At 70.5% G+C, this 112886-nt stretch carries 103 protein-coding genes and 1 riboswitch (1 of these 104 running past the window's edge); of the genes, 31 read left to right on the top strand and 72 right to left on the bottom strand.

The annotated features are described in order from the left end of the window. The 10 genes from ABTX24_RS10950 to ABTX24_RS10905 form a co-directional block, all read right to left on the bottom strand. A protein-coding gene (locus tag ABTX24_RS10950; protein WP_160023742.1) for a pseudouridine synthase crosses the window boundary here: on the bottom strand, positions 1–632 show its 5' portion. Its footprint begins 136 nt before the window's first position; 632 of the gene's 768 nt are visible here — the first part of the coding sequence; it begins with the start codon at positions 630–632; its stop codon lies off the left edge, out of view. After that, a complete protein-coding gene (gene scpB / locus ABTX24_RS10945) occupies positions 629–1309 on the bottom strand; it encodes an SMC-Scp complex subunit ScpB (protein ID WP_350839481.1) in 681 nt (226 codons plus the stop codon). Before scpB ends, ABTX24_RS10950 begins: the two co-directional genes overlap by 4 nt. Beyond that, positions 1302–2207 carry a segregation and condensation protein A gene (locus ABTX24_RS10940; protein ID WP_350839479.1) on the bottom strand — a complete coding sequence of 302 codons (906 nt, stop codon included), beginning with the start codon at positions 2205–2207 and terminating at the stop codon, positions 1302–1304. Before ABTX24_RS10940 ends, scpB begins: the two co-directional genes overlap by 8 nt. Before the next feature lie 11 nt (positions 2208–2218). Next, positions 2219–2587 carry a hypothetical protein gene (locus tag ABTX24_RS10935; protein ID WP_160023748.1) on the bottom strand — a complete coding sequence of 123 codons (369 nt, stop codon included), beginning with the start codon at positions 2585–2587 and terminating at the stop codon, positions 2219–2221. Beyond that, positions 2569–3519 carry a ParA family protein gene (locus tag ABTX24_RS10930; RefSeq protein WP_457166034.1) on the bottom strand — a complete coding sequence of 317 codons (951 nt, stop codon included), beginning with the start codon at positions 3517–3519 and terminating at the stop codon, positions 2569–2571. Before ABTX24_RS10930 ends, ABTX24_RS10935 begins: the two co-directional genes overlap by 19 nt. A gap of 303 nt (positions 3520–3822) precedes the next feature. Further along, positions 3823–3969: a hypothetical protein gene (locus tag ABTX24_RS10925; RefSeq protein ID WP_350839477.1), complete on the bottom strand. Its 147-nt coding sequence runs from the start codon at positions 3967–3969 to the stop codon at positions 3823–3825. A 30-nt stretch (positions 3970–3999) separates the two neighbouring features. Further along, complete coding sequence (locus ABTX24_RS10920; RefSeq protein ID WP_350839475.1) at positions 4000–6606, bottom strand: DEAD/DEAH box helicase; 2607 nt, start codon at positions 6604–6606, stop codon at positions 4000–4002. Further along, positions 6603–7499: a site-specific tyrosine recombinase XerD gene (gene xerD, locus ABTX24_RS10915; RefSeq protein ID WP_378840886.1), complete on the bottom strand. Its 897-nt coding sequence runs from the start codon at positions 7497–7499 to the stop codon at positions 6603–6605. The genes ABTX24_RS10920 and xerD overlap by 4 nt, the downstream gene beginning before the upstream one ends. Positions 7500–7692: 193 nt before the next feature. Further along, positions 7693–8808, bottom strand: a complete 1116-nt coding sequence (gene ald, locus ABTX24_RS10910; RefSeq protein WP_160023758.1) for an alanine dehydrogenase — start codon at positions 8806–8808, stop codon at positions 7693–7695. 148 nt (positions 8809–8956) lie between these two features. Further along, the gene (locus ABTX24_RS10905) at positions 8957–9598 is read right to left on the bottom strand and encodes an NUDIX domain-containing protein (RefSeq protein WP_350839471.1); all 642 of its coding nucleotides are present in this window, start codon (positions 9596–9598) and stop codon (positions 8957–8959) included. Between the two features lie 22 nt (positions 9599–9620). Between ABTX24_RS10905 and pepN the strand changes: the two genes are divergently transcribed. Further along, positions 9621–12059 carry an aminopeptidase N gene (gene pepN, locus ABTX24_RS10900; protein WP_350839469.1) on the top strand — a complete coding sequence of 813 codons (2439 nt, stop codon included), beginning with the start codon at positions 9621–9623 and terminating at the stop codon, positions 12057–12059. Positions 12060–12147: 88 nt separating this feature from the next. Continuing rightward, the gene (locus tag ABTX24_RS10895; protein ID WP_350713890.1) at positions 12148–12621 is read left to right on the top strand and encodes an SRPBCC family protein; all 474 of its coding nucleotides are present in this window, start codon (positions 12148–12150) and stop codon (positions 12619–12621) included. Positions 12622–12715: 94 nt separating this feature from the next. Here ABTX24_RS10895 and pyrG read toward each other — a convergent pair whose 3' ends face one another. From pyrG to ABTX24_RS10860, 7 genes are all read right to left on the bottom strand, one after another. Next, complete coding sequence (pyrG, locus tag ABTX24_RS10890) at positions 12716–14428, bottom strand: CTP synthase (RefSeq protein ID WP_160023764.1); 1713 nt, start codon at positions 14426–14428, stop codon at positions 12716–12718. Between the two features lie 14 nt (positions 14429–14442). Further along, a complete protein-coding gene (steA, locus tag ABTX24_RS10885; protein ID WP_350839467.1) occupies positions 14443–16374 on the bottom strand; it encodes a putative cytokinetic ring protein SteA in 1932 nt (643 codons plus the stop codon). A 170-nt stretch (positions 16375–16544) separates the two neighbouring features. After that, entirely contained in the window at positions 16545–18308 is a 1764-nt protein-coding gene (gene recN, locus ABTX24_RS10880) for a DNA repair protein RecN (protein ID WP_160023768.1), read from the bottom strand. Then, positions 18301–19296: an NAD kinase gene (locus tag ABTX24_RS10875; protein WP_457164480.1), complete on the bottom strand. Its 996-nt coding sequence runs from the start codon at positions 19294–19296 to the stop codon at positions 18301–18303. The genes recN and ABTX24_RS10875 overlap by 8 nt, the downstream gene beginning before the upstream one ends. 79 nt (positions 19297–19375) lie before the next feature. After that, positions 19376–20239 carry a TlyA family RNA methyltransferase gene (locus tag ABTX24_RS10870; protein ID WP_160023772.1) on the bottom strand — a complete coding sequence of 288 codons (864 nt, stop codon included), beginning with the start codon at positions 20237–20239 and terminating at the stop codon, positions 19376–19378. Positions 20240–20250: 11 nt separating this feature from the next. After that, complete coding sequence (locus ABTX24_RS10865) at positions 20251–20523, bottom strand: molybdopterin-binding protein (protein ID WP_350839465.1); 273 nt, start codon at positions 20521–20523, stop codon at positions 20251–20253. Then, positions 20520–21569: an HAD-IIA family hydrolase gene (locus ABTX24_RS10860; RefSeq protein WP_350839463.1), complete on the bottom strand. Its 1050-nt coding sequence runs from the start codon at positions 21567–21569 to the stop codon at positions 20520–20522. Before ABTX24_RS10860 ends, ABTX24_RS10865 begins: the two co-directional genes overlap by 4 nt. Before the next feature lie 64 nt (positions 21570–21633). Here ABTX24_RS10860 and ABTX24_RS10855 point away from each other — a divergent pair, with 64 nt between their 5' ends. Next, complete coding sequence (locus ABTX24_RS10855; RefSeq protein ID WP_160023778.1) at positions 21634–22794, top strand: DUF1015 family protein; 1161 nt, start codon at positions 21634–21636, stop codon at positions 22792–22794. Here ABTX24_RS10855 and ABTX24_RS10850 read toward each other — a convergent pair. The 9 genes from ABTX24_RS10850 to argC form a co-directional block, all read right to left on the bottom strand. After that, on the bottom strand, positions 22791–23210 hold the full coding sequence (locus tag ABTX24_RS10850; protein WP_160023780.1) for a single-stranded DNA-binding protein: 420 nt from the start codon (positions 23208–23210) through the stop codon (positions 22791–22793). The genes ABTX24_RS10855 and ABTX24_RS10850 overlap by 4 nt on opposite strands. Before the next feature lie 118 nt (positions 23211–23328). Continuing rightward, positions 23329–23868, bottom strand: a complete 540-nt coding sequence (locus tag ABTX24_RS10845; RefSeq protein ID WP_502890874.1) for a DNA-3-methyladenine glycosylase — start codon at positions 23866–23868, stop codon at positions 23329–23331. 32 nt (positions 23869–23900) lie between these two features. Further along, positions 23901–25325 (bottom strand): argininosuccinate lyase, encoded by a 1425-nt coding sequence (gene argH / locus ABTX24_RS10840; protein WP_350839459.1) that lies wholly within the window; start codon positions 25323–25325, stop codon positions 23901–23903. Then, entirely contained in the window at positions 25325–26782 is a 1458-nt protein-coding gene (gene argG, locus ABTX24_RS10835; protein WP_350839457.1) for an argininosuccinate synthase, read from the bottom strand. Before argG ends, argH begins: the two co-directional genes overlap by 1 nt. A gap of 25 nt (positions 26783–26807) precedes the next feature. Further along, on the bottom strand, positions 26808–27335 hold the full coding sequence (locus ABTX24_RS10830; protein WP_160023788.1) for an arginine repressor: 528 nt from the start codon (positions 27333–27335) through the stop codon (positions 26808–26810). Continuing rightward, entirely contained in the window at positions 27332–28255 is a 924-nt protein-coding gene (argF, locus tag ABTX24_RS10825) for an ornithine carbamoyltransferase (protein ID WP_350839455.1), read from the bottom strand. The genes ABTX24_RS10830 and argF overlap by 4 nt, the downstream gene beginning before the upstream one ends. Next, the gene (locus ABTX24_RS10820) at positions 28252–29433 is read right to left on the bottom strand and encodes an acetylornithine transaminase (RefSeq protein WP_350839453.1); all 1182 of its coding nucleotides are present in this window, start codon (positions 29431–29433) and stop codon (positions 28252–28254) included. Before ABTX24_RS10820 ends, argF begins: the two co-directional genes overlap by 4 nt. After that, positions 29430–30371, bottom strand: a complete 942-nt coding sequence (gene argB / locus ABTX24_RS10815) for an acetylglutamate kinase (protein WP_400462467.1) — start codon at positions 30369–30371, stop codon at positions 29430–29432. Before argB ends, ABTX24_RS10820 begins: the two co-directional genes overlap by 4 nt. Further along, a complete protein-coding gene (gene argC / locus ABTX24_RS10810) occupies positions 30368–31405 on the bottom strand; it encodes an N-acetyl-gamma-glutamyl-phosphate reductase (protein WP_502890864.1) in 1038 nt (345 codons plus the stop codon). Before argC ends, argB begins: the two co-directional genes overlap by 4 nt. A gap of 74 nt (positions 31406–31479) precedes the next feature. Between argC and ABTX24_RS10805 the strand changes: the two genes are divergently transcribed. The 4 genes from ABTX24_RS10805 (at position 31480) to ABTX24_RS10790 (ending at position 34789) form a co-directional block, all read left to right on the top strand. Beyond that, positions 31480–32313 (top strand): maleylpyruvate isomerase family mycothiol-dependent enzyme, encoded by an 834-nt coding sequence (locus ABTX24_RS10805; RefSeq protein ID WP_350839449.1) that lies wholly within the window; start codon positions 31480–31482, stop codon positions 32311–32313. 10 nt (positions 32314–32323) lie between these two features. Beyond that, positions 32324–32878, top strand: coding sequence for an LOG family protein (locus tag ABTX24_RS10800; protein WP_160023816.1), 555 nt, complete (start codon positions 32324–32326; stop codon positions 32876–32878). Between the two features lie 80 nt (positions 32879–32958). Further along, positions 32959–33969 (top strand): ATP-binding cassette domain-containing protein, encoded by a 1011-nt coding sequence (locus tag ABTX24_RS10795; protein WP_350839447.1) that lies wholly within the window; start codon positions 32959–32961, stop codon positions 33967–33969. A gap of 1 nt (position 33970) precedes the next feature. Further along, positions 33971–34789, top strand: coding sequence for an ABC transporter permease (locus ABTX24_RS10790; protein ID WP_350839445.1), 819 nt, complete (start codon positions 33971–33973; stop codon positions 34787–34789). A gap of 13 nt (positions 34790–34802) precedes the next feature. Here ABTX24_RS10790 and ABTX24_RS10785 read toward each other — a convergent pair whose 3' ends face one another. Further along, positions 34803–37790 carry an ATP-binding protein gene (locus ABTX24_RS10785; RefSeq protein ID WP_350839443.1) on the bottom strand — a complete coding sequence of 996 codons (2988 nt, stop codon included), beginning with the start codon at positions 37788–37790 and terminating at the stop codon, positions 34803–34805. A 92-nt stretch (positions 37791–37882) separates the two neighbouring features. Here ABTX24_RS10785 and ABTX24_RS10780 point away from each other — a divergent pair, with 92 nt between their 5' ends. Both ABTX24_RS10780 and ABTX24_RS10775 read left to right on the top strand, forming a co-directional pair. Further along, on the top strand, positions 37883–38905 hold the full coding sequence (locus ABTX24_RS10780) for a threonine aldolase family protein (protein ID WP_350839441.1): 1023 nt from the start codon (positions 37883–37885) through the stop codon (positions 38903–38905). 51 nt (positions 38906–38956) lie between these two features. Next, a complete protein-coding gene (locus ABTX24_RS10775) occupies positions 38957–41161 on the top strand; it encodes an acyltransferase family protein (RefSeq protein ID WP_350839440.1) in 2205 nt (734 codons plus the stop codon). Positions 41162–41218: 57 nt separating this feature from the next. Here ABTX24_RS10775 and pheT read toward each other — a convergent pair whose 3' ends face one another. Beyond that, positions 41219–43714, bottom strand: coding sequence for a phenylalanine--tRNA ligase subunit beta (pheT, locus tag ABTX24_RS10770; RefSeq protein WP_350839438.1), 2496 nt, complete (start codon positions 43712–43714; stop codon positions 41219–41221). After that, entirely contained in the window at positions 43711–44832 is a 1122-nt protein-coding gene (pheS, locus tag ABTX24_RS10765; protein WP_160023830.1) for a phenylalanine--tRNA ligase subunit alpha, read from the bottom strand. The genes pheT and pheS overlap by 4 nt, the downstream gene beginning before the upstream one ends. A gap of 162 nt (positions 44833–44994) precedes the next feature. On the opposite strand from pheS, the gene ABTX24_RS10760 reads away from it, so the two are divergent. The 3 genes from ABTX24_RS10760 to ABTX24_RS10750 are packed head-to-tail and all read left to right on the top strand — an operon-like array spanning position 44995 to position 48929. Next, the gene (locus tag ABTX24_RS10760) at positions 44995–45792 is read left to right on the top strand and encodes an ABC transporter ATP-binding protein (RefSeq protein ID WP_160023832.1); all 798 of its coding nucleotides are present in this window, start codon (positions 44995–44997) and stop codon (positions 45790–45792) included. A gap of 27 nt (positions 45793–45819) precedes the next feature. After that, the gene (locus tag ABTX24_RS10755) at positions 45820–46833 is read left to right on the top strand and encodes an iron-siderophore ABC transporter substrate-binding protein (protein WP_160023833.1); all 1014 of its coding nucleotides are present in this window, start codon (positions 45820–45822) and stop codon (positions 46831–46833) included. Further along, on the top strand, positions 46830–48929 hold the full coding sequence (locus ABTX24_RS10750) for an iron ABC transporter permease (protein ID WP_350839436.1): 2100 nt from the start codon (positions 46830–46832) through the stop codon (positions 48927–48929). The genes ABTX24_RS10755 and ABTX24_RS10750 overlap by 4 nt, the downstream gene beginning before the upstream one ends. A gap of 107 nt (positions 48930–49036) precedes the next feature. Here the strand turns inward: ABTX24_RS10750 and ABTX24_RS10745 are convergent, their stop codons facing one another. From ABTX24_RS10745 to ABTX24_RS10695, 11 genes are all read right to left on the bottom strand, one after another. Then, positions 49037–50254 carry a globin domain-containing protein gene (locus ABTX24_RS10745; protein ID WP_160028891.1) on the bottom strand — a complete coding sequence of 406 codons (1218 nt, stop codon included), beginning with the start codon at positions 50252–50254 and terminating at the stop codon, positions 49037–49039. Between the two features lie 44 nt (positions 50255–50298). Next, on the bottom strand, positions 50299–50742 hold the full coding sequence (locus ABTX24_RS10740) for an RrF2 family transcriptional regulator (RefSeq protein ID WP_350839434.1): 444 nt from the start codon (positions 50740–50742) through the stop codon (positions 50299–50301). Between the two features lie 80 nt (positions 50743–50822). Next, positions 50823–51866, bottom strand: coding sequence for a sensor histidine kinase (locus tag ABTX24_RS10735; protein WP_350839432.1), 1044 nt, complete (start codon positions 51864–51866; stop codon positions 50823–50825). A 35-nt stretch (positions 51867–51901) separates the two neighbouring features. Beyond that, complete coding sequence (locus ABTX24_RS10730; RefSeq protein WP_350839430.1) at positions 51902–53104, bottom strand: oxygenase MpaB family protein; 1203 nt, start codon at positions 53102–53104, stop codon at positions 51902–51904. A gap of 69 nt (positions 53105–53173) precedes the next feature. Continuing rightward, positions 53174–54361 carry an MFS transporter gene (locus tag ABTX24_RS10725; protein ID WP_350839428.1) on the bottom strand — a complete coding sequence of 396 codons (1188 nt, stop codon included), beginning with the start codon at positions 54359–54361 and terminating at the stop codon, positions 53174–53176. A 4-nt stretch (positions 54362–54365) separates the two neighbouring features. Further along, a complete protein-coding gene (locus ABTX24_RS10720) occupies positions 54366–55409 on the bottom strand; it encodes a MerR family transcriptional regulator (RefSeq protein WP_350839426.1) in 1044 nt (347 codons plus the stop codon). Positions 55410–55442: 33 nt separating this feature from the next. Then, positions 55443–56237, bottom strand: coding sequence for a TrmH family RNA methyltransferase (locus ABTX24_RS10715; protein ID WP_350839424.1), 795 nt, complete (start codon positions 56235–56237; stop codon positions 55443–55445). A gap of 84 nt (positions 56238–56321) precedes the next feature. Beyond that, complete coding sequence (gene rplT / locus ABTX24_RS10710) at positions 56322–56705, bottom strand: 50S ribosomal protein L20 (RefSeq protein WP_160023841.1); 384 nt, start codon at positions 56703–56705, stop codon at positions 56322–56324. Between the two features lie 42 nt (positions 56706–56747). Further along, positions 56748–56960: a large ribosomal subunit protein bL35 gene (locus ABTX24_RS10705; RefSeq protein WP_008359371.1), complete on the bottom strand. Its 213-nt coding sequence runs from the start codon at positions 56958–56960 to the stop codon at positions 56748–56750. Positions 56961–57030: 70 nt separating this feature from the next. Then, positions 57031–57774 carry a translation initiation factor IF-3 gene (gene infC / locus ABTX24_RS10700; RefSeq protein ID WP_350713858.1) on the bottom strand — a complete coding sequence of 248 codons (744 nt, stop codon included), beginning with the start codon at positions 57772–57774 and terminating at the stop codon, positions 57031–57033. A gap of 300 nt (positions 57775–58074) precedes the next feature. Beyond that, on the bottom strand, positions 58075–58569 hold the full coding sequence (locus ABTX24_RS10695) for an SseB family protein (RefSeq protein WP_160023843.1): 495 nt from the start codon (positions 58567–58569) through the stop codon (positions 58075–58077). A 90-nt stretch (positions 58570–58659) separates the two neighbouring features. On the opposite strand from ABTX24_RS10695, the gene ABTX24_RS10690 reads away from it, so the two are divergent. Then, entirely contained in the window at positions 58660–59124 is a 465-nt protein-coding gene (locus tag ABTX24_RS10690) for a hypothetical protein (RefSeq protein ID WP_350839422.1), read from the top strand. Between the two features lies 1 nt (position 59125). Then, the gene (locus tag ABTX24_RS10685; RefSeq protein ID WP_350839420.1) at positions 59126–59695 is read left to right on the top strand and encodes a nucleoside/nucleotide kinase family protein; all 570 of its coding nucleotides are present in this window, start codon (positions 59126–59128) and stop codon (positions 59693–59695) included. Positions 59696–59707: 12 nt separating this feature from the next. On the opposite strand, the gene ABTX24_RS10680 is transcribed toward ABTX24_RS10685, so the two are convergent. The 5 genes from ABTX24_RS10680 to ABTX24_RS10660 form a co-directional block, all read right to left on the bottom strand. Then, the gene (locus tag ABTX24_RS10680) at positions 59708–60655 is read right to left on the bottom strand and encodes a TauD/TfdA dioxygenase family protein (protein ID WP_350839418.1); all 948 of its coding nucleotides are present in this window, start codon (positions 60653–60655) and stop codon (positions 59708–59710) included. A gap of 30 nt (positions 60656–60685) precedes the next feature. Further along, positions 60686–61594, bottom strand: a complete 909-nt coding sequence (locus tag ABTX24_RS10675; protein WP_350839416.1) for an ABC transporter permease — start codon at positions 61592–61594, stop codon at positions 60686–60688. Continuing rightward, entirely contained in the window at positions 61587–62855 is a 1269-nt protein-coding gene (locus ABTX24_RS10670) for a quaternary amine ABC transporter ATP-binding protein (RefSeq protein ID WP_350839414.1), read from the bottom strand. The genes ABTX24_RS10675 and ABTX24_RS10670 overlap by 8 nt, the downstream gene beginning before the upstream one ends. Next, on the bottom strand, positions 62855–63811 hold the full coding sequence (locus ABTX24_RS10665; protein ID WP_350839412.1) for an ABC transporter substrate-binding protein: 957 nt from the start codon (positions 63809–63811) through the stop codon (positions 62855–62857). Before ABTX24_RS10665 ends, ABTX24_RS10670 begins: the two co-directional genes overlap by 1 nt. Before the next feature lie 129 nt (positions 63812–63940). After that, a complete protein-coding gene (locus tag ABTX24_RS10660; protein ID WP_350839410.1) occupies positions 63941–64816 on the bottom strand; it encodes a LysR family transcriptional regulator in 876 nt (291 codons plus the stop codon). 61 nt (positions 64817–64877) lie between these two features. Between ABTX24_RS10660 and ABTX24_RS10655 the strand changes: the two genes are divergently transcribed. Continuing rightward, entirely contained in the window at positions 64878–65780 is a 903-nt protein-coding gene (locus ABTX24_RS10655) for an aldose 1-epimerase family protein (protein ID WP_350839408.1), read from the top strand. 10 nt (positions 65781–65790) lie between these two features. On the opposite strand, the gene ABTX24_RS10650 is transcribed toward ABTX24_RS10655, so the two are convergent. The 4 genes from ABTX24_RS10650 to ABTX24_RS10635 all read right to left on the bottom strand — a co-directional run bounded on the left by ABTX24_RS10650 (position 65791) and on the right by ABTX24_RS10635 (position 68732). Continuing rightward, the gene (locus tag ABTX24_RS10650) at positions 65791–67005 is read right to left on the bottom strand and encodes an SGNH/GDSL hydrolase family protein (RefSeq protein ID WP_350839406.1); all 1215 of its coding nucleotides are present in this window, start codon (positions 67003–67005) and stop codon (positions 65791–65793) included. 91 nt (positions 67006–67096) lie between these two features. Next, positions 67097–67564 (bottom strand): PH domain-containing protein, encoded by a 468-nt coding sequence (locus ABTX24_RS10645; protein ID WP_160023853.1) that lies wholly within the window; start codon positions 67562–67564, stop codon positions 67097–67099. After that, positions 67548–68411, bottom strand: a complete 864-nt coding sequence (gene hisG, locus ABTX24_RS10640) for an ATP phosphoribosyltransferase (RefSeq protein WP_160023854.1) — start codon at positions 68409–68411, stop codon at positions 67548–67550. The genes ABTX24_RS10645 and hisG overlap by 17 nt, the downstream gene beginning before the upstream one ends. A 9-nt stretch (positions 68412–68420) precedes the next feature. Next, positions 68421–68732, bottom strand: coding sequence for a phosphoribosyl-ATP diphosphatase (locus ABTX24_RS10635; RefSeq protein WP_201451030.1), 312 nt, complete (start codon positions 68730–68732; stop codon positions 68421–68423). A gap of 59 nt (positions 68733–68791) precedes the next feature. Here ABTX24_RS10635 and ABTX24_RS10630 point away from each other — a divergent pair, with 59 nt between their 5' ends. Beyond that, positions 68792–69046 (top strand): helix-turn-helix domain-containing protein, encoded by a 255-nt coding sequence (locus ABTX24_RS10630; protein ID WP_160023855.1) that lies wholly within the window; start codon positions 68792–68794, stop codon positions 69044–69046. Then, positions 69043–69663 carry a hypothetical protein gene (locus tag ABTX24_RS10625; protein ID WP_160023856.1) on the top strand — a complete coding sequence of 207 codons (621 nt, stop codon included), beginning with the start codon at positions 69043–69045 and terminating at the stop codon, positions 69661–69663. The genes ABTX24_RS10630 and ABTX24_RS10625 overlap by 4 nt, the downstream gene beginning before the upstream one ends. 30 nt (positions 69664–69693) lie before the next feature. On the opposite strand, the gene ABTX24_RS10620 is transcribed toward ABTX24_RS10625, so the two are convergent. From ABTX24_RS10620 to ABTX24_RS10605, 4 genes are all read right to left on the bottom strand, one after another. After that, on the bottom strand, positions 69694–70236 hold the full coding sequence (locus ABTX24_RS10620) for a gamma carbonic anhydrase family protein (protein WP_160023857.1): 543 nt from the start codon (positions 70234–70236) through the stop codon (positions 69694–69696). Between the two features lie 11 nt (positions 70237–70247). Next, complete coding sequence (locus tag ABTX24_RS10615) at positions 70248–71315, bottom strand: cation diffusion facilitator family transporter (protein ID WP_160023858.1); 1068 nt, start codon at positions 71313–71315, stop codon at positions 70248–70250. Beyond that, complete coding sequence (locus ABTX24_RS10610) at positions 71312–71671, bottom strand: ArsR/SmtB family transcription factor (protein ID WP_160023859.1); 360 nt, start codon at positions 71669–71671, stop codon at positions 71312–71314. Before ABTX24_RS10610 ends, ABTX24_RS10615 begins: the two co-directional genes overlap by 4 nt. A 486-nt stretch (positions 71672–72157) precedes the next feature. After that, on the bottom strand, positions 72158–73399 hold the full coding sequence (locus tag ABTX24_RS10605) for an HNH endonuclease signature motif containing protein (protein ID WP_350839402.1): 1242 nt from the start codon (positions 73397–73399) through the stop codon (positions 72158–72160). Between the two features lie 434 nt (positions 73400–73833). On the opposite strand from ABTX24_RS10605, the gene ABTX24_RS10600 reads away from it, so the two are divergent. Both ABTX24_RS10600 and ABTX24_RS10595 read left to right on the top strand, forming a co-directional pair. Further along, complete coding sequence (locus tag ABTX24_RS10600) at positions 73834–74442, top strand: class I SAM-dependent methyltransferase (RefSeq protein ID WP_160023861.1); 609 nt, start codon at positions 73834–73836, stop codon at positions 74440–74442. A gap of 50 nt (positions 74443–74492) precedes the next feature. Continuing rightward, positions 74493–74726 (top strand): hypothetical protein, encoded by a 234-nt coding sequence (locus ABTX24_RS10595; RefSeq protein WP_160023862.1) that lies wholly within the window; start codon positions 74493–74495, stop codon positions 74724–74726. 89 nt (positions 74727–74815) lie between these two features. On the opposite strand, the gene ribH is transcribed toward ABTX24_RS10595, so the two are convergent. From ribH to ABTX24_RS10555, 8 genes are all read right to left on the bottom strand, one after another. Further along, positions 74816–75298 carry a 6,7-dimethyl-8-ribityllumazine synthase gene (ribH, locus tag ABTX24_RS10590; RefSeq protein ID WP_160023863.1) on the bottom strand — a complete coding sequence of 161 codons (483 nt, stop codon included), beginning with the start codon at positions 75296–75298 and terminating at the stop codon, positions 74816–74818. Beyond that, a complete protein-coding gene (locus ABTX24_RS10585; RefSeq protein WP_502890949.1) occupies positions 75295–76560 on the bottom strand; it encodes a bifunctional 3,4-dihydroxy-2-butanone-4-phosphate synthase/GTP cyclohydrolase II in 1266 nt (421 codons plus the stop codon). The genes ribH and ABTX24_RS10585 overlap by 4 nt, the downstream gene beginning before the upstream one ends. Before the next feature lie 2 nt (positions 76561–76562). Continuing rightward, on the bottom strand, positions 76563–77159 hold the full coding sequence (locus ABTX24_RS10580; protein WP_160023864.1) for a riboflavin synthase: 597 nt from the start codon (positions 77157–77159) through the stop codon (positions 76563–76565). Then, complete coding sequence (gene ribD, locus ABTX24_RS10575; RefSeq protein WP_160028897.1) at positions 77159–78217, bottom strand: bifunctional diaminohydroxyphosphoribosylaminopyrimidine deaminase/5-amino-6-(5-phosphoribosylamino)uracil reductase RibD; 1059 nt, start codon at positions 78215–78217, stop codon at positions 77159–77161. Before ribD ends, ABTX24_RS10580 begins: the two co-directional genes overlap by 1 nt. Before the next feature lie 101 nt (positions 78218–78318). Continuing rightward, positions 78319–78465, bottom strand: a riboswitch (FMN riboswitch). Between the two features lie 50 nt (positions 78466–78515). Beyond that, entirely contained in the window at positions 78516–79184 is a 669-nt protein-coding gene (rpe, locus tag ABTX24_RS10570; protein ID WP_201451031.1) for a ribulose-phosphate 3-epimerase, read from the bottom strand. Between the two features lie 28 nt (positions 79185–79212). Further along, positions 79213–79833 (bottom strand): HAD family hydrolase, encoded by a 621-nt coding sequence (locus tag ABTX24_RS10565; protein WP_350839394.1) that lies wholly within the window; start codon positions 79831–79833, stop codon positions 79213–79215. A gap of 125 nt (positions 79834–79958) precedes the next feature. Beyond that, on the bottom strand, positions 79959–82088 hold the full coding sequence (locus ABTX24_RS10560; RefSeq protein WP_160023866.1) for an alpha/beta hydrolase: 2130 nt from the start codon (positions 82086–82088) through the stop codon (positions 79959–79961). 73 nt (positions 82089–82161) lie between these two features. Then, positions 82162–83262: a class I SAM-dependent methyltransferase gene (locus ABTX24_RS10555; RefSeq protein WP_350839392.1), complete on the bottom strand. Its 1101-nt coding sequence runs from the start codon at positions 83260–83262 to the stop codon at positions 82162–82164. 133 nt (positions 83263–83395) lie between these two features. On the opposite strand from ABTX24_RS10555, the gene ABTX24_RS10550 reads away from it, so the two are divergent. After that, positions 83396–86110 carry an ATP-binding protein gene (locus tag ABTX24_RS10550; protein WP_160023867.1) on the top strand — a complete coding sequence of 905 codons (2715 nt, stop codon included), beginning with the start codon at positions 83396–83398 and terminating at the stop codon, positions 86108–86110. A gap of 36 nt (positions 86111–86146) precedes the next feature. Here the strand turns inward: ABTX24_RS10550 and ABTX24_RS10545 are convergent, their stop codons facing one another. Genes ABTX24_RS10545 through ABTX24_RS10535 form a run of 3 tightly spaced genes read right to left on the bottom strand, consistent with a single transcriptional unit; the run spans position 86147 to position 87753 of the window. Continuing rightward, the gene (locus ABTX24_RS10545; protein ID WP_160023868.1) at positions 86147–87169 is read right to left on the bottom strand and encodes an alpha/beta fold hydrolase; all 1023 of its coding nucleotides are present in this window, start codon (positions 87167–87169) and stop codon (positions 86147–86149) included. A gap of 34 nt (positions 87170–87203) precedes the next feature. Next, positions 87204–87353, bottom strand: coding sequence for a hypothetical protein (locus ABTX24_RS10540; protein WP_160023869.1), 150 nt, complete (start codon positions 87351–87353; stop codon positions 87204–87206). Continuing rightward, positions 87319–87753, bottom strand: coding sequence for an Ohr family peroxiredoxin (locus tag ABTX24_RS10535; RefSeq protein ID WP_141793671.1), 435 nt, complete (start codon positions 87751–87753; stop codon positions 87319–87321). The genes ABTX24_RS10540 and ABTX24_RS10535 overlap by 35 nt, the downstream gene beginning before the upstream one ends. Before the next feature lie 176 nt (positions 87754–87929). On the opposite strand from ABTX24_RS10535, the gene ABTX24_RS10530 reads away from it, so the two are divergent. Then, positions 87930–90635 (top strand): helix-turn-helix transcriptional regulator, encoded by a 2706-nt coding sequence (locus tag ABTX24_RS10530; RefSeq protein WP_350839389.1) that lies wholly within the window; start codon positions 87930–87932, stop codon positions 90633–90635. A 115-nt stretch (positions 90636–90750) separates the two neighbouring features. Then, positions 90751–92310 (top strand): tannase/feruloyl esterase family alpha/beta hydrolase, encoded by a 1560-nt coding sequence (locus ABTX24_RS10525; protein ID WP_350839387.1) that lies wholly within the window; start codon positions 90751–90753, stop codon positions 92308–92310. A gap of 53 nt (positions 92311–92363) precedes the next feature. Here the strand turns inward: ABTX24_RS10525 and ABTX24_RS10520 are convergent, their stop codons facing one another. Further along, a complete protein-coding gene (locus ABTX24_RS10520; protein WP_350839386.1) occupies positions 92364–93476 on the bottom strand; it encodes a sterol desaturase family protein in 1113 nt (370 codons plus the stop codon). A gap of 134 nt (positions 93477–93610) precedes the next feature. Between ABTX24_RS10520 and ABTX24_RS10515 the strand changes: the two genes are divergently transcribed. After that, the gene (locus tag ABTX24_RS10515) at positions 93611–94450 is read left to right on the top strand and encodes a CPBP family intramembrane glutamic endopeptidase (RefSeq protein WP_350839384.1); all 840 of its coding nucleotides are present in this window, start codon (positions 93611–93613) and stop codon (positions 94448–94450) included. 15 nt (positions 94451–94465) lie between these two features. Here the strand turns inward: ABTX24_RS10515 and ABTX24_RS10510 are convergent, their stop codons facing one another. The 3 genes from ABTX24_RS10510 to ABTX24_RS10500 form a co-directional block, all read right to left on the bottom strand. Next, positions 94466–95995, bottom strand: a complete 1530-nt coding sequence (locus ABTX24_RS10510; RefSeq protein ID WP_350839382.1) for an acyl-CoA synthetase — start codon at positions 95993–95995, stop codon at positions 94466–94468. Positions 95996–95998: 3 nt separating this feature from the next. Next, a complete protein-coding gene (locus tag ABTX24_RS10505) occupies positions 95999–97549 on the bottom strand; it encodes a long-chain-fatty-acid--CoA ligase (protein ID WP_160023875.1) in 1551 nt (516 codons plus the stop codon). Positions 97550–97647: 98 nt separating this feature from the next. Then, the gene (locus ABTX24_RS10500) at positions 97648–98280 is read right to left on the bottom strand and encodes a TetR/AcrR family transcriptional regulator (RefSeq protein WP_160023876.1); all 633 of its coding nucleotides are present in this window, start codon (positions 98278–98280) and stop codon (positions 97648–97650) included. A 160-nt stretch (positions 98281–98440) separates the two neighbouring features. On the opposite strand from ABTX24_RS10500, the gene ABTX24_RS10495 reads away from it, so the two are divergent. From ABTX24_RS10495 to ABTX24_RS10480, 4 genes are read left to right on the top strand one after another with little or no spacing between them, the layout of a single operon-like run. After that, on the top strand, positions 98441–99649 hold the full coding sequence (locus ABTX24_RS10495; RefSeq protein WP_160023877.1) for an oxygenase MpaB family protein: 1209 nt from the start codon (positions 98441–98443) through the stop codon (positions 99647–99649). A 27-nt stretch (positions 99650–99676) separates the two neighbouring features. Next, complete coding sequence (locus ABTX24_RS10490) at positions 99677–100912, top strand: oxygenase MpaB family protein (RefSeq protein ID WP_160023878.1); 1236 nt, start codon at positions 99677–99679, stop codon at positions 100910–100912. 1 nt (position 100913) lies between these two features. Continuing rightward, positions 100914–103202, top strand: a complete 2289-nt coding sequence (locus ABTX24_RS10485; RefSeq protein ID WP_160023879.1) for a molybdopterin cofactor-binding domain-containing protein — start codon at positions 100914–100916, stop codon at positions 103200–103202. A 28-nt stretch (positions 103203–103230) separates the two neighbouring features. Next, positions 103231–103716, top strand: coding sequence for a (2Fe-2S)-binding protein (locus ABTX24_RS10480; RefSeq protein ID WP_160023880.1), 486 nt, complete (start codon positions 103231–103233; stop codon positions 103714–103716). Between the two features lie 29 nt (positions 103717–103745). Here ABTX24_RS10480 and fdhD read toward each other — a convergent pair whose 3' ends face one another. Both fdhD and ABTX24_RS10470 read right to left on the bottom strand, forming a co-directional pair. Continuing rightward, positions 103746–104582, bottom strand: coding sequence for a formate dehydrogenase accessory sulfurtransferase FdhD (gene fdhD, locus ABTX24_RS10475; RefSeq protein WP_160023881.1), 837 nt, complete (start codon positions 104580–104582; stop codon positions 103746–103748). Continuing rightward, entirely contained in the window at positions 104570–105085 is a 516-nt protein-coding gene (locus tag ABTX24_RS10470) for a DUF294 nucleotidyltransferase-like/CBS domain-containing protein (RefSeq protein WP_350839379.1), read from the bottom strand. The genes fdhD and ABTX24_RS10470 overlap by 13 nt, the downstream gene beginning before the upstream one ends. Before the next feature lie 99 nt (positions 105086–105184). Between ABTX24_RS10470 and ABTX24_RS10465 the strand changes: the two genes are divergently transcribed. Then, positions 105185–105835: a DUF1345 domain-containing protein gene (locus ABTX24_RS10465; RefSeq protein WP_201451033.1), complete on the top strand. Its 651-nt coding sequence runs from the start codon at positions 105185–105187 to the stop codon at positions 105833–105835. Between the two features lie 90 nt (positions 105836–105925). After that, the gene (locus tag ABTX24_RS10460; RefSeq protein WP_160023883.1) at positions 105926–106840 is read left to right on the top strand and encodes a hypothetical protein; all 915 of its coding nucleotides are present in this window, start codon (positions 105926–105928) and stop codon (positions 106838–106840) included. Between the two features lie 10 nt (positions 106841–106850). Here the strand turns inward: ABTX24_RS10460 and ABTX24_RS10455 are convergent, their stop codons facing one another. Next, positions 106851–107252 carry a TIGR03668 family PPOX class F420-dependent oxidoreductase gene (locus tag ABTX24_RS10455; protein WP_160023884.1) on the bottom strand — a complete coding sequence of 134 codons (402 nt, stop codon included), beginning with the start codon at positions 107250–107252 and terminating at the stop codon, positions 106851–106853. 79 nt (positions 107253–107331) lie between these two features. Here ABTX24_RS10455 and ABTX24_RS10450 point away from each other — a divergent pair, with 79 nt between their 5' ends. Further along, the gene (locus ABTX24_RS10450) at positions 107332–108063 is read left to right on the top strand and encodes a hypothetical protein (RefSeq protein WP_350839376.1); all 732 of its coding nucleotides are present in this window, start codon (positions 107332–107334) and stop codon (positions 108061–108063) included. Here the strand turns inward: ABTX24_RS10450 and metH are convergent. Beyond that, a complete protein-coding gene (gene metH, locus ABTX24_RS10445; RefSeq protein ID WP_350839375.1) occupies positions 108045–111749 on the bottom strand; it encodes a methionine synthase in 3705 nt (1234 codons plus the stop codon). The two genes, ABTX24_RS10450 and metH, sit on opposite strands and share 19 nt — an antisense overlap. A gap of 189 nt (positions 111750–111938) precedes the next feature. On the opposite strand from metH, the gene ABTX24_RS10440 reads away from it, so the two are divergent. Beyond that, complete coding sequence (locus tag ABTX24_RS10440) at positions 111939–112787, top strand: PAC2 family protein (protein ID WP_160023887.1); 849 nt, start codon at positions 111939–111941, stop codon at positions 112785–112787. Positions 112788–112886: the final 99 nt, after the last annotated feature.

The following is a 112886-nucleotide window of genomic DNA, read 5'->3' as shown; positions in this document are numbered from 1 at the left end:
TCGAGGAGGCGGCGCACGATGCGGTTGCGGCCCTCGTGGATGACCAGCTCGATGATCGACTTGTCCTTGCGGGTCTCCATGATCCGGGCCTTGGTGACGGTCACCGGTCCGTCCTCGAGGGTGACACCGGCGAGGAGCCGCTTGCGTACGTTGGGGAAGATCTCGCCACTGACCTCGGCGACGTAGGTCTTGTCGACCTCGTAGCTGGGGTGGGCCAGCCGGTGGGCGAAGTCACCGTCGTTGGTGAGGATGATCAGGCCCTCGGTGTCGGTGTCGAGACGGCCGACGTGGAACAGACGCTCGGGGCGGTCGGCGACCAGGTCCGAGAGGTTGCGTCGGCCTTCGGGGTCGCTCATCGTCGAGACCACGCCACGCGGCTTGTTGAGGGCCAGGTAGACCTTGCCGGAGATCGGCGGGAGCCGCTTGCCGTCGACGCGTACGACGTCCTTGCCGGGGTCGACCTTGGTGCCGAGGCGGGTGACCACCTCGCCGTTGACCTCGACGGAGCCGTTGAGCATCAGGATCTCGCTGCCGCGCCGCGACGCGATGCCGGCCAGGGCCAGCAGCTTCTGGAGCCGGATCAGGCCCTCGTCGTCCAGCGGCAGATCGTCTCGCTCAGGCAGGTCGCTCACGTCTTCGATTCTGCCGTATCCGCCGAGTCATCCCCATTTGCCGCGCTCTCTTCCGGTTGTGCCGCCAGCGCCTCCTGGCTGACCTGCTCGGTCAGCTCCTCCTCCATGTCGGCGAGGTCGGGCAGGTACGGAGCCAGCTCGGGGAGCTCGCCGAGGTCGGTGATGCCGATCCGCTCGAGGAAGTAGCCCGTGGTGCGGTAGAGGTTGGCGCCGGTCTCGTGGTCCTGGCCGGCCTCCTCGACGAGGCCGCGGGTGAGCAGCGTTCGCATCACGCCGTCGACGTTGACACCGCGGATCGCGGAGACCCGGGCGCGCGAGACGGGCTGCTTGTAGGCGACCACGGCCAGCGTCTCCAGGGCAGCCTGGGTGAGCCGAGCCTGCTGACCCTCGAGCACGAAGCCCTCGACGACGGCGGCGTACTCCTCGCGGGTGTAGAACCGCCAGCCGCCCGCGACGTTGCGCAGATCGAAGCCGCGGCCCTGCTCGGTGTATTCGCCCGCCAGGGCCTCCAGGGCCTCGATCACCGCTGCCGTCGGGTGACCGACCGCCGAGGCCAGAGATGCCGCCGCCAGCGGCTCGTCGGCGACCATCAGCACCGCCTCGAGCGCAGGCCGCAGGTCGGCGAACTCGATCGCCAGGGTCTCCTCGGTGGTCTCCCCCGTGGCAGCCTCAGTCATCGTCCTTCTCCCCGTCATCGGCGCCGCCCTCCGCGGGCGGCTGCCCCTCGAACTCGTCCTGGATCAGCTCATCGACATCGAGCGCCTCGTCGCCGGTCCAGCGTATGGTCAGCTCGCCCAGCGCGGTGACCTGGTCGAAGGCGACCGCGCCCTCGCGGAAGAGCTCCAGCAGCGAGAGGAACCGGGCCACCGTGGTCAGCGTGTCCGGCGAGTCGGCGCAGAGGCCACGGAAGGTGACCTGCCCGCCGGCGCGCAGCCGCTCGATGACCAGGGCCGCCTGCTCCTTGACCGACACCTTCGAGCCGTGGATGTGGGACAGCCCGATCTCGGGCGGCCCCGGCTTGGGTGCCATCGCGGCCGCGGCGAGCTGGGCGAACTGCTCCAGCCCGATCCCGATGAGCACCTCGGGCAGGAGCCCCGCATAGCGCGGCTCGAGCTGGACCGAGCGCGGGTGGCGCTTGGACTCCTTCGCGAGACGCTCGCCGAAGACGGCCGCGACCTGCTTGAACGCCTTGTACTGCAGCAGGCGCGCGAAGAGCAGGTCGCGCGCCTCGAGCAGCGCGAGGTCTTCCTCGTCCTCGACGTCACCCTGCGGCAGCAGCCGAGCCGCCTTCAGGTCGAGCAGCGTGCTCGCGACCAGCAGGAAGTTGGAGGTCTGCTCCAGATCCCAGACACCCTTGCCCCCGCCCTCGGGCGACCTCTCGGCGGCGCCCTTCTTGACGTAGGCGATGAACTCGTCGGTCACCGTGGCCAGGGAGACCTCGGTGATGTCGAGCTTGTGCTTGGCGATCAGGCTGAGCAGCAGGTCGAAGGGACCCTCGAAGTTGCCGAGGTGCACCTCGAAGCCCCCGGCACCGCTCGACTCCTGCTCCTCGGCCCCCTCCGGGGCATCGGCCATCTGCGTGACCGTCACTCGGCGAGCCGGTGCACGAGGGCGCTGTCGTCCCCGTACTCCTCCAGGTCGGCCAGCACGATCGCGAGCGCCTCGCGCACCAGCCGGCCGCGGTCGACCGCGATGCTGTGCTTGGCCCGCAGGTTGAGCCGGGCGTGCTCGAGGTCGAGCAGCTCCTCGGAGGTGATGTAGACCGTCATCTTCTCGTCATGGCGTACCCGGCCGCTGGACCGCTTCTTCGCAGCCGGTGTCTCCTCGGCCGGCTCGGGCACGGCATGCACCGGACGGGCCTTCGCCTCGGCGGCGGGCCCCGCGGCGGCAGCGCCGTCGGACGTACGCCGGAACAGGTCGTCGGCAGCCGGAACCCTCACTCGCCGCGTTGCCATCGGGCCAGCACCTCCTTGGCGAGCATCCGGTAGGAGTCGGCGCCGGTGGAGCTGGATGCGTACTCGGTGATCGGCTCGCCGACCACGGTGGAGTCGGCGAACTTCACAGTGCGGCGGATGACGCTGTGGAAGACGCGGTCGCCCCAGCCGTTGACCAGGGTCTCCATGACCTCGCGGCTGTGCATGGTGCGGCTGTCGTACATCGTGCCCAGTATTCCGTCGATCTTCAGACGCGGGTTGAGCCGCTCCTGAACCTTGTCGATGGTGTCCTTGAGCAGGGCGACGCCGCGCAGCGCGAAGTACTCGCACTCCAGCGGCACGACCACGGAGTCGGAGGCGGTCAGCGCGTTGACGGTCAGCAGGCCCAGGCTCGGCTGACAGTCGATGAGGATCACGTCGTAGTTGGCGACGGCCGGCGCCAGCGCGCGGGCCAGGGTCTGCTCGCGAGCGACCTCCTGGACCAGCTGCACCTCGGCGGCGGAGAGGTCGATGTTGGCCGGCAGCAGGTCGACGCCGTCGATGCCGGAGGGGACGACGACGTCCTCGAGCGTGATATCACGCTCCATCAGCAGGTTGTAGACGGTCAGCTCGATCTCGTTGGGCTGGAGACCCAGACCGACCGAGAGCGACCCCTGCGGGTCGAAGTCGACCATCAGGACCTTGCGGCCGTGCTCGGCCAGCGCAGCACCCAGGTTGATGGTGGTCGTGGTCTTGCCGACGCCACCCTTCTGGTTGACCATCGCGACCGTGCGCGCGGGGCCGCCGGTGGCGGGACCGGGCTCGGGGAGGTTGGGCCAGGGACGACCGGTCGGGCCCATCTTGTTCTTGCCCGGGGAGTCGAAGGACCCCGCGTCGGGCTCAGGGGCGTTGGCGCGCAGCCGGGCCGAGGGCGGATAGGCCGGCGGCGGGGCCGCCGGCGTCTGCGGAGGCATCTGCGGCGCGGTCGCGCCACCTGCTCCGAAATAGCTGTCTTCCATTCCTCCACCCCCGGTTCAGTTGCCGCGGCCCTGGGACGATCACGGCTAGCGGGTCTATATGTCGACACGGCGACTCTAAGACCCGGATCTGCGCGACTGTAGGAGCCGCGCCGGGCGTGTCACAAGGCAAATCCGGGTGATTCTGCTACGCGGCCCGAATCTGTTGATGACCTGTGCACTTGGCGCACCGCCAGCCCCACAGGGAGGGCCTTCGATGTGGAGAAACCTGTGGATGGATCTCCGCTCGGTCGGTCGAGCTCAGTGCGACCGACGGCGCTTCTGGAACTGGTCGTAGGCCTTGCCCGCAGCGTCCTTGATCTTCTTCTGATTCTCGGGCTTACGAGCCTCGTTGGCGATCTTGGCGATGGCCGCGACGACGACGGGGTTCTTCAGTAGCTTGCGCACGCCCCAACGCTAGCGGAACCGAGCAACCCGTCACAGCCGACGCATCGCCACGGTCGCCAGAACCAGCTCGCCGGCCTCGTCGCTCGCGTCCAGATCGGCCACCGCCTCGATCACCCAGTCGTGGTCACCGGCCGGGTCGTCGAGGGTCTGGGTGACCCGCCAGACCCGGGTCGAGTCGTACGCCTCGTCCTCCTCGTCCACTCCCGCCGGGGCGCCGCGCTCGACGGTCCAGGTGAGCAGCTTGGGCGAGCGCGCGTCAGCGGAGATGCCCACGTCGTCGTGCTCGGCGAAGTAGGCCTCGAGGGCGTCGTCCCAGCGGGACCGGGTCATCACCACGTCGCGCGCGGGCTCGAGCCGGTCGGCTGCGGAGCGCTCGAGCGACATCAGCGTGTCGAGGTCGTCCCGCGAGACCGCGTCGACCCGGGCCCACATCGCGTTGCGGACCATGATCTCGAACGCACGGGTCTGCTGGGACAGCGACCGCGGTGGTGGTGGCGCCTCGTGGTGGGCCACGGCCGACGGGATGTGCTCGGGGTCGGAGAGCGCCTCCCACTCGTCGAGCAGCGAGGAGTCGGTCTGCCGGATGGTCTCCCCCAGCCACTCGACCAGGTCCTCGATCTCGGGACTCTTGTGGGTCTCGGGGAGGGTGTGCCGGAAGGTGCGGTAGGCGTCGGTCAGGTAGCGCAGCACCAGGCCCTCGGAGCGGGCGAGCTGGTAGCGGCGTACGACGTCGGTGAAGGTCATCCCCTGCTCGTACATCTCGCGCAGGATCGACTTGGGGTCGAGAGCGTCCTCCGGCAGCCACGGGTGGGTGCCGCGGTAGACCTCGAAGAGCGCCTCGAGCCGCTCGGCCATCGGCTTGGGCCAGGTGATCTCCTCGATGAGAGCCATCCGCTCGTCGTACTCGACGCCGTCGGCCTTCATGTTCTCGATCGCCTTGCCGCGGGCCTCGTGCTGCTGGGCGAAGAGGATCTGGCGCGGCGGCTCGAGAACGGACTCGATCACCGAGACGATCTCGAGGGTGTGCTCGGGCGACTCCGGATCGAGCGTGTCCAGTGCTGCGAGGGCGAAGTGGGCCAGCGGCTGGTTGAGGGCGAAGTCGGCGGGAAGGGCCTCGGTGAGGACGTAGCGACGCCCGTACGCATCGGGCTCGGCGAGCCTGGTCAGGACCCCGCTGTGGACCAGAGAGCGGGTCAGGCGCAGGGCCCGGCGGGCGAGCTTGAGCTGGGTCCGCCGCTCCTCGTGGTTGTCCATGGTGATCCGGCGCATCACCTCGAAGGCGTCCTCGTCGCGGGCGACGACGTTGAGGATCATCGAGTTGTCGACCTTCATCCGGCTCTGCAGCGGCTCGGGGGCGCCGTCGACGAGCTTGGTGAAGGTCGCCTCGGTCCACACGACCGTGCCCTCGGGCGGCTTCTTGAGCTGAGCCTTGGAGTTCTTCTTGCCGGCCTTGCGGCGCTCCTCGGACTTCGCCTTGGCCTTCTCGTTCTCGATGATGTGCTCAGGCGCCTGGACGACGACGTAGCCCTGGGTGTCGAAGCCCGCCCGGCCGGCCCTTCCGGCGATCTGGAGGAACTCCCTGGTGCGCAGGATGCGCTGGCGGCGGCCGTCGAACTTGGCCAGGCCGGTGAAGAGCACCGTGCGGATCGGGACGTTGATGCCGACGCCGAGGGTGTCGGTGCCGGCGATGACCTTGAGCAGCCCGGCCTGGGCGAGCTGCTCGACGAGCCTTCGGTATCTGGGGAGCATGCCGGCGTGGTGGACGCCGATGCCCTTGCGCAGCAGCTTGGAGAGGGTCTTGCCGAAGCCGGCGGCGAAGCGGACCGGCTCGAGCCGCTTGGCGATCTGGTCCTTCTCCTCGGTGGAGAGCTTCAGCCAACCGGCATTGAGCAGGGAGGTGCCGTGGGTGACGGCGTCCTTCTGGGTGAAATGGACGACGTAGACGGGAGCCTGGCCGGTGGTGACGAGCTCCTCGAGGGTCTCCTGGAGCGGCGTGAGGCGCCAGTCGAAGGTGAGCGGAACGGGTCGTTCCGCTTGGTCGACGAGGACGGTCTCGCGGCCGTTTCGCCTGGTCATGTCCTTGGCCAGGGCGCTGGTGTCGCCGAGCGTCGCGGAGAGCAGCAGGAACTGGGCCTGCGGCAGCTCGAGCAGCGGCACCTGCCACGCCCAGCCGCGGTCGGGCTCGCCGTAGTAGTGGAACTCGTCCATGATCACGAGCCCGACGTCGGCGTGCTTTCCTTCTCGCAGCGCCAGGTTGGCGAGCACCTCGGCGGTGCAGCAGATGATCGGGGCGTCGGCGTTGACGCTGGCGTCGCCGGTCAGCATGCCGACGTTCTCGGCGCCGAACGTCTCCACCAGATCGAAGAACTTCTCGCTGACCAGCGCCTTGATCGGCGCGGTGTAGAAGGAGACCTTGTCCTCGGCGAGCGCCGCCGCGTGCGCGCCCGCCGCGACCAGCGACTTCCCCGAGCCCGTCGGCGTCGCCAGGATCACGTTGTCGCCGGCCAGGAGGGACATGATCGCCTCGTCCTGGTGGGGGTAGAGGCTGCGGCCACTCCCCTCGGCCCATGCCACGACCGCCTCGTAGACGTCGTCAGGGCTCGCTCCGACCTTGGGGATCCAGCTGGTGTCGGTCACAGGGCCCTCGGGTGTGCGGTCGCGAAGACCTCTCGGAGATTGTCCACGGTGACAAGAGTGTAGATCTGCGTCGTGGTCACCGACGCATGGCCCAGCAGCTCCTGCACGACACGTACGTCGGCGCCGCCGTCCAGCAGGTGGGTGGCGAAGGAGTGGCGCAGGGTGTGGGGCGAGACGTCCTTGTGGATCCCGGCGCGCTCGGCGGCCCGGGTCAGCACGGTCCAGGCCGACTGGCGGGAGAGGCGGCCGCCGCGGGCGTTGAGGAAGAGCGCACCCCCCGAGCGGGCGGCCGCGAGGTCGGGGCGGGCCCGGGTCAGGTAGGCCTCGACGGCCTCGATGGCGTAGGAGCCGACCGGGACGATCCGCTCCTTGCCGCCCTTGCCTCGCAGGAGTACGACGTGGTCGACCCGGTCGAGATCGTCGACGTCGAGGCCGACCGCCTCGGAGATGCGGGCGCCGGTGCCGTAGAGCACTTCCAGGAGGGCCCGGTCACGCAGCGCGAGCGGCGTCCCGGGCGCGCCCGCCGCCTCCAGGATCGCCTCCACGTCGGCCAGTGGCAGCGCCTTCGGCAGCCGCTTCTCCGCGCGCGGAGGCTTCACGTGGCCGGCCGGGTTGGCCTCGACCAGCCCGTCGGCCACCGCGAACTTGTGGAACCCGCGCACCGCGACGACCGTCCGCGCCGCCGAGGTCGCGCTCAGCGCCGGGTGCTCCTCGCTGCCTTCGCGCAGGTGGGCCAGGAACCCCGACACCGTCGCCTCCGAGACCCCGGCGAGGTCGTCGACGCGCTGTTGGGCGAGGAACTCGGCGTACCTCCGCAGGTCGCGCCGGTAGGAGGACAGCGTGTTGGCCGCGAGGCCCCGCTCGACCGTCAGATGGTCGAGATACGTACGCATCGCGTGCTCCACCGCTGAAGCGGAGCCCGAGGCATTCGATGCGGCAGTCACGGGTCCATCCAACCAGGGGTGGCGGATCCGATCGGGGAGGAATACCCGGTTAACCGGGTATTCCGGCACTTCTCAGGCATTGCATTGCCTGAGAAGTGCCGGAACTGCCTGTACGGCGTGACTGCTGTGACTCCTGAGGCGATCAGCCGAGCACGTCTGCGAGCGCGACGGAGTCGATCCCGACCGCCTCGCCGACGGGCCCGTAGGTGAGCTGGCCGGCGTGGGTGTTGAGGCCCTTGGCGAGCGCAGCGTCCTCACGCAACGCCTGCTGCCAGCCCTTGTTGGCCAGGGCGACGGCGTACGGCATGGTCGCGTTGGTCAGGGCGTAGGTGGAGGTGTTGGGCACCGCGCCGGGCATGTTGGCCACGCAGTAGAAGGTCGAGTTGTGGACCTGGTAGGTCGGGTCCGCGTGGGTGGTGGCGTGGGAGTCCTCGAAGCAGCCGCCCTGGTCGATCGCGATGTCGACCAGCACCGAGCCCGGCTTCATCCGCGAGACCAGGTCGTTGCTGACCAGCTTCGGCGCGGCCGCCCCCGGGATCAGCACGGCGCCGATGACCAGGTCGGCCGCGAGCACCTGCTCCTCGAGCGCGAGCTTGTTCGACGCGAGCCCGTGGACCTGGTTGGAGTAGCGCCAGAACGACATCCGCAGCTTCTCCAGGTCGGTGTCGAGCAGCGTGACGTCCGCGCCCATGCCGAGGGCGATGTTGGCGGCGTTCTGCCCGGAGACGCCGGCACCGATGATGACGACCTTGGCGTTGGCGACACCGCCGACACCACCCATCAGGGTGCCGCGGCCGCCCTGGGCCTTGAGCAGGTTGTAGGCGCCGACCTGGGGCGCCAGGCAGCCGGCGACCTCCGACATCGGGTAGAGCAGCGGCAGCGCCCGGTTGGGCAGCTCGACGGTCTCGTACGCGATCGCGGTGACCTTCTTGGCCAGCAGCTCCTGCGTCAGCGGCTTGTCGGCGGCCAGGTGGAGGTAGGTGAACAGGGTCAGGCCCTCGCGCAGGCGGTGATACTCCTCCGCGACCGGCTCCTTGACCTTGAGCACCATGTCGGCGTTGCCCCAGGTCTCGTCGGCATCGCCGAGGATCTTGGCGCCGACCGCGGCGTAGTCGCTGTCGGGGATCGAGGAGCCGACGCCGGCACCTGCCTCGACGAAGACCTCGTGGCCGTTGGCCACCAGCTCGTGAACGCCCGAGGGGGTGATCGCCACCCGGTACTCGTGGTTCTTGACTTCCTTGGGTACGCCGATTCTCATTGCCCTGCCCTTCATGTGATGGCCCGTGAATGTGGTGGTCCGTGGGTCTACGGGTCAGCCGGATGTGCGCCGCCTGACGCGGCATGTCTAACCCGGTGTGGCGCACGTCACCAAAATCACGTCGCTCGGTCCTGACCAGACCCCCTGATCAGACTCTGCCACGAGACTTGAGAGCCGCATACGCAAGCACGGCCTGGACGACCGGCGAGTCGGTCGCCCGACCGTCCAGCACGGCCTCCAGAAGCTCCTCGAAGGGCACCCAGTGGACGCTCATCTCGGCCTCCTCGTGCTCGAGCTCGAAGCCGTCGCGGTCGCTGGCGGTGAGGCCGCGGGCGAGGAAGAAGTGGTGGACCTCCTCGGTGAGCCCCGGTGAGGCGTACGTCGAGAGCAGCGGCGTCCACTCCGCCGCCTCGTGGGCCACCTCCTCACGCAGCTCGCGCACCGCGACCTCGAGCGGGTCCTCGCCGGGGTAGTCGATCAGGCCGGCCGGCAGCTCCACGAAGCGCCGCTTCGCGGGATGGCGGTACTGGGTGATCACCAGGGCCCGCTCCTCCTCGTCCAGCGCCAGCACGACCGCGGCACCCGGGTGCTCGACCACCAGGCGACGGAACGGCTCCTCGTCCTCGTGACCGGGGCGGTTGATCCGGTCGGCGCGCAGCGCGACCACCCAGCCGTCACGGTGGAGGTCCTCGCTCGAGGCGACCGGCCAGCGCTCCGGGGCGTCCCACTCGGTGAGCGGTCCCTGGTCCAGCGGCACGGGCGAGTCGGAAATTCGTGCGTCCGATGTCATGGCCCGAGGCTACCCTCGGCTCATGTCTGCCACCTCCCCCGCCGCCCCTGCCTCACTCACCCAGGAGGAGGCGGCCGCGCGGGCCGCCACGGTCACCGTCGAGCGCTACGACATCTCGCTCGACATGACCGGCCTGCTGGAGGGCGAGACGCTCTCCAGCGTCTCCACGATCACCTTCTCCGCCACCCCGGGCTCGAGCACGTTCGTCGACTGCGTGGCCGAGGTCAGCGCGGCCACGCTCAACGGCACGGAGCTCGACCTCGCCACGATCAGCGCCGGCCGGATCCCGCTGGAGGACCTCGCCGAGACCAACACCCTGGTCGTGACCGCCTCCCAGTCCGACACCGCCTCCTCCGAGGGCGTGCTGCGCACCGTCGACCCCTCCGACGGCAACGTCTACGTGTGGACCTCCTTCGAGCCCGACGACGCTCGCCGGCTGTGGGCCTGCTTCGACCAGCCCGACCTCAAGGCCGTGCACGGGTTCACCGTGAGCGCCCCCGAGCAGTGGACGGTGCTGTCCAACTCCGCGCCCGCGAGCGTCTCGGACCCGGCGGCCGGCGCGCGGACCTGGGTCTTCGAGGACACTCCCCCGCTCTCGACGTACGTCGTGGTGGTCAACGCCGGACCGTTCGTCGAGGTTCGCGAGGACCGCGGCGGCTACGACCTGGGCCTGTACGCCCGTCAGTCGCTGCGCAGCCAGCTCGAGCGCGACCGTGAGGAGATCCTGCACGTGACCGAGCACGGGCTGGCCTGGTTCGGCACCAAGTTCGGGATGCCGTTCCCGCAGCGCCGCTACGACCAGATCTTCGTGCCCGACATGGGCGGCGCGATGGAGAACTGGGGTGCGGTCACCCACAGCGACGTGTTCCTCTTCCGCACCGCACCGACCCACGCCGACCGGACCGAGCGCACCAACGTGGTCCTCCACGAGATGGCGCACATGTGGTTCGGCGACCTGGTCACGATGCGCTGGTGGGACGACCTGTGGCTCAACGAGGCCTTCGCCTCGTGGGCGGCCGTGTGGGCCTCGGCCGCGCTTCCCGACCACGCCGACGTGTGGGCGTCGATCGCGCTGACCGAGAAGAAGGCGGGCTACGACATCGACGCGACGCCCGCCACCCACCCGATCCGGGGCGTGGTGCCCAGCGTCGACGTCGCGATGGCCAACTTCGACGCGATCACCTACATGAAGGGCCAGGCCGTGCTCCAGCAGCTGCACGCCTACATCGGCGAGGAGGCCTACCTCGCCGGGCTGCAGTCCTACTTCGCCGAGCACGCCTACGGCAACACCGTCCTCGACGACCTGATGGGCGCCTTCGGAGCGGCCGCGGGCAAGGACCTCTCCGCCTGGACCACCGCGTGGCTCGACCACGCCGGCACCGACGTGATCACCCTCGCCGACGGCAAGGTCTCGGTCACCAGCCCCGACGGCACCGTACGTCCCCACCGGCTCGACATCGCCTCCTACGACGACTCCGGCGCCCTGCTCGCCACCACTGCGGTCACCGTGGCGGGCGAGCCCGTCGCGGTCTCGCTCCCCGATGCCGCCGCGCACCTGGTCAACGCGACCGACGTGACCTTCGCGGCGGTGCGCTCGGACGAGGCCAGCGAAGCCTGGCTCGGCCAGAACGCCGGCCGGCTACCCGATGCGGTGGCGCGGGCGGTCGCGGTCAACAGCGCCTGGACCGCCCTGTTCCGCGGCGAGATCGCCGGCCCCGAGGTCGTCTCGCGCGTCCTCTCGGTCCTCGAGACCGAGCGCAACCCGCAGGTCACCGGCGAGTTCCTGAGCATGGCCGTCACCGCTGCCGAGCTGTGGACGGCGCCCGAGCGGGTCGCCGAGCAGCGCGCGCTGGTCGCCGCAGCGGCCGCGGTGCTCGCCGAGGACCCGGCCAACCGCGACACCGCCCTGCGCGTGCTCGCCTCGCACGCCTCCACGCCCGAGCAGCTCGCGCTGGCCGAGCGAGGGGCCGCCGAGGACGTACAGGTTGCCTGGCGGCTGCTCGGCCGGCGCGCCGAGACGGGTGACTACGACGCCGAGGCCGTCGCAGCCCTGGAGGCGCGCGACCCGGATCCCGAGTCGTGGGTCAGTGCCCTCGGCGTACGCACGGCGCAGCCGCTCGCGGAGGCCAAGGAGGAGGCCTGGCAGGTGAGCATGATCGAGCGCCGGCTGCCGCGCACCGACGGTGGGTACGCCCTGAGCTCGGCGTTCTGGCGCCCCGGCCAGGAGGAGATCCTGGCGCCGTATGCGCAGCGATATCTCGACGCCGTCGCCGACATCAGGGGTGGCGGGCTGCTCGCCTACGGGCTCCAGCTCCGCTTCTACCCGGTCCAGGCCGGTGAGGACGTCGCCGCGGACGCACGCGCCGCCTGTGAGGGCGACACGCTGGTTCCGTTCGTCCGGCAGACGGTGATCCGCATGGCCGACGTACACTCGCGGCAGGTCGCGGCTCGCGCGTTGTGACCGCGGCAGAATCCGGGCCGCCAGAACGTATGGCCCGCGAGGACGCCGGGTACCTCTCGTGTCGTACGCAATCGAGAGGAGACACGACATGAGCACCATCGAGAAGAGCGTCCAGGTCGCGGTCCCGGTCAGCACCGCGTACGACCAGTGGACCCAGTTCGAGTCGTTCCCCCAGTTCATGGAGGGCGTCGAGTCGGTCCGCCAGCTCGACGACAAGCATCTGCACTGGAAGGCCGAGATCGGCGGCGTGACCCGCGAGTGGGACGCCGAGATCGTCGACCAGGTTCCCGATGAGCGCATCACCTGGCGTGCCGTCGAGGGTGCCACGAACAAGGGCACCGTCTCGTTCACCCCGGACGCGATGGCGAAGTCGACCCAGGTGACGCTTCACCTGGAGTACGAGCCCGAGGGCGCGGTCGAGAAGACCGGTGACCTGCTCAAGATCGTCGACATGCGGGCCAAGGGCGACCTCGAGCGGTTCAAGGACTTCATCGAGAACCGCGGCACCGAGACCGGTGCGTGGCGCGGCGAGGTGAAGCCGTCCGGCGAGGTACGTCGCTGACACACAGACGCAGAGCCCCTGGGCCCGGCACATGCTGGCCCCAGGGGCTCTGTCAGCTACTGCTCAGGCGTCAGCGCTGAGTCAGTGCTGATGATCAGGCGTCGGCCGTCTCCGGCAGCTCGACCTCGCTGACCTCGCGGCGCAGGTTGGTCTCGTCGATCGGGAACCGCTGCTCCTTCTGCCGGTCGAGGGCCGCCTTCACCAGCCCGGCGAAGAGCGGGTGCGGGCGGGTCGGCCGCGAGCGGAGCTCGGGGTGAGCCTGGGTGGAGACGTAGTAGGGATGTACGTCACGGGGCAGCTCGACGAACTCGACGAGCTGGTTGTCGGGCGAGAGGCCGGAGAAGACCAGGCCGGCGTCCTCCAGCTGGTCGCGGTAGGCGTTGTTGACCTCGTAGCGGTGGCGGTGGCGCTCCTCGATGGAGGTCTCGCCGTAGACCTCGGCCGCGATCGAGCCCTTCTTGAGCTCGGCGGGGTAGAGCCCCAGGCGCATGGTGCCACCGAGGTCGCCCGCGCCCTCGACGTACGCCTTCTGCTCCTCCATCGTGGCGATGACGGGCTCGGGGGTCTCGGCGTCGAACTCGGTGGAGTCGGCCTTCTCCAGGCCGAGCACGTTGCGGGCGTACTCGATGACCATGCACTGCAGGCCGAGGCACAGGCCGAGCGTGGGGATCTGGTGCGTGCGGGTGTAGGTCAGCGCGCCGAGCTTGCCCTCCAGGCCGCGGATGCCGAAGCCGCCGGGGACGCAGACCGCGTCGACATCGTGGAGGTTCTTGGCGGCACCCTCGGGGGTCTCGCACTCGTCGGAGGGGATCCAGCGGATGTTGACCTTGGCCTCGTTGGCGAAACCGCCGGCGCGGAGCGCCTCGCCGACGCTCAGGTAGGCGTCGGGCAGGTCGATGTACTTGCCGACAAGGCCGATGGTCAGCTCTTCCTTGGGGTGGTGCACCCGGCGGAGCAGGTCCTCCCACAGCGCCCAGTCGACGTCGCGGAAGGGCAGATCGAGCTTGCGTACGACATAGGCGTCCAGGCCCTCGCGGTGGAGCACCTTCGGGATGTCGTAGATGCTCGGGGCGTCGGCGGCGGTCACCACGGCGTCCTCGTCGACGTCGCACATGAGCGCGATCTTGCGCTTGATGCCCTCGGGCAGCTCGCGGTCGGCGCGGCACACGATGGCGTCGGGCTGGATGCCGATCTGGCGCAGCGCCATCACCGAGTGCTGGGTCGGCTTCGTCTTGAGCTCCTTGGACGGGCCGATGTAGGGCACCAGGGAGACGTGCACGAAGAAGACGTTGTCGCGGCCGAGGCGCTGGCGCACCTGTCGGGCCGCCTCGAGAAACGGCAGCGACTCGATGTCGCCGACCGTGCCGCCGATCTCGGTGATCACCACGTCGATCTCGGGGCCGTGCATGGCCAGGACCCGCTCGGAGATCTCGTCGGTGATGTGCGGGATCACCTGGACGGTCTCGCCGAGGTAGTCGCCGCGTCGCTCCTTGGCGATCACGTTGGAGTAGACCTGCCCGGTGGTCACGTTGGCGTGGCCGACCAGGTCGGTGTCGAGAAACCGCTCGTAGTGGCCGATGTCGAGATCGGTCTCGGCGCCGTCGTTGGTCACGAAGACCTCACCGTGCTGGAACGGGTTCATCGTGCCGGGGTCCACGTTGAGGTACGGGTCCAGCTTCTGCATGGTCACGCTCAGGCCACGCGAACGGAGAAGACGGCCGAGGGACGATGCCGTCAGGCCCTTTCCCAATGAGGAGGCGACGCCCCCGGTGACAAAAATGTGCTTGGTCAAGCTCGCCGACTTCATGGGCCTCAATCCTATCAACGCTTCAGCAGGCCGCCGAAACCTGACGCACCGAAATCGCCACCTTGTTGACTCCGCTGTCGAGACAGCGCGAGCGGAGCGGCGACCTGACCGGTGGTCGTCTCGATGCCGTCGACCGACGCGAACCAGCCCGGCCAGCCGTTGGCGCGGAGCGTCTCGAGGTCCTCGGAGCCCGTGGGTGCCGTCACGACCAGCCCTTTCGTGGTCGCACCGAGGCCCTCGACCAGACCCTCGACCGCGGTCGTGTCCTCGCTGTCCTCACCGAGGACGACCAGGACGAGACCGGCCGGTCCGGTCGGTCGTCCCTGGGCCTTGACCAGGTCGCCGGTGAGCAACGCCACAGCGGCGGTCTTGGCGGGCTGGTCGAACGCGGTGGGCGGCTTCGTGCCGGCGTAGGTCTCCCCGATCACCTGGCCCATCCGCTGATAGGTCGCCTGTCCCGCGTCACCGCGACCCAGCTGCTTGACCAGCTGCGTGGCCAGGCTGTCGACGTACTGCTTGCGGTCAGGGTCCAGCAGGTTCGGCCGTACGTCGAGCACTCCCGTCGTCTCGCCGCCGGCCGTCTCGATGTTGCCGGTGAGCGCGGCGACCGTCTTCTGGTCGGCGCCGGGGAGGGTGACGACCGCGACCTTCTGGCCGGTGAGCGTGCCGGGCAGGAGCGCGTCGCCGGCCTCGGCGACGAACTGGGCCTCGGCGCTCTGCTGCGGCTCCTTCGCGCTCTTCGTCTCGCTCTCGCCGGAGGCGGGGCTCGCCGCGGCTCCGTCGTCGGCTCTGTTCACGATCCCCGTGCCGATCGCGGTGAGGTCGTGGTCGGCGGCCCAGATGCCGGCCGGTACGCCGATCGCCAGCGCCGTCACCGCGGCCAGGAGCGGAAGGACGAGGCGACGGCCGCGGGGCTCCTTTCGGCGTACCGCCGGGACCGCGGAGGCGTCGATCAGCGTCGGCCCGAGCGCGAGCCGGGTCAGGTAGGTGCCGGCCAGGCCCGGGCGCTGGTCCTCGAGGAAGTCGGTCAGCGTGGTGCTCAGCCCCGCCCCGACCACCAGTGAGGGGTGCTGGGCATAGGCGACCAGGAGGGCGGCGTCCTCGGGGGCGAGGGCGGACTCGAACCGCTTCGGCTGCACGCCGATCCGGTCCAGGAGCTCGGTGGCGTTCTCGCTCGCGGAGGCGCCGGGCGCGAGGACGACCTCGGCGGCGCTGGTGAGCACCTTCGGCTCCGGGTAGCTGTCGGTGTCCGGGCCCAGGACGACCACGGCGTGGCGTACCTGCTTCTTGGTCAGCCTCTTCGCCGCGGGACCCACCGCGATGATGGCCGGGCGCTGCTCGCGCAAGAAGCCGGCGAGGTCACCGAGGAGCCGGTCCAGGTCGGGATGGTCGGCGACCACCACGACGGGCCGGCCGGCCAGCGGCGTGTCGAGAGGAGGTACGCCGTTGCCGTGCAGCAGCACCTCCTCCTCGCGCTTGAGCAGCTCGCTGCTGTTGTGGGTGAAGAGGTCCAGGTGGGAGCTCAGGCCCCGTTTTGCGTCCTCGAGGTCCTTGTCGAGGGACTCCTGGTCGAGCGCACGGCCCGAGGTCAGCAGCTGCTCGCCGTCGAAGATCTCGCCGTCGAGGATCCGCGCCTTCCGCCCGTCGACCAGCTTCTCGATCCCCGCCTCGCCGATCTTGTCGATCAGCTCGATCCCGGCGTCGGCCAGCGTCTGCGGACCCCGGTTCGGGTAGCGGCCCGAGACCATCGGCTGGGCGTTGACCACGGCGATGACGCCCTTGGCCACGATCGCCAGCGCGGTGCTCCGGTCCAGGTCGACATGGTCGATCACCGCGATGTCGCCCTCTTTGAGCCGCGGGATCAGCGCCCTGGTCGGCCGCCCCGCGCGGAGCGTGCCGCGGATGCCTGGCAGTACGGAGGGAATCTGGCGAGTAGGCAGTCTCATGTCCCGCCAATCCTCCCCCGTCGCCTGTGCGCGTCCCCGGATCTCCGATCCGGCGAGTCGGTCGTTGTGGCGGCCGAATGCGTACGTTTGGCGGCCGAGTCGGTCGTTGTGGCATGTGTCGTTCGCCACAACGACCGACTCGGGTCGCCAGAACTGAGGTTTCGGCGGGATCAGACCTTCGCCGCGCGGGCCACCTCGAGGAGCTCGCGGGCGTGCGCGATGGCGGTGTCGGAGGCCGTCAGCCCCGCCAGCATGCGGGAGAGCTCGCGTTCGCGGGACTCGTCGTCGAGGACGGTGAGGCCGGAGCTGGTGACCACGCCGTCGCTGGTCTTCTCGACGGCGACATGGTGGTCGGCGAACGCGGCGACCTGGGGCAGGTGGGTGACGACCAGGACCTGGGCGGTGCGGGCGAGGTGGGCCAGACGACGGCCGATCTCGACCGCGGCGGTGCCGCCGACGCCGGCGTCGACCTCGTCGAAGACGAAGGTCGGGACCGGGCTGGTGGCCGCGAGGACGACCTCGATCGCCAGCATCACCCGGGAGAGCTCACCGCCGGAGGCGCCCTTGTGGAGCGGGCGCGGCTCCGAGCCGGTGTTGGCGGCCAGCAGCAGCTCGACCTCGTCGAGGCCGTTGGAGCCGTAGCGCAGCCAGCGGTGGTTCTTGCCCGAACCGACCTTCAGCGGTGCGTGCGGCTCGTCCTCCGATGCGGGCGCGTCGGTCTCCTTCTGGCGTACGTCGACCACCAGTCGCGCGTGCGGCATCGCCAGTCCGGTGAGCTCATCGCTGACCGCCTCGGCCAGAGCGCCGGCCGCCTCGGTGCGGGCGGCCGACAGCGCCAGGCCGGCGTCTGCGAGGGCGGCTCGCAGCCGGGTGCGCTCTCGGCGGAGCTCCTCGATCCGGTCGTCGTCGGAGTCGAGCTCGAGCAGGCGCTTGGCGCCGGTCTCGGCCCAGGCGAGCACCTCGTCGATGGTCTCGCCGTACTTCCTCGTCAGCGCGGTCAGCGCCGCGCGGCGCTCGGAGACCACGGAGAGCCGGGCCGGATCGGTCTCGATCGCGGTCGCGTAAGAGGCGACGTCGGCGGCCAGGTCGGAGAGCAGGTAGGAGACCTCCGCGAGACGGTCGGCCAGGGAGGCGGCGTCGGGGTCGTGATCGCGGACGCCGTCGAGAGCCTGGCGCGCGGCGGAGATGGCGCCCAGCGCGTCGGGGGCGTCGACCTCCGAGGAGAGCGCCTCGCGGGCCTGCTCGGCGGCGGTGCGCAGCGTGTCGGCGTAGCCGAGCTTCTCCTCCTCCTGAGCGAGGGTGACATCTTCGCCGGACTCCGGTGAGACCTCCTCGACCTCACCGAGGCCGAAGCGGAGCAGGTCGGCCTCCTGCGCCCGCTCGCGGGCGTGGGTGGTGACCTCGTCGAGCTCTTGCTCGACGGCTCGGAGCTCGGCGTGGATCTCGCTGTAGGCCGCGATGAGCTTGGCAACCGCGTCGCCGCCGAAGCGGTCCAGCGAGTCGCGCTGCGCGCGTGGCTGCAGCAGCCGGTGCTGGTCGGACTGGCCGTGGACCGCGACCAGCGGTGAGGTCACCGAGCCGAGGGTCGCCACCGGGACGGTCGCTCCCCCGACGTACGCCCTCGCTCGGCCTTCGGCCGCGACGGTGCGCGCCACCAGGACGCGGCCCTCCTCGACCTCTCCCCCGGCCTCCTCTGTCGCCTCGACGACGCCGGGCAGCGACCGGGCATCGATGACGCCCTCGACGCGGGCCGCCTTCTTGCCCTTGCGGACCGAGCCGGCGTCGCCGCGGCCGCCGAGCAGCAACCCGAGCGCGGTCACGATCATGGTCTTGCCCGCGCCGGTTTCACCGGTCACCACGGTCAGCCCTGGTCCGAGCTCCAGGGTCGAGGACTCGATGATCCCGAGTCCGGAGATCCTGATCTCCTCAAGCATTCTCGCCTCCGTTCATCCTGAACGGACGCCGTTCCGCGGCGCCTCGCCATCCCTCCACAGACAGTCCGAACTTCCGCACCAGACGATCCGTGAACGGGGCCTGGTGCAGGCGAACGAGTCTGACAGGCTCCACCCCCCGGGTGACCTCGATCCGGGCACCCGGGCCCAGGTCGTAGGAACGCCGGCCGTCGCACCAGAGCACGCCGGCGCCGTCGGCCCGTGAGATGACCTCGACGGCCAGCACCGAGGTCGGCGCGACCACCATGGCCCGCGCGAAGAGCGCGTGGGCGCTGATCGGGGTCAGCAGCAGCGCCTCGACGCCGGGCCACACGACCGGGCCGCCGGCGGAGAAGTTGTAGGCCGTCGAGCCGGTCGGGGTCGCGCAGACGACGCCGTCGCAGCCCCACCTCGACAGCGGCCGGCCGTCGATCTCGACGACGACCTCGAGCATCCGCTCGCGCGCGGCCTTCTCGACGCTGGCCTCGTTGACCGCGAACGTACGGAAGACCTTCTGACCGTCCTCGAAGACGCTGACCTCGAGCGCGAGGCGGTCCTCGGAGGTGTAGCGACGCTGAACGATCGCCTCGATCGTCGACTCGACGTCGTCGTACTCCGCCTCGGCCAGGAACCCGACATGGCCGAGGTTGACCCCGAGGACCGGGGTGCGGTGGGGCTGGACGATCTCGGCCGCGCGCAGGATGGTGCCGTCTCCGCCGATGACGAGCGCCAGCTCGCAGTCGCGACTCGCGTCGTCCTCGTCGGTGGCGAGCTCGAGCTTCGGTTCGTACGCCGCCGGGTCGATGCCCAGGTCGGCGGCCTCGCTGGCCAGCACGCGGACCACGATGCCGTGGACCGCGAGCGACTTGGCACAGGCGAGACCGACCTCGCGGGCCTCCTCCCGCCCGGTGTGGATGAGCATGAGGACGCGCCGAACCTCGGCTGCGTCCACGGGAGCTGGGTCCACGCCAGGGGCGTCGGCATCGGTCACGCGAGCACCCCCGTAGCGCAAGCGCGATAATACGGACGCGCTCGCGTGTTGATCGGTCGGTTCACTCGCTGGCGCTCGCTCACGGATCAACCTTCTCAGACGGCACCGACACATCCCCGGTGGCGGGGCTCTCCAGGCCGCGCTGCTCGCGCACGGCCTCCTCGATCTCAGCCTCGGTGACGGTGGCCTCCCCTCGGCGTAGCCACAGGAAGAACTCGACGTTGCCCGAGGGGCCCGGGAGCGGGCTGGTGGTGACCGCGCGTGCGCCCCAGCCGCGTCTCGCGGCGGCCGCGGCGACGGCGTTGACGGCCTCGGCCCGCAGGACGGGGTCGCGGACCACGCCACCCTTGCCGACCCGGTCCTTGCCGACCTCGAACTGGGGCTTGACCATCAGCGCCAGGTCACCGTCGGGACTGGTCACCCGGATCAGCGCGTCCAGAACGAGCTCGAGGGAGATGAACGAGAGATCACCGACGACGACGTCGACGGGTTCGCCGACCACGTCGAGGGAGAGGTCGCGGATGTTGGTGCGGTCGTGGACGACGACCCGCTCGTCCTGCTGCAGCCGCCAGGCGAGCTGGCCGTAGCCGACGTCGACGGCGACGACCTGCCGGGCCTCGTTGCGCAGGAGTACGTCGGTGAACCCGCCGGTCGACGCGCCGGCGTCCAGACAGCGGCGGCCCTTGACCGAGAGTCCGAGCGGTTCGAACGCCGCGAGCGCGCCGGCCAGCTTGTGGCCGCCGCGGGAGACGAAGTCGGGACGGTCGGGGTCTTCGGTGACCACGATCGCGACGTCGGTGGTGACGCCTGTGGCCGGCTTGGTGGCTCGGTTGCCCGAGACCGTGACGCGGCCGGCGGCGATCAGCTCGCTGGCGTGCTCGCGGGACCGGGCCAGCTTGCGCCGGACCAGCTCGGCGTCGAGACGCAGGCGGCGAGGAGGCATGCGCTCGCCTCTCAGGGCTGGTCGGTCGGCTGGGACTCGCCGGAGGCCGCGGCGATCCGGGCCATCGCGTCGTGGGCCCCGGTGTCGGGGTCCAGGGCGCGACGCAGCTCGGTGTGAGCGGCCTCGAAGACGCCGACGTGCTCGGCCAACGGAAGCTCGTCGAGCCGGTCGAGCGTCTCGAGCACCGCGTCGACGCGGGCGACACCGGTGTGCGGCGCCATGCCCGCGCCACCCAGCCCGGCCGAGGCCTCAGCCGGAGTCTCGTCGAAATGCTGCTCGCTCATGGGGCTGAGACTACCGTCCCGCCGTCGGCATCCGGGCCAGGCGGCACGGCCTGTGCACCGATCGTGGCCACCGATCCGGTGGCGTCCAGGTGTGCCCAGGCACTGGCCGCGGCCACTCGCCACCAGTCGTCGGGGCTCCCTTCGCCGGTGACCTGCAGCTCTCCGTCGCGTACCTCTGCCGTCCAGCCGCCGAGCCGCGCGGTCGTGCCGTCGATCTCCGGCGCCGCGTGGGTCTCCAGCAGCCCGCCCAGGTCGGCGGAGATGTAGGAGGGCCGTCGCCGCGGCTCGGCCGCGACGAGGTCTTCGAGCCCGGTGACGCCGGTGAGCACCAGCAGCGTGTCGATGCCGGCGTTGCGACCGCCCTCGATGTCGGTGTCGAGCCGGTCGCCGACCATCAGCGGGTGATCGGCCTCGGTGCGCCGGATGGTCTCCTCCAGCAGGGGTCGCGACGGCTTCCCCGCCACGACCGGCTCGACGCCCGAGAATCGGCGCAGCGTGTCGACCAGGACGCCGTGGCCCGGCGCGATCCCGTAGGCCGCCGGGAAGGTCATGTCGGTGTTGCTGGCGACCCAGAAGAGCCCGTCCTTGATCCGCACGGCCGCGCGGAGGATGTCCTTCCACAGCAGCTCGGGGTTGTAGCCGGTGACGATCGCCTCGGCGTCCTCGTCGACGGCCACCGGCACCAGGCCGGCGGCCTCGAGCGGCTCACGCAGGCCCGCGGCGCCCAGGTTGACGACCTTCGCCCCCGGGGCGAGCCGCTCGGCCAGGACACGCGCAGCAGCCTGGGCGGAGGTGACCACGTCCTCGGCGGTCGCCTCGATCCCCAGGTTGCGGATGTTCTCGGCGACCTTGGCCGGAGGCCGGGCGGCGTTGTTGGTGATGAACGCCAGCCTGAGCCCGGCTTCGCGCGCCGCGGCGAGCGACTCGGGGGCGCGCCGGACCGCTGTGCCCCCGATGTAGACCACGCCGTCGAGGTCGAGCATCGCCACGTCATGGGCGGCGGCGAGCGGCTGGGCTGAGCCCTTCAACTGATGGCCGGTCAGCACACGAAGTTCCTTCTCTGAGTCGGGGGTTCGGCGAATGGCACCAGTGTGACCCTACGATGTGCGGATGGACGATACGGGTGTGGTCAGGGCGCCGTACCTCGGGCGTCCGCTGCGCCTGGAGCCGTTTCGAGCGCTCTCGCTGGCCCCTTCACGGATCGGGGACCCGACCTCCGCACGGCTCTACTCCCGCCCTTATCGAGGGGTCGCCTCCCGGATCAGCTCATGGCTGGCGCGCGGCGATCTGCGCCAGCACCAGGACCTCGCGCTCTACCTCCACGAGTACACCGCCGCCGGGATCACCGTGCGTGGCGTCGTCGGGATCCTCGACGTCTCGCACCGCACCGACGACCCCGCTGACGCCGCAGTGATCCCCCACGAGGGCGTACGCACCGCCCAGGCCGAGCAGCTCGCCTCGCGGATGCGGCAGATGCGGGTGCACCCGGCGCCGATCCTGCTCACCTACCACGCGCCCGACGGCATCGCGGCGCTCCTCGACCGGGTGCAGAGCGGCACGCCCGAGGAGCAGTACGACGACCACGGCGGCCAGCACCATCGCGTCTGGGCGATCACCGACGAGGCGCTGATCGGGCAGTTGCGCAAGGCATGGGCGAGCCAGCAGGCACTGATCGCCGACGGACACCACCGCTACGCGGCGTACGCCGAGCTCCAAGGGCTCGCCGAGCCCGGCGACGGCGCCGCGACCGACTTCGGCCTGGCGATGCTGATCGACCAGGACGACACGCCGTTGCAGCTCGGCGCGATCCATCGGGTGCTGGCCGGGGTGAACCTGCGCGACCTACGGGCCGCGGCCGAGTCCGTCGGCGCCGAGTGGACCGCCGGCAGCCGCGACGCCGCCCTGAGCCGGCTCGGACCTGGTGTCATCGTGCTCAGCGACGGCCGCGGCTGGGCGACCCTCGACGTCGACACCGCCAACACCCCGATCACCGGTGATGTCGGCTATCTGCACGACCGCGTCCTCCCCGAGCTGCGCCGGCAGCCGTCGCGGGTGCTGCACGCCCACCAGGTCGACGCCGCGCTGAAGCGGGCCCGCCCGGGTCGCGACGTCGCCGTGCTGCTGGCGGCACCGACCTTCGACACCATCCTCTCCTCCGCCTCGATCGGGCAGCTGCTCCCCGAGAAGGCGACCTCCTTCCAGCCCAAGCCGCACCCCGGCGTGCTCATCCGCCTCCTGGACTCGGCACGGCTGGAGAAGTCGCGCCACTAGCTCGCCTGCCTGGCCGCGGCGGCTGCCCGGCTCACCCGTCTGGCCGACGAGACCTCCACCTCGGTCATCGACTGCAGCCGGCCGCCGGTCTTGAAGAACCGGCGACGCAGGGAGCCGTTGACCTCGATGACGTCTCCGACCTGCCAGGTCATCGCCGCTCGCCGGACCCGGGCGACCCAGGTGTGACACTCGAGCGCGTCGATCTGCACCCGGCTCCCCCGGCGTTTGTCGCGCGGCCTGTTGACGACCACCCGGAACGCGGTCAGCTGATCTCCGCTCGGCAGCTCCTTCTCCTCAGCGGCCAGCGACAGCCTGCCGATCAACCGCACCTCGTTGACCGTCGCCAGCCCGCCGGCCGGCCCCATCCGCTCGCCATCGTCCGGTGATGGCTCCTTCTCTACCCTTGCGACCGTCATCTCGATCACCTCCGACCACCATCCTGATCAGGGTCACCGACAGTTCCGCCCGGGCCGATGCGGCCTGTGGAGAACCGCGGTCCGAACCGGGCCTGTGGACGGTCATCGGCCCGTCCGGTCAGTATCGGAGGGCTTTCGCCGGCCGGTAGGGCGACACCGTCGGGTCGCCTGCGACCCAGAACCGCCAGGGACGGTCCGGAGCGAGACGCAGCCCGACGCGCGGCCCGGCCGCGACCTCGATCCCCGCCCACGTGTCGGCCGGCGCCAGGTCCAGCTCGAAGTCGGTGGTCCCGTCCATCGTCAGGTCGATCCCGAGCGCCGAGCAGAGTCGCGCGGGTCCCCGGGCGAGATCGACGTCGCGTACCGCTCCACGTCGTTCCCGGGCGATCTCGATCCCCTCGATGATCTCGCCGGCACGCAGCAGGATCGCGCCGGGCTCGCCCTCCGGGTGGCAGACCAGGTTGGCGCAGTGGTGCATCCCGTAGGTGAAGTAGACATAGAGCCGCCCTGGCGGCCCGAACATCACCCGGTTGCGGTTCGTCTCGCCTCGGAAGGCGTGCGAGCCGGGATCGTCGGCCGCGTACGCCTCGACCTCGGTGAGTCGCACCTTCACGCCGTCGAAGGACAGCGTCGCCCCGAGGAGCCGCGGAGCGGTCACCTCGGGGCGCTGGTTCAACAGGCTCGCGAGCACTACGACGTACGGAACCCGGCTGCCTTGGCCCGGAGCTCGGCGAGCTGCTCGGCGACCCGGTCGGGAGCGGTGCCACCGCGGCCGTCGCGGGATGCGACCGACCCCTCGATGGTCAGCACCAGGCGTACGTCTGGAGTCAGCGCCGGCGAGATCGTCGCGAACTCCTCGTCGGTGAGCGCGTCCAGCTCCACGCCGCGCTTCTCCGCCGCCTGGACACAGGCGCCGGCGAGCTCGTGCGCGATCCGGAACGGCGTGCCCTGCCGGACCAGCCACTCGGCGATGTCGGTGGCCAGCGAGAAGCCCTGAGGGGCGAGCTCTGCCATCCGGTCGGTGTTGTAGACCAGCGTCGCGACCTGGCCGGTGAAGGCCGGGAGCAGGACCTCGAGGGTGTCCAGGGAGTCGAAGACCGGCTCCTTGTCCTCCTGCAGGTCGCGGTTGTACGCCAGCGGCAGCGCCTTCAGCGTCGTCAGCAGCCCGGTCAGGTTGCCGACCAGTCGTCCGGCCTTGCCGCGGGCGAGCTCGGAGATGTCGGGGTTCTTCTTCTGCGGCATGATGCTCGACCCCGTCGACCACGAGTCGTGCAGCGTGACGAAGTCGAACTCCTTGGTCGCCCACAGGATGATCTCCTCGGCGATCCGACTGACGTCGACCCCGATCTGAGCGCACACGTAGGCGAACTCGGCGACGAAGTCGCGCGAAGCCGTCCCGTCGATCGAGTTGGCGCTCGAACCAGTGAAACCGAGCTCGGAGGCGACCAGCTCGGGGTCGAGGCCGAGCGACTGCCCCGCGAGCGCCCCGGACCCGTACGGCGAGTCGCACACGACCCGGCTCTGCCAGTCGTTGAGCCGGTCGACGTCGCGCAGCAGCGACCAGGCGTGGGCCATCAGGTGGTGGGAGAGCAGCACCGGCTGGGCGTGCTGGAGGTGCGTACGTCCCGGCATGATCGCGCCCATGTTCTCGTCGGCCTGCGCCGCGAGCGCGTCGATGAGATCGAGCACGAGCCCCCGCAGCACCCGCTCGTGGTCGAGCAGATAGCTCCGGAAGAGGGTCGCGATCTGGTCGTTGCGCGAGCGCCCGGCCCGCAGCTTGCCCCCGACGTCGGGACCGATCTCCTCGATGAGCAGCCGCTCCAGCGCACCGTGTACGTCCTCGTCCGAGGCAGCCGGAAGCAGCCGTCCGGCGGTGAACCGGTCGGCGAGGACGTCCAGACCCCGGTGGATCTCGTTCTCCTCGTCGCCGGTGAGCAGCCCGGCCGCGCCCAGCGCCTTCGCGTGGGCGTGGGACCCGGCGATGTCATAGAGCGCCAGCCGCCAGTCGAAATGCGTCGAGCGCGAGAGCGCCTCGAGCTCCGGCGACGGACCACCGGCGAACCGGCCGCCCCAGAGCTTGCCCTCGTTGGTGGTGTTGGCAGGTGTGTTCGACATCAGTCGTTGCCCGCCTCCAGTGCGGCCTCGTCCAGGACGCTCTCGTCCAGGACCTGCTCCTCGACCGGCAGCACGGCGATGGGCTTGCCGTCGGTCGCCGCGATGCGGTCGAAGCCGCCGGCGGGCAGCTCGCCGAAGAGGGTGCCGTTCTCGACGAGCACGGTGCCCTGGTCGAGGGGGTGGCCGGCGTAGATCTCCAGCTTGGAGCGCGAGTCGGCGATGTCGAGGTTGCGCATGGTGAGCTGGCCGATGCGGTCGACGGGGCCGAAGGCGGCGTTCTCGACGCGCTCCATGGAGAGCTTCTCGGGGTGGTAGGAGAAGTGCGAGCCCTCGGTGTTCAACACGGTGTAGTCCTCACCCCGGCGCAGCCGCAGGGTGACCGTGCCCGAGACCAGCGAGGCGATCCAGCGCTGGATCGACTCGCGCAGCATCAGCGCCTGCGGGTCGAGCCAGCGGCCCTCGTAGAGCAGCCGGCCGAGCTTGCGGCCCTCGTTGTAGTAGTTGGACATGGTGTCCTCGTTGTGCACCGCGTTGAGCAGCCGCTCGTACGCCGCCCACAGCAGCGCCATGCCCGGCGCCTCGTAGATGCCGCGGGACTTGGCCTCGATGATCCGGTTCTCGATCTGGTCCGACATGCCCAGGCCGTGGCGACCGCCGATCGCGTTGGCCTCGTAGACGAGCGCGACGGGGTCGGAGTAGGACGTTCCGTTGATCGCCACCGGGCGGCCCTCGACGAAGGTCACCGAGACGTCCTCGGTCTCGATGGAGACGGACGGGTCCCAGAACTTCACGCCCATGATCGGCTCGACCGTCTCCAGGGAGACGTCGAGGTGCTCCAGGGTCTTGGCCTCGTGGGTGGCGCCCCAGATGTTGGCGTCGGTGGAGTACGCCTTCTCGGTGGAGTCGCGGTAGGGCAGGTTGTGCGCGACCAGCCACTCCGACATCTCGTGGCGTCCACCGAGCTCGTGGACGAAGTCGGCGTCGAGCCACGGCTTGTAGATGCGCAGCTCGGGGTTGGCCATCAGGCCGTAGCGGTAGAACCGCTCGATGTCGTTGCCCTTGAAGGTCGACCCGTCGCCCCAGATGTTGACGTTGTCGGCCTGCATGGCCCGCACCAGCATGGTGCCGGTCACCGCACGCCCCAGAGGCGTGGTGTTGAAGTAGGCACGGCCACCGGAGCGGATGTGGAAGGCACCGCAGGCGAGTGCGGCCAGGCCCTCCTCGACGAGCTGCGGCTTGATGTCGATGGCGCGGGCGATCTCGGCGCCGTAGGCCATCGCGCGGTCCGGGACGCCGGAGATGTCGGGCTCGTCGTACTGCCCGATGTCGGCGGTGTAGGTGCACGGAACCGCGCCCTTGTCGCGCATCCAGGCGACCGCCACGGAGGTGTCGAGACCTCCGGAGAAGGCGATGCCGACGCGCTCACCCTTGGGAAGGGAGGTCAGGACCTTGCTCACGAGATGTTGCTCCTTGCTCTGAAACTTACGGAATGTCTGTGGTCTTGCCGGCGAGGCTGAGGAAGCGGTTGACGAGCGCTGCGCCGCCCTTGGGCTCGCGGCCGATGACGAGCACGGTGTCGTCGCCGGCGATGGTGCCGAGGATGTCGGGATATTCGGCCCGGTCGATCGCGGAGGCGAAGTACTGGGCACCCCCTGCAGGAGTACGCAGCACCACGAGGTTGCCGCTGCCGTCGGCGCTCACCAGGAGCTCTCGGGCGAGTCGGCCGAGCTTGCTGCGTCCGCTGGCCGACTCCCCCGGGGCGACCGCCGTGCGGTCGCCACCCTCACCGGGGACCGCGTAGACCAGCGCGCCCGAAGGCGCCCGCACCTTCACCGCGTCGAGCTCGTCCAGATCACGCGAGAGCGTCGCCTGGGTGACGTTGACCCCGTGGGCGAACAACGCCTCGGAGAGCTCGGTCTGGGACCGGATCTCCTTGCTCCAGATGATGTCCACGATCAGGGACTGGCGCGCCCCCTTGGTCGCCGGCCGCTGCGTCTCGTTGGTGGTCATCGTCGCTCCCACAGGAAGGCCAGGATCGCCTTCTGGGCGTGGCGCCGGTTCTCCGCCTCGTCCCACACCAGGCTGCGCGGACCGTCGAGCACCTCGGCCTCGATCTCCTTGCCGCGGTAGGCGGGCAGGCAGTGCAGCACAACAGCTTCGGGGTCGGCGTGGCCGAGGAGGTCGGTGGTGAGCGCGTAGGGCGAGAACACCGCGACCCGCGCGGCCGCCTCGCTCTCCTTGCCCATCGAGACCCAGGTGTCCGTGATGAGTACGTCGGCCCCGGCTGCCGCCGCGACCGGGTCCGAGGTCACGGTGACCGAGCCGCCGGTCTCCTCGGCGATCTCCTTGGCCCGGACCAGCACCTCCGCGTCGGGCGCGTAGCCCTCGGGCGCCCCGAACCGGACGTGCATCCCGGCGGTGGCGCCCGCCAGCGCCCAGGAGTTGCCCATGTTGCAGGCCGCGTCGCCGAGGAAGGCCGCGGTCAGGCCGGCCAGCGATCCCTTGTGCTCACGCAGCGTCTGCAGGTCGGCGAGCAGCTGGCAGGGGTGGAACTCGTCGGTGAGCGCGTTGACGACCGGGACCCCGGAGTGGGCGGCCATCTGCTCGAGGTCGGTCTGCGCGAACGTACGCCACACGATCTCGCCCGCCTGCCGGCCGAGGACCCGGGCGACGTCGGCGACGGACTCCCGCTCGCCGATCCCGGCCAGGCGGCCGTCGACGAGCATCGAGTGGCCGCCGAGCTCGGCGATCCCGGAGGAGAACGACGCCTGGGTGCGCAGCGTCGGCTTGTCGTAGATCGTGGCCACGGTCACCGGGCCGGCGAGCGGCTTGGCGGCGTAGGGGTCCTGCTTCATCGCTGCCGCGAGCGCCAGCACCTCGGCCTGCTCGGCCGGGGTGAGGTCGTCGTCGCGGAGGAAGTGTCTGGTCATCTCGCCCCCGTTTCCTGGGCCGCGTCGAGGATGGACGGCCAGGCGGCCAGGAGGCTCTCGGCGTCGTCCTCGGTGAGCACGAGCGGCGGCACGATCCGGATCCGCTCGGGCGTCGCGTTGTTGAGGATGAACCCCGCCTCGAGGGCGGCCACGGCGACAGCGCCCGAGTCGATTCCGGCGAGGACCACTCCGATGAAGAGGCCCTCCCCGTCGACCCTGGCGACCCGCGGGTCGGCGGCGAGGCCGTCGCGCAGCTTCTGGCCGAGCACGGTGACGTGCTCGAGGAGCCCGTCCGCCTCGATGGTGTCGATCACCGCGAGACCTGCGGCGCAGGCGACCGGGTTGCCACCGAAGGTGGTGCCGTGGTTGCCGGGCTCGAAGAGCGTCGCGGCCCGGCCCAGACCGATGCACGCACCGATCGGGAAGCCGCCACCGAGCCCCTTGGCGAGGGTGACGATGTCGGCGGTGACCCCGGAGGCCTCGTGGGCGAACCAGCGGCCGGTGCGGCCCAGGCCGGACTGCACCTCGTCGAGCCAGAGCAGCGCGCCGTGCTCGTCGGCCACGGCCCGCGCAGCCGCGAGATAGTCGGCGGGCGGCACGATCACGCCGGCCTCGCCCTGGATCGGCTCGAGGATGATCGCCGCGGTCTCGTCGGTCACGGCCGCTGCCAGCGCGGCAGCGTCGCCGTAGGGGACGAAGGTGACCTCGCCCGGCAGCGGCTCGAACGGCTTCCGGTAGGCCTCCTTGGCCGTCAGCGCCAGGGCGCCCATCGAGCGGCCGTGGAAGGCGCCCTGGGCAGCGACGATGTGCGTCCGCCCGGTGCGCCGGGTCAGCTTGAAGCCGGCCTCGTTGGCCTCGGTGCCGGAGTTGGTGAAGAAGACCCGGCCGGTCTCGCCGCCGGGGACCCGGGCGAGCAGCGCCTCGGCCAGCTCCACCTGGGGGTGGGAGGTGAAGAAGTTGGAGACGTGGCCGAGGGACTCCATCTGGGAGGTCACCGCGGAGACCAGCGCCGGGTGGGCGTGTCCGAGGGCGTTGACCGCGATGCCGGCCAGCAGGTCGACGTACTCCTTGCCGTCCTCGTCCCACACGTGGGCACCCTCGCCTCGGGTGAGGACCAGCTTGGGAGCGCCGAAGGTGTTCATCAGCGCGCCGGCGTAGCGCTCAGAGTACGTGGTCATTTGTCGAGCTCCCTTGCCTTGCGGGTCTTGGTGGTGACGCCGGGGAGCACCTGGGTGCCGACCCCCTCGGCGGTGAACAGCTCCAGCAGTACGGCGTGCTCGGCGCGGCCGTCGACGACGGTGGCGCGCTTGACGCCGCCCTTGACCGCCTCCAGGCAGGCGCTCATCTTCGGGATCATCCCGCTGGCCAGCTCGGGCAGGATGCCCTCCAGCGCCTCGGGACTGATCTCCCCGATGACCTCCTCGGGGTCGGGCCAGTCGAGGTAGAGACCCTCGACGTCGGTCAGCACCAGCAGCTTCTCCGCCTCGAGCGCGACCGCCAGGGCCGAGGCCGCGCGGTCGGCGTTGACGTTGTACACGGCGCCGTCGACGTCGGGCGCCACGCTGGAGACGACCGGGATCCGGCCGGCCTCGATGATGTCGAGGACCGATTCGGGACGTACGTCGACGACCTCGCCGACCTGGCCGAGGTCGATCTCCTCACCGTCGATGATGGTGCTCGCCGGCTCGGCGGTGAAGAGTCCGGCGTCCTCGCCGGAGAGCCCGACGGCCAGCGGACCGTGCTCGTTGATCAGCCCGACGAGCTCGCGCTGCACCTGGCCGACCAGGACCATCCGGACCACGTCCATCGCCTCGGGGGTGGTCACCCGCAGCCCGCCGCGGAACTCCGACTCGATGCCGAGCCGGTCGAGCATGCTCGAGATCTGCGGGCCGCCGCCGTGCACGACGACCGGCTTGAAGCCGGCGAACCGCATGAAGGCTATGTCCTCGGCGAAGGCACGCTTGAGCTTGTCGTCGGTCATGGCGTTGCCGCCGTACTTCACCACGACGATCTTGCCGTGATACTCCTTCAGCCACGGCAGGGCGCCGGCCAGCGTGCGGGCCTTGGCTGGGTCGGGCCGACCCGGCTCGTGGGCGACGGTCTCGAGATCGATCACGGGGCCACTCCCACCGTGGTCAGACCCATGGTCTCGTCGAGCCCGAGCGCGAGGTTCATGCACTGGATCGCTCCCCCGGCGGTGCCCTTGGCGAGGTTGTCCTCGGCGCCGACCACGACCAGCCGCCCGGCGGCCTCGTCGACGGTCAACTGGAGGACGACCGCGTTGGAGCCGAGCACGGCCTGGGTCTGAGGCCACTGGCCCTCGGGCAGAAGGTGGACGAAGGGCTCGTCCGCGTACGCCTTCTCGAAGACCGCACGCGCATCGGCCGCCGTCACGCCGTCATTGAGCTTCGCCGAGCAGGTCGCCAGGATGCCGCGCGGCATCGGCACCAGCACCGGGGTGAAGGAGACCGACACCTCGCCGTCGATGAGTCCGGAGAGGTTCTGGACGATCTCGGGGGTGTGCCGGTGGACGCCGCCGACGCCGTAGGCGCTGACGTTGCCCATGACCTCGGCACCGATCAGGTGCGGCTTGGACGACTTCCCCGCGCCGCTGGCGCCGGTGGCGGCGACCACGACGACCTCGGGCTCGACGATGCCGGCCTCGATCGCAGGGGCGAGGGCCAGGGTGGAGACGGTCGGGAAGCAGCCCGGCACCGCGACCCGGCTGGCCGAGGCGAGCGCCGCCCGCTGTCCGGGGAGCTCAGGGAGCCCGTAGGGCCAGGTGCCGGCGTGGTCGGTGCCGTAGAACTTCGTCCACGTCTCGGCGTCGGCGAGCCGGAAGTCGGCGCCGCAGTCGATCACGACCACGTCATCGGGAAGGCCTGCCGCGATCGGGCCGGACTCGCCGTGCGGCAGCGCCAGGAAGACGACGTCGTGACCGGCCAGGGTCTCGGCGGTGGTGGGCTCCAGAACTCGGTCGGCGAGCGGGATCAGGTGGGGCTGGAGGCTCCCCAGGGTCTTGCCCGCGCTGGAGGCGGCGGTCAGGGCGCCGATCTCCACCTCGGGGTGGGCCAGCAGCAGCCTGAGCAGCTCACCTCCGGCATATCCACTGGCACCGGCGACGGCGACGCGCTTCTTCGTCATGTGCATGAACATACGTCAGTCTGCATGTATGTCGCAAAACCCGTTCGGAGATTGAGACGCAGGCCCTTAGTGTTCGCTCCATGACAACCCGCCTCACCCCCACCGCCTACCTCGACCACATCCGGTCGGAGTCGGCGCGCTTCCGTGCCGTACTCGCAGACACGGACCCCACCGCCCCGGTGCCGACCGCACCGGCCTGGACCGCCGCGGACCTGCTGTGGCACGTCGCCGCCGAGGTCCAGCACTTCTGGACGTACGTCCTGGAGACTCGGCCGGCCGAGCCCACCAGCGAGACCTACTCCGAGCCGGAGCGCCCGGCGGATGCGACCTACCAGGACCTGCTCGCCCACTTCGACGACCTCAACGCCAGGTTCATCAAGACCCTGGAGCAGACCGGGCCCGAGGAGCCCACCTGGTCCTGGTCGCCGGACCAGACCGCCGCCTTCACCTACCGCAGGCAGGCCCACGAGATCCTCATCCACCGCCTCGACGCCGAGCTCACCGCCGGCGACGTGACGCCGCTCGACCCGGCCCTGGCAGCCGACGGGGTCGACGAGATCCTCGACGTCTTCTACGGCGGCAAGCCCGACTGGGCGAGGTTCGCCGGCGGCGGTCAGTACGTACGCGTCGACGCCGTCGACACCGACACCCAGACCTGGGTCGAGCTCGGCCTCGTCTCCGGCACCCGCCCCAACGGCGACAGCCTGGAGGACGAGCCCGACCTCAGCGTCGTCTCCCCGGAGGCCATCCCCGGCGACACCGAGCCCGACGTGGTCATCGAGGGCGCCGCGGCCGACCTGGACGCCTGGCTCTGGCGCCGGCGGGACGACGAGGGCATCCAGGTCACCGGTGACAAGGACGTCTACGAGCGCTTCCGCGCGTTGACGAACCAGGCGATCACCGACGACGACTAACCTCACGCCCATGATCAAGCATCTGGCGGTCTTTCTCGGCTCCCGCGACGGCAACGACCCGACGCTCATGGAGAAGGCCTACGAGGTCGGCAAGGGCCTCGCCGAGCGCGAGATCGAGCTGGTCTACGGAGCGGGCGGCGGAGGCCTGATGGGCCAGATCTCCCAGGGCGCGATCGACGGCGACGGCAGGGTCTTCGGCGTGATCCCACGGTTCATGGTCGAACGTGAGTGGGGTCGCGTCGAAGGCGCGCCGGGGATGCAGACGGTCGTGGTCGACACGATGCACGAGCGCAAGGCGCTCATGGCCGAGCGCGCCGACGCGTTCCTCGCGCTCCCCGGCGGGATCGGCACCCTCGAGGAGCTCTTCGAGGTCTGGACCTGGCAGACCCTCTCGCTGCACGGGAAGCCGGTCGGCCTGCTCAACGTCAACGGCTTCTGGGACCCGCTCGTGGAGATGATGGAGCGCATCGCCGCGGCGGGCTTCCTGCACGGCTCCCCCGCGGAGTCGCTGGTGGTGGGCGAGGACCTGGACGACGTCCTCGCCCGCCTGGATGCCGCCCGCTGAAACCGGCCACTGAAACCGGGCCGGCTGCCGTGAAACCACGGTGAAGGCGCCCTGAAACCGGCGCCCCACACCCTGGGAGCATGACAACCACCACCGAACTGGCCGTCTCGGCCTCAGGTCTGGTCAAGACCTTCGGAGACTTCACCGCGGTCGACGGGATCGACCTCGAGATCCGCCGCGGAGAGGTCTTCGGCGTGCTCGGCCCCAACGGCGCCGGCAAGACCACCACCTTGAAGATGCTCGCGACCCTGCTCCCGATCGATGCCGGAAAGGCGGAGATCTTCGGGGTCGACGTCAAGGCGAACCCCCACCAGGTTCGTCAGCTCGTCGGCGTGACGGGGCAGTACGCCTCCGTCGACGAGAACCTCACCGCTACCGAGAACCTGGTCCTCTTCGGGCGCCTGCTGGGCATGTCCGGCAAGTCCGCCCGCGCCGCCTCGGAGGAGCTGCTGGAGTCCTTCGGGCTCCAGGAGGCCGCCAAGCGGCAGATCTCGAAGTTCTCCGGCGGCATGCGCCGTCGCCTCGACCTCGCCGCCTCGCTCCTGTCCCGCCCGCCGCTGATCTTCCTCGACGAGCCGACCACCGGCCTGGACCCCCGCACCCGGGGCCAGATGTGGGACACCATCCGTACGCTGGTCGCCGGCGGCTCCACCGTCCTGCTCACCACGCAGTACCTCGACGAGGCCGACCAGCTCGCCGACCGGATCGCGGTCATCGACCGCGGCGTCAAGGTCGCCGAAGGCACCTCGGAGCAGCTCAAGACCTCCGTCGGCAACTCCACGCTGCACCTGCGCCTGAGCGACAAGACGCAGGTCGCCACGGCCGCCGCCGTGGTCGAGAAGGTCACCGGCGATCATCCGGTGCTCACTCCCGAGGCGGGCGGGGTCAACGTACCGCTGGCCGATGCCGACCGAGCCGCCGACGTGCTCATCGGCCTTCGCCACGCCGGCATCTCGATCACCACCGCCAACGTGCAGCAGCCGACGCTGGACGAGGTCTTTCTCGCCCTGACCGGTCACGGCACCGACAGCCCCCAAGACCGGGCCCAGACCGACAACCACTCCGACATCCACACCGAGGAGGTGGCCTGAGATGGCTGCACTGATCTCCACGTACGCCGTCGCCGACCGCCCGCTCAAGACGCACCCCGGTGTGGGCGAGACGATCGCCCAGACGTTCACCATGGCCCGGCGCGCGCTGATCAAGATGATGCGCAACCCCGAGCAGTTCTTCGACGTGACGATCCAGCCGCTGCTGTTCACCGCGATGTTCGCCTACATCTTCGGCGGCGCGATCTCCGGTGACGTGAAGTCGTACCTGCCGACCATCATCACCGGCATCCTCGCCCAAACGGCGCTGACCGCCTCGATGGCGCGCGGCACCCAGCTGCGGGAGGACATGGACAAGGGCGTCTTCGACCGGTTCAAGGCGCTCCCGATCGCCCGGATCGCGCCGCTGGCCGGTCCTGCGGTCGCAGACCTGCTCCGCTACGGGATCGCGGCGACGCTGACCATCGTGGTCGGCCTGCTGATGGGCTACCGGCCCGGTGGCGGGGTCGGCGGCGTGCTCGCCGGCTGGGCGCTGACCATCTTCGCCGGCTGGTCGCTGAGCTGGATCTTCACCTGGCTCGGCACGATCATGAAGACCGCGGGCGGGGTGCAGGGCCTAGGCATGATGATCATGTTCCCGCTGACCTTCCTCTCCCCCGCGTTCGTACCGAAGGAGACGATGCCCGACTGGCTGCAGACCTTTGTCGACCTCAACCCGGTCACGCTGGTCATCAATGCCACCCGCGACCTGATGAACGCCGGCGACGTCACCCTGAGCGTCGTGTGGGCGCTCGTCGGCTGCGCCGCGGTCGTCGCGATCTTCGCCCCGCTCTCGGTGTGGAGCTACAGCAAGAAGCTCTGACCGCTCCCAGGTCTCACTCCAGGCGCGCGATGACGCCGCGGGCCTCGTCCAGCAGGGCGAGCCCGCGGCGTTCGCCGTACTCCTCGCAGACCCGATCCAGTACGCCCGGCGCGAGCCGGTTCGCGTCAGCGACCGCACGCTCCCAGCGCATGTCCAGGAACGAGCGGGAGTAGCCGAACCGGTCGGCCAACACGACCAGCCGCACCGACTCCTCGCGCGGCAGCGCGTCCCGCAGCAGGCCCCAGAGCCCGAGCGCGAGCAGCACCATGCCGGTGACGGGATAGTCCTGGGCTCGGCGCTCCTCGGAGACCAGGCGCGGCGCCTTGACCATCAGAGCCTCGAAGAGGTCGGAGCCCTCCGCGCCCTCACCGTGGCGGGCGCAGGCGACCACCGTGACCGCCTCGGCCGCCACGCGCCACGGCACCAGGTCGGCGTCGTCGGTGAACCCCGGGAACGGCATCTCGCCCATCGTCGCCACCACCTCCCGGAACAGCGCCAGCCCCTCGCCGATCCGCCCCTGGGCGAGGAGGAGCTGGGCGCGGGCGCCGTGGACGGCGCCGCGTGAGCCGAAGCCGCCGTGCGGCTGCTCGTCGGCGAGCTGGGCGAGGATCTCGGCGGCCTCCTCGAGACGGCCCTGCTCCACGGCGTACGTCACCAGGATGGCGCGGGTCTGGACGAGGTCGTCGTCGGCACCGAGACGGCGCAGGACCGGGACGGCCTCGCGGGCGTGCTCGGCCGCCTCGCCGAGACGGCCGAGCTGGGCATAGAGGCCACTGAGCTGGGCGTGCAGCATCGCCTGGGGCCAGAGGCCGCCGTCGGTGCCGGTCAGGCGCAGCGCCTCCCTCCCCGCGGCGACCGCACCCTCGGGGTCGCCGAGGTTCTCCCTCTCGTGGCTGAGGAAGGTGTAGGCACGAGCGCGTACGTCCTGGTCGGGGTCGTCGACCAGATCGGCCAGCTCGTCCTCCAGCGGCCGGCCGGCCCGGGTGCCGGTCGCGGATCCGGCGACGGTGCTCGCCATCGCCCGCATGACCTTCAGCATCACCCTGAGCTGTGGGTCCGCGGCGTCGGCGCCGATCCGGTCGAGGATCCTCATCAGCCGCTCGAGCCCGGAGCCGCCGGTGACGGCGGCACCGAAGAGCAGCAGGGCCAGGACGAGCCGGGTCTTCTCCAGCAGCTCGGGAGGCGGCTCCCACTCGACGAGGAGATCGGCGACCGGTCCGGCCAGCATGATCACCCGCTGGTGCTCGCCCGCGATGGTCCAGAAGACACCCATCGCGCAGAAGAGACGGATCACCGACTCGGCCTCGTCGTCGGCCAGGACCTGGCGCAGGATGTCGGCGAGGTTGCTCTCCTCGGCGCGCAGCTCGTCCATGGCGTCGAACTGCTCCGGGGAGTAGATCCGGCCGGCGCTCGCGTCGGCGTAGTCCCGTGCCCACGCGCGCTGGGCCGCTCGGGCCGCGGTCTCCTCGCCGGCGTCGATCAGCTGCATCCGGCCGAACTCGCGGACGGTCTCGAGCATCCGGTAGCGGGACCCCAGAGGTGCGTCGACGACGGTCAGCAGCGACTGGTCGACGAGCTCCTCGATCGCGGCGAACGTGTCGGCGCCGAGCATCGCCTCCGCGGCCGCGAGGGTGAACCCGTCGTGGAAGACCGAGAGCCAGCGCATCGCCCTCCGGTCACGGTCGGACAGAAGATTCCAGGACCAGTCGATGACCGCGACCAGGGTCTGGTGACGGTCGGGAGCGCTGCGGTCGCCACCGCGCAGCAGCTCGAACCGGTTCTCCAGCCGCCGCGCGATGTCGTCGACCGATATCGCGCGCACCTTGACCGCGGCCAGCTCGATCGCCAGCGGCAGGCCGTCGAGCCGGGTGACGATCTCGTCGACCCGGACCTCGTCGAGGTGGACCCCGGGCCGCGCGGCGACCGCACGGCGCCGGAACAGCTCGCTGCCGTCGTACGTCCCCAGCCGGCCGAGCGGGTAGACCCGCTCCGCGCCGATGGCGAGCGGGCTCCGCGAGGTGGTGAGGACGGTCAGGTCGCGCACCGTCGCGACCAGGAAGGCGACCAGGTCGGCGACGGCGGCCACGATGTGCTCGCAGTTGTCGAGGACGAGCAGGGTCGGCACGCCGTCGAGCTGCTGCGCGATCCGCGAGCGTACGTCGGCCCGCTGATCCGGAGTGAGCCGGTCACGGTGGGCGACCGAGTCGCGTACGCCGAGAGCCGAGCCGACCTCGCTGACCACGTCCTCGGGAGCGGTCACACCGACCAGCTCGACGAAATGGACGACCGGCTGCTCGGCGCCGTGGGCGATCACCTGGGCCAGGCTGGTCTTCCCCAGTCCGCCGGGCCCGAGGATCGTGACGACCCGCGAGCCCTTCAGCAGGGCGGAGACCTCGGCGGCGTCCTGCTCGCGGCCGATCAGCACGTCGGCGTCGTGACGCAGCCCCGAGCGCACCGGGCGGTCGCGCGCGAGCAGCTCGGCATGGACGGCCCGCAGCCGTGGGCTCGGGTCGACGCCGAGTCCGTCGGCCAGCCCGGTCCGGTACGTCTCGAAGCGCTCCAGCGCCGCTGGCACACCATGCACCGCGGCGACCGCCCGCAGCACCGCCTCGATGACCTCCTCGTCGGGGTCGAGCCCGACGAGCCGTTCGAGGAGCGGGAGCGCCTCGGCGTACCTCTTCTCGGCGGCCAGCCTCAGCGCCTCCGGTCGCAGCGACCAGGCGTCGACCTCACCGGCCTGGAGGTTGAGGCGGTAGCCCCGCGGCGTACGTTCGATGGCGCTGGACGCGGTCGCCGTCCGGGCCCGCGAGACCACCACCTGGAGCGCCTTCGAGGGATGCGCCGGGACGTCGTCACGCCCCCAGACCTCCTCGACCAGAGCAGCCTCGGAGGCACCTCGCGGACCGGCCTCGACCAGCGCGCGCAGCAGCGCCCGGGTCCGCTCGCCCGCCACCGGCACGCCCGCCCAGGTGACCTCGTCCAGCACACTCAGCGTCGTCACAGCCGCCATTCTGTCATAGCGATATATCGCGTACGTACGGGATTATCGGACCTTCCGCGGACGAGTGGAACCGTCATGACGAGAATAGAACCGTGACCGTCGAACTGCGCTCTGACAACGCCGCCTCCGTCTCCCCCGCGATCCTGGAGGCGATGGCCGCCGTCAACTCCGGCTCCGCGCTCGCCTACGGAGGTGACGAGGTCACCGCCGCGCTCGAAGCCCGCGTGCGCGAGGTCTTCGAGCACCCGACGGCGCGCGTCTTCCCGGTGCTGAGCGGCACCGCCGCCAACGCCCTCTCCCTGTCCGCCATGACCCCGCCGTGGGGCGCGGTGGTCTGCCACGAGACCGCGCACATCCTGAGCTCCGAGGGCGGCGCGACCTCCTTCCTCAGCGGCGGCGCGGTGATGACCGGCATCGCCGGCGAGGACTACAAGATGGCGCCGGAGGCGCTGCAGTCCCACCTGGACGGCGTACGTTGGGGCGACCCGCACCACTCCCAGCCGGCCGTCCTCGAGCTCACCTCACCGTCCGACTACGGCTCGGTCTACTCCGCGGAGGAGACCGCCGAGCTCACCGCGATCGCCAAGACCCGCGACCTTCGGGTGCACCTGGACGGCGCCCGCTTCGCGAACGCCGTCGTGGCCACGGGCGCGGCCCCGGCCGACCTCACCTGGCGGGCCGGGGTCGACGTGCTCTCGCTGGGCGCGACGAAGAACGGTGCCCTCTCGGCCGAGGCGATCGTCTGCTTCACCGACGCCACCGCCGACGAGCTGGTCTACCGCACCAAGCGCAGCGGCCACGTCACCTCGAAGATGCGCTACCAGTCGGCCCAGCTGCTGGCCTACCTCACCGACGACCTCTGGCTCCGCAACGCCCGCAACGCCAACGAGCGGATGGCGGAGCTCGCCGCCGGCCTTCGGACCGCAGGCGTACGCATCACCAACCCCGTCGACGTCAACCTCGCCTGGATGGATCTCCCGGAGGAGACGGCCGATCGCCTGGAGGCAGCCGGGGTGCTCTTCCACCGGCTCGGCGGCCAGGTCCGGTTCGTGACGTCGTGGCAGACGACGAGCGAGGACATCCGCAACGTCCTGGAGGTCCTGGGCAGCGCCTGATACCCGCGGGGGCCATCCGTGCTCGAGGAGAATTGCTAGCCTCTTCTGTCTATGTCTTCTGACATCTCGGTCCCCTCCCCTGCCCCCGCCGCCCCCACGGCTCCCGCCAAAGCCCCCGCAAAGCAGCTGCGCGGCGACGTCCAGGGGCTGCGCGCCGTCGCCATCCTCACGGTCCTCGCTGCCCACGCGGGGGTCTCCTGGTTCGCCGGCGGGTTCGTCGGCGTCGACGTCTTCTTCGTCATCTCGGGCTTCCTGATCACCCAGCAGCTCGTCGGTGAGCTCGGCCGCACCGGCCGAATATCGCTGAGACGCTTCTACGCGCGTCGGGCCCGGCGCATCCTCCCGGCCGCCACCTTCACGCTCGCGGCCACCGTGGTCGCCGCGGTGGTGCTCCTGGGACCGGCGCAGGTCGCCCCGCTCGCCGTCGACGCGGTCTGGGCCTCGGCGTTCGCCGCCAACATCCGGATGGCGGTCGCCGGGACCGACTACTTCCAGGCCGAGCTGCCGCCCTCGCCGGTCCAGCACTTCTGGTCGCTGGCAGTCGAGGAGCAGTTCTACCTCGTCTGGCCGCTCGTCGCGCTGATCTGCATCGTCCTGGCGAGCAGGATCGGCGCCTCCCGGGGCGGCGGCGAGCGTGACGGTCAGCAGGCCTCGGTACGGGCTCGCCGCTTCCTGCTCGCCGCGATCGCGCTGATCACCGTCGCGAGCTTCGTCTGGTCGCTCGTCCACACGCCGGGCGAGGCGACCGCGGCCTACTTCTCCTCGCTCACCCGAGCCTGGGAGCTCGGGATCGGCGCCGCCCTGGCGATCCTGGTCACCAGCGGCCGGGTGATACGACACCTAGCCGGTACGCCCCTGGTCCGGGAGGTCCTGGTCCTCGGCGGCCTCGCCGCGATCCTCTGGGCTTGCCTGGCCTACGACGAGTCCACCCCGTTCCCCGGCTACCACGCCGCGCTCCCGGTGCTCGGCTCCGCGGCGGTCATCCTGGCCGGCGCCACGCCCGCGGGTGACACCACCCTCGGCGCCCGGTTGCTGTCGCTCGCGCCGATGCGGGCGATCGGCGACTGGTCCTTCTCGCTCTACCTGTGGCACTGGCCGCTTCTGGTGATGCCGGAGATCGTCCTGCAGCGCGACCTCACCTGGCCCGAGCGTGGAGCCGCCGTCGCGGCCGCGTTCGTGCTGGCGTACGCCTCCTTCAGGCTCGTCGAGGCGCCGTTCCGTGAACGGGCGCTTTGGCGCCCGACCCGGCGCGCGCTCACCTTCTACCCGGTCAGCATCGTGCTCGTCGCGGCCATCGCGTTCGGCGGCACCGCCTACGCCGACTACGAGGCCACCCGTGGCTCCTTCCAGCCGGCGATCACGCTGGCCAGCGCACCCGCCGCCCCGCCGTCGCTGGACGAGCAGGAGGCGCTGGTGCGGGCCTCGGTGCTCGCGGCGCGTGACGACACCCCGATCCCGACCGAGCTGCGCCCGGCGCTCACCGAGCTCGACTCGCTCAAGCCGGGGCGCACCCGGTGCGACTACACCGACGACTCCGAGCGCGACCTGTGCGTCGACGGCGACCCCGGCGGCGACCGGACGATGGTGGTCTTCGGGAACTCCCACGCCCTGCACTGGGTCCCGACGCTGAACCAGATCGCGAAGGAGCACGGCTACCGGGTCTACTTCCTGGTCAAGAACCGCTGCGTCTCCGCCTCCATCACCACCGACCGAGGTGGCGAGAAGGATCCCTACACCGAGTGCGACGACTTCAACCGCTGGGCCTTCAAGCAGTACAGGCGTCTCGACGCCGACCTGACCGTGGTCTCCACCGCCCCGCCGATCCAGGGCGTCTACGACGAGAACGGCGACTGGGTCGGCGAGAGCCGCAAGATCGACGACCTGATGCACCCTGCCTACACCGACTTCCTGCGCCGGGTGGACAGGCACACGAAGCGTACGGTGCTGATCCGGGACATCCAGGGCTTCGACACCAACGCCGGCACGTGCCTGTCCCGGCCCGGCGCCACGCTGGGCGACTGCCTGATGGGCGTGGTCGAGTCGCGGGAGCGGTCGATCGACGTCCAGGTCCGGGCCGCCGAGGAGGTCGGTGTCGATGTGGCCGACATGAGCTCCTACTTCTGCTGGGACGGCTCCTGCCCCGCTGTCGTCGGTGACACCATCACCCACTACGACGGCACCCACATGTCACGCCAGTACGCACCGCAGCTCGCCGAGCCGCTGGCCCGCCGCATGGGTCTCCGCGACCGCGGATAGCGACGAGGAGGGCCGCTCGCGACGATGCGCGAGCGGCCCTCCTCGTTCAGTCGATCCTCAGCGCTGGACGGCGCCGGTGAGCTCGGCCGCCTTCGCGACCGCCGCATCCCGGGCCGCCGCGGTCTCCTCGGCCTTCAGCGTGCGGTCGGGAGCGCGGAAGCGCAGCGCGAAGGCGAGCGACTTCTTGCCCTCGCCGACCTGGTCGCCCTCGTAGACGTCGAAGAGCCGCACGGTCTCCAGGAGCGGGCCGGCTCCCTCGCGCAGCGCCGCCTCGACGGCGGCCACGGTGACGTCGGTGGACACCGTCAGCGCGACGTCCTCCTTCGCGACCGGCATGGTCGAGAAGACCGGGCCGGCAGCGGTGGCGGGCACCTTCGAGATCAGGAAGTCCAGGTCGATCTCGACCGCTGCTGAACGGGCCGGCAGCCCGAACGCCTTGCACACGTTGGGGTGCAGCTCGCCGGCGTGGCCGAACTCGACACCGTCGACGGAGACGACCGCGCAGCGACCCGGGTGCCACGGCGCCCGCGAGGCCGAGGCGACCTCGACAGGGACTCCGAGCTCGGTGCCCAGGCGGCGTACGACGTCGATGGCGTCAGCCCACGACGCGGTCTCGGCGGCACCCCACCAGCCGCCCCGCGCACGCTCCCCGGCGAGCACGACGGCGAGATGCAGCGGCTGGCGCGGGATCGCGGCGAGCAGCTTCTCGAGCTCCTCCTCGGTCGGACGCCGGTCGACGCCGTAGATCGGCGCGGCCTGGTCGACCGGGAAGGCGACGGTCGCGGTCTCGAAGAGGGAGACCCCGTCCTGACCTCGGGAGACGTTGCGGGCGGCGACCTTGAGCAGGCCCGGGAGCAGCGTCGTGGTGTAGCCCGGCTCCTCGCTGCTGAGCGGGTTGGCCAGCTTGACCGTGTGCCGCAGCACGTCGTCGGCGGGCATCCCGAGGCGATCGAAGTCGGCCTCGCCCACGAACGGGAAGTCGACGACCTCGACCAGCCCGGCGCCGGCGAGGGCACGCCCGATCCGGCGGCGCAGCTGCTGCGCGCGAGTCAGGCCGCCACCGGTCGCCCGGCGCGGCAGCACCGAGGGGACCTTGTCGTAGCCGACGATGCGGGCGACCTCCTCGACGAGGTCGTAGGGGTCGTTCAGGTCGGTACGGTAGGTCGGAACGGTCGCGGTGAGTGTGTCGTTCTCGACCTTGACCTGGGCCCCGATCAGCTCCAGACACTTGACCACGGTCTCGTCGCTGAGGTCGATGCCGATGATCCTCGCAGGCAGCGAGGTCGGGATCGTGATCGTGGTCAGCGGCTTACGGGTCTCCGGCGAGGCGCCCGGACCGACCTCGGTCACACCAGGCTCGACGACGCCGCCGCCGTGCTCCACCAGAAGCTCCACGACGCGATCGGCGGCGATCGGCGGCAGCAGCGGGTCGACGCCTCGCTCGTTGCGCTTGCCGGCCTCGCTGGTGAGCTTGTGCCGGCGGCCGGTGCGGAACATCGAGCGCGGGTCCCAGTGGGCAACCTCGACAAGCACGTCCGTGGTGGCCTCGGAGATCTCCGTGGAGGCGCCACCCATCACGCCGCCCAGCCCGATCGGGCCGGTGTCGTCGCAGACGACGAGGTCCTCGGGGTCGAGCTCGCGCACGGTGTCGTCCAGGGTGGTGAGCTTCTCGCCCTCATGCGCCCGGCGGACCACGATCGGGCCAGTCACCTTGGCCTTGTCGTAGGCATGGATCGGGTGACCCAGCTCGAACATCACATAGTTGGTGATGTCAACGCCCAGCGAGATCGAGCGCACTCCGACCTGCTCGAGGCGCTTCTTGATGAACTCGGGTGTCGGAGCGGTCGGGTCGAACCCGGTCACCGTGCGAGCGACGAAGTAGTCGCAGCCGGTCTCGTCCTCGATTCTCACCGGGTAACCGTCGCCGTTGGCGAGCGGAACGTCTCGCTGCGCCGGGTCGTGGAACGGTACGTCGAAGCCGAGCGCCGCGTCCCGCGCGATGCCGCGCATCGACAGGGCGTAGGCACGGTCCGGGTTGATCTCGAACTCGATGACCTCCTCGCCGAGCCCGAGCACCTCGCGGGCGTCGGTGCCAGGCGCGGGAGCGTCGGCGGGCAGCACGATGATGCCGTCGGCCTCCTCCCCCAGCCCGAGCTCGCGCGCGGAACAGATCATTCCGGCCGAGATGTGGCCGTAGGTCTTCCGGGCCGAGATCTGGAAGTTCCCGGGCAGCACGCCACCGGGCAGGATCACGACGACCTTGTCGCCCGGCTTGAAGTTGTGCGCTCCGCAGACGATCCCCTGCGGCTCACCGGTGCCGTTGGCGTCGCCCACGTCGACGGTGCACCAGTTGATCGTCTTGCCGTTCTTCTGCGGCTCGGGCACCTGGGTCAGCACCTGGCCGACCACGAGCGGCCCCTCGATGCCCGCGCCGGAGGTCTCGATCGCCTCCAGCTTGAGGCCGAGCGCGGTCAGCCGGTCGGTGATCTCCTCGATGCCGAGACCCTCCGGCAGGTCGACGTACTCCTTGATCCAGGAGAGGGGGGCCTTCACAGTTCACTCCCGAATGCAGTAGTAAGCCGGACGTCACCCTCGAAGAGGGTGCGCAGGTCGGACAGTCCGGTGCGGAACATCAGGGTGCGGTCGATGCCCATGCCGAACGCGAAGCCGCTGTACTTCTCCGGGTCGACACCGCACGCGACCAGCACGCGCGGGTTCACGATCCCGCAGCCGCCCCACTCGATCCAGCCCTCGCCCTTGCAGGTGCGGCAGGTGACGAGCTGGCCGTCTCCGGCGTCCACGACCTGTGCGCCACGGCAGACGAAGCAGGTCAGGTCCACCTCCGCCGAGGGCTCGGTGAAGGGGAAGTACGACGGCCGGAACCGGGTCACGATGCCCTCGCCGAACATCTGGGTGGCGAAGTGGTCCAGGGTGCCCTTCAGGTTCGCCATCGAGATGCCCTCGTCGATGGCGAGGCCCTCGACCTGGTGGAACATCGGCGAGTGGGTCGCGTCGTACTCGTCGGTGCGGAAGACGCGTCCCGGGCAGACCACGTAGATCGGCGCCTCGCGGGTCAGCATGGTGCGCGCCTGGACCGGGCTGGTGTGGGTCCGGAGAACGACATGGTTCTCGGCCGGCTCGGTCCAGAACGTGTCCTGCATGGTGCGGGCCGGGTGGTCCGGGCCCAGGTTGAGGGCGTCGAAGTTGAGCCACTCGGCCTCGATGAGCGGACCCTCGGCGACCTCCCAGCCCATCGCCACGAAGATGTCGGCGATGTACTCGGCGCCGGTGGTGAGCGGGTGCCGCCCACCAGCCGGGAGCCGGTCGGTCGGGAGCGTCACGTCGACGGTCTCCTCGACCAGCATCCGCGCCTCGTGCTCGGCCTCGAGCACCTTCTGCCGCGCCGCGAGCGCCTGGTTGACCGCGCCGCGCGCCTTGCCGACGCGCTGGCCGGCATCCTTGCGCGCCGCCGGCGGCAGCGCGCCGATCTCGCGGTTGGCCAGGGCCAGCGGCGAACGGTCGCCGGCGTGATCGAGCCGTGCCTGCTTGAGCTCCTCGAGACTGGTCGCGGCGTCGATGGCCTTCAGCGCGGCGTCGCGCGCGGCCTCGACCTCCTCAGCCTTCAAGGGGGTGACCTCTACCGGGTCATAGTCGGTGTTGGGACCGGACATCACTGGCTTTCGTCGCATCGAGTGTGTGAGCGACAGTCTAGGAATCCGGCGGCCCGTGACGCGAACCGGTAACCGGTGAAGGGTGTCGCCGGACCAGATTTAGCCGACCGAATGGTGGGCCCCTCTGGACAGCCTCGGAATTAGTTAGGCTAGCCTCACCTCATGCCTCCTGCCCTTTCCGGTCATGACCTCGTCCTCGGCTATGCCCGCGCGACCGTGGTCCATGGCGTCTCGATCGGCCTCGAGTCGGGGCGCGTCACCGCCTTGATCGGGCCGAACGGCTCCGGAAAGTCGACCGTGCTGCGCTCCCTGGCCCGGCTGCATCGGGTGACCTCCGGGTCGGTCCAGCTCGAGGGGGCCGACAGCGCGCCGCTGAACGCCCGTGCGTTCGCGCGCAAGGTCACGTTGCTCTCCCAGTCCCGCCCGCACCCCTCCGGCCTGACCGTGCGCGACGTCGTCGGATTCGGGCGCCATCCCCACCGCCGGCGGTTCGCCGCCCTGACGGAGGAGGACCTGGCGAGCATCGACCGAGCGATGGAGCTCACCGGGACCGCCGCGATGGCGGACCGGGCCGTCGACCAGCTCTCCGGTGGCGAGCTACAGCGCGTCTGGCTGGCCAGCTGCCTGGCCCAGGACACCGGCGTGCTGCTCCTCGACGAGCCCACCAACCATCTCGACCTGCGCTACCAGGTCGAGATCCTTGACCTGGTCCGCGATCTCGCGGACCACCACGGGACGGCCATCGGCGTCGTCCTGCACGACCTGAACCAGACCGCCGCAGTGGCGGACCAGGTCGTACTGCTGCACCACGGCGATGTGCACGCCGCCGGCGAACCCGCTGACGTGCTCACCGCCGAACACCTCTCTGAGGTGTACGGGCTCCCGATCGAGGTGACCTCCGATCTGGAGTCCGGGCGCGTCCGGGTCGAGCCACGCGGCAGGCATCACGCCCGGCTCTGACGCCGGCGGACACGAAGAGGAAAGACGATGTTTCGACGTACGACCACTGCTGCCCTGACAGCGGCCGGCGCCCTGATGCTGGCCGCCTGCGGACAGACGACGACCGCAGCCGAGTCCGGCGAGCCCGAGAAGAAGGCCTCCGCCGGCTGCGAGGGTGTCGCGACCTCCAGCGGTCCGGTCAGCCTCACCGACTCCTTCGGCAACAAGATCGAGCTCGACAAGCCCGCCGAGCGGGTCGCGGTCCTGGAGTGGCAGCAGACCGAGGATCTCCTCAGCCTGTGCGTGGACCCGGTCGCGGTCGCCGACGGCAAGGGTTTCCGCACCTGGGACACCGCGGAGGAGCTTCCCGAGAGCGCCACCGAGGTCGGCACCCGGGGCGAGCCGAACCTGGAGACCCTGTTCGGCACCAACCCCGACCTGATCGTCGTCGAGGCCTACACCGCCGAGGACGAGATCCTCAAGCAGCTCGCCAAGTACGACGTCCCCGTCCTCGCCACCAAGGGCGCGGACGCCAAGGACCCCGTCGCCAACATGGTGACCACCTTCGAGATGATCGCCGAAGCGACCGGCCGCGAGGAGCAGGCGGAGAAGGTCGTCGGCGAGTTCGAGGACAAGCTCGCCGCCTCGAAGAAGGCGGTCGCGGAGGCGGACGCCGCGGGCACCGAGTTCGTCTACTTCGACGGCTGGATCGACGGCGCCAACGTGGCGATCCGCCCGTTCGGCCAGGGCTCGCTGATCGGTGAGCTCGGCGAGGAGATCGGGCTGAAGAACGCCTGGACCGGCGAGGTCGACCCGGCGTACGGCCTCGGGCAGACCGACATCGAGGGCATGACCACCCTCGGCGACGCCACCTTCTTCCACACCGGAACCGTCGACCCCGCGGGCGACATCAACGCCGAGCTGGCCAAGAACAAGGTCTGGAAGTCGATCCCGGCCGTCAGCGAGGGCCGCACCCACGCCTTCCCCGAGGGCATCTGGACCTTCGGCGGACCCCGCTCGGCCGAGCAGGTCCTGGACGCGTACGTCGACCTGCTCAAGTGACCGATGCCCTCAAGGCCCCGCGAGCGGGCGCCGGAGGCGCCTCTGTCGTCCTCCTGTGCCTGCTCGCCGGGCTGCTGCTGACCGCGTCCTGGCACCTCACCCAGGGCACCTCGGGCGTCGGGCCCGCCGACTTCCTCGACGCGCTGCTCGGGCGTGAGCAGTCCCATGGCGCGACCGCGTCGACGATGGAGATCATCACCGGGTCGCGGATCCCCCGCCTCGCGGCGGGGATCGCGGTCGGGTTCGCCCTCGGCGTCGCCGGGGCCCTCCTGCAGTCGCTCGCGCGCAACGCGATGGCTGCCCCCGACACCCTGGCGGTGACCGGCGGCGCCTACTTCGCGGTGACCCTGGTCGCCGCGTTCGGCCTGTCGGTCCCGCTGTGGGCCTCTGGCATCACGGCCTTCCTCGGCGGCCTCGTCGCCGCCGGGATCGTCCTCGCCCTGGCCGGCGGCGCGGGCACCTCGACGACCCGGCTGATCCTGGCCGGCTCGGCGGTGGCGCTCGCGCTCCAGGCCGCTACGTCGACGCTGCTCATCCTCTACTCCGAGGAGACCACGAGCCTGTTCGCCTGGGGCAGCGGATCGCTGAGCCAGCTCGGGCTGCAGGCGTTCTGGCAGGTGGCACCGGTGGTCGTGGTGGCGACCGTCTGCGGCCTGCTGCTCGCCCGCCGGCTCGACCTGCTCTCGGCAGGCGACGACGCCGCCTCGGTCCTCGGCGTACCAGTCCGCTCGACGCGGGCGATCGGGACCGTGCTCGCGGTGCTGCTCACCTCGGCGTCGGTGACGCTGGCGGGGCCGATCGGCTTCGTCGGGCTCTGCGCCCCGGTCCTGGTCCGCCTGCTCGGCCGGCTCGTGCCGGCGCTGAACCGGCACGCCGTCCTGATCCCGGCCGCCGGTCTGGTGGGCGCCCTCGTCGTGGTCGTGGCGGACGTTCTCGTACGGGCGGTGCTCGGTGCGGACGAGGCCATGTCGGTGCCCACCGGCGTGACGACGACGATCGCCGGTGCGGTCGTGATGGTGCTCCTCGCCCGTGGCGGACGCGACTCCGGTCCCACCCGCCGGCCACCCGGCGCCACCGTCACCATCCGCAGCCGGCTCCGGTTCCTGGTGGTGCTCGTCCTGCTGCTCGCACTGACCGTCGGTGCCACCGTCGTCGGCCTGCTCGCCGGGCATCAGTGGCTCTACACCGGCGACATCGTCGCCTGGCTTCAGGGCGAGGGCATCCCGCTGGTCCAGTTCGCTCTCGACGAGCGTGCCCCCCGGGTCGCCGCGGCCGTACTCGCCGGTGGGGCGCTCGCTCTGGCCGGCACGTTCGTCCAGGCCACCTGCCGCAACCCGCTGGCCGAGCCCGGGATCCTGGGCATCACCGGCGGCGCCGGCGTGGGCGCGGTCATCGTGGTGACCGGCCTCTCCTCGGGCTGGAGCGGTGGCAGCTCGGCCGCGGCCTCGACGACCACCATGCTCATCGCCGCGACCGTCGGAGCGCTCGTCGCCTTCGGAGTCGTCTACGGCCTGGCCTGGCGAGGCGGCATCGACACCGACCGGCTGGTGCTCATCGGCATCGGCGTCTGGTACGGGTCGGTCTCGCTCAGCACCTTCCTGCTGGTGCGCTCCAACCCGTGGGACACGCCGCGGATCTACACCTGGCTCTCCGGCTCGACCTACGGTCGCAGCTGGGAGCAGGTCGTCCCGGTCGCGGTGGCGCTGGCCGTCGCGATTCCGATCGCCTTCGTCGTACGTCGCGAGCTCGACCTGCTCACGCTGGACGACGACACGCCCCGGCTGGTCGGCGTCTCCTCGGAACGGGTGCGCCTGCTGATCCTGCTGACCGCCGCGGTGCTCACCGCGATGGCGGTCTCCGCCGTCGGTGTCGTCGGCTTCGTCGGCCTGGTCGCGCCGCACATCGCGCGCGCTCTCGTCGGCGGGCGCAGCGCGCGGGTCGTCCCGGTCGCCCTCCTGGTCGGGGCGCTGCTCCTCGTGGTCGCCGATGCCATCGGCCGCACCGCGATCAGCCCTGCCCAGATCCCCGCGGGCCTGGTCGTCGCGCTCATCGGTGCGCCGTACTTCATCTTCCTGCTCGCCCGCTCCCGCCCCTGACCCGGCGCAACTGCCACATCACCAAGCGCCGGGTCAGAGCGGAGCCTACGCAGACGAGCCGGGCGAGCAGCACCGCAACAGCCAGGCTGTCGCGGTGAGAAGATCCATCATGCCGAGGCGAGCCCCGCGTCCGGGCCGAAGACCTCGTAGTGGATCCGGTCGTCGGCGACACCACGCTGGCGCAGCGCGGCCTGCACGCCGGCCATGAACGGCACCGGGCCGCACAGGTAGATCTCGGCCTCGCCCGGCAGCTCGACACCGTCGAGGTCGATCCGGCCAGCACGGAGCACCTCATCAGCCTCCCGGGCGCCGAGATCCTCGTACCAGCGAAGCTGCGTGGCCCCGCGCAGCGACTCGACGAGCTCGGTGGCCTCGACCCGGTGCGCGTGGTTGGCCAGGGAGCGGTCGGCGTGCAGCACCAACACATTCCGGTCGGACTCGGTGTGGACCAGGTGGTGCAGGAAGCCGATCATCGGGGTGATCCCGATGCCCGCCGAGATCAGCACCAGCGGCGCCTCGTGCTCGGGCAGGGTGAGCTCGCCGAACGGCGCGGAGACCTCGATCTCATCGCCTTCGAAGAGGTTGCCGTGCAGGAAGGTGGAGACCTCGCCCGCAGGTGCGATCGCGTCGCCTTCGCGGTGCCCCCGGATCGCCTTGACGGAGATTCCCCATGCACTGGCCCGCGCCGCTCGGGTGAGGCTGTACTGCCGGATCTGGCGCGCACCGTCCTGCAGGCGCACGGCGACTGAGACGTACTGGCCGGGACGGGCCGGCGGCAGCGCCGAGCCGTCCGGGGCGGCCAGGACGAAGGAGACCGTGTCGGGCGACTCCTGCACCCGGCTCGTCACGACCAGCCGGCGGAACACCGTCTCGGGCGTCACGCCGGCGGCGGCGTAGAGGTCGTTCTCGATCGCGATCAGGCTCTCGGCCATGTGCCAGTAGACCTCGTCCCAGGCGGCGGCGATCTCCGGGGTGACGGCGCTGCCGAGGACCTCGACGATGGCGGCGAAGAGGTGCTCGTGGACGATCGGGTACTGCTCCTCGCGGATCCCGAGCGAGGCGTGCTTGTGCGCGATCCGGGCGAGCACCGCCCGCGGGTCGGGGCCGTCCTCGGCCACCAGCAGGGTGGCGTACGCCGCTATGGCTCCGGCGAGCGCACGCTGCTGGTCGCCCTGGGCCTGGTTGCCACGGTTGAACAGGTCGCGCTCCAGCTCCGGGTGGGCGGCGAACATGCGGCGGTAGAAGATCGGGGTGATCTCGCCGATCGCCGCCCCGATGACGGGCAGGGTGGCGCGGACGACCTCGGTAGAGGCAGGGGACAACATCACGAGGGACTCCTTCGTCGTCGTGTTGATGTGGGTGGATGGGATCAGTCGCTCGGACCCGAGCCGATCGAAAGCAGTAGGGCGCGCGTCGGCGCCGCGGCGACATGGCCGATAGTGAGGGGGTCGAGGGTCGCGTAGAACGCCTCCTGCGCCTGCCGCAGAGCGCCCCGCAGTCGGCAGCCCGTGCGCAGCGGACAGGGCTCGGCTCCGTCGCACTCGACCACCTCGCCGGGGCCCTCGAGCTCGCGGACGATCCAGCCGACGGAGGTATCCCGGGCAGTCGCGGCCAGGGACAGCCCGCCCGTCCTCCCCCGCCTGGTCTCGACCACGCCGAGGCGGCCGAGCGCGGTGACGACCTTCGCGGCATGGGTGGGACGTACATGGAGCTGCTCGGCCAGAGCGACCGTGGTGGAGCTCTCCCCCTCCTCGAGGACGGAGAGCCGCATCACGATCCGCAGGGCCAGATCGGTGAACCGGGTCAGCTGCACATCAGCAGACTACTAATTCGGAATCTGTAATGCCTATTTAAGGGGTCGTGATCTACGCCACAGCGCCAGACTCGGGTCGCTCAGGCCGACGAGTCCGTCCTGGGCCAGCCGACCTCGATGCGGGCGCCGCCGCCATCGGCGTCGGCGATCGTGACCGAGCCGCCGTGGGCGCGGGTGAGGCCGCCGACGATGTAGAGCCCGAGACCCGAGCCACCGCGGGCACCGTGCTTCCAGAACTTGGTGAACACGCGCTGCCGCAGCTCGACGGGGATGCCCTCGCCGCCGTCCTCGACGACCAGCAGGACCTGGTCGGGGTCGTCGGGCCGCACACCCAGGCTCACCGTGACGACGCCGTCTCCGTGGCGTACGGCGTTCTCGACGAGGTTGGTGACGACCTGGGTGAACTTGTCCGGATCGGCGTGGATCTCGAGCTCGTCCTCGCCGGCGGAGATGTCGAGCTCGATCGGCCGGGAGGTGGCCGAGCGCACCGACTCGACCACCCGGGTGACCAGCACCGTCGCGTCGCTGGCGCGCGGGTAGAGCTGCAGCCGCCCGGTGTCGATCCGGGCCACGTCGAGGAGCTCGGCGATCAGCCGGGAGAGCCGGTCGGAGTCGGAGGCGACCGTCTTGAGCATCAGCTTCTTCTGATCGTCGTTGAGCCGGTCCCACCGGTTCAGGAGCGCCTGGACGAACCCCTTGACCCCGGTCAGCGGCGAGCGCAGCTCGTGGGCGACGGTGGCGACCAGGTCGGACCGCTCCCGGTCCAGGCGCTTGCGGCCCCGGCCCGAGCGCAGCGAGATCGAGACCTGGTCGACCTCCGCGTCCAGGGACGGGCGCCGGATCGTCGAGACGACCAGGACCTCGGTGCCGTCGGGCAGCAGCCAGGCCTGCTCCGGGGTACCGGTGACGGTCCGCAGGGTGTCGTAGGGCCGGTTGGCCTCGGCCCAGGTCTGCCCTTCGGTGTTGCTCAGCCTGAGTACGTCACCCAGCGGCTTCCCCAGGCTCGAGACCGGGTCCACGCCGAGCATCCGCGCGGCCAGGGCGGAGACCAGGACGACCGCGCCATCCGCGTCGGCGACGACGACACCGTCGGGCAGGGCATCGGCGAGTTCTCGGGCGTCCACGCCGCCACCCTAGACCGACCGGCGGCCCAGGGCCGCTACTCCGGCCGATTGCTCAGCGGCAGCGTGATCGGCGCCGGGTCACCGGGCGAGAAGTAGATCTTGATGAAGGTGTGCACCGCCTCGGGGAGCAGGTTGGAGACGAGCGGGATGTTGGGGACCGTGCTCTGGTACGAGGTCACCAGCAGCGGCACCGCCGCCGCCCAGACGGGCGCGAGCACCGGGTCCTCGTCGAAGGCGATCATGTCGGCGTACGCATCCCCGATCACGTAGCGCCCCAGCGACTCCAGCTCGTGGCGCAACAGCGGGTTGCCCTCGCCGATCACGGCGTCGAGCAGCGCCTGGGCGAGCTCGGCACCCTCCCGGGTGCCGCCCGTCGCGGGCCCCATCACCTGGTCGTACTGCGCGTACGCCGCGGCCCAGTCCTTCGGCAGATACTGCTCCTGCACGCCGAGGAGATGGAGGTCGACGTTCCAGGCGTGCAGGAAGGCGTCGGCGAGCTCCTTGCTCGGCGCGATGTCCCACTCGGTGAACTTCTTCATCACCCAGGTGCCGAGGCTGTGGAAGGTGACCAGGATGTCGGCCTGACTGATCGGGATCTCCTGGCCGGCGCCGACGCCTCGCCAGTGCGATGACTGCGGCAGCAGATGGCGCACGGCGGCATGGACCATCCGGGTCTTGACCGAGTCGACCATCAGCCGGCCGGAGGCGGTCCAGCCCTGGGCATCCATCACGTCGTAGCCGAGCACGGTCGTCTTGGCGATCCGGTCGCGCATGTTCGCGCCGCCGTAGGAGTAGTAGACCGACCACGCCTCACGCTTGATGGCGCAGCTGATCAGGCCGCTGCCGAGGGTGTAGAGGAGCGCGAGGAAGAAGCCGTACCTCTCCTCGTTGAACGTGCCGGCCAGCTGCAGCTTCCCCTGGTCGGCCCAGGTCGGGAGGCGGCGCGCCTCCTCGATGAAGTCGGCCAGATAGGCCGGCAGCCCGTCGGGAACGGGCTGGTCGTTGGTGGTCCAGCCCTTCAGGATCTCGTTGACCTCGGCGACCCTGTCGATGCCCTCGCCGTAGAGACGCTCGATGACCGGGTCGGCACGGACGTCCCAGACGTACTCAGGATCCAGCCCGTCCCCGGTGCCCGCGATCGAGGCGCTCGGCGACCACGTCCACAGCGGGAAGGTCGCGCCCGCGGCCGCCACCGCGCCGCCCGAGGCCAACAGTCGTCGTCTGCTCACGTTCGTCATGCCGTGCTCCTTCGGATCGCCCCGCGAGAACCTCCGCATCCCGAGTGAAACAGATTTACCTTTCGTGTATCAGACCCTCTGGGGTATCGGGCGAGACAGCCGGGCGACCCGGGCAGCGGCCGGCACCGTGGCCAGGAGCAGCGCGGCGATGATCGCAAGAGCCAGGCGTACGTCGATCCCGGCTGCCACACCCAGCAGCGGTGTCGCGAGCAGGGCCGGGCCGGTCTGGGCCAGCTGGGTCAGGCTCGAGAACCTGGCGAGCATCTCCGGCGGGGTGCGGGCGACGTAGGCCGGGAGGAGGTAGGAGGTCAGCATGGTGGTGCCGACGCCGACGAGGCCGACCGCGAGGATCCCCGCCCAGATCTCCGTACGCACCGCCAGCAGGACGACTCCGCCGGCCGCCAGCACCGGGCCGGCGACCGCGACGGGTGCGCGCGGCGCGCCGTAGCGGGCGACGGCGAGGGTCATCACCAGTCCCCCGGCCACCCAGGCGCCGGAGACGAGCCCCGTCTCGGCGGCCGTCCAGCCACGTTCGCGGCCGGCGAGCGGCAGCGCGAGCATGACCAGCGGGAGCACCGTCGAGGCGAGCCCGGTGATGGCGACCAAGACAGGGACGACCCCAGGTGTGCGCACCGCCGTCCTCGCACCGTCGGCCAGGCTGCGCCAGACCGAACCCTGGCCGGCCTCGGGAGCCGGCTCGTGCGGTGGCCGGACCAGGAGGAGCGCGACGAGGACGATGGCGTAGGTGGCCGCGTCCAGGCCGGCCGTCAGCGGCAGGCCCCCGTGGCCGATCAGGAAGCCGCCGGCCGCGGGTCCCGCGGCGCGGGCGATCTGGTGGGCCGAGCCGACCAGCGCCATCCGCCGGTCCAGGTCCTCTGCCCCGAACAGCCGCGGGAAGACTCCCTCAGCGGGTCGCCGCAGGGCCTGGATGGTGCCCGAGAGGGCACCGACCGCGACCAGCATCCACAGTCCCGCACCGTCGATCGCGCCGACCGCGAACGCGGCCATGACCAGCACCATCGCGGCGTCGCAGGCGGCCATCGTCCGCCGGATCCCGATCCGGTCGGCCAGCACTCCCCCGGCGAGCACCAGTACCGCGAGCGGGATCCCTTCGATGGTCAGCACCAGGCTGGCCGCGTCGGCGCCGAAGCCCGCCGCCGCCCAGCCGAGCGCGAAGAAGGTCACCGAGTCGCCGAAGACCGATGCGGTCGACGCTGCCAGCCAGGGGCGGAACCCCCGGCCCTGGGCCACTCCCACGGACTCAGCCCGCGGAGTCGTGTCGCACGGGCATGACCAGCGCGGTGAACCCGGGCTGGTAGGGCGAGGTCACCACCACCGGCCGGTCCGGCGCGGTCACGGCCAGCTGGATCTCGTCGCCCAGGCACGCTGCCAGGGCGCGGCCGAACAGGGCCGTGCCGAGCCGGAGCCGGCTGGGCGGGCCGGTGACCACGCCGCGTACGTCGCTCTGCTCGGCGGTGTGCGGCGAGCGGAGCCGCGTCGGGTCGCCGAGGAAGAGGTCGACCTCGGCGTACGCGGCCGCGTCGAGACCCGCGAGCAGGTCAGCCTTGGCGAGCACCGCGCGGGTGACGGGCGGCTCCAGGCCGGCCAGCACGAGCCGGTGCGCCGGGTAGGTGGTGTCGCGACCCAGCTCCTGCCCGGCGAGAGTCAGGGTGCCGTCGGCGATGCGCAGCTCGGCGCCGGCGATCGCGTCCAGCCGGTCGGCCAGTGCGGCCGCGTCCGGCAGGGACAGGACCGCCCTGCCGCCGTCGCCCTCGGCGGCCGCAGGAAGCTCCCGCACCGCCATCCAGTAGCGGTTGGTCGCCACCACGTCCACGCCATCGCCACCGACGTCGATCAGGACAGAGGCGAGCTCGGAGGCCGGATCGGACTCCGCCGCGTGCCGCACCTGCCGGATCGCCGCGGCCAGCACGGGACCGGGCAGCTCGACGAGCGCCGGCCTCGCGGCAGGCCCCGCGTCGACGGCGGCCAGCACGCCGCGTACGGCCTCCTCGGCCCGCGCCGTGCGCGCGCTCTGGTCCTCGAGGAACTCCGCCAGCGCGGCCCTGGCCTCGCCGGCCGGCGAGTCGAGCACCACCCGCATCGTCTCGATCGGCACCCCGGCCTCCCGCATGCCCACGATCAGCCGGGCCCGGTCGGCGAGCTCGGGCGTGTAGTAGCGATAGCCCGTCCCGGAGTCGACCTCCGCCGGCACCAGCAACCCGCACTCGTCGTAATGCCGCAGCGCGCTCGCGGTCAGGCCCACCGCCCGCGCGAACGCCCCGATCGTCAACAGTGGCTCGTCCATGCCGCAACCATCGTCCTTCACGCGAGTTGAAGGTCAAGCCGAGTGGTGGGCCTTCGCGCTGGCGTAGAGGCAGAGGGCGGCGGCGGTGGAGAGGTTGAGCGACTCGGCCCTGCCGAAGATCGGGATGCTCACGATCTCGTCGGCCTCGGCGGCGAGCTCGGGCGGGAGGCCCCAGGCCTCGTTGCCCATCAGCCAGGCGGTGGGCCGGGCGAGGAGCGCGTCAGCGCTGAAGAGGTCGGCGGTGCCGTGCATGTCGGCAGCCAGGACGGTCAGACCGGCGGCCTTGGCTGCCTTGACCGCGACCAGCGGGTCCCGCTCGATCGCGATCGGGAGGTGGAAGGCGGAGCCGACCGAGGCCCGGATGGTCTTGGGGTTGTAGAGGTCGACCGAGTCGCCGGCCAGGATGACCCCGGACGCACCGGCCGCGTCCGCGCAGCGGATGACGGTGCCGGCGTTGCCGGGATCACGTACGTCTGCACAGATCACCACGAGCGGACCCGCGATGTCGCCGAGCGCCACGTCGAGGAACCGGCACAGTGCCACCACCCCGGCGGGAGTCACCGAGTCGGAGAGGCCGGCCATCGCTCGGTCCTCGACCAGCGTGACCGCTTGGTCGGCCAGCAGCGAGGCGTACGTCTCCGCTCCGGCCTCGGTCGCGAAGATCTCCTGCACGCAACCAGGAACCCCGAGCGCGCCCTCGACGGCCTTCGGCCCGTCGGCCAGGAAGACCCGCCGCTCCGAGCGCACCGCACGTCGTGCGAGCTTGCGGATCTCCTTGAGGCGGGCGTTCCCCGCGGACAGCTTCACGTTCTCCCCCGACTCATTCACTGACGAAGACTCCCACGTCGCAACAGAGAACGACGCCCCCAGCCCGGCACAGCGGCCGGTGGGGGCGTCGTTTCAAACGCAAGCTCAGGCGTTCGCCGGGGCGTTGACGTCCTCCGGCAGAGCGGCCTTGGCCTGGGCGACGATCGCATTGAACGCGGCCACGTCGTTGACGGCGAGCTCGGCGAGGATCTTGCGGTCGACCTCGATGCCGGCCAGGTTGAGACCCTGGATGAAGCGGTTGTAGGTCATGCCCTCGGCACGCGCCGCGGCGTTGATCCGCTGGATCCACAGCTTGCGGAAGTTGCCCTTGTTCTTGCGGCGGTCGTTGTAGGAGTAGACCAGCGAGTGGGTGACCTGCTCCTTCGCCTTGCGGTAGAGGCGCGAGCGCTGGCCCCGGTAACCGGAGGCCCGCTCGAGGGTGGTGCGACGCTTCTTCGCAGCGTTCACTGCGCGCTTGACGCGTGCCATTTCAGTGCTCCTTGAATGCTAGGGAAAGTTTCGGGTGATCGCTCAGCGACCGAGCAGCTTCTTCGCGCGCTTGACGTCGGCGGGGGCGAGCTCCACCAGACCGGCGTTGCGACGGTGCTTCTTGCGCGAGCCGGTCGTCGGCGCGGAGGCGAACGCAGCGCCGGACTTACGGCCGGCCTGCAAGCGCTGGATCTTCCCGGAACCGGTCACCTTGAAGCGCTTCTTGGAACCGGAGTGGGTCTTGTTCTTCGGCATAGTTCTTCCTTCTCTCGTCGTCCGGCCGGTCACGGGGCGCCGCGGCGGCGGAAGTCAGTGGATCGACCGGTCAGAGGTCGATGTCGGGGTCGAGGTTCTCCGAGCGCCGCTTCGGCTTCGGGGTGGAGGCCGGACGGGCAGCATTCGCGGCCGTACGCTCCGCCTTCTCGGCGGCCTCGTCGGCAGCGCGCTCGGCTGCCTTCTCCTCCTTGGCCTCCTTGGCCTCGACCTTGGCGTCGGCCTTCTTCTTGTGGGGGCCGAGCACCATGATCATGTTGCGGCCGTCCTGCTTCGGCGAGGACTCGACGAAGCCCAGCTCCTGGACGTCGTCGGCCAGCTGCTGCAGCAGGCGGAAGCCGAGCTCGGGACGGTGCTGCTCACGACCGCGGAACATGATCGTGATCTTCACCTTGTCCCCAGCGTTGAGGAACCGCACGACGTGACCCTTCTTGGTCTCGTAGTCGTGCTTGTCGATCTTCGGACGAAGCTTCATCTCCTTGATGATCACGTTCGTCTGGTTTCGACGGGCTTCACGGGCCTTCTGGGCGTTCTCGTACTTGAACTTCCCGTAGTCCATGAGCTTGCAGACCGGCGGCTTGCCCTGCGGGGCGATCTCGACCAGGTCGAGGTCGGCCTCCTGGGCCAGGCGCAGCGCGTCAGGGGTCGGCACGATGCCGACCGTCTCTCCGTTGGGACCAACGAGGCGGACCTCGGGAACCCGGATCCGGTCGTTGATACGAAGCTCAGTGCTGATGTGTCCTCCAGTTGTTGTGGCTGCGGAGGCTCTGGATCTCGGCTTCCGGGCCGCGTGCACGGGCGGTCCGGAAATCAAAAAAAGCTCCCGCTGGATTGTTACAAGCGGAAGCCAGTCATGACGCTCACCCACCATCGGGCTCGCACCACCGAATCCATGGGCCTCTAAGATTCTGGGGCCACTGTCTTCGGGACCGGACCCGACGACCTTTGTTGCTGGGCGGTCGATGCGGGTGGGAGAACGCTGTCGTGATCTCCGCTTGTTGGATCAAACCGACGGCGTACGTCGGCTGATCGGTCAACACGGAACACTACTGCAACATTCCCTGCGGCACCCAATCCTCAGGGCCATGCCCGATCCTCAGGGTCGCACCCAGGCCGTACGCGGCCCGACGGTCGCCAGCTGCCAGCCCTCGGCCACCTTCTGCAGGTCATCGCCCTCGATCGCGAACGGGACCGGGCCGGCGAGATCGAGCACGAGCGCGTCGGCGCCGTCATGGACGGCTGCCTGAGCCGCGTCTCGCAGCGAGACCGGAACCGGGCGGGCGTCGGCCTGCCAGGCCTGCAGCGGCGCGGTGCCGGTGAACCCGAGCAGCGCCTGCCGCCCGTCGGCGCCGGTGAGCAGCACGGTGGCCATGTCGGAGGTCTTGTCGTGGGCCAGACCGGCTTCGTCGACCTCGACCTCCCCGAGCACCGCCACGACCGGGACGAGCACCCGGGCAGCGGCAAGGGTCGTGAGCACATCGGCGTGCGTGGCCTGGCCCGCGGCGTACGACCTCATCACGGTCGCGACCTCAGGGCTGGTCTCGCCGGTGTCGCCGGGAAATGCCGTGCCGAGGAGTCGTTTGTCGTTCATCGCCTCCCCATTCAACAACAGAGCGACATCAGGGCCGATATCGGGGACAGTCCGGGTGTCAGACGACCACGACGGTGGAAGACTGCAGGTATGGACCAAGGCGCCTACCTCGCACTAGCCGCCGCGCTCACCGTTCTGGGCGCGATCTGGACCTGGGTCGCGTTCCGACGGCGCGGCCTCGGAGCCGGCGTGAGGGCTGCCGGGTGGACGCTGCTCGCTCCGGCGGCCTACCTGACCGGACTGCTGCGCGCCGGCGGCCGGATCGTCGACGCGGTCGCCGACTGGGCCGCGCGCCTGGTCTTCAGCCCGACCGTCTGGATCGGATTCGGCATCGCCGCGCTCGCGATCGTGCTGATCTTCGTCGCCCGCCTCCTGCCCACCAAGGAGAAGCCGAGCCGCGCAGCCCGGAAGGGCGCTGCCGGTGCTGCGCCCGCCGGCTCGGCAGGCCCGGCCTCGGTCGCGGCGCCGAAGACGGCCAAGGGTCCGGTGGTCGACGACGATGACGACGACATGGCCGACGTCAACGACATCTTGAAGAAGTACGGCATCTCCTGAGTTGACCGACTCCACTGATGGCCTCCGGCTCTATTTCGACGAGCCGGCAACCGATCTCCTCACGATCGCGATGAGCCGTCCGGCCACCCTCGGCCCCGGACGGCTGATCTGCGTCGACGGCCCCGCCGGCTCCGGGAAGACGACGCTCGCCACCGCCCTGGCCGAGATGACCCAGGCCCCGGTGGTCCACATGGACGACCTGTACGCCGGCTGGGACGGCCTCGCCGACGGCATCGCCCAGCTCGAGACGATCCTCCTCCCCCTCGTCGAGGGAGCCCCCGGCTCCTACCGCCGCTACGACTGGCACGCACGCGAGTTCGCCGAGACCGTGCTGGTCCCGCCGAGCCCGCTCCTCGTCATCGAGGGCGTCGGCAGCGGCGCCGCGGCGTACGACGGCTTCCGCACGGCCCTCGCCTGGGTCGACGCGCCCGAGGACGATCGCAAGCGACGCGGCATCGACCGCGACGGCGACACCTTCGCACCCCACTGGGACGCCTGGGCAGCGGCCGAGACCGAGCACTTCGCCCACGACCTGACCGCCGCCCGAGCGGACATCATCGTGACCACGTGAACCCGGAACGGGTCAGGAGATCAGCTCGTCCAAGCGGCTGTAGGCCCGCGCGTCGCCCTGGAGGACCTCCGAGCGCCGCCCGTCGACCGAGACCGGTACGTCACCCGCGACCGTGACCCGGCGCATCTCGCGCGGGTGGTGGTCGAAGTCGGCGACCGCGTAGTGCTGGGTGGCGCGGTTGTCCCACATCGCCACGTCGCCGGGCTGCCAGGCCCAGCGGATGGTGTTCTCGAGCTTGGTGACCCGGTCCTGGAGAAGGTTGAACAGGTGGATCGACTCGGTGGAGGTGAGCCCGTCGAACTCCTTGACGAAGCTGCCCAGGACCAGCGTCCGCTCCCCCGTCTCGGGGTGGACGCGGACGACCGGGTGCCGGGTCTCGAAGTGGACCGAGGCGAAGTCGTCGCGGGAGTAGTTGGCGTCGGGCTGCTCGTGCTCCTCGTCGCGCTGGGCGTAGTCGTAGGAGTTGGTGTGCACCGCCCACAGCGCATCGGCCAGCGCCTTCAGCGGCGCCGGGAGCCGGTCGTAGGCGGCCGCGGTGTTCGCCCAGATCGTGGTGCCACCGTAGGGCGGCAGGGTGACCGCGCGGAGCACCGAGATCGCCGGGACCCGGTCGACGAAGGTGACGTCGGTGTGCCACGCGTTGGCCGCCATCCCGGCGTTGGCGGTGACCCGCAGCACCCGCCCGGAGCCGGTGTTGACCGTCGGGTGCGCGGTCGTCAGCTCGCCGAACCGCGCCGCGAACGCGCTCTGCGCCTCGTCGGTGAGCCCGTCCTGGCCCCGGAAGAAGAGCACCTTGTGGCGCAGCAGGGCGTCGCGTACGTCCTGGATCTGGGTGTCGTCGGCCTCGGCCAGGCTCAGGCCCTCGATGACGGCGCCGATCCGGGCACCGGCGCGGCGGATCCGCACGCCCGAGGGCGTCTCGACGACGTCCGCGGGACGATGCAGCTCGGTGATGGTCACAGTCGTTCTCCTCCGATCAGGGATTTCGGGTCAGGCGGGGGTGAGCTCGGGCTCCGGGGTCGTGGCGTGGGCACCGCGACCTCGGCCGAGCTTCGGCCACCAGGACGGCACCAGGCCGCGCTGGCCGCCGAGAGCGGCCGAGACGCGGTCGAGGTAGATCGCGATGACGACGACGGCCAGACCGCCTTCGATCGAGGCGCCGATCTGCAGCCCCTGGACCGCGTTGACGACGACGCCACCGAGGCCGGAGCCGCCGACCAGCCCGGCCACGACGACCATCGAGAGGGCGAGCATGATGACCTGGTTGACGCCGGTCATGATCGAGTCCTTGGCCAGCGGGAGCTGGACCTCGCGCAGGATCTCCCAGCGGCCGGCGCCGAAGGCGGTGGCCGCCTCGACGGTCTCGGGGTCGACCTGGTTGATCCCGAGCTGGGTGAGCCGGACCGCCGGCGGCAGCGCGAAGACGATGGTGGCGACCAGGCCGGGTGCGTCGCCGACGCCGAAGAAGAGGATCGTCGGCAGCAGGTAGACGAAGACCGGGAGCGTCTGCATCAGGTCGAGGACCGGCCGCAGCGCTGCCCGCAGCGGTGGCGAGAAGGCCGACCAGATCCCCAGCGGGATGCCGATCACCAGCGCGACGAGCGTCGCCACGAGCACCGAGGTGGTGGTCTGCATCGTCTCGTACCACAGGTCCATCGACTCGATCAGGAGCAACCCGGCGGTCAGCACCAGGGTCAGCACGACCTGGCGGGTCACCAGGAGCGCGATCACGGCGAGCACGATGATCATCGCGACCGGCGGCAGGCCGCCGAGCACGTTGTAGACCATCCGGAGCAGGAAGTTGAGCGCCTCCTTGATGCCGTCGAAGAACGGCCCGAGGTTGTCGGTGAGGAAGGTGATGACGTCCTCACCGATGTCGCCGATGTGAAGGTCAGGCATGGGCCACCTCCGCAGCCTCGTCGGAGTCGTTCACGGAGTCGTTTTCGGTGTCGTTCACGGTGGAGAGCGCCGAGAGGATCGCGCCCCGCGGCACCACGCCGCGCAGCCTGCCGTCCTCGTCGAGGACGGTGACGGGCACGACCTGGCGGCCCGCCAGATGCATGAAGTCGCCGATCACGTCGCCCTCCTTGACCTGGTGGTAGTCCTCCCCCAGCGCACCGTGGACGCTCTTGGCGCCACGCCGGGTCAGGCTCACCAGCCGGTCGTCGGTCACGACGCCCAGCAGCCTGTCGTCCGCGCCGGTGACGAACGCACCGGTGACCTCGTTCTCCCCCAGCCTGCGCAGCGCGTCGCGGGGCGTGATGTCCTCGGGGAGCACAAGACGGGCCGGCCGGATCAGGTCACCGGCGCTGAGCACGCGCGCCCGGTCGACGTCGGAGACGAACTCGCTGACGTAGTCGTCGGCAGGGTGCGCCACGATCTCGGGCCCGGGAGCGAGCTGGACGACCCGGCCCTCGCGCATCACCATCACCCGGTCCCCGATCCGCATCGCCTCGTTGAGGTCGTGGGTGACGAAGACCGTGGTGCGCTGGTCCTGGGCCTGGAGCTCGACCAGCAGATCCTGCATGTCGCGCCGGATCAGCGGGTCCAGCGCCGAGAACGGCTCGTCCATCAGCAGGATCGGCGGGTCCACGGCCAGCGCGCGGGCCAGACCCACCCGCTGCCGCATGCCGCCGGAGAGCTCGTGCGGGAGCTTGTCGCCGCGCCCGCCCAGGCCGACCCGGTCCAGGGCGGCGTCGGCCCTCTCGAGCCGCTCCTGCTTCGTGATGCCGCGTACCTTCAGGCCGTACGCCGCGTTCTCCCGCACCGTCCGGTGCGGGAAGAGCGAGAAGTGCTGGAAGACCATCCCGATGCCGTTGTTGCGGAGCTCGCGCAGCCGCTGGTCGGAGACCTGGGTGATGTCCTCGCCGTCGATCAGGAGCTCGCCGGCGCTGGGCTCGTTGAGCCGGTTGATCATCCTCAGCACGGTCGACTTGCCCGAGCCGGACAGGCCCATGACGACGAACATCTCGCCCTTGGCGATCTCGAAGTCGATCTCGTGGGCGCCGAGGTAGCCGCCCGCGGCGGCGGCCGCGGCACGCGGGTCCTGGGCGGCGAGCGCCTTCTCGGCCTGCCTCCTGCCGAGGCCGTAGACCTTGCTCAGGCCACGCCCGACGATCGCGGGCTCGGCCGTCTCGTCGGCTTGCAACGTCTCGCTCATCAGATCTCCGCCTTCTCGCCGTCTGCGTCCTCGACCCCGTCGAGGAACTCGGCGACTCTGTCGGGGTTGTCGTCGATCCACGCCTCGGCGATGTCGGCGAGCTCCTTCCCGGACTTGTCGTGGTCGTAGTAGAACTGCCCGGCCTCGTCGGTGGTGAAGGTCAGGTTGGAGAGGAACTCGGCGATCTCCGGGTTGTCGTCCTCGAACCCCTTGCGGGTGACCGTGCGGATCTCACCGGCGCCACCCCACACCTTGTCGGGGTCCTCGAGGAAGGCGGCGTCGAACTGCACCGTCATCCAGTGCGGGCTCCAGCCGAGGAAGACGATGGGCTGGCCGGCCTTCTGCGACTTCTCGACCTGGGCGAGCATCGCCGGGGTGCCGCTGGCGACGAGCTTCCAGTCCCCCAGGCCGTACGCATCCTCGTCGATCGCCTTCTGGATCGTCTCGTTGCCCGGGGACCCGGCCTCGATGCCGTAGATCTTCTTCCCGAACCTCGCGGCGTTGGCGTCGAGATCGGCGAGCGACTCGATCCCGAGCTCGTCGGCGACGTCGCCGGGGATCGCCGGGGCGTACTCGGTGCCCTTCACGATCGTGGAGAGCACCTCGACGTCGCCCTCGTCGATGGGGTCGCCGAAGCTGGGCTCCTGGGAGGGCCACCAGTTGCCGAGGTAGGCGTCGATCTGGCCCGAGGAGACCGCGGTCGCCGCGTTCTCGACGGACAGGTTCTTCTTGATGCTCGCGTCGTAGCCGAGCTCCTGGAGGATCTGGACGGCGATCTCGTTCTCGACCTGGAGGTCGACCCACGGCTGCTCGGCGAGGACCACCGAGTTCTCGGCTCCTCCGGAGTCGCTCTGGGCGAAGCCGTCACGCTCGCTCGCAGTCGTACAGGCGGTCAGGGTGCCGGCTGTCGCCGCGATGGCGAGGGCGGCCACAGCAAGGCGTTGGGGGCGGCGCATGCATGCTCCATCCAATCGGTTCATATATGTCTAACACACTAGACATTAGCCTTCTGGGTGTTCCAGCACGTCCGCGCAGCGAGCAAGACGAAGATCGAGATGCTGCGATAGAGAGTCTCTATAGCTGAGTCACTGGTCGGTCAGATCCTGAGCCAGCGCGACGAACTGCTCCACCAGCGCGTCGCCGCGTTCCTCCAGCCACACCAGAGACACGCTCACCCGCGTGACCGGAGTCAGCGGCACGACCTTCGCCCCGGCTCGCGACGCCGCGCCGGCCATGCCCTCGGTCAGCATCGCGACCCCGGCCCGCGCCAGCACCAGCGGGATGATCGAGGCGACGTGGGCCGTCTCGATGGCGACCTCGGTGGGCAGACCGGCGGCCTCGAGGCGGGCATCGAGGAACGTACGCAGCGCCGTGCCGGCCGGTGTCGCGATCAGGCCGACCTCGGCGAGCTCCTCGATCCGGATCTCCTCCGGCGCCTCGACCGACGGCGGCAGGACCGCCACCAGCTCGTGCTCGGCGAGGCGGTGCGAGGCGAACGGGCCGTGCGGCGTCGCGCCGTCGATGAGCCCCACGTCGGCCTCGCCCTTGCGCACCTGGTCCAAGACGTCAGAGCGGTGCTGCGGGTCGGTGACGACCACCTGCGCTCCCGGCTGGATCCGGCGGAACTCGGCCAGCACCGGCACCAGCGGCTCGACCGCCCATACCGTGCTGGAGGTGATCCGCAGCCGCCCGAACCCCTCGTCGGAGACCGACCGGACCGCACCCGCGGCGAGCTCGAAGCCACGTACGACCCGGCGGGCCGGCCCGAGCAGCGCCGAGCCCGCGGGCGTGAGCCGCACTCCTCTGCCATGACGCTCGAAGAGCGGACCGCCGAGCTCCCGTTCGAGCCCGCGCACGGCGTACGACAACGACGGCTGGGCGACGTGCAGCCGCGCCGCGGCGCTGGTGAAGCTGCCCGCCTCAGCGATCGCGAGGAAGAACTCCAGCTGTCGTCGCTCCATGGCCCGAGGCTAACCCCGACCAGCCACCGGGGCGGCGCGGCCACCTCGATAGCCTGTGCGCGTGCTGAGACCGAGTGGAGAGCAGTTCACGATCGACGGCGGGGGCTACTCCGCCACGGTGACGGAGAGTGGCGGCGCGCTGCGGCTGCTGTCCTACGAGGGGCGGGACCTGATCGCCGGGTTCGGCGACGAGGAGCAGTCCAGCGGCGGCAAGGGTCAGCTGCTGGCGCCGTGGCCCAACCGCATCCGCGACGGGCGCTACGAGTTCGGCGGGAAGAACTACCAGCTGGGGCTCACCGAGGTCGCGCGCAACAACGCCTCCCACGGTCTGGTGCGGTGGTCGCAGTGGCTGCCCATCGAGGAGGCCAAGAGCTCGATCACCCTGGCCACCCGGTTGATGGCGCAGAGCGGCTACCCGTGGACGCTCGACCTCGAGGTGACGTACGCCATCGGGGCAGACGGGCTCACCGTGACCCAGTCGGCGACCAACCATGCCGACTCTCCCGCGCCCTACGCCGCCGGCGCGCACCCCTATCTCACCGTCGGCGCCGGTCCGGTCGACGAGTGGACGCTCACCCTTCCGGCGCGGACGCGACTGCTCTCCGACCCCGAGCGCAAGCTGCCCACCGGGAGCGAGGCGACGGCGGGGACCGCCTACGACTTCACCTCGGCCAAGCCCATCGGCGACGTCGTCCTCGACCACGCCTTCACCGATCTCGACCGTGGCGAGGACGGGCGGGCGACGGTCACGATCCAGGGCCCCGACGGCGGTGTCGCGCTCTGGGTCGACGAGCACCACCCGTGGCTGATGGTCTACAGCGCCGACGACCAGTCGCCGGCCCGTGGCGGTCTCGCCGTCGAGCCCATGACCGCTCCCCCGGACGCGTTCAACTCCGGCACCGACCTGGTCTCGCTCGCCCCCGACGAGCGCCTCGAGATCACCTGGGGCATCACCGCGATCTGATCGCCACGGCCTAGCGGTCGCACTCCAGCAACGACAGGTCGACCGCCTCGGCCATCGCCGCATAGCCGGCGTCTCCGGGGTGCAGGTGATCCCCGGAGTCGTACGCCGGCAGGAACCGCGCCGGTCGGTCGGGGTCACGCGTGGCCGCGTCGAAGTCGACGATGCCGTCGAACTCGCCGGAGGTCCGGATCCACTCGTTGACCGCGACCCGCACGCGATCGCGTGCGGGGGTGTAGCGGCTGCCGCCCTCGTACGGGATGAGGGTGGCGCCGACGACGCACACGTCCTCGGCGTGCGCCTGCGCGATCAGTTCGCGGTAGGCCGCGGTCAGGTCGGAGGCCTCGTCGGCGTCGTCCCAGCGGATGTCGTTGATCCCCTCCAGCAGCACGACCGTGGAGACGCCGGGCTGGTCCAGGACGTCTCGCCGGAAGCGGTCCAGACCGCGCTGGCCACCGGTGCTGTCGACGAGCACGCGGTTGGCGGAGATCCCTTCGTTCATCATCGCGAACCGGTCGGCGTACGAGCTCGCCGCCACCCGGTCTGCCAGCACGTCAGGGTAGCGCCGGTTGGCTCCGACGGTTGAGCCGTTGCCGTCGGTGATCGAGTCACCGAAGAGCACCACGGTCTTGACCCGGCGCGGCTTCTCGATGACGACGCTCTCGACCCAGTACCAGCTGGAGATCTCCGTCGTGAACGCCGCACCCGACTCCTCGCCCGCCACGTCCGCGCCCGCCGTCCCCGAGATGTAGGAGGTCTGCGTGGCCACGTCGTGCCCGGTGATCGGGCCGCTCTCGCCGACGACGTGGAAGCTCACCGCGAGGGTCCTATCGGCCGGCACCGTCGCGTCGACCGGGTCGCTGCGCACCTCGGTGCCGGGAGCGACGGTGACCTGGTCGGCGCCGTCGAAGGTCAGCGGCCGGTTCGTACCGCGCACCACCGCGGCTCCGTCCCCGGCCAGACCGAGGTGTGCCGAGGTGAAGGTCACCGGACGGTCGCCGAACACGTTGGACAGGGTGATGCGTACGCCGGAACCACCCAGCGAGGTGTGCACCAGGTTGCGCACCGACCGGTCCGCCAGGCCCGTGGCGCCGGTCTGGCCGCCCACCTCGTCGGCCGAGGCACCCCAGGTGCCGACCGGGTGCACCGGCGCGGCCTGGGCCGGCACGGTCGAGACCAGGGCGAGGACGGCCGCCAGCGCCGCGAAAGCACGAGTCCATGACGTCACGCAGACACGTTAAGTCGCCGCGGGCACCACCATCAGCGGTTCGGGCGAGTCTTCCCCGAAGCGTAGTAAGCGGTTCGCCGGAGGGTTGCTGCTAGGACAGCTCTTCGGCCAGCGTGCGCAGCGTTCGTACGGCCTTCTTCGACGCGCCCCCGTCGGAGGCCTGGATGCCGAGGACGGAGATGTTGTGCCCCGAGGCCAGGTCGATGTTGGGCCAGGGAGCGCCACGCGGGAAGTTGATCGCGAGGACCTCGGCCCACTCCAGGTCGCGGCGCTTGAAGCCGTTGACCACGGTCAGGCCGTCGGCACGGGCGACGACCCGCGATCGGGTCAGCGCATACACGCAGGCCACGATCCCGAGACCCACGGCTCCGAAGGTGAGCCGTTCGAACATGGTGACCTGTGCCTTGATCTCGGGCGTGAACCCGACCCAGACCATCGTGCACATGACCGCCAGGGCGGCCACGAGGAACCAGCCCATGAAGCGCGCCCCGAGCGGGCGCCAGGTGTGCGGCAGCTTCACCGGCAGCTCAGGGCCAGCAGGCTCAGATCCGGCAGGCATTGATCTCCGTCAGCAGGATCGCGCGGGCACCCACGGCGTACAGGTCGTCCATCAGCTTCTGCGAACCGGCACGCGGAACCATCGCACGGACGGCCACCCAGCCCTCGCGGTGCAGCGGGCTGACCGTCGGGCCCTCAAGGCCGGGCGTCATCGCGGAGGCCTCGGAGAGGTCCTCGGCGCGGATGTCGTAGTCCATCATCACGTAGCTGCGCGCGATCAGGACGCCGTCCAGACGGCGCTTGAACGTCTCGTACGCCTCCGGCAGGTGCGCGCCCGACCGGGTGATCACCACGGCCTCGGAGCGCATGATCGGGTCGCCGAAGATCTCCAGACCGGCCTGTCGCATCGTGGAGCCGGTCTCGACCACGTCGGCGATCGCGTCGGCGACCCCGAGCTGGATCGAGGTCTCGACGGCGCCGTCGAGGCGGGTGACGCTCGCGTCGATCCCCTCGCGCTCCAGGAAGGCCGAGACGACGCCGACGTAGGAGGTCGCGATCCGCTTGCCGCGCAGCTCCTCGATCGAGGTGAAGGCGCCGGCACGGCCGGCGAAGTGGAACCGGCTGCGGCCGAAGCCGAGCCCGATGACCTCGTCGGCCTTGGCGCCGGAGTCGAGGAGCAGGTCGCGGCCGGTGATGCCGATGTCGAGGGTGCCCTCGCCGACGTAGAGCGCGATGTCGCGCGGGCGCAGGTAGAAGAACTCGACGCCGTTCTCGTCGTCGATGAGGGTCAGGCGCTTGGAGTCCTCGCGCTGGCGGTAGCCGGCCTCGCGCAGGAGCTCGGAGGCGGAGCTGGACAGCGAGCCCTTGTTGGGGACGGCGATCCGCAGAGGCTTGTCATCGGTTGTCATGAGGTTCCCCTACAGGTGTGAGTAGACGTCGTCGATCGAGATTCCGCTGGCGAGCATGAGCACCTGGGCGTGGTAGAGCAGCTGGGAGATCTCCTCCGCGGTCGCTTCCTTGCCCTCGTACTCGGCCGCCATCCAGGACTCGGCGGCCTCCTCGACCAGCTTCTTCCCGATCGCATGGACCCCGGCGTCGAGCTGTGCCACGGTGCCGGATCCTTCAGGTCGGGTCCGGGCCTTCTCACTCAGCTCGGCCCAGAGCTCGTCGAACGTCTTCACGAGCGTCAAGCCTAGGCCGTACGCGACCCGGCCCCCGAATCGTCTCATCGGATCCATAGCAGAACTGCTATGGACAGCCATAGCAGTTCTGCGATACCTTCGATTTCATGAGCACCGACGACGAGGACACCGCGTTCTACGTCGGGATCGCCGCGCAGGTCACCGAGCACCGGGTCGCGCGGGGCCTGTCCCAGCGCGAGCTCGCCGAACTCTGCGGCACGACCCAGTCGGCGATCGCTCGGCTGGAGTCCGGGTCCCGCCCACCCAAGATCGACACCCTCCTCCGGGTGGCAGCCGCCCTCGACTGCCGCCTCGAGGTCGGCTTCCACCCCCGCACCAGAGCCCACAGGAGCACGCCATGAAGACCCCTATTGCCGCCGACGAGGTCGAGTCGACCCGCAGCGAGCGGTTCCTGGCGGTCGCGCTGACCGCCTTCCTGCTCGTCGGCACCGTCTGGTTCTACGTCAAGGTCGCCGGCTGGTGGCCGCTCTACATGGACTGGGACCAGTGCAACAACGGCCAGACGGCGTGCGAGATCCCCGGCCACGAGGCGATCCAGATCGGGATCCGCCTCGGCTTCATCATCCTGCTCTGGCTGGTCGGATTCTGGGTCCTCTACCGGCTGCGCCGCAGCGGCTCCCGCTTCCTCCCGCTCGGCTTCGCGCTCGCCGCGACCGGGGTGATCATGGCCCTGGTCTTCGCCTTCCACTACACCTTCGAGTACGCCGACTTCGGTCCGCTCATCCTGTCGCTGTTCGGCGCCGCGGCCACCGTCGGCGTGTTCGTCGCCGTCCAGCGGCTCCTGGCCAAGCGGATCCCGGCCATGCGCGTACGCAAGGGCGACTGCCCCTACTGCGGCTACCCGGTCCGCGGCAAGCACTGCGAGGGCTGCGGCCGCGAGACCATCGCCCCGTGCGCGACCTGCGAGGCCGACCGCCGGGTCGGCTCGCTCCACTGCGTGGCCTGCGGCGCCGACTGACCCTCCACCTCAGGGTGAGGGTTAGGCTGGTTAGGCCGGGCGTACGGTCGCGCGGTGCAACTTCATACTGTGCTCTTTCATGAGGGCAACGTAGCCAGGCGCGTTGAGCTCGAGGATCGCTGCAGGGTTGCTGCCGGGCTCGATCGTGCCGCGGATCTTGGCCGGCACGCCCATCACCAGGCTGTGGTCGGGCACCTCGGTCCCCTCGACCACCATCGCGCCGGCGGCGATCAGGCAACCGTCGCCGATGACCACGGCATCGGAGACCACGGCGCCGTTGCCGACCAGCGACCCGGTCCCGATCCGGTCACCGTGCACCACGCAGCCGTGCGCGATGGTGCTGTGCGCGCCCATCTCGAGGGAGGAGCCGGGGCGTACGTGCAGCACCGAGTTGTCCTGCACGTTGGAGCCCTCGCCGATGATGATCGGCCCGACGTCGGCACGCAGGACCGCGCCGTACCAGACGCTGGCGTTCGGACCGAGGCGTACGTCACCGATCAGCGTCGCTGTCGGCGCCACCCAGGCGTCGGGATGGATCTGCGGACTCTTGCCGTCGAATTCGAAGATGTTCATCAGGGCAGAGCCTAGGGGTGGGCTCCGTCGGGGCTGACGTGGAGGACCACACTGGTCAGCCGCGGCAGTGCCTCCAGGAGATGCTCCTCGGCATGGTGGGCGATGTCGTGCCCGGCAGAGACGGGCAGCTCGGCCGACACGGTGATGTCGCCGTCGGCGTGGAGGGTGTGTCCGATCCACCGCAGCCTCAGGCTGCGGACCGCGAGCACGCCGTCCACCGTGCCGACCGCCTCCCTCGCCCTGCGTACGTCCTCCGGGGTGACCGCGTCCATCAGCCGAGCACCGACCTGCTTGAGCGCCGAGCGCAGCACGCCGAGGATCGCGACGGCGATCAGCAGCCCGATCACCGGGTCGGCCCACGGCATCCCGACCGCAACCCCGGCAGCACCGAGGACCACGGCCAGCGAGGTGAACCCATCGGTGCGCGCATGGAGCCCGTCGGCGACCAGAGCCGCCGAGCCGATCTGGCGGCCCACCCGGATCCGGTAGCGCGCGACGAGCTCGTTGCCACAGAATCCGACCACTCCGGCCGCAGCGACCGCCCAGACGTGCTCGACCTCGCGCGGATGGAAGAGCCGGTCGATGGCCTCCCAACCCGCCAAGATGCTGGAGAGCGCGATCATGGCGACGACGAAGAGCCCCGCGAGATCCTCAGCCCGGCCGTACCCATAGGTGAACCGATCGTTGGCCGGACGCCGAGCGAGCCAGAACGCCACGAGCAACGGCACCGCCGTCAGCGCGTCCGCGACATTGTGGAGCGTGTCCCCCAGCAGCGCCACCGACCCGGTCAGGGTCACCACGACCGCCTGCAGCCCCGCCGTCAGCGCGAGCACACCGAGGCTGATCCACAGCGCCCGCCGCCCACGTACGTCGGCCTCCAGCGCCTCGTCGACCTGGTCCGCCGCATCGTGCGAGTGAGCCCCGAAGACGTCCGAGACCGCATGCTTGACGCGCGCCCACAGCCGATCGTGCCCATGGCTGTGGTCATGGCTGTGCTCAGGATCGTGGCCGTGATCCTGGCCGTGACTGTGTCCGGCGTGGGAATGGTCGCGTGGGTGATCGTGCAACGTATGGGTCATACCGACTCCTCCCCCGACGACCGATGGTGCGCAGGGACCTGGTCCAGGAGATGCTCCACGTGGCCGATCGTGTCGAGGACGAGCTGGCGCACATGCCCGTTCTCCACCCGATAGAGCACCGAGGTTCCCTCCTTCCGCGTCGTCACCAACCGAGCCATCCGCATCTTCGCCAGATGCTGTGAGACCCCCGGCACCGGCTTGTCCAACATCGAGGCGAGCTCGGAGACCGACCGCTCCTCATCGAGCAACAGCCCCGCCACCTGCAGACGCGTCGGATCCGCCAGCATCCGCAGCACCTCGACGGCAAGAGTGACGACGTCGTCCCCCCACACCGGAGGTTGCGTATTTGCATGCATGCGCAAATTATAGCGCGACGTCGGACCCTGCGATCGAGTCGGCGCATCTGTCCCGGATCACGCCGCCGAGGTCAGCCAGGACAACGAGCGTCGCGATGCTGCCGACCACGGGCGAGCGAGCGCCGAAGACCAGTCGTCGACGTCGAACTCCCCGCAGTCACCAGGCAGCGGCATCGCCCACATCCCACGCCTTCGGACGCAGCCAGGTCGACATCGAAGGCACTCTTGACTCAGATCGGCCCAGAGAACCGCATCGGCTTGGATGGTTCGGTGCCACGGGACCAAGACCGACGCGCCGACTAGCATCACAGGCGGGGCAGACACGCCAACTCGATCATGTGGCGCGGGGCAGACACGCCGACTCAGCATCACAGGCCGAGACAGACACGCCGACTCGATCGCGTGGCTCGGGGCAGACGCGCCGACTCGGCATGTCCACGAGTGTCGTCCGCGCGGTTGGCGTGTGGATCGTTGTGACCCGTCGGCTTAGGTGCGTCTGGCGAAGCGGATGTCGCCGTTGGGGAGGCGTTCGTGGAGGTAGGTGGAGTCGTGGGCGCGGTGGTGGTGATGGGAACAGAGCAGGGCGGCATTGTCGAGGTCGGTCGCGCCGCCTTGGGCCCAGGCGATCCAGTGGTGGGCCTCGGCCCAAGTCCCCGGGATGTCGCACCCTTCGGCCTCACAGGTCGCTGACCTGAGGAGGAGGGCGCGGCGTTGGGCGGCGGTGAAGAAGCGTTCCTTGCGGCCGAGGTCGAGGACTTCGGAGGCGCCGCCGAGGACGGCGGGGATGATGTTCGCGGTGCAGGCCAGGCGGCGGGCTTCGGCGGTGGTGATCGGGCTGCCACCGGCGATCTGGGCGATGCCGGCTTCCTTGCGGAGCTGGTCGATGTCGATGGTCACGATCACCGTGGTCGCATCCCCGCCGTGGATCGGCAGCCGGGCCGGGTCGAGGGTCTCCAGCATCTGACAGAACGCCCGTCCCAGGCGGCGGTCGTAGGGCAGGTAGTCGCCGGTGTCGGTGCGGGTGCCGTCGTCGCGGCGGGGTGAGGCGAAGGCCTCCAGGGTGGTGGCCAGGCGGTCCGCGGTCGCGTCCGGGACCACCGCCGAGATCCGGGTGGTGCCGTCGCCGAGGCGCCGCATCGCGAGTCGGGTCTTCTTCCGCGCGTGGGCCTCCTCGGCCGCCAGCCGTTTCGCCTCTTCGGCTTCGGCGATCTCGGGCGCGATGACATCGAGGATCCGGCGCCCCAGACGTCGGAGCTGGGTGGGGTCGAACCGGGTCGCATAGGCGACCAGCGCTTCTTCGGCCATGGTCTGGATCTCGGCGCCGAGATCGGCCGGCAGGTCGTCGAGAGCGTTGACGATGACGTGGGCTTGGGCCGGGTTGCAGGCACCGCGGCGCATGGCAGCCGCGACCTGGTGGTAGGTCCGGTCCAGGGCCTGGGCCAGCCGGAGGTCGGCTCGGAGGGTCTCGGGGCGCTGGTGGGTGTGGTGATGCAACCACGCCGCCACATCCCGCGCCCCAGACTCGGCCGCGACGTCATCAGCAACAGCGAGCACCCGCAGCTCGAGCTCAGCCAACTGGGCTTTCGCCCGGGCGATCTCAAGCAGGGCGGTGGCCTTCTGGTCGGTGGCCATGAACACCGGATTCGCCGCCGCAACTCCCTCGAGCGCGTCGGTGACCGCGACCACCGCTCCCAGCACAGGGTGCTGAGGCTGCTGCAGCGTGGTCATCACGGTCACCTCCCGACGTACGAACTCTCCACACCCGCTGGCACAGGTGTGTTCTGGTTCGCTGGTCTCGGAGGCCCGGAGTACGGGCTATTACTTACCCTCGCAGCTCAGCGTGCACGCCCCTGGTTCCCCTGGATTACCCCACCCCCGTTGTGTCTCGGGTGGATGGGGCACGCCTCTTTCGAGGTGGTCGGCCTTCACGTTCACGCCTGCGCCGAGCCTACCACACAACACAAAACCAATGAACCCAATCAGGGACAGATATCCCCAACAAAACCCATACCGCTGCTGGAAGCCCGCAAGACAGGTAAATGGCACCAACCCAGACACCCTGCTTCTAAATCTCCCAACCCAATCCCGGTATTGGCCCCACCCACGCTGGAACCCAAGCACGAGACCAAACAGGCACACATCAACCACTACCCTGCTCACCGATGACCATGACAGAGATCGGCGCAGCCTACGACGGCCGCGCAACCGAGTACATCGACCTGTTCGGAACGATCGACCAGCTCGCCAAGCGCGACCACGAGACGATCACCACCTGGCGAGACACCACGACCGGCCCCCTAGTGGATGCCGGCTGCGGCCCAGGGCTCTGGAGCCAGGAACTCACCACGGGCGGCGTACGCGAGGTAGTAGGTCTGGACGCCTCGGCCGAGTTCGTCGCCGCCGCTCGAGCGCGGTATCGCGAGGTCAGCTTCGAGCGAGCGGACATGGCTGACATCCCGCTGGAGGACGAGTCGGTCGGCGGCATCCTGGCGTGGTACTCGATCATCCACACCCCGCCCGCCGATCTTCCTGCGATCCTCGGCGAGTTCGCCCGCGTGCTCACGCCCGGCGGATCGGCGCTGATCGGCTTCTTCGACGGCGATCCCGGCGAGGCGTTCGACCACGCGGTGCACACCGCCTACTACTGGTCCGCCGAGGCGCTGGGAGACCTGCTCTCTCCGCACGGGTTCGTCATCGAGCGGGCAGCGTCCCGCCAGGATCCAGGGTCACGCCGCCGCCACGGCGACCTGGTCGCGAGGCGCACCACCTGAATCGCCCACGCACAAACCACGGCGCGCACAAACCACGGCGCGCACAGGGCATGGCCGACTCCGAGGGGTTCGTCAGCTTCCACGACCTCGCCGCCGAGTTCACCGGGCTGTGCGACGCCGGGATCGAGGTCCTCGCCGACGCCGCCGCGATCGAGACCTGGACCGCGATCAACGTGCGCACGGTGATGACACAGGGCGCCGACGGAAAGAGCCAGGGCATCTGCCACCTCGACTTCGACGCGATCGACGCCGCGTTCCCGGACGCGGTGGCTGCCTGCAGCTGACCCCGACTCCGAGAGCCCTCGGGTTGTGAAGCCGAGAGCGGTCCACCGACCGCTCTCAGGTTCACAACCCGCTCAGCGCCTCAGTAGCCTCAGTAGTGGCGCACACAGTCGCGCAAAGCGAGCGCGGTCTCCATGGCCGCCGCGGCGGCTTCATAGCCCTTGTCCTCGCTGGACCCCTCGAGCCCGGCCCGGTCGAGCGCCTGCTCCTCGTTGTCGCAGGTCAGCAGTCCGAAGCCGACGGGGATGAGGTGGTCGATCGCGATCCGGTTCAGACCGTCGGTGGCGGCCGAGCAGACGTACTCGAAGTGCGGGGTGCCGCCACGGATGACGACACCGAGCGCGACGATGGCGTCGTAGCCCGACTTTGCGAGCGCGGCCGCGGCGACCGGGAGCTCGAAGGCGCCCGGGACCCGGACGACGGTCAGGCCGCCGACGGCGGCGTCCTTGAGCGCGCGCTCGGCGCCGTTCAGCAGGCCGGCCATCACCTCGTCGTGCCAGCGCGCCGCCACGACGGCGACCCGCAGGTCGCTCGCGTCGACGACCTCGGGGGTAGGGGCTCCCTTGCCACTCATCGGTTCTCCTCAGACAGATCGGGCAGCGCATGACCCATGCGGTCACGCTTGGTCAGCAGGTAGGCGAGATTGTGCTCGTTGGGCCGCGGGGTCAGCGGGACCCGCTCGGCGACCTCGACACCGTACGCCTCGAGGTGACTCACCTTCTCGGGGTTGTTGGTCATCAGGCGTACCGCGTCGACCTTGAGGTCGCGCAGGATCTGCGACGCGGCGCCGTAGTGTCGCGCGTCGGCCGGGAGGCCGAGATCGAGGTTGGCGTCGACGGTGTCGCGCCCGCCGTCCTGGAGCTGGTAGGCCTGCAGCTTGGCGAGCAGCCCGATCCCGCGGCCCTCGTGGCCGCGCAGGTAGACCACCACACCGCAGCCCTCCGCCGCGATCCGCGAGAGAGCCTCGCGCAGCTGCGGACCGCAGTCGCAGCGTCGCGACCCGAAGACATCCCCGGTCAGGCACTCCGAGTGCACGCGCGCGAGCACCGGATCGCACCCGGCGATGTCACCGTAGACCAGCGCGACATGCTCGACCCCGTCGTCGATGGTGCGATAGCCGTACGCGGTGAAGTCACCGAACTCGGTGGGGAGCCGCGTCACGGCGCGCCGCTCGACCAGCACCTCCGTACGCCGCCGGTAGGTGACGAGGTCGGCGATCGAGATCATCGCGAGACCGTGCTCGTCGGCGAACTCCCGCAGCTGCGGGGCGCGCTGCATGGTGCCGTCGTCGTTGACCAGCTCGACCAGTGCACCGGCGGCTTCCAGACCGGCCAGCCGGGTCAGGTCCACCGCGGCCTCGGTGTGACCGACCCGGACCAGCACTCCCCCGTCGCGTGCCCGCAGCGGGAAAACATGCCCCGGCCGGGTCAGGTCACCGGCGCCCGAGTGGGGCCCGGCCAGCAGCCGGGTGGTGAGCGCCCGGTCGGCGGCCGAGATGCCGGTCGAGACGCCCTCGCGGGCGTCGACGGACACCGCGTACGCCGTCTGCTTGCGGTCCTCGTTGACACGAGTCATCGGGGGCAGGTCGAGGGCGTCGAGCCGCTCCCCCGGCAGCGCCACGCAGATCACGCCCGAGGACCAGCGGATCGCGAACGCCATCACCTCCGGGGTCGCCAGCTCGGCGGAGAAGATCAGGTCGCCCTCGTTCTCGCGGTCCTCGTCGTCGACGACCACGACCGGCTTACCGGCCGCCAGGTCGGCGATCGCGTTCTCGACCGGGTCCAGGCGGACCCCCACGTACTGCTCGGTGCCCGATGAATTCAATCCAGTCTCGATGTTCACGGCCGAACCCCTCCCAGGAGCTTCTCGACATGCTTGGCGATGATGTCGGTCTCGAGGTTGACCTCGTCGCCGACGGCCCGGAACCCCAGCGACGTACGCGCCAGGGTCTCGGGGATGAGGCTGACGGTGAACGCGTCCTCGGTCACGCCCACCACGGTGAGGCTGATCCCGTCGACCGCGATCGAGCCCTTCTCGACGACATAGCGAGCCAGCTCCGGATCCAGGGAGATCGTGACGACCTCCCAGTGCTCACTGGGCTGACGCGAGACGATGCGTCCGACGCCGTCGACGTGGCCTTGGACGATGTGGCCACCGAGCCGGGTGCTCGGGGTGACCGCGCGCTCCAGGTTGACCTGGTCGCCGGCCGAGAGCGCGTGCAGGCTGGTGCGCTTGAGCGTCTCCAGCATCACGTCGGCGGTCCACTCGTTCTCGCCCAGCGTGGCGACGGTCAGGCAACAGCCGTTGACCGCGATGGAGGCGCCCAGCTCTGCGTCCGCCAGCACGGTGGCGGCGGAGATGGTCAGGCGTACGGCGTCGCCCTGGTCCTCGATCCCGGCGACGGTGCCGAGCTCCTCAACAATCCCGGTGAACATCACTGCTCCCCTTTCTGTGGTTCCAAGACGAACCGCACGTTCGGCTCCTCGCCGGGCGCGGCAGGTGAAAGCACATCGACCGAGCGCACCCGCGGCCGGAACGCGTCGGCGATGGTGGTGATCCCGAGGTCGGCGACGGCCGAGCGGCCGGCGCCGAGCAGGAACGGGGCGACGTAGACGACGATCTCGTCCACGAGTCCCGCCTCCAGGAAGGCCGCGGCCAGGGTCGGCCCGCCCTCGAGAAAGACATGGCGCCGCTCGCGCTCCCACAAGGCGGCGAGCGCCTCGTGCGGGTCGCGCGTGCGGAGGTGGAGGGACGGCGCCTGCGCGTCGAAGATCCGGCGGTCCTCGCCCAGGTCGCGCTCCCCCATGACGACCCGGAGAGGCTGTACGCCGACCGGCCGGTCCTCCAGGTCACGGACCGTCAGCGCGGGGTCGTCGACCGCGACCGTGTTGGTCCCGACCAGCATCGTGTCGCTCAGCGCACGGAGCTTGTGGGTGTCGAGCCGCGAGGCGCGCGAGGAGACCCAGCGCGAGGTGCCGTCGGCGGCGGCGCTGCGTCCGTCGAGGGTGGTGGCGAACTTCCAGGTGACGTAGGGGCGCTGCAGCTCGGCCGCCCGGGTCCAGACCCGGTTGAGCTCACGGGACTCCGCTGCGTACAGACCCTGCTCGACCTCGATCCCCGCCTGCTTCAGCGTGGCGGCGCCGCCGGCGGCGACCGGGTTGGGGTCGGACTGGGCGTAGACGACACGGGCGACGCCGGCCTCGATCAGCGCCTGCGAGCACGGGCCGGTGCGGCCGGTGTGGTTGCACGGCTCGAGCGTCACGACCGCCGTCGCTCCACAGGCCGCCTCGCCGGCCTTCGCCAGCGCATCGACCTCCGCGTGCGGGGTGCCGGGCCCACGGTGGTAGCCCTCGGCGATCATCGACCCGTCAGGCCCCAGGAGTACGCAGCCCACCCGCGGGTTCGGGTAGGTGGCAGGCCCCGGGGCGCCGATCGCAGCGGCCAGGTCCAGGGCGCGACGCATCGCTCCCGGCTCCGGGTCACGCTGGTCCAAGCACTTCATCTGATCCCCTCTGGTCCGTCTCACGGACTCCGGGGTCAGGCCGAGACATCGCGCCGCGCCCTGTCGAATCAGGGCGCTCACGACGAATCGGGCTGCGTGCGTCTTCCCATCCGGACTTTAACCGTCGGTCCAGGAGTTTCACCTGGTCAACCGATGACTGGCTGTCATCGGGTCGCGGACTTCTGAACTTTCGTCCAGTCACCGCCGGCTCGGAATTTCACCGACCCCAGAGCACGCGAGCACAAGCTCGTCTTCAACCAGTGTGCCACACGAGTGGCACGACGCCTGATCAGGCGTCGACTGCTGAGACGGCCTTGTCGCGCAGTGCGTTGACCATCGCATCCGGGTCTGCGGCCGAGTAGACGGCGGAGCCGGCGACGAAGACGTCGGCTCCTGCCTCGGCGCAGCGCTCGATGGTCTCCAGCGAGACGCCGCCGTCGACCTGCAGCCAGGTCTCGACGCCGTGCTTGTCCATCAGCGAACGGGTCCGGCGAATCTTGGGCAGCACCAGGTCGAGGAACTTCTGCCCACCGAAGCCGGGCTCGACGGTCATCAGCAGCACCATGTCGAGCTCGGCCAGCATGTCCTCGTACGGCTCGATCGGGGTCGCCGGCTTGAGCGCCATCGAGGCGCGGGCGCCCTTGGCGCGGATCTCACGGGCCAGGCGGACCGGCGCCTTGGTGGCCTCGACGTGGAAGGTCACCGAGCCGCAGCCGGCCTCGACGTACGCCGGGGCCTCACGGTCGGCGTTCTCGATCATCAGGTGGGCGTCCAGCGGCACCGAGGTGGACCGCGCAAGCGCTTCGACCATCGTCGGCCCGAAGGTCAGGTTGGGCACGAAGTGGTTGTCCATCACGTCGACATGGACCCAGTCGGCGCTGGGGATCCGGGCGACTTCCGCCCCGAGGGCTGCGAAGTCGGCGTTCAGGATGGACGGAGTGATCTGGATGTGGCCCACGGAAGGCACCCTAGATGACCCCGAGGGCTCAGAGGGCAGCCAGGTCGGCGTACGTCAGCCCCTCGAGCGTGTCCCGGAACACCCGGCGCTCGCCGGGGGCGACGGGGACATGGTTCTCGACCACCAGGACGGTGCAGCCGGCGGCCTCGGCGGAGCGGGCTCCGGTGTTGGAGTCCTCGACCGCGATGGTGTCCTCGGCCGCGACACCGAGGGCAGCGGCCGCGGTGAGGTAAGGCTCGGGGTGGGGCTTGCCGTTGCGGACCATGTCGCCGGTGACGATCACCTTGAAGGTGCCCTCCGGGAGCTGTTTGAGGATGGGGCCGACGAACCGGGCGTACGACATCGTCACCAGCGCGCACGGGACGCCCTGCTCGAACAGGTCGGTGAGCAGCTCGCGCGCTCCGGGTCGCCACGGGACCTCGCGCTCGACCTGCTCGACCACGCCGTCGAGGAGCATCTCGACGATCTCCTCGGGCTCGTGAGGAAGGCCCATGCCCTCCTTGACCAGGCGCGCCGACTCGATCAGCGCGTTGCCGACCAGCTCCATCGCCTGCTCCTCGGACCAGGTCGCCCCGAAACGCTCGGCGATGGCGTACTCCGCCGCGATCCAGTAGGGCTCGGTGTCCACCAGGGTGCCGTCCATGTCCATCAGGATCGCGGCCGGGAAGTCCCCGGACGGGCTGCCAGGTGCCTGGTTGGTGTTCAGCGTAGCCTCCGGTGGAACGAGATCGGGTCGCGATGCGGGACCAACCCTAAGGCCTGCCGACGGCAGGATCAGAGAAGGTCGGCGACCAGAGCGGCGGCGCGACGGGCGCCGTCGGTCTCGACCGGTCGGCTGCGGGGCTCGCGGCCGATCTCGTCGGCGATCGCTCGCGCGAGCGTGTCGGGGGTGAGGTCGTCGTACTCGAGACAGCGGCCGGCGCCGTACTGCTCGAGCCTGTGGCGTACGTGGATGTTCTGCTCGAAGTGGTGGCGCAACGGCACGTAGATGAACGGCGTGCCGGCGGCGGTCAGCTCCATCGTCGTGGTCAGCCCGCCCTGCACGACGGCAAGGTCACAGGCGCCGAGGAGCCGGTAGAGGTCGGGGACGAAGCCGAGCACCTCGAGCCCGGGGCGCGCTCGGACGACCCTGGCGTCCAGGCGAGGTCCCGTCACGACGATCATTCGCAGGCCCGGCACGGCTGCGCGGGCGGCGTCGTACGCGTCTTCCACCCGGCGGAGCAGGTGGCTGCCAATGCCGGACCCGCCGACGGTGACCACGCAGATCCGCTCATCAGGTCGCCAGCCGAGCTCCCTTCTCAGCCGCGCCCGATCGGCGATCGAACCCGGGTCGATCCCGGTGACGTAGCCGCTGAAGTCGTAGTGCTGCCGGGTCCAGGCGGAGATCTCAGGCAGGTCGGCGCCGAAGTAGCCGGGCACGACGTCCTCGGGGTTTCCGACGAAAATCGCGCGGTCGCGCAGCCGCGGATGGCGCTCGACGTGCTCGAGCATCTCGGCGTTGTGGTCGGCGATGACGAACCGCGCCCGCTCGTCGTCGTCAGGCATCGGGAGGAAGCCGACGAAGTCGGTGAGCCACGCGTAGCCGAAGCGCTTCAGCTCGGGGTTCTCATGCAGAAAATGGTCGACGTCCCACGCCTCGTCGCCGATGACGAGGTCGTAGTGCTCGTCGCGGACGACGTCATCGAAGACCATGAAGTTGTTGACGAGGACCTCGTCCATACGCCTTATCGCGTCGAAGACATGGAGGTCGTGCTCGCCCGACTCCTCCTCGATGTGGCGCGACTCGTTGGCGAGCCACCTGCTGGCTGGGTGGACCCGCTCCCCGGCCGCCTCGAGGACCCGGGTCACCGGGTGCTGAGCGAGCCAGTCGACCTGGACGTCCTCGTGGCGCTCCCGGAGAGCCTGCGCGATCGCAAGGTCGCGGCGGGCGTGACCCAGCCCGATCGGCGAGGAGAGGTAGAGGACCTTCTTCTGCCGGCGGGACGCGCGGACCCAGGTACGACTGGCCGGCGGAGAGGGGTGGACAGCGTCCGCGAAGTCCTTGATCAGGTGATTGATCTTGACCGGGTCGCGGCCCACCGGGCCGTGCCCGCTGCCCTCGAGCAGTACCAGCGATCCCCCGGTGAGCTCGACGAGGCGCTCACTGATCGCGACCGGTCGGATCTGGTCATCGGTCCCGTGGATCGCGAGGACCGGGCACCGTACGCGGCCGCAGATCTCCTCGACCGAGGCGCACACCACCCCGTCGCACCCGAGCCGTGCTGCGGTGGAGTCGGCAACGACCTGCGGCGTCGTCTCGTGCGCCCAGGCGATGCAGTCCTCGATCTGCTTGGTCGAGTGCGGCTCAGGGAACATCTTGGCGAAGAAGAACTCGAGGAAATCGTCATAGCCGCCCTCGAGCCAGTGGTTCCGGTTGTACTTCGCCCATCCGTCCGTGGTGTCGAGGCGGGCGTCCCAGACGAAGGCGTCCCGCTCCTGGACGATCGGGAACCCGCAGGCCGCCCCGATCGCGACCAGTCCGGCCACCCGGTCCGGGTGGTCCGCGGCAAGGTGCAGGCTCCACGCGACCCCGCAGGACAGCCCCACGACGACGGCCCGGTCGGTGCCGGTGGCGTCCAGGACGGCGAGGGCGTCCGCGGCGTACGCCTCGTTCGTGTACGCCGCCGCACCCCCCGGCCGGTCGGACCGGCCATTACCACGCCCGTCGAAGGTCACGACGCGGAAGTGGCGCGCCAGGTAGCCGACCTGCGCCTTCCAGAAACGGGAGTGGATGATCGTCCAGGTCGGCATCAGCAGGATGGTGCGGTCGTCCGGGCCGGCGGTCGCTGCGCCATAGACCTCGTAGTGGACCTTGACGCCGTCTGTCTCCACGTAGCCATCGGCGTCGGGCTTGCGTGCCCTCATGGCTCCAGTGTCCCCCGATCGGGCCGGTCGCGCCGGACTTCGGCCGGGGGACGAAGCGCGGAAGCCGTCTCGCTCACGGCCGGACCTCGTAGACACGGTTGAACGGGGTCTCGGACACGCCCTCGAACCGGGTGAACCCGGCCGCGATCGTCACGTCGCGGATCCGAGCCGGGCCGGCCTGGGTCCCCAGCGCGAGCCCGACGTCCTGGGCAAGCGAGCTGGGCGTGCAGAGCAGCGTAGAGAAGCCGTAGTAGGCGCGGCCCACCGCGTGCAGGTTGTCCTCGACGTGGTCACCGGCGATGGGCTCGACGACCATCCAGGTGCCGTCCTCGGCGAGAGACTCCCGGACGTGCCGCGCCGCGCCGACCGGGTCGCCCATGTCGTGCAGGCAGTCGAACATGGTGACGAGGTCGTAGTCGCTGCCACCGAACGCGGACGCCGGGGCGACCTCGAACCTCACCCGGTCCCCGACACCCGCGGCCGCGGCGCGCTCGCGCGCGGTCGCGATCGACGCGTCGTGGTAGTCCCACCCGACGAAGCGGGAGTTCGGGAAGGCCTGCGCCATCAGGATCGTCGAGGCGCCGTGGCCGCAGCCCACATCGGCGACCGTGGCTCCGCGTTCGAGCTTCTCCACGGCACCGTCGAGTGCGGGCAGCCACTCGGCGATCAGGTGAGCGTTGTAGCTCGGGCGGAAGAACCGCTCGCAGCCGACGTGGACGTCGGCGTTGTGCTCGTGCCATCCGTAGCCGCCGCCGTTGCGCGCGGCCTCGAGGATGTGCGAGGCGTCATGGACGGTGCCGAGCGCGATCTGGAACATCCCGGGCAGGAAGGCCGGGCTGTCCTCGACGGTCAACGCCACCGCGTGCTCCGGCGGCAGCGTGAACCGGCCGGTGGTCGGGTCGTAGGTCACGTACGAGCCGGCGGCCTGGGCGTTGAGCCACTCGCGGGCGTACGGCTCGCCGGTGGCGGTCCGTGCGGCGAGCTCGGCCGGCGTGCTCGGCCCGTTGGCCGCGAGGTCGCGGTAGTAGCCGAGCTTGTCGCCCATCACCACCAGAGCGGCGTTGAGCGTCGCTCCGACCTCGTCCACCGCTCGGAAGACGAAGGCCATCAGCTTGTCCATGTCGATCTCGACCTCGTTCGTGCCCGGGGTCATGGCGTCATCAGTAGTGGTCATGACGGGAACGCTAGGAACGCCTGGCATGTCCCCGCGTCAGGTGCCCCACCTAGTCGCTCTGGGTTACCCAGGACCAGGTAGGGCGCTGTTCGGTCGTGGGATCGGCACGGGTGCCCGCTCCTAGACTTCCCGCGTGCTCATCGGACGAGAAGCGGAGCAGCGGGTCGTGGACCAGCTCTTCGCCGGTGCGAGGATCGGCCGCGGTGGCGCGCTCGCGATCACAGGCGAGCCGGGCGTCGGCAAGACCGCGCTGCTCGAGGACGCGCTCGATCGTCTGGAGGGCGTCCAAGTCCTGCGCGCAACCGGTACGGAGGCAGAGCAGGACCTCGCGTTCGCCGGGCTCCACCTCCTGCTCCGTCCGGCGTTCCACCTCCTCGACGCGCTGCCAGATCCGCAGGCAGCAGCATTGAGCCGCGCACTCGCCCTCGAGGCGGGGACCGCCGGCGACCGGTTCGCCATCGGCGCAGCGACCCTCGCGCTGCTGTGCCGGTACGCCGAGCACACGCCGATCGGCGTCGTCGTCGACGACCTGCAGTGGCTCGACCGGCCGTCCGCGGAGGCTCTCGCCTTCGCCGCCCGCCGGCTCGACGCTGACCCCGCCGTCGTCCTGCTCGCCGGCCGATCCGGAGCTTGCGACGGCCTCCTCGACGGCCTCGATGTACTGGAGCTGTCAGGCCTGGACCCGGCGGCGTCCGACGACCTCGTGCGCTCTCTGGAGGTCACGCCACCGACCGAGGAGCAAGTGGCGCGGCTGTTCGCAGCGACCGGTGGCAACCCTCTCGCCCTTCTCGAGCTCGGTCGCAACCTCGAGCTTCTCGATGACCGGGCCCCGGGACTCCCGCCGGCGCTGCCCACCACCCTCGCGGCCGCGTTCTCCCGGCGGCTGGCGGAGCTCGGCCCGGGATCTCGGACCACCCTGCTCGCTGCCGTGGTCACCAACGGTGACCTCCACCTCACGGGCGAGGTCTGCAAGCGGCTCGGTCTCGACGTCTCCGGCCTCGGTGCCGCCGAGCGCGCAGGGCTGGTCATCGTGACGAGCAGCCGCATCGACGTACGACACCCGCTCGTCCGCGCGGCCGTCTACGCAGAGGCCGACGAGACTCTCCGTCGATCCGTCCACCTCGCTGTGGCCGACCTGCTGCCGGACGATGCGGAGCGTCGGGCGTGGCACCTGGCCGAGGCCACCTGGGGTCCCGACCCGGAGGTATCGGGCCTGCTCGAAGCCGCCGCCGACAGCGCGAAGACCCGCACGGCGTACACCGTCGCGAGCACCGCCTACGAGCGCGCGGCGCGGCTGAGCACGGACACCGACCGGTGGCACCTCCTGCTGTGCGAGGCTGCCGAGGCAGCGTGGACCGGAGGCCTCCATGACCGAGCGGTCGCCCTGCTCGACGAGATCGAGACCCGGCCCGTCCCAAGCGGCACCCGCTCGCGCACCCTGCGGATTCGGGCGCAGATCGCGGCGCGGAGCGGGTCGGTCGCCGACGCCGTCCGCATCCTCGAGCGGGCGGCGCCCGACGCGCCCACTCCCGATGACACCGTGCTCCTCCTCGCCGAGGCGCTGCATGCTGCCTTCTACCTGGCCGACGCAGCGGTATCGATGCGCCTCGCCACCTCCCTGCTGGCCGCGGTCGCTGCCGCCGAATCGCCCCGCGCCCGCGCCATCGGGCTCGCTGCGGCGGGGATGGCGAAGGTGCTCAGCGGCGAGGGTGGGCTGGCGGAGATCCAGGCGTCGGTTCCGCTGCTGGCCGCGCACGCCGACCCGGTCGAGCATCCCGAGGCGCTGCCGTGGCTGCTGACGACACCGTTGTTCCTCCGCGACGCGGAGACGGGAGCCGACCTGCGCCGGATCGTCGACGACGTCCGGTCCCGCATGGGCGTCGGTCTGCTGCCCAACGTGCTGTTCCACGTCGCCCGGGACCAGGCGACGTCGACTGCCTGGTCCCGAGCCGCAGCCAACTACGAGGAGGCGATCCGGCTGGCGCGCGAGACGGGTCAGGGCACGGACCTCGCCATGTCCCTCGCCGGGCTCGCCTGGCTCGAGTCCCGACAGGGTCGGGGCGACGCCTGCCGGGAGCATGCGTCCGAGGCCGTGCGACTCTGCACCCGACGGGGCATCCGCATGGGCGAGGCCTGGTGCCTCTACGCCGTCGGCGATCTCGAGCTCGCCGAAGGCGACCCCCGAGCGGCCACGAAGACGTTCCTCGACCTCTCGCGTCGGCTCGACGAATGGGGCATCGCCGACCCCGACCTCTCCCCCGGCGCGGAACTGGTGGATGCCCTGCTCCGTCTCGGCCGGCCCGCCGACGCGGAGGCCGAGGCCCAGCGGTACGCGGCCGCGGCACGCACTAAGGGTCGACCCTGGTCGGTCGCGCGGGCGCACCGGGCGTTGGGCACCGTGGCGGACCAGCGATCCTTCGACGCGCACTTCGAGGCGGCCATCGAAGGTCACGCTGACACCCGTGACCTGTTCGAGGCCGCGCGGACCCACCTCGCGTACGGCGGCCGGCTCCGTCGCGCGGGTCGCCGCGTCGACGCCCGCTCACACCTGCGTACCGCGCTCGAGTCCTTCGACGACCTCGGCGCCGACCCGTGGGCCCGGACCACCGCGGCCGAGCTGGAGGCGACGGGCGAGAAGGTGGCGAGGCGGGAGGCGTCCGGAGCGGCGTCCCTGACGCCGCAGGAGCTGCAGGTGTCGCTGCTCCTCGCCGAGGGCCGCACGACTCGGGAGACCGCGGCCGCCCTCTTCCTCAGCCCGAAGACCGTCGAGTACCACCTGCGGAAGGTCTACACGAAGCTGGACATCCACTCCCGCGCCGAGCTCGCCGAACAGCTCCTCGGCTCGTGAGGGTCCTACCTCGCCCTGCGGGGCCTCATGCCGACCTCACAGCCTGTCCGCGTCGAGGACCGCGCGGGCGAAGTCGGCCGGCGCCTCCTGGGGGACGTTGTGGCCGATTCCCGGGAACGTGCGGTGCTCGTACGGGCCGGTGAAGTGATGGCGGTAGCCAGCCCCGTCTCCGGCCGGCGTGAAGGGATCGGCGGCCGGGTCGATGGTGATCGTCGGCACCGCGATCGGCGGGGCCGCCGCGAGCTTGCGCTCCAAGGCGTCGTAGCGGCGGGCGCCGTCGGCCAGGCCGAGGCGCCAGCGGTAGTTGTGCAGCACGATGTCGACGTAGTCGGGATTGCTGAACGCCGCGGACGTGCGCGCGAAGGTGGCCTCGTCGAACGCCCAGGTCGGGGAGTTGAACCGCCACACGAGTCTGGCCAGGTCGGTGCCGATCTTCGGATCGGCGAGGCCCTTCGCGCCGCGCTCGGTGGAGAAGTAGTACTGGTACCACCAGGCCCATTCCGAGGCCGCGGCGATCGGGTCGCGCTGGGCTTCACGGTTGGTGATCAGGTAGCCGGTCACCGACACCAGCGCCTTGACGCGCTGGGGCCAGGTAGCGGCGATGATGTCGCCCGTCCGCGAACCCCAGTCGTAGCCGGCGATCACGGCCCGGTCGATCCGCAGCGCGTCCATGAAGTCCGTGATGTCGAGGGCGATCCGGGACTGCTGTGCGTTGCGGAAGGTGTCGGGTGAGCGGAACGTCGTCGTGCCGAAGCCCCGCAAGTACGGCACGAGGGCCCGGTAGCCATGCTTCGCCAGGATCGGCGCGACCTCGGCATAGCTGTGGATGTCGTAGGGCCAGCCGTGCAGCAGGATCACCGGCTGGCCGTCGCGGGGCCCGAGGTCGACGTACCCGACGTTGAGCTCGCCGGCATCGATCTGGAGGACGTCGGCGAACGACGTGCTCGCTCGTCCAGGGCGTACCGGTCGAGCAGCCGCCATCTCCCCTGTCGCTGCCAGCGCCGCTGTCGAGGTCGCGGCCAGGCCGACCGCCTTGGCAAAGGTCCTGCGGTTCATCATGGTCATTCCGTCTTTCGCTCGGGTCTGGATGTGGTCACACCTGGAACGGGTTCGGGCCCTCGAACCAGCCCAGGGCCGCGTACGCATCGCGGATGAGGGCTTGGGCGGCCCGGCCGAGCGCGTCGCTCGGCTCGGGCCGCCACTCGTCCTCAGGCGACGCGGGCGAAGAAGTCCACGTCGACATTGCCGGTGATGGCCTTCGAGTACGGGCAGATCTGGTGGGCACGCTTGGCCAGCGTGCCGATGGTCTCCTCGTCCAGCCCGCCGACGACGATCTCGAGCTCGGCGCTGAGGAAGAACTCCTCGGTCGGGTCGGTCGTCTCGGCGTGGTTGAGGGTGACGTTCGCGGTCACCTGGATGCTGTCGAACCGGATCCGCTCCTCGGCGGCCGCCCGGCGGAAGGCGCCCATGAAGCAGGCCGACCAGCCCGCGGCGAAGAGCTGCTCGGGGTTGGTGGCGCCGCCGGCGCCGCCGAGCTCCTTCGGGATGGCCAGGCCGAGATCGATGAGGCCGTCGGGGGACGCGAGGTGGCCGCCGTTGCGCCCCTCGCCGGTCGCGGTCACGGTGCCGGTGTAGCTCGCCATGTCACTTCTCCTTGTGGTTCTGGGTGGGTGTTGGTGGGTGTTGCTCGGTGACGTGACGACTTTCGCCGGGGACTCACCGGCCCGGCGCCAGGGATACCCACTGGTCGACTCCCTGGGCGACCCGGGAGAATGAAGGGGCTCCACTGGTGCTGACCGACTCGAGGTGTCGATTGAAGATGGGGATGCCCCTCACGGGGCGGCGGGCCGAGCAGGAGGCATTGGACCGGCTGGTCCGCGGCGTCCGAGCGGGCGAGAGCCGAGTGCTCGTCCTGCGTGGCGAGGCCGGCACCGGCAAGACCGCACTGCTCGACTACCTCGCCGACCGGGCCGGGGGCCGGGTGATCCGAGCCGCGGGCGTCGAGCCCGAGTCGGAGATCGCGTACGCCGGCCTGCAGCAGCTCTGCGCTCCCCTGCTGGATCATCTGGACCGGCTCGCCGAGCCACAGCGTCAGGCGCTCTCCACCGCCTTCGGCCTCAGCGCCGGCGATCCCCCGGAGGCCCTCGTGGTCGGGCTCGCGGTGCTCGGGCTGCTGGCGGAGGCCGCGACCGACGAGCCGCTGGTGTGCGTGGTGGACGACGTGCAGTGGCTCGACCGGATGTCGGAGGTGATCCTCACCTTCGTCGCCCGCCGGCTCGACGCGGAGTCGGTCGCGCTCGTCTTCGGGGTTCGCAGTCCTGACGACGAACAGCTGCTGCCGGATCTTCCGGAGCTGCGGATCGAGGGGCTGGCCGACGCCGATGCCCGGCTCCTGCTCGAGTCCGTGCTCCCGGGACCCGTCGACGCACGGGTCCGTGACCAGATCGTCTCGGAGACCCGCGGGAACCCGCTCGCGCTGCTGGAGCTGCCACGCGGGCTCACCCCGGCGGAGCTGGCGTTCGGGTTCGACGGCCAGAGCGCCAAGCCCGTGGCCAGCCGCATCGAGCAGGGCTTCCAGGAGCGCATCGCCGCGCTCCCCGAGCAGACCCGTCGGCTGCTGCTCACCGCGGCCGTCGAGCCGGTCGGCGACGTCACCCTGCTGTGGCGTGCGGCCGAGCGACTCGGGCTCGACATGGACGCCGCCGCTCCGGCAGAGGACGCCGACCTGATCTCGATCGGGACCAGGGTCCGGTTCCGTCATCCACTGGTCCGCTCGGCCAGCCGGCGCTCGGCCGGGCCCGCCGCCCTCCGGGCCGTGCATCACGCGCTCGCGCAGGTCACCGATCCCGCGCAGGACCCTGACCGGCGGGCCTGGCATCGCGCACACGCCGCGATCGGCCCGGACGAGACCGTCGCCGCCGAGCTCGAGGAATCCGCCGACCGGGCGCTGGCACGGGGCGGACGAGCCGCCGCGGCGGCATTCCTCGAGCGGGCGGTCGAGCTCACCACAGACCCGGCGACACGAGCCGGTCGCGCCTTGGCCGCGGCCGAGGCGCGGTTCGCCGCCGGGGCGATCGCGAAGGCCGCGCAGCTGCTCGACACCGCCGAGATCGGGCCTCTCGACCCGGCTCAGCTCGCCCAGGTGCAGCGTCTGCGCGCCCGGCTGGCGTTCGCGCTCAACACCGGACGGTCCGTGGTGCCGCCGCTCCTCGAGGCGGCCGGTCGCCTGGAGCGGCTCGATGACGGGCTCTCCCGCGCGACATACCTGGCTGCCATCGCTGCCGCGATCAACGCGGGAAGGCTGGGCGGCGACGATCTGCGCCGGGCCGCCCTGGCGGGCCGTGGCGCTCCTCGTGGCGAGGATGCGGTCGGTCGTCTGCTGACCGGGCTGAGCACCTGGGTGCTCGACGGTCATGCCGCCTCCGTGTCCCTGCTCGCCGACGCCGTCGAGGAGATCGGGATGGAGACCGATCTCGAGCTGGCCTGGCTGAGCAGCGCGGTGACCCACGAGATCTGGGACTCCGGGGCCTACTTCGGGCGCTCCGAGGACCTGCTGAGCCACGCCCGCGCCAGCGGGCGGCTGTCGTTGCTGGCGGCCGCGTTGAGCTTCCGTGCCACCGCTCTGATCCACGCCGGCCGCTTCGAGGAGGCCGCCACGATCCTCGATGAGGCCGACACCCTCGGTGCCATGGTCGGTGTGGAGCCCCATCCCGCGAGTGCGGTGATCCTGGCCGCCTACCGCGGACGCGAGGAGGAGGCGACGGCTGTCATCGACGCCGCCCTCGGCTACGCGCGATCGTCCGGGGTCGGCTGGAACCTGGGGGTGGCGGCGTACAGCCGGGCGGTGCTGTCGAACGGTCTCGGTCGCTACCGCGAGGCGCTCGCGGCTGCGCAGGAGGCCATCGAGTTCGAGGACCTGGCGGTGATGCAGTGGGCTCTGACGGAGCTCGTCGAGGCGGCAGCCCGCAGCGGGGCCGACGACGTCGCGGCGGCGGGGCGCGACCGGCTCGTCGCACGCACCTCGGTCGTCGACTCGCCGTGGGCACGCGGCACGGCGGCCTACGCCGACGCGCTGACCGACACCTCCGGCGAGAGCGAGAAGCACTACCGCACCGCGATCGACGAGCTCACCTCGGCCGGCATGACGCTGTACGCGGCTCGGGCTCAACTCCTCCTGGGCGAGTGGCTGCGCCGGGAGAACCGTCGCACCGAGGGTCGTCAGCAGCTCCAGGCGGCGCATGAGCTGTTCGCGAGCATCGGCGCCGAGGCGTTCGCCGAGCGAGCAGCCCGGGAGCTGGCGGCGACGGGCGGCGTCGCCCGGACACGTACGCGCGGAGCCGAGGTCGACCTCACCGCGCAGGAGGCCCAGATCGCGCGGCTGGCCGCTGCCGGACGGACCAACCCGGAGATCGGCGCGGTGCTGTTCCTCAGCCCACGGACCGTCGAGTGGCACCTGCGCAAGATCTTCACCAAGCTCGACATCTCCTCGAGGCGGGAGCTGGCCGCGGCACTGCGCGACCAGTGAGCCGGGCACCGGCCAGGGTGCACCCCAGGGCATCACCCTGGTGCCGGACGGGCACCTGTGCCGGAAGTCTCCTCCTGTGCCCGAACCGAGCGGGCCCATGACGAGGAGAGAGACGATGAAGAGACTGCTGCTGGTAGCCGCCGGGCTGCCGTTGGCTGCTGCGCTGACGGCGGTGCACCCCGGCGCCGCCGCTGCCGAGAGGCCCCCGGCCGTGGCCGACAGCTGCATGGCACCCGACCTGGTGCCGCCCCCGGACGCGCGGATCCTGTCGGTCAGCGCCGTACCGAAGCAGGGCGGCACCTTGACCTACCCGCCCCAGCCCGGAGCGACCGAGCCGCCCCCACCGGTCACCGACGTCCCGCCCTACTGCCAGGTGGACGTGACCCTCACCCACGGCACGGCCGGCGACCGGGAGCTGATCCAGGTCTGGCTCCCCGCGACCGGCTGGAACGGCCGCTTCCAGGCCCTCGGAGGCAGCGGCTACCTCGGCGGCGACTTCGGCCCGAGCCTGCCGACCGCGGTCAAGGCCGGGTACGCCGTCGGCACGACCGACGCCGGCGCAACCCCGACCACCGGCTTCACCGCCGACTGGGCGCTCACGGACGACGGCCAGGTCAACAAGACGGTGCTGAAGAACTTCGCCGAGCGCGGACCGCACGAGCTGGCCGTCCTCGGCAAGGCGATCACGAAGGACTTCTACGGCCGCGCGGCGCACCACGCGTACTGGAACGGCTGCTCGACCGGCGGGCGCCAGGGCTACATGGAGGCCCAGCGGCACCCGGGCGACTTCGACGGGATTCTCGCCAACGCCCCCGCGATCTCCTGGGACCGCTTCGCCGTCGGTGACCTGTGGCCGTACGTCGTGATGAACGAGGAGGACAACCACCTCGCGCCCTGCGAGCTCAACGCCTTCACCGCAGCCGCGACGGCCTCCTGCGACGGTGACGACGGAGTCGTCGACGGGATCGTCGGCAGCTCCATCGCCTGCGACTTCGACCCTGCATCGCTGGTCGGCGAGAAGGTCCTGTGCGGCGGCGAGGAGCTGACCATCTCCGCCCGCGACGCGGCCGTGGTCGAGAAGATCTGGGACGGCCCTCGGGCTGCCGATGGGAAGCGGCTCTGGTTCGGGCTGACCCCCACCGCCAACCTCGGCTACCTGGCCGGCCCGGCGCCGTTCCCAGTGGCGTCCTCGTGGGTGCAGAACCTGCTCGAGAAGGACCCCGCCTTCGACGTCTCCACCATCACCTACGCCGACTACGAAAGGCTGTTCGCCCAGTCGGTCGACGAATACCACAAGGTCATCGGCAGCGACGACACGGATCTGTCGGGCCTGCGACGCTCCGGCGCCAAGCTGTTGACCTGGCACGGCGGTGACGACCAGCTCGTCCCGCTGGCGGGCACGCTGCGCTACCGCGAGAAGGTCGCCAGGCGCTACGGCGACATCGACGACTTCTACCGCGTCTTCGTCGCGCCCGGCGCCTCGCACTGCCAGGCCGGAGCCGGCCCCGCGCCGACGGACCCGCTGGGCGCCTTGGTGAAGTGGGTCGAGAAGGGCCACGCCCCGACCACCCTGGCAGCGACCTCGGTGGCCCCCGACGGGACGACCACCGAGCGCGACATCTGCCTCTACCCGAGGACCAGTCACCTCAGCGGTGACTCCTTCACCTGTCGCTGAACCTGGCCTGCTGCCCGCGGACGGAGCTCCTGCTCCGTCCGCGGGCGGTCGCGTCAGCGGACGTACTCGTCGAAGGTCCGTGCCCCCAGGAACGGGGCGACGTGCTGGGCGAGGATCCCGACCGGGACGGTCTCGCGCTTGAGGACGCCGTACTCCTCGGGCCAGCTGCCGTCGCGCGGCAGCTTGAAGGAGCCCATCAGCATGTCGATCACCGGCAGGTGGATGGCGTAGTTGCGGTCCCAGTAGTCGAGGTGCCGGGCGTGGTGCCAGTGGTGGTAGCGGGGCAGCACGATCAGATACTCGAGAAGGCCGAACCGGATGCCGAGGTTGGCGTGGGCGACGACCGCCTGGATGCCGACCAGCACGGCGTACGCGTTGACGACCGAGGTCGAGAAACCGAGGAACAGCAGCGGCAGCAGCACGATGCTGCGGGTCAGCACGGTCTCGACGAAGTGGACCCGGGAGCCGGCCAGCCAGTCGAGCTCCGGGCTGGAGTGGTGGACCGCGTGGAAGCGCCACAGCACCATGATCCGGTGGTAGCAGCGGTGCAGCACCGCCTGGGCGAGGTCGGCGAGGAAGACGGCGAGCAGGAAGGCCACGACGAACGGCAGGCCGTCGATCCAGGCCTGTACGCCCGGCATCTTCACCGACGCGACCACCAGCGACGTCGAGGTGGTGACCAGGATCAGGATGAGCTGGACCAGGACGTGGCTCATGAAGAAGTAGCAGGCGTCGGTGCGCCAGCCGGGTCGGAAGACCGGCAGCGGGCGGCGGGCGAAGGCGTGCTCGAGCGGGATGAAGACCAGCGCGGAGAAGAACAGGGCGAGCACGAACCAGTCGAGGCCGAGCGAGAACGGCGAGTCCTCGACCGGGCCTTCGAACGGGACATCGGTGCCGCCGAGCAGCACCGCGGCGGTCGCCGTGCCGACGCCGATGAAGGCCATCGGCTTGTGCTGATCGCGCAGCACCGCGATCGTGCCGGCGAAGAAGGCGGCCGCGAGGCCGACGAGCAGCAGCGTACGCGCGAAGTCCTCGGTGTAGACGGCGCGGAACTCACGGGTGGTCAGCAGCTCCGGGAAGTGGAAGCAGAGCACCGTGGCCAGGCTCAGGACGCCCAGGAAGCACGAGGCGGCCGGTGCGAACAGGTGGTGGCGCAGCAGGGACATGGCTGCAGTCTTGTCACTGCGCGCCGAGGGCGCCTGAGCTCACGTACTCAATTGATGCGTGCCCGTCGACGGCGCGTCGTGTCGGCTCCCGCAGATGCGCCCCGGGTCCGGGAATCTCTGCGAGACTTCGACGCATGGAAGAGAGTCCGTCGGACGCCGGGTTCTGGGAGCGCGCCGCCACCTGGAAGGCCGTGCTCTTCGTCGTGACCTATCTCGCGTTCTACCTGGCCGTGGGCCAGGTCGTCGACCGGGTCTTCGCCGGCCGGATCGACGGCGACGACGTGCTGGCCGACCCCTCCAGCATCGTGTTCGGGCTCGCGCTCGCGATCGCCGTCGGCGCGATCGCGCTGCTCGTCTTCGCCGCCCGTGTCGGCTGGCTGGGCGCCGTCTTCGGGCCGCAGCCGATCCGTGGACGGGCCTGGATGTGGGTCGCGCCAGCTCTGGTCGTCGCGGCCATCGTCGCCCACGTCATCGGCATCGACTGGGGCCGGTGGAGCGGAGGCCAGCTCGCCGCGCTCGCCTTCCTCGGCCTCTGTGTAGGCCTCGCCGAGGAGATCGCGACCCGGGGCATCGTGGTCAAGATCCTTCGCGACGCCGGGCACGCGGAGGTCTTCGTCGCCGTCGGATCCTCGCTGCTGTTCGCGCTGATGCACACCGTGAACCTCTTCTCGGGGATGTCGGCCACGACGGTCGCGGTGACCGTCGTCTACACCTTCGGGTTCGGCATGTGCATGTACCTCACCATGCGCGTCACCGGGACCATCTGGGCGGCGATCGTGCTGCACGCGCTCACCGACCCGACGACGATCCTGTCCGCGGGCGGCCTCGACGAGGCCGGCGCCGGCCAGGGCGGCGGAACCGCGATGATCGCCACGACGATCACCGCCGTGCTGGTCGTGTTCGCTGTGGTCGCCGCCTTCCTCGTCCGCGGCACGGTGTCGCCCGCCGCCCGGGCCGAGGTCGCCGGAACCTGACCTTCTGCAGCGGACTCAGCGCGGTTCGCTCGGCCGAGGGACTGGAACGAGCCGTCTCTTGACCATCTTCCCAGTCGGAGTGCGCGGCAACGAGTCGCGGAAGTGGATCTCGCGGGGGACCTTGTAGTGGGCGATGCCGTCGCGGGCGTACGCGATCAGCTCCTCGGCCAGCTCGGATGACGGAGCGACTCCGGGCGCAGTTTGCACGAAGGCGGCGACCCGCTCCCCCATCTCCTCGTCGGGGACGCCGATGACGGCGATGTCGGCGACGGCCGGATGGAGGCTGAAGAGGTCCTCGATCTCCTGCGGGTAGATGTTCACGCCACCGCTGATGATGGTGAACGCGACCCTGTCGGTGAGATAGAGGAACCCGTCCTCGTCGAGGTAGCCGACGTCGCCCACCGTCGTCCAGGAGTCGTGGTCCGGGTGCTTGGCCGCGGCGGTCTTGCTCGGGTCGCCGAGGTAGGCGAAGCTGCGGTCGGTGCGCTCGAAGTAGATCGCGCCGACCTCGCCGGGACCGAGCTCGCGGCCGTCCTCGCCGACGATGTGCGGGACGCCGATGATCGGGCGGCCCACGGAGCCGGGATGCTCGAGCCAGGTCGCAGAGTCGATCGCGGTCGCGCCCATGCCCTCGGTGGAGGCGTAGTACTCCTCGATGATCGGCCCGAACCACTCGATCATCCGGCGCTTGACCTCGACCGGGCACGGCGCCGCGGCGTGCACCACGCACTGCAGCGAGGAGACGTCGTAGGAGGTGCGTACGTCCTCGGGCAGCTTGAGCATCCGGACGAACATGGTCGGCACCATCTGGGTGTGGGTGACGCCGTAGCGGGCGATGGTGGCCAGCGCCTGCTCGGCGTCGAAGCGCTCCATCATCACCAGGGTCCCGCCGTAGGCATGCACGACACCGCCGAACCGCAGCGGCGCGGCGTGGTAGACGGGCGCGGGTGACAGGTAGACCGAAGAGTCGTCGAAGGCGTATGTCGTCCCGAAGACGAGCGGGTAGACGTAGCCCGGCTCGCCGACCGTGATCTCCGGCAGCGGCGACCTGATCCCCTTCGGCCGCCCGGTGGTGCCCGAGGAGTAGAGCAGGTCGTCGCCGTGCGACTCCTCGATCGGCTCGTTCCCGGCGGCCGCCAGGGCCGCCTCGTAGTCGGCGTAGCCGTCGACCTCACCGGCGTAGGCCAGCCGGTGCTCGACCGGGACGTCGAGGGAGGCCACCGCCGGCACGCCGGCGGACACGACCAGCGCCTTCGCGCCGCAGTCGGTGACGATGTAGGCGGCCTCGTCGGCGGAGAGGTGGCTGTTGACCGCGGTGATGTAGAGCCCCGAGCGCAGCGCGGCCCAGTAGACCTCGTACGCCTCCGGCCGGTTGTCGGTCAGCAGCGCGACCACGTCGCCGCGCCGCAGCCCGCAGGCGCGCAGGTGGCGCGCCACCCGGAGGCTGCGCTCCTCCAGCTCCTGATAGGTGAGCGTGCGCCCCGAACCCGCCATCACGATGGCGGGCTTGTCCGGCGTACGCGCGGCCCAGATCCCGGGGAACACCGCCTACCCCTGGGCCCGCAGCTCGGTCTTGCGCACCTTGCCGCCGGCGTTGCGCGGCAGCACCTCGAGCACGACGAGGTCCTTGGGGAGCTTGAACCGGGCCAACCGGGTGGTCAGGAACTCGTTGAGCCCTTCCAGGTCGAGACTCTCGCCCGGCTTGAGCGCCACGTGGGCCACCGGCACCTCACCCCACGTCTCGTCGGGCCGGCCGACGACGGCCGCCTCGAGCACCGCAGGGTGGGCGTGGATGGCGTTCTCGACCTCCGCACTGTAGACGTTCTCACCGCCGCTGATGATCATGTCCTTGGCCCGGTCGACGACCCAGACGAAGCCCTCCTCGTCCTGGCGGACCAGGTCGCCGGAGTGGAACCAGCCGCCGGCGTACGCCTTCTCGGTGGCCTCGGGGTTGTTCCAGTAGCCACGCGTGACCGAGGGGCCGCGGTAGACGATCTCGCCGACCTCGCCGACGGGCACGTCGTTCATCTCGCCGTCGACGATCCGGTACTGGATCGTCGGGATCGGGCGACCGACCGAGCCGAGCTTGCGCAGCGAGTCCTCGCCGCGCAGCACGCAGGTGATGGGCGAGGTCTCGGTCTGCCCGAAGACGGCCACGTTGAGCGCGTCGGGGAAGGTATCGGCCATCGTCTTGAGGAGCGTCTCGGAGGCAGGGGCCGCACCCCAGGAGATGATGCGCAGCTTCAGGTCGCGCTCCTTGATGCCCGGCAGCGCGCAGATGGCCTGCCACTGCTGCGGCACGTTGAAGACGACGGTGGCACCTTCGCGCTCCCAGGCGTCGACGACCTCGCCCGGGTCGAAGGCGCCGAGCGGATGGATCACGCTCGGGATGCCGAGCAGGAAGTTGGCGGCCAGCGAGCCCAAGCCGGCGATGTGGAAGAACGGCGCGGTCATGAACGCGATGTCGGACTCGTCGCCGAGGTCGTTGCAGCGGATGCAGGTCAGCGCCTGCATCTGCATGTTGTGGTGCGTCAACATCGCGCCCTTGGGCTTCCCGGTGGTGCCGGAGGTGTACATGATCAGCGCCACCGAGTCCTCGCGGATGTCGCCGAGCTCGATCGGATCGCTGGCCTCCACCAGGCTCTCGTACGCCTCCATCCCCTCGGCCTCCCCGATCACGATCCGGGTGGCGAGCGCCGGGGCGAGACCGATGGTCGCCGCGGCCAGCGGGGCGAGGAGCTGCTCGGTGACGATCACGGTCGCGCCGCTGTCCTCGACCAGCCCGGCGATCTCCGGCGGAGTCAGGCGCGCGTTGACCGGCACCGCGATCGCTCCGAGGCTGTTGATGCCGAAGACCGCCTCGACGAACTCCGGCCGGTTGAGGGTCAGCAGGATCACCCGGTCGCCCTGCTGCACGCCGCGCTGCTGCAGCGCGGCGGCGAAACGCAGCGAGCGCTCGTGCAGCTGCTGCCAGGTGGTGTTCACCCCGAGGAAGCGCAGCGCCGTCGCGTCGGGTCGCATCACCGCGTGCCCGGCGGTCTGGCTCATCCAGTGGCTGCGGAACGTCCAGGCCGGGGCCTGTGCAGTGCGGTCGGTCATCGATCTCCCTCTTCCAGTCGGAACCACGAACATGGTTTCCGTCACAGCAATTTCAGTGGTCGAGCGCAACGGTCATCCCGGAGCGAGGCAGAGACGGATCAGACGATCGCCGGACCGGAGGCCGACTCCTCCGTCAGCGCCGGGACGGTGACGCGGACGAGGCTGAGCAGCGTGTCGCCGAGGAGCCGCTCCAGGTGCTCACGGGGTGCGGGCGCGCCGAGCAGCCAGCGGCGGGTGACCGTGGTCGCGAAGGCGGAATAGCCGTGCAGGGCGGTCCGTACGGCCGGGTGCTCGCGGACCGCATGCAACCCGGCGAGCTCGCAGATCTGGTCGACCATGCGCTCGATGTAGTCCTCCAGGATCGCCGAGATCTCCTCGTCGCGTGACTCGCCGAGGAAGCCGGAGACCGCCAGCCAGGCGTCCTTGCGGGCCACGACCATGTCGACCCACTCGGCCACACTGCGGCCGATGCGGTCCTCGACCGTCGCCCCCTCGACGTAGGCAGGCATGGGGAGTCGCGGGACATCGACAAGCCGTCCGATGACAGCGAGATAGAGGTCGCGCTTGGTCGGGAAGTAGTGGCTCAACAGACCGCGACTGACTCCGCACGCCCGGGCGAGCTCCGTGGTCGAGACGTCGTCGTAGCGCCGCTCGGCGAAGACCCGAGCCGCCGCCGCGACGATCAGGTCCCGTCGGCGATCGGCCTGCATGCGTACTCGCGGAGTTGCCATGTCCCCATCCTTTCTCACCTGACCGGCTCATGCAGGCCGTTGACAGACTATATCGGCAATCTGCCGATTACTACTGGCAGATTGCCGATAGTGGCTCTACGCTATCAGGGCCGAAGTGACGTGGATCACTTCGATGACTCGGAGATGAGGAGTGGTGGCAGTGGCAGACCTCAGCAGACGAAAGCTCTTGATCACGGGCGGAGCGGTGGGCGCCGCGGCACTGACGACCCCGCTGTGGACCTGGCCGGCATCGGCGTCGATCGCCCGGGCAGGCGCAGGCGCAGACCCGTCGACGGTGTGGGACCCGGAGGCCGACCACGTCGTCGCCGACCTGATCCAGCACGGCGACGTGGACGCCGTCAACGACGCCCTGCGCGGCTGGACGCGCAACGACCAGCCCACCCCGACCTCGCTACCGGGCGACCTGTACGCGTTCATCGAGAAGGCCCGACAGCTCCCGTCCTGGGCGAACGAGGCCAAGCTCGCCGACGCCTTCGAGTTCACCCAGCGCTGGGGCCTGTACCTCGGCGTCCTCTACGGGATGAACAGCGGCATGATGTCGACCGCGATCCCCCGCGAGGCCCGGGCGGTCTACTACTCCTACGGCGGCAGCGACATGCGCGACCGGATCAAGAAGACCGCCAAGCTCGGCTACGACATCGGCGTCGACGGCGCCTTCAGCCCCTCGGGCGAGATGATCGTGACCTGCGTGAAGACGCGCCTGATCCATGCCGCCGTGCGCCACCTCCTCCCCCAGTCCCCGCACTGGGTGGCGGCCGCCGACGAGGAGATCCCGATCAGCCAGCGCGACATCATGGTGACCTGGCACAGCCTGGCCTCCTCGGTGTGGCAGAAGCTCGACGAGTGGAAGGTCGAGCGGCCGGCCGACCTGAGCGAGGGCTACCTGCACGTGTGGCAGGTGACCGCCCACATGCTCGGCGTCCGCGACGAGTACATCCCCGCGACCTGGGCCGACGCGCTCAGCCAGCGCGAGCAGGTGCTGGTGCCGCTGCTCGCCCACACCGACGAGGGCGTCGCGCTCGCCGACATCCTGCTCGACTTCGGAGCCGAGATCGACGGCACCCTCTTCACCCGCCCCGCCCTGGAGTCGATGAGCCGGTTCATGCTCGGCGACCAGGTCGCCGAGTGGCTCGAGCTGCCTCGCCACCCAGCCCTCGACACGACCATCAAGGTCGGCTGGCCCGTGTTCGTCGCCTTCCGCGAATCAGGCCAGCCGCTCTCGCTCGCGCCACCGACCTACTGGATGTTCGACGAGTTCATCCGCAAGGCCGTGCTGCTCTTCCTCGCCCGCGGGGAGCAGATCAGCATCGAGATCCCCACCGGCAACAACCCCAACTACCCCAGCTGACCGACCCACCTCAGCCAGAGGAGCATCATGCACGAGCTCAGCCGACGTAAGTTCCTGATCGCCTCCAGCATCGCCGCCGGCGCGGTCGCCTCCCTGGGCGGCCCGATGGCCGCGGCGCGGGCCGCGGTCCCGTGGACGTGGGACCCGGCCCTGTCCGTGGCCGGGAGCGGCACCGGGATCGACCCGCAATGGCTGTGGGACGACGAGATCGACTACCTCATGGGCGACGTCATCCGCCGCGGCGACGTGCCCGCGATCAACGCCGCCATCCTCGACTGGAACCACAACGACCAGCCGCTCCCCGACGGGCTGCCCGGTGACGTACGCGACTGGATGGCGCGCGCGCTGCGGTTGCCCGAGTGGGCGGACATGACCAAGCTGCGGGCCGCGGCGGCGTTCAACACCAAGAACGGGCTGCTCCTCAACCTCTGCAACGGGCCCGGCGGCGGGATGCTCTCGACCGCGATCCCGCGCGAGGCCAGAGCCGTCTACTACTCCAAGGGCGGCGCGGACATGGAGGACCGGGTCGCCAAGACCAGCATGCTCGGCTTCGCGGTCGGCGACCCCCATGCATACGAACCCGACGGCAAGGCCCAGGCACAGGCGGTCAAGACGCGGATGGTGCACGCCGCCGTACGCAACCTGCTGCCCGAGTCGCCCCACTGGGTCGAGACCAGCGGCGGCCAGCAGATCCCGATCGCCATCGGCGACATCCTGATCACCTGGCACAGCCTGGCCACCTGGACGATGCGCAAGCTCGTCGAGTGGGACCTGGACATGACCACTGCCGAGAAGGAGGGCTACCTGCACAACTGGCAGGTCAACGCGTACATGCTCGGCGTGCCCGCCGAGTACATCCCGGCCACCTGGCCGGCCGCGAACCAGCAGTCCGACCAACTCCTCGAACCGATCCTCGGCCCGACGCCGGAGGGCGTGGTCCTGACCGACATCCTGCTCGGCCAGCTCGCCGAGCAGACCAGCCCGGGCTCGTTCTCGCGACCCGCGGTCGATGCGCTGGCCAGGTATCTGGTGGGCGATCAGGTGGCCGACTGGGACGGCATCACGCCGCGTCCGTTCTGGGAATCGGCGATCCGCGCGGCCTGGCCGTGGTTCATCAAGATCCGCCAGGGCGCGGTGAGCCTGCCACTGGCGCCGGCACTGGCCTGGACGATCGACGAGGTCGCCCGGCAGTACCTGATGTTCTACCTGACCAGGGGACAGGGCACCGCGATCACCATCCCCGACGGCAACCGCACCTTCTGACGTGGAACCGCTGCGCAGACGTACGTTCCTCGGCTACGTGCTGGCCGGCCCGACCCTGGTCGCGGCCGCCGAGCTCGCCCAGGCCGAGCCGGCCACGGCGACCCGTTCGGCGGCGCCGGCGGCCGACGGCATCCCGTGGCCCGAGCCGACCGAGATCCTCGACCTCAACGACATGATGACGGTGGCCGCCATCCCGACGGCGAGCCTGATCACCGTCGAGGTCGGCGCCGATGGCGAGGTCCGCTTCGAGCTCCCCCGTGCCGAGGTGGGTCAGGGGATCACGACCTCCTCGGCGATGCTGATCGCGGAGGAGCTCGGGGTCCCGCTCGATCGCGTCCACGTCAGCCTGGCCGATGCCCGTCCCGAGCTGCTCTTCAACCAGCTCACCGGGGCCTCGAACACCACCATCGCCACCTACACGCCGATCCGGGTCGCAGCCGCGATCGCTCGTGCCCGGCTGCTGGCGGCCGCCGCGGCCGAGCTCGGCACCCGGGTCGAGGCGCTGACCATCGGCGACGGCCTGGTCGTGGGCCGGAGGCGAAGCATCCCGATCGGCGACCTGGCGGCCCGGGCCGCGAGCGTACGCACCGAGCAGGTGAGCGTGACCCTGAAGCCGGACGCGGACTTCACCGTGATCGGCACGCCGCGCAACCGGGTCGATGCCCGCGCCGCGGTCACGGGGCGCAAGCAGTTCACGATGGACCTTCAGGTGCCCGGCGCGCTGCCGACCATGGTCTGCCGGCCGCCGACGATCAACGGCACGGTCCGCTCGGTGGCCAACGCCGAGGACGTTCGCGCCATGCCGGGCGTCACCGACGTGGTCACGATCTCGACCGGGGTGGCCGTGCGGGCGCACACCTTCGGCCAGTGCATCGACGCGGTGCGAGCGCTGGAGGTCACCTGGGGACCAGGCACCGCCGAGGGGAAGGACGACGAGGACGTACTCGAGGAGCTGCGCCGCGCCGAGGCGCCACTGGGCCCGCCACCCCTGGCCCCGACGGTGGAGGCGACGTTCACGTTCCGGTTCCGCAGCAACAGCGCCCTGGACACCAACTGCGCCATAGCGGACGTACGCCGCGACCGGGCCGAGATCTGGTCGTCGCTGAAGTCACCGATCGTCGCGCAGGAGACCATCGCGGCCCGGCTCGGCCTGCCGATCCCGGCCGTCACGGTGCATGTCACCCAAGGTGGCGGCTCGTTCGGCCGCCGGCTCTTCTTCGACGCCGCCCTGGAGGCGGCCGAGGTCTCCCAGAAGATCGGCAAGCCGGTGAAGCTGATGTGGCACCGGGCCGACGACTCCCGCCAGGGCCGGACCCACCCGATGGCGAGATCACGGGTGCGAGCGGCCCACCTCGGCGGCACGGTGGTCGGCTATCAGCAGTCGCACACCAGCATCTCGACCGACCTCGGCCACGGGCTCGGCGAGATCATCACCGCGCTGGCCGCCCAGTTGCCGGTCGGCGACCGGGCCTTCTCCCAGGTCTTCTTCCAGCTCTCGCAGGCGATGCCCTACAACTTCGGGCCGGCGACCCGGGTGCTCAACGAGACCGACACCGGGTTCAACACCGGCTCGATGCGCAACGTCTACTCCCCCGACGTGACCTGCGCCCGCGAGCTGATCGTGGACCGGCTGGCCGCGAAGACGGGCAAGGATCCCTATCGCTTCCGGCGCGACCACCTGCGCAACGCGCGCGACCGGGCGGTCCTGGACCGTGTCGCCGAGGCCGGCGACTGGGGACGTACGCTCCCGGCCGGTGTCGCCCAGGGCATCGCCTTCCACGGCGAGTACCACTCCACCAGCGCCGTCCTCGTCGAGATCGACACGCGCCCGGAAACCGTGGGCCGCCGGATCCGCGACGCCGTCGCCGGACCGCGGGTGAGCAAGGCGGTCCTGGCCGTCGACGTCGGCACGGTGGTCAACCCGCGAGGTCTCGAAGCGCAGATGATGGGCTGCCTGATGGACGGCATCGCCCAGACGCTCACCTCCAGCCTGCACCTGCGCGAGGGGCACTTCCTGGAGGCGAGCTGGGACAACTACTTCTACACCCGGCAGTGGAACACCCCGCCGGACGTACGCATCATCATCGTCCCCGGCTCCGGCGAGCCCGGCGGCGCCGGGGAGCTCGGGGTGGCCGCGTCGATGGCCGCGGTCGCCTGCGCCTATGGCCGCGCCACCGGAACGATGCCGACCGACTTCCCGATCAACCACGGCACGCTCTCCTTCGAGCCCAAGCCGACCGTCCCGCCGGTGCCCGCCTCGCCGACCGACGGTCTCTCCCACGTTCGCTGAAAGGCCCGAGCCAGAAAGGACCGCCCACATGCCCACCCACACCTTCCGGGTCAACGGCGAGCAGATCAGCGTCGAGGCCGAGGACGACGTACGTCTGCTCTGGGTGCTGCGTGACCTGCTCGGCGTCACCGGCCCGAAGTACGGCTGCGGGATCAACGTCTGCAAGGCCTGCACCTCGCACCTCAACGGCCGCGCCTTCAACCCCTGTGCCGTCCCGGTGGCCGACCTCCGTCCCGACGACGAGGTCACCACGATCGAAGGGCTTCCCGCGACCGTCGGCGAGAGTGACGACGGTCTGCACCCGATGCAGCAGGCCTGGATCGACCACGACGTGGCCCAGTGCGGCTACTGCCAGCCGGGCCAGATCATGGCCGCGGTCGACCTGGTGCGGCGAGTCTCCGCGGAGGGCCGCACCGTCACCGAGGCCGATCTGGACACGATCCGCAACATCTGCCGCTGCGGCACCTATCCGCGGATCCGCCGGGCGATCACCGACGGCGCCGCGCGGATGTGACGTGTCTCGACACGCTCGCCCGGCGGCGGTCAGCCGACGGGTACGGCCGCGATGCGGTCGGTGCCCGCGTAGATGTTCATCGAGGAGCCGCGCAGGAAGCCGACCAGGGTGAGGCCGTTGTCGTCGGCCAGGTCGGCGGCGAGCGAGGAGGGGGCCGAGACGGCCGCGAGCAGCGGGATACCGGCCATCACGGCCTTCTGGACGAGCTCGAACGAGGCGCGCCCGCTGACCATCAGCATGCTGTTGCGCAGCGGCACCATGCCCTCGCGCAGAGCGTGCCCGATCACCTTGTCGACGGCGTTGTGCCGGCCGACGTCCTCGCGTACGCAGAGCAGGTTGCCCTCCGCGTCGAAGAGCCCGGCCGCGTGCAGGCCACCGGTGCTGTCGAAGACGCGCTGCGCCTCCCGCAGCCGCTCCGGGAGGATGCTCAGGAGCTCGGGCGTGACTCGCAGGGTGTCCTCCGCGACCGACCAGGCCGAGGACGTACGCACCGCCTCGAGGGACGCCTTCCCGCACAGTCCGCACGAGGAGGTCGTGTAGAAGCTGCGCTCCAGGGAGGCGTCGGGCGGCGGGACGTGGGCGGCCAGGCCGACGTCGACCACGTTGTAGGTGTTGCCGCCGTCGGCGGTGGCACCGGCGCAGTAGCGCACGCTCGCGATGTCGTCGGCGGAGTGCACGACGCCCTCGCTGACCAGGAACCCGACGGCTAGGTCGAAGTCGCCGCCGGGGGTGCGCATCGTGACGGTCAGCGGCCGGCCGTTGACCCTGATCTCCATCGGCTCCTCCGCGGCCAGCTTGTCCGGCCGTCGCGAGATCACGCCGTCGCGTACCCGCAGCACAGGCCGTCCAACCGTCACTCGTCCCATGTCAGCTCCTGTCCTGTGGGTTCCTGAGAGGTCATGGCCTGGCGAGCCCTCGCGTGGACGCCGGCGTCGCAGCAGAAGCCCCGGCTGGTGCGCTTGAGGCAGAGGAGCCCTACACAGCGGCCGTCCTCGACCACGGCCAGCCTGCGGCACCGGTTGCCGATCATCCACACCCAGGTCTCCCAGAGGTCGGCGTCGGGGGCGACCGTGCGGCCCCGCAGCGTGCCCATCGCCCTCGCCGGTCCGTCCCCGCTCGCGCCGACCTCGTGCGGTTCGATGACCGTGAGCAGCCGATCACCGTCGACGACGAGCGCCGCGTGCACGTGGTCGTCGCGGAAGAGATCGCGTACGTCGCGACCGGTCGCCGTGGCCGGGAGCAGCTTCGGCCGGCGGACCATGGCATCGGCCACGGTCGCCTCGCCGGACGCGTACGCCACCCGGCCGCCGCCGAACTCGACCCCACCCTGCTTGCGGGTGGTCGACTCCTCGATCCTGCTGAGGGGCACCTGTCCTCTTCTCGTTCGCGCTGCCGATCCTGATGACACCACGGTACGCCGCGCCCGTCGCAGCCGTCCGCCGGGCGAGACGACGGGTAGCCTGCAGGCGTGAGTCGGACGAGTTCGCAGACGCCTCTCCCCTCGGCTGCCGGGGTCCGGCTGGCCGGCTCGCTGGTGGCCGGAGCGATGGCGGCCGCGGCCGGCGTACTCCTCGTCGACGCGCAGATCGGCACCCTTCTCGCGGTAGCGGTCGTCCATGCCACGTTCGTCGCCTCCGGCTGGATCGCGCTGTGGCCGCTCGACGCCGACACGACCCGCGCCAACACCCGCCGCGAGGACTTTCGCCCCGCGGCCGAGGAGCTCGTCGTGGTCGCCATCTCGCTGTGCGGGCTGCTCGGGATCGTGATGCTCCTGGTCGTCGGCCACTCCGCCCAAGGCCGCCTCGCCGCGGCGGTCGCGCTCGTCGGCGTCTTCCTGGCCTGGGCGAGCCTGCACCTGATGTACGCCGCGCGCTACGCACACCTCTACTACGACGGCGACGCCGGCGGGATCGACTTCAACTCCGACGACAAGCCCGCCTACCGCGACTTCTTCTACTTCAGCTACAACCTCGGGATGACCTACCAGGTCTCCGACACGTCGGTGACCAGCTCCCGGATCCGCGCCGTCGTGCTGAGGCACACGTTGCTGTCGTACGTCTTCGGTGCGGTGGTGCTGGCGAGCACGATCAACCTGGTGGCCGGGATCGCAGCGGGCTGACGCCCGGTGCCACCAGATGAGCCGTCGACTCGGCACGGGATCGCCCAGCCACGTACGATCTGCCTACCTACGACGGGTGCCGGAGGTTCCGTGAACGAGATCCAGCTCAGCGACCTGAGTCTTGGACGCCATATCGCCCAGGGCTCTCAGGGCCGCATCATCGAGCTGGCCGACCACCCCGGGACGGTCGCGAAGCTGTACCGCACGCGAGAGCTCGGCCTCGTGGACGGCCGTGCCCTGGCGGAGCTGGTGCGGATCCGCGGGCTCGTCGAGAGCGAGGGCCTGCAGGTGGACCATTTCGCCGCCTGGCCGCACACGGTCGTGCTCGACGGGCTGCGCACCGCCGGCTTCTTGATGCAGCGGGTCCACGAGCCGTTCCTGGCCGGGTTCGGTCCCGCCACCGCGCTCGCTGAGCTGGGCCTGCTCGTCGACACGGGTGACGTACGCAGCCCCGGGATCTACGAGCGGGTGCTGCTGATGCGGGCGCTGGCCGCGGTGATGGACGCGCTGCACCGGCAGGGGCTCGTCCTCGGCGACCTGTCGCCGCGCAACATCGCCTGGTCGGTGACGCCGATCCCCCGGGTGATGCTGCTCGACTGCGACGGGATCCGGCCGGCCGGCGAGGACGGCGTCCTGCCGCCCGCCGACACCCGCGGGTGGGAGGACCCCACCAACCTCGGCATGCCGCCGACCGCCGACAGCGACCGCTTCAAGCTGGCCCTCACGATCGCCCGCGTGCTCACCGGCGACCGCAACGCCGCCCCCGCGCTCCGGCCCGACCTGACCTTCGCCGGCGAGGCCGGCATCCTGGTCGGCCCGCTGACCCGGCTGATGGACCAGGCCGCCGGCCCTCCCGGGCTGCGCCCGACCGCGTCGCAGTGGGCCACCGTCCTGGACGTACGCAGCCCCTGGGCCGGCACGGCCCCGCCGGCCCCTCCGGCGATGCGCTCCCGCGGTCCGTCTCCCAGCGGGGAGATCCTGCGCCCCTTCCGACGCTCGCGCTGACCCCGAGGCCTCAGGTCGCCGACCAGCCGGACCAGCGGGTGACCTCGATGACGATCACCGGCCCGGCCGGCGGCTGGGCGCGGTAGTCGGCGTACTTCGCGACCAGCGGGTCGAGGTCGTAGGACGCGTGCACCCGCCCGACACCGTCGGCACGTGCCCACCACAGCTGCGACCAGTCGTCGTCGTAGGCGTCGACCAAGAGCGACACCGCCGGGTTCGCCGCGATGTCCTCGAGCCGCCGCAGCCGGGTGGTCGACTTGGGCTTGTGATCGACCGCGGAGAGGATCACGTCCCCCACCAGGGCGAACACGATCGGCACGATCCGGGGCACGGCGTCGGCCGAGACCGTCGCCAGCCGTGCCACCCGGGCGGCGGCGAACCGCTCCCGGGCCCACTCCTCCTCGTGTCGCACCGTCCGAGCCTATCCGCGGTCGCAGAGTGCGGCCGGGAGCCGGATACGGTGTCCCGCATGGCTCCCGATCTCCCGTCTCGTGCTGCCTGCTGAGGCCGAGCGGCTGCTCACCGTCGATCTGGTCGAGTGGCTCGCCGACCTGGTCGATCCGGCGCTGCTGCGGCAGGAGTCACCGAAGGCGCGGCTGCAGGGCCTGCGCAGCGCGGTCGTCCACCGGATCGGGGTCAACGAGGCCTCCGCGCTGCTGCACTTCCGCGACGGGCTCGAGCACAACCCGCTGCCGCTGCGCGACCAGGACGGCCTGCGGCTGGTGCTGGTCACCAGCCGCGGTGAAGACTTGGCCGTCGACGACGTCGAGTTCGCCGACTGGAGCCGCGACGACGACTGCCAGCGCTGCCGGACCGCGCTGGAGAGCTGGGCGCCGCCCGCCTTCGACAACGGTGCACGGATCACGTCCGTCGGCGGTCTGCACATCGCCTACGACCACGCCGACCGCGCCGGCATGGAGCCCGAGGAGCTCCTGGCCCGGCTCCGGCCCGCGGTCGCCGAGGCCAATGCCGCCCTCGGCACCTGGGACCCCTCGACGGTCGGCGCGTACTGGTACCCGGCCACCGAGACCTGGGCCCACGTCATCCCGCTGAGGCTCGACCGGGAGCGCGACCCGGTGGCGGGTGTGCTCACCCGCCACCCGGACGGCTACCACCTCGTCACGATCCTGACGCGGCGTACGGCGTTCTGGAACGTGGTCAGCGTCGGTCAGGTCCCGCCGGCGTGGCTGGACAACCCGGAGGATCAGTCCTCCGGGTCGTAGCCCAGGTTCGGCGACAGCCAGCGCTCGGCCTCGGTCATCGTCCAGCCCTTGCGCCGGGCGTAGTCGGCGACCTGGTCCTGACCGATACGGCCGACGACGAAGTACTGCGAGTCGGGGTGGCCGTAGTAGAGGCCCGAGACCGAGGCGCCCGGCCACATCGCCATCGACTCGGTGAGCTCGATGCCGGTGTTCTTCTCGACGTCGAGGAGAGACCAGATGGTCTGCTTCTCGGTGTGGTCGGGGCAGGCCGGGTAGCCCGGAGCGGGGCGGATGCCGGAGTACTTCTCGGCGATCAGGTCCTCGTTCGCGAGCTTGCCCTCGTCGGCGGCGTAGCCCCAGAACTCGGTGCGTACGCGCTCGTGGAGCCGCTCCGCGAACGCCTCGGCGAGGCGGTCGGCGAGAGCCTCCAGCAGGATCGCGGAGTAGTCGTCGATGGCGTCCTTGAACGCCTTGACCCGCTCGGGCAGGCCGATCCCGGCGGTCACCGCGAAGGCACCGACGTGGTCGGCTCCCTGGCCGACCGGCGCGACGAAGTCGGCCATCGACTTGTTGGAGATGCCGTCGCGGTGCTGGCCCTGCTGACGCAGCTGGAACAGCGTGGCGCGCTCCTCGGTGCGCGAGTCGTCGGCGTAGACGACCACGTCCTCACCGGTCGAGTTGGCCGGGAAGAGGCCGTAGACGCCGCGCGCCTCGAGCCACTTCTCCTCGATGATCTTGTCGAGCATCTCCTGCGCGTCGTCGTAGAGCTTGCGCGCGGCCTCGCCGGTCGCCGGGTTGTTGAGGATGTCGGGGAAACGCCCCTTCATCTCCCAGGCGTTGAAGAACGGCTGCCAGTCGATGTAATCCCGCAGCTCCGCGATCGGGTATTCCAGCAGCGTGTGCACGCCGGTCTGCGCCGGCCTCGCCGGCAGCAGCGAGTAGTCGATCTCGGGCTTGTTGGCCTTCGCCTGGACGTACGTCAAAGACACCCGCTCGCGCCGCTCGGCGTGCCGCGCGCGCAGCGAGTCGTAGTCGACCTTGACCTCGGCCATCAGCTTCTCGCGCCGGCCGGCGTCGAGGAGGGCCGCCGCGGTCGGCACCGAGCGGGAGGCGTCCTTGACCCAGACGACGGGGCCGTCGTAGGCCTTGTCGATCTTGACCGCGGTGTGGGCACGCGAGGTGGTGGCACCGCCGATGAGCAGCGGCAGGTCGAGCCCGACCCGCTGCATCTCGGTCGCGAAACCGACCATCTCGTCCAGCGACGGCGTGATCAGGCCGGAGAGGCCGATGATGTCGGCGTCGTGCTCCTTGGCGGCGTCCAGGATCTTCTGCGCAGGCACCATCACGCCGAGGTCGATCACCTCGTAGTTGTTGCACTGCAGCACCACGCCGACGATGTTCTTGCCGATGTCGTGGACGTCGCCCTTGACCGTGGCCATCACGATCGTGCCGTTCTTGGTCTCGGCGTCACCCGGCTGCTTCTCCGCCTCGATGAACGGGATCAGGTAGGCGACCGCCTTCTTCATCACCCGGGCGCTCTTGACCACCTGCGGCAGGAACATCTTGCCGGCACCGAACAGGTCGCCGACGACGTTCATGCCGTCCATCAGCGGTCCCTCGATGACCTCGATCGGACGGCCACCACGAGCCGAGATCTCGGCGCGGAGCTCCTCGGTGTCGGCCTCGACGTAGGCGTCCAGGCCCTTGACCAGCGCGTGGGTGATCCGCTCGCCGACCGGCAGCTCGCGCCAGGCCTCGGCCTTGGCTTCCGCCTCGGGTGAGTCCTTGTTGTACTTCGAGGCGATCTCGAGCAGCCGCTCGGCAGCATCGGCGCGCCGGTTGAGCACGACGTCCTCGATCCGGTCCCGCAGCTCGGGGTCGACCTCGGAGTAGGGCACCAGCGCACCGGCGTTGACGATGCCCATGTCCAGGCCCGCCTCGATCGCGTGGTAGAGGAAGACCGCGTGGATCGCCTCACGCACGGGGTTGTTGCCGCGGAAGGAGAAGCTCACGTTGGAGATGCCGCCGGAGACCTTCGCCCCGGGGAGGTTCTGCTTGATCCAGCGAACCGCCTCGATGAAGTCCACGCCGTACGTCGCGTGCTCCTCGATCCCGGTCGCGACCGCGAACACGTTCGGGTCGAAGATGATGTCGTCGGGATCGAACCCGACCTCGTCGACGAGGATCCGGTAGGCCCGCTCGCACACCGCGATCCGGCGCTCGTAGGAGTCGGCCTGGCCATCCTCGTCGAAGGCCATCACGACGGCCGCGGCGCCGTAGCGCTTGCACAGCTCGGCGTGCTCGACGAAGGACTCCACGCCCTCCTTGAGCGAGATCGAGTTGACGATCGGCTTGCCCTGGACGAGCTTGAGACCGGCCTCGATGACCTCCCACTTGGAGGAGTCGATCATGATCGGGACCCGGGAGATGTCGGGCTCGGAGGCGACCAGGGTCAGGAACCGGGTCATCGCCGCGACCCCGTCGATCATGCCCTCGTCCATGTTGACGTCGATGACCTGGGCGCCGTTCTCGACCTGCTGCGCGGCCACGGAGAGCGCGGTGTCGAAGTCGCCGGCCTTGATCAGGTTGCGGAACTTCGCCGACCCGGTGATGTTGGTCCGCTCCCCCACGTTGACGAAGAGGCTCTCCTCGGTCACGGTGAACGGCTCCAGGCCGGAGAGCCGCAGCGCGGGCTCGACCTCGGGGACGTCGCGCGGCGCGACCCCCTCGACCTGCTTGGCGATCTCGGCGATGTGGGCCGGCGTGGTGCCGCAGCAGCCGCCGACCAGGTTCACGAACCCGGCGGTGGCGAACTCGTGGACGTGCCCGGCGGTGTCCGTCGGGCCCTCGTCGTACTCGCCGAAGGCGTTCGGGAGCCCCGCGTTGGGGTAGCAGGAGACAAAGGCGTCCGCGACGCGGGCGAGCTCGGCGATGTAGGGGCGCATCTCCTGGGCGCCGAGCGCACAGTTGAGGCCGACCAGGAGCGGGTCGGCGTGGCGTACGGAATCCCAGAACGCCTCGGTGACCTGCCCCGACAGAGTGCGGCCGCTGGCGTCGGTGATCGTCCCGGAGATCACGACCGGCCAGCGGCGGCCGTACTCCTCGAAGACCTGCTGGACGGCGAAGATCGCCGCCTTGGCGTTGAGGGTGTCGAAGATCGTCTCGATGAAGATCAGGTCCGAGCCGCCCTCGAGGAGCGCGCGGGTCGCGTCGGCGTAGGCGTCGCGGAGTTGCTCGTAGGTGACGTTGCGGGCGCCGGGGTCGTTCACGTCCGGGCTGATCGAGGCCGTACGCGTCGTCGGGCCGAGCGCGCCGGCGACGTAGCGCGGCTTCTCGGGGGTCGAGTAGATGTCCGCGGCCGCACGAGCCAGGCGCGCCGCCTCGAAGTTGATCTCGTAGGCGAGGTCGGCCAGGTCGTAGTCGCTCAGCGAGACCGCGTTGGCGTTGAACGTGTTGGTCTCGATGATGTCGGCGCCGGCCTCGAGGTATTCGCGGTGGATGCCCTCGATGATCTGCGGCTGGGTCAGGTTGAGCAGGTCGTTGTTGCCGATGAGGTCGCTGGGCCAGTCCTTGAACCGCTCGCCGCGATAGCCGGCCTCGTCGGGACGGTCACGTTGGATCGCAGTGCCCATCGCACCGTCGAGCACCATGATCCGCTCCTTCAGGGTGGCGGTCAGGGTCTCGGTGACATCAGGGCGCAGACTCACTCTTGTTTCCTCTCCCGGGCGGGCACGGTGGTGTGCACGGCTTTGCCTGAAACACGCTACGGCGTAGGTGCCCGGGCTATGCCATTTCATTCCGAATCCTGACACCGGGAGTCCACCAGGTGGGAATTGTGAAGGTGTACGCAGGGTGAACGACGCCGACTCCCTGGTCCCGGTGACTAGGGTGGAGGTGTGATCGAGATCGAAGAGACCCGCGACCTGGTCGATCCTGTGGTGATCGCCGCGTTCGAGGGCTGGAACGACGCGGCCGATGCCGCCTCCGGCACGGTTGACCATCTGATGGACGTCTGGCACGCGCGGGTGGTGGCCGAGATCGATCCCGAGGACTTCTACGACTACCAGGTCAACCGCCCGGTCACCGGCACCGACGAGAACGGCTTCCGTTCCATCACCTGGCCCACTACCCAGGTCGCCGTCTGCTCCCCGCCCGACCTGGACCGCGACATCATCCTGGTGCGCGGCATCGAGCCCAACATGCGCTGGAAGCAGTTCGTCAGCGAGATCCTGGAATGCGTCGACGAGCTCGGCGGCCAGCTCGTGGTGACCCTCGGCGCGCTCCTCGCCGACGCTCCGCACACCCGGCCGATCCCGGTCTCCGGCACCGCCACCGAGCCCGACCTCGTCGACCGGCTCAAGCTCGACTCGCCGTCCTACGAGGGGCCGACCGGCATCGTCGGCGTGCTCCAGGAGGCCTGCGTCCAGTCCGACATCCCCGCGGTCTCCTACTGGGCCGCGGTCCCCCACTACGTCGCCGCCCCGCCCTGTCCCAAGGCCACCCTCGCGATCATCAACAAGCTCGAGGACCTCCTGCAGTGCTCCATCCCCCTCGGCGACCTCCCCGAGGACGCCCGAGCCTGGGAGCGCGGCGTCAACGACCTCGCCGAGGAGGACGAGGACGTCTCCGACTACGTACGCTCCCTCGAGGAGGCCCGCGACACCGCCGATCTCCCCGAGGCCAGCGGCGACGCCATAGCCCGGGAGTTCGAGCGCTACCTCAAGCGGCGTACCGACGACTCATAACAGCCGAGGCGTCACCCCCGTCGGCCGAGATGTCACAACGATGACCGCCTCGGTCGTCGGCGGACGCGTCGGCGGTGAGGACCGCAGCGGCAAGAAGTC

The organism is Nocardioides sp. NPDC127514, from assembly GCF_040302125.1.
Classification (GTDB): Bacteria; Actinomycetota; Actinomycetes; order Propionibacteriales; family Nocardioidaceae; genus Nocardioides.
This window is presented reverse-complemented; position numbering and strand designations above follow the sequence as displayed.

What these genes read in the sequence shown, in the direction of transcription:
- scpB (WP_350839481.1), bottom strand. Translation starts at nt 1,309, where the DNA reads ATGACTGAGGCTGCCACGGGGGAGACCACCGAGGAGACCCTGGCGATC.
- ABTX24_RS10790 (WP_350839445.1), top strand. Translation starts at nt 33,971, where the DNA reads ATGGCTGCACTGATCTCCACGTACGCCGTCGCCGACCGCCCGCTCAAG.
- argH (WP_350839459.1), bottom strand. Translation starts at nt 25,325, where the DNA reads ATGTCGAACACACCTGCCAACACCACCAACGAGGGCAAGCTCTGGGGC.
- hisG (WP_160023854.1), bottom strand. Translation starts at nt 68,411, where the DNA reads ATGACAACCGATGACAAGCCTCTGCGGATCGCCGTCCCCAACAAGGGC.
- ABTX24_RS10615 (WP_160023858.1), bottom strand. Translation starts at nt 71,315, where the DNA reads ATGACCCATACGTTGCACGATCACCCACGCGACCATTCCCACGCCGGA.
- ABTX24_RS10515 (WP_350839384.1), top strand. Translation starts at nt 93,611, where the DNA reads ATGGAAGAGAGTCCGTCGGACGCCGGGTTCTGGGAGCGCGCCGCCACC.
- pyrG (WP_160023764.1), bottom strand. Translation starts at nt 14,428, where the DNA reads ATGAAGTCGGCGAGCTTGACCAAGCACATTTTTGTCACCGGGGGCGTC.
- ABTX24_RS10690 (WP_350839422.1), top strand. Translation starts at nt 58,660, where the DNA reads ATGGACCAAGGCGCCTACCTCGCACTAGCCGCCGCGCTCACCGTTCTG.
- ABTX24_RS10660 (WP_350839410.1), bottom strand. Translation starts at nt 64,816, where the DNA reads ATGGAGCGACGACAGCTGGAGTTCTTCCTCGCGATCGCTGAGGCGGGC.
- ABTX24_RS10905 (WP_350839471.1), bottom strand. Translation starts at nt 9,598, where the DNA reads ATGACATCGGACGCACGAATTTCCGACTCGCCCGTGCCGCTGGACCAG.
- ABTX24_RS10620 (WP_160023857.1), bottom strand. Translation starts at nt 70,236, where the DNA reads ATGAACATCTTCGAATTCGACGGCAAGAGTCCGCAGATCCATCCCGAC.
- ABTX24_RS10930 (WP_457166034.1), bottom strand. Translation starts at nt 3,519, where the DNA reads ATGCCTCCGCAGACGCCGGCGGCCCCGCCGCCGGCCTATCCGCCCTCG.
- argC (WP_502890864.1), bottom strand. Translation starts at nt 31,405, where the DNA reads ATGCACATGACGAAGAAGCGCGTCGCCGTCGCCGGTGCCAGTGGATAT.
- pepN (WP_350839469.1), top strand. Translation starts at nt 9,621, where the DNA reads ATGTCTGCCACCTCCCCCGCCGCCCCTGCCTCACTCACCCAGGAGGAG.
- ABTX24_RS10530 (WP_350839389.1), top strand. Translation starts at nt 87,930, where the DNA reads ATGGGGATGCCCCTCACGGGGCGGCGGGCCGAGCAGGAGGCATTGGAC.
- ABTX24_RS10705 (WP_008359371.1), bottom strand. Translation starts at nt 56,960, where the DNA reads ATGCCGAAGAACAAGACCCACTCCGGTTCCAAGAAGCGCTTCAAGGTG.
- ABTX24_RS10850 (WP_160023780.1), bottom strand. Translation starts at nt 23,210, where the DNA reads ATGACGGTCGCAAGGGTAGAGAAGGAGCCATCACCGGACGATGGCGAG.
- ABTX24_RS10755 (WP_160023833.1), top strand. Translation starts at nt 45,820, where the DNA reads ATGTTTCGACGTACGACCACTGCTGCCCTGACAGCGGCCGGCGCCCTG.
- ABTX24_RS10480 (WP_160023880.1), top strand. Translation starts at nt 103,231, where the DNA reads ATGCCCACCCACACCTTCCGGGTCAACGGCGAGCAGATCAGCGTCGAG.
- ABTX24_RS10760 (WP_160023832.1), top strand. Translation starts at nt 44,995, where the DNA reads ATGCCTCCTGCCCTTTCCGGTCATGACCTCGTCCTCGGCTATGCCCGC.
- xerD (WP_378840886.1), bottom strand. Translation starts at nt 7,499, where the DNA reads ATGCGTACGTATCTCGACCATCTGACGGTCGAGCGGGGCCTCGCGGCC.
- ABTX24_RS10645 (WP_160023853.1), bottom strand. Translation starts at nt 67,564, where the DNA reads ATGCCTGCCGGATCTGAGCCTGCTGGCCCTGAGCTGCCGGTGAAGCTG.
- ABTX24_RS10865 (WP_350839465.1), bottom strand. Translation starts at nt 20,523, where the DNA reads ATGAGCGAGCAGCATTTCGACGAGACTCCGGCTGAGGCCTCGGCCGGG.
- ABTX24_RS10490 (WP_160023878.1), top strand. Translation starts at nt 99,677, where the DNA reads ATGCACGAGCTCAGCCGACGTAAGTTCCTGATCGCCTCCAGCATCGCC.
- ABTX24_RS10600 (WP_160023861.1), top strand. Translation starts at nt 73,834, where the DNA reads ATGACCATGACAGAGATCGGCGCAGCCTACGACGGCCGCGCAACCGAG.
- ribH (WP_160023863.1), bottom strand. Translation starts at nt 75,298, where the DNA reads ATGAGTGGCAAGGGAGCCCCTACCCCCGAGGTCGTCGACGCGAGCGAC.
- ABTX24_RS10580 (WP_160023864.1), bottom strand. Translation starts at nt 77,159, where the DNA reads ATGTTCACCGGGATTGTTGAGGAGCTCGGCACCGTCGCCGGGATCGAG.
- ald (WP_160023758.1), bottom strand. Translation starts at nt 8,808, where the DNA reads ATGAGAATCGGCGTACCCAAGGAAGTCAAGAACCACGAGTACCGGGTG.
- ABTX24_RS10730 (WP_350839430.1), bottom strand. Translation starts at nt 53,104, where the DNA reads ATGACGAACGTGAGCAGACGACGACTGTTGGCCTCGGGCGGCGCGGTG.
- ABTX24_RS10745 (WP_160028891.1), bottom strand. Translation starts at nt 50,254, where the DNA reads ATGTTGTCCCCTGCCTCTACCGAGGTCGTCCGCGCCACCCTGCCCGTC.
- ABTX24_RS10830 (WP_160023788.1), bottom strand. Translation starts at nt 27,335, where the DNA reads ATGACCACCAACGAGACGCAGCGGCCGGCGACCAAGGGGGCGCGCCAG.
- ABTX24_RS10695 (WP_160023843.1), bottom strand. Translation starts at nt 58,569, where the DNA reads ATGAACGACAAACGACTCCTCGGCACGGCATTTCCCGGCGACACCGGC.
- ABTX24_RS10670 (WP_350839414.1), bottom strand. Translation starts at nt 62,855, where the DNA reads ATGAGCGAGACGTTGCAAGCCGACGAGACGGCCGAGCCCGCGATCGTC.
- pheS (WP_160023830.1), bottom strand. Translation starts at nt 44,832, where the DNA reads ATGTCCGGTCCCAACACCGACTATGACCCGGTAGAGGTCACCCCCTTG.
- ABTX24_RS10895 (WP_350713890.1), top strand. Translation starts at nt 12,148, where the DNA reads ATGAGCACCATCGAGAAGAGCGTCCAGGTCGCGGTCCCGGTCAGCACC.
- ABTX24_RS10775 (WP_350839440.1), top strand. Translation starts at nt 38,957, where the DNA reads ATGTCTTCTGACATCTCGGTCCCCTCCCCTGCCCCCGCCGCCCCCACG.
- ABTX24_RS10805 (WP_350839449.1), top strand. Translation starts at nt 31,480, where the DNA reads ATGACAACCCGCCTCACCCCCACCGCCTACCTCGACCACATCCGGTCG.
- recN (WP_160023768.1), bottom strand. Translation starts at nt 18,308, where the DNA reads ATGCTTGAGGAGATCAGGATCTCCGGACTCGGGATCATCGAGTCCTCG.
- ABTX24_RS10800 (WP_160023816.1), top strand. Translation starts at nt 32,324, where the DNA reads ATGATCAAGCATCTGGCGGTCTTTCTCGGCTCCCGCGACGGCAACGAC.
- steA (WP_350839467.1), bottom strand. Translation starts at nt 16,374, where the DNA reads ATGAGACTGCCTACTCGCCAGATTCCCTCCGTACTGCCAGGCATCCGC.
- ABTX24_RS10630 (WP_160023855.1), top strand. Translation starts at nt 68,792, where the DNA reads ATGAGCACCGACGACGAGGACACCGCGTTCTACGTCGGGATCGCCGCG.
- rplT (WP_160023841.1), bottom strand. Translation starts at nt 56,705, where the DNA reads ATGGCACGCGTCAAGCGCGCAGTGAACGCTGCGAAGAAGCGTCGCACC.
- ABTX24_RS10555 (WP_350839392.1), bottom strand. Translation starts at nt 83,262, where the DNA reads ATGACCACTACTGATGACGCCATGACCCCGGGCACGAACGAGGTCGAG.
- ABTX24_RS10940 (WP_350839479.1), bottom strand. Translation starts at nt 2,207, where the DNA reads ATGGCCGATGCCCCGGAGGGGGCCGAGGAGCAGGAGTCGAGCGGTGCC.
- ABTX24_RS10595 (WP_160023862.1), top strand. Translation starts at nt 74,493, where the DNA reads ATGGCCGACTCCGAGGGGTTCGTCAGCTTCCACGACCTCGCCGCCGAG.
- ABTX24_RS10720 (WP_350839426.1), bottom strand. Translation starts at nt 55,409, where the DNA reads ATGGACGAGCCACTGTTGACGATCGGGGCGTTCGCGCGGGCGGTGGGC.
- argF (WP_350839455.1), bottom strand. Translation starts at nt 28,255, where the DNA reads ATGACCAGACACTTCCTCCGCGACGACGACCTCACCCCGGCCGAGCAG.
- ABTX24_RS10545 (WP_160023868.1), bottom strand. Translation starts at nt 87,169, where the DNA reads ATGATGAACCGCAGGACCTTTGCCAAGGCGGTCGGCCTGGCCGCGACC.
- ABTX24_RS10505 (WP_160023875.1), bottom strand. Translation starts at nt 97,549, where the DNA reads ATGACCGACCGCACTGCACAGGCCCCGGCCTGGACGTTCCGCAGCCAC.
- ABTX24_RS10560 (WP_160023866.1), bottom strand. Translation starts at nt 82,088, where the DNA reads ATGAGGGCACGCAAGCCCGACGCCGATGGCTACGTGGAGACAGACGGC.
- ABTX24_RS10635 (WP_201451030.1), bottom strand. Translation starts at nt 68,732, where the DNA reads ATGAGACGATTCGGGGGCCGGGTCGCGTACGGCCTAGGCTTGACGCTC.
- ABTX24_RS10610 (WP_160023859.1), bottom strand. Translation starts at nt 71,671, where the DNA reads ATGCATGCAAATACGCAACCTCCGGTGTGGGGGGACGACGTCGTCACT.
- ABTX24_RS10665 (WP_350839412.1), bottom strand. Translation starts at nt 63,811, where the DNA reads ATGCGCCGCCCCCAACGCCTTGCTGTGGCCGCCCTCGCCATCGCGGCG.
- ABTX24_RS10795 (WP_350839447.1), top strand. Translation starts at nt 32,959, where the DNA reads ATGACAACCACCACCGAACTGGCCGTCTCGGCCTCAGGTCTGGTCAAG.
- ABTX24_RS10535 (WP_141793671.1), bottom strand. Translation starts at nt 87,753, where the DNA reads ATGGCGAGCTACACCGGCACCGTGACCGCGACCGGCGAGGGGCGCAAC.
- ABTX24_RS10820 (WP_350839453.1), bottom strand. Translation starts at nt 29,433, where the DNA reads ATGACCACGTACTCTGAGCGCTACGCCGGCGCGCTGATGAACACCTTC.
- ABTX24_RS10675 (WP_350839416.1), bottom strand. Translation starts at nt 61,594, where the DNA reads ATGCCTGACCTTCACATCGGCGACATCGGTGAGGACGTCATCACCTTC.
- ABTX24_RS10565 (WP_350839394.1), bottom strand. Translation starts at nt 79,833, where the DNA reads ATGGACATGGACGGCACCCTGGTGGACACCGAGCCCTACTGGATCGCG.
- ABTX24_RS10500 (WP_160023876.1), bottom strand. Translation starts at nt 98,280, where the DNA reads ATGGCAACTCCGCGAGTACGCATGCAGGCCGATCGCCGACGGGACCTG.
- ABTX24_RS10540 (WP_160023869.1), bottom strand. Translation starts at nt 87,353, where the DNA reads ATGTCGACGTGGACTTCTTCGCCCGCGTCGCCTGAGGACGAGTGGCGG.
- ABTX24_RS10625 (WP_160023856.1), top strand. Translation starts at nt 69,043, where the DNA reads ATGAAGACCCCTATTGCCGCCGACGAGGTCGAGTCGACCCGCAGCGAG.
- ABTX24_RS10605 (WP_350839402.1), bottom strand. Translation starts at nt 73,399, where the DNA reads ATGACCACGCTGCAGCAGCCTCAGCACCCTGTGCTGGGAGCGGTGGTC.
- ABTX24_RS10870 (WP_160023772.1), bottom strand. Translation starts at nt 20,239, where the DNA reads ATGCCTCCTCGCCGCCTGCGTCTCGACGCCGAGCTGGTCCGGCGCAAG.
- ABTX24_RS10855 (WP_160023778.1), top strand. Translation starts at nt 21,634, where the DNA reads ATGGACGATACGGGTGTGGTCAGGGCGCCGTACCTCGGGCGTCCGCTG.
- ABTX24_RS10935 (WP_160023748.1), bottom strand. Translation starts at nt 2,587, where the DNA reads ATGGCAACGCGGCGAGTGAGGGTTCCGGCTGCCGACGACCTGTTCCGG.
- ABTX24_RS10520 (WP_350839386.1), bottom strand. Translation starts at nt 93,476, where the DNA reads ATGTCCCTGCTGCGCCACCACCTGTTCGCACCGGCCGCCTCGTGCTTC.
- fdhD (WP_160023881.1), bottom strand. Translation starts at nt 104,582, where the DNA reads ATGGGACGAGTGACGGTTGGACGGCCTGTGCTGCGGGTACGCGACGGC.
- ABTX24_RS10525 (WP_350839387.1), top strand. Translation starts at nt 90,751, where the DNA reads ATGAAGAGACTGCTGCTGGTAGCCGCCGGGCTGCCGTTGGCTGCTGCG.